Raw genomic sequence first — 111,616 nt, 5'->3', positions numbered from 1 at the left:
CGGCGCTGATGACCAGGGTCGGAGCGGTGGTGTCGGCGGCCAGGGTCAGGTCATCGCCGCTGCCGTTGTTGCCGGCCAGGTCGGTGTACTGATCGTTGGCGACGCTGATGCTCGGGGTGTCGCTGCCACTCTGGGTAAAGGTGGCGGTCCAGGTGTCGGCATCGACCTGGGTGAAGTTGCTCAGGCTACCGCCTGCAACGGTCACGTCGCTGGCGTCGAAGCCGGCCACCGCTTCGCTGAACTGGAAGGTGATGGTGGTGCTTTCACCGGCGGCGAGGTTGCTGTCGGCGGCGCTGATGACCAGGGTCGGAGCGGTGGTGTCGGCGGCCAGGGTCAGGTCGTCACCGCTGCCGTTGTTGCCGGCCAGGTCGGTGTACTGATCGTTGGCGACGCTGATGCTCGGAGTGTCGCTGCCGCTCTGGGTAAAGGTGGCGGTCCAGGTGTCGGCATCGATCTGGGTGAAATCGCTCAGGCTGCCGCCGGCGACGCTGACATCGCCCAACTCAAAACCACTGACCGCTTCGCTGAACTGGAAGGTGATGGTGGTGCTTTCACCGGCGGCGAGGTTGCTGTCGGCGGCGCTGATGACCAGGGTCGGGAGATTTGTATCAAGAAGGCTAACGCCGTCAGTTGCGCTGGCACTGTTACCGGCGATATCGGTGACGCTGGCAGTCACGCTGAGACCGCCATCAGCCAGGTTGCTGAGGTCTGCGGTCGTGCTGTAGTTGCCGTCGGTACCAGTGATGGCGGTGGTGGTAACGGTGTTGCCATTGGCGTCAGTGATCGTCAGGGTCACCGTGCGGCCAGGGCCGACATCGGAGGTGCCGGAGATCGGTGCATTGGCAACGTTGGCGCTGTTCACGTCATCCAGGCTAACGGTGATGCTGGCGGTGGTGTCGAGGGTAAAGGTCAGGCTGCTGCTCGGCGAAGTGTTGCCGGCGACGTCAGTCTGGCGTACCAGAATCGTGTTGCTGCCTTCCAGTGCTACGGGTGGAGTTGTGCTCCAGTTCGTGCCGTCGGTGCTGTATTCGACGGTGGCACCTGGCGCGACACCGCCAATGCTGTAGGAACCATTATTGGTGATCAGGTCGTCGGCGACACCGCTGTCGACCAGCAGGTTCAGGCTCGGGGCTGTTGGATTCACTGGATCTACAGGATCTACAGGATCTGCATCGCCGGTTTCTCCGGTCAGACCGTCGACTTCATCCTGAACGCCGCCGCCCAGGCCCAAACCAGAGGTCTCGAAGCCGATCTCGGCTTCCAGTTGGCCGCCCGTTTCGTCGAGCATTACAAAACTATGGCCACCGCCTGCTGCGCCGCCTGTGCCGCCACCAGTACCCGCGCCCGCCGCAGTTGCTTCGAGTTCGGTGGTGGGGTCGAGGCCCGCGGCGATGGCTTGTTCGAGTTCGGATGCCGGCGCTTGCGCGGAGTCTGCCGGTTCGGCCTGGCCTGCCTGCCAGTTGCTGTTCTGGGCAACGCTGAGCACTTCGCCATTGGCCAGTTGCAGAGTGACTTCGCCGCCCAGGCCGGTCAGTACCTGTTCGCCCTGGAGCACACGTTCGCCCTCGAATATCTGCCGCTTAAGGCCGTCGAGGGAAACTGCGAATACTTGACCTACAAGGCTTTTGACGATGGCGACGATGGTGCTCATAGATACTGCTCCGTGTACTCATGCTTAAAAGGGTGGCGAGGCGAGTAAGGCATTGGTTCAGATTCGATGGGTCTGTACGACAATATTTTGTCGCCGGTAATTTGGCTTATTCCGTTTTGGAATTAGGGTTGTGCCAAACTATTGACCGCTTGCTCGCGATAATAAAGAATGCGCGCCGTGATGTCACTTTGATATTTAACCGACTTCCTGCCGTGGTAAAAGCACTGGCTGGCAGGTCGTCTTGATCCTGCTCTAGCGCACCGCTAATTCGTCACCTGGCAGTCAGCTCTGCCGAAAAGGAATTTTATTCAATGCGTTTTCTAGTACTCGTTCCCCTCGCTCTGGCAGTTTCCGTGGCGGCCCATGGTCAAACCCTCACCGAGGCCATGCAGAGTGCCATCGAGGTGCATCCGGAAATCCAGGCCGGGATCAATTCGCGGTTGTCGGTAGAGGAGCAGATGAAGGCGGCCAAAGGCGGTTACCTGCCCCAGGTCGACCTGTTGGCCGGCTATGGTCGCGAGTACACCGACAGCCCTGGCACCCGTGGCAGCACGCACAACAGCGAGACCCTGACCCGCGGCGAGTCGAGCCTGCGTTTGCAGCAGATGCTGTTCGACGGCTTTGCCACCAGCAGCGAAGTAGGCCGCCAGCGCGCCACCGTCAATGCCCGCGCCTATGAGCTGCTGGGGACTTCCGAGCGCACCGCGCTGACCGTGGCCGAGGTCTATCTGGAAGTGCTCAAGCGCCAGGAAATGGTGCGTCTGGCCGAAGACAACCTGCACAGCCACGAGCGTATCTACGATCAGATCAACCTGCGCAGCCAGCGCGGCGTCGGGCGCATGGCCGACCTCGATCAGGCCGAAGCGCGTCTGGCCCAGGCGCGCAACAACCTGATTACCGAACAGACCAACCTGGCCGACGCCCAGGTCAATTACTTCAGCGCCGTGGGCCGCGATGCCAGCGAGCTGAGCCTGCCCCAGAACCTGACCGCAACCCTGCCGGAGAGCCTGCCGGCGGCCCGCGAGGAAATGCTCCAGAACAACCCCTTCCTCAGTTCGGCCGAGGCCGATGTGCAGGCTACCGAACAGCAGTATGAAGCGTCTAAATCGACCTTCTACCCGCGCTTCGATGCCGAGCTGTCGCGCAGTATGGACAACAATCTGGACGGTACCGCAGGCCACAGCAACGAATGGCGGGCAATGGTGAACATGCGCTACAACCTGTTCGCCGGTGGCAGCAACAAGGCCGATCTGCAGTCCAAGTCCCACCAGGTCAATCAGGCCATGGACATTCGCAACAACGCCCTGCGTGTGCTTAATGAAGACCTGGGGCTGGCCTGGAATGCCCTGCAGAACGCTCGTCAGCAACTGCCGATTGCCCAGCAGTACGTCGATTACAGCAGCCGGGTACGCGAGTCCTACCAGAAGCAGTTCAGCCTGGGCGACCGTACCCTGCTGGATCTGCTCGACAGCGAGAACGAACTGTTCACCGCCGCTCGCCGTCTGGAGGAGGTGCGCTTCACCGAGTTGTTTACTCAATACCGGATCAAGGCCACCATGGGCTCCCTGCTCAAAAGCCAGGGTGTAGTTGCGCCAATGGCCGCTGCACCGCTGGACGAAGTCAAGGCCAAGGCCAGTCTGCCCGGCCTCAATTGAGCCCCGTCGTTGATGAGTAAAGCCTGTGGCAGTAGACCTTAGTCAGACCCAGACCCGCAGCGATCCGCGCGATCGCTACGATGACCCTCTGCTAGACAGCCTGCTGTCGCTGTGCAGCCTGCACCAGAAGTCGGTCAGCCGCGCCATGCTCACGGCCGGCTTGCCGCTGCCGGAGCAACGCCTGAGCCCTGAGCTGCTGGCCCGCGCCGCTGCGCGCGCCGGTTTGCAGGGGCGCTGGTTGCGCCGTGGCCTGGACAAGATTCCCGAACTGGCAATGCCAGCCCTGCTGCTGCTGCGCGAGGGTCGTAGTGCCTTGCTGCTCGGCTGGGACGAGCAGGGCCGTGCCCGAGTCATGCCCAGCGAGAGCGAGGGCGGCGAGGTGCGGGTCAATGCTGAAGTGCTGGCCAAGGACTACAGCGGTCAGGTGTTCTTCGCCCAGCCGTTGCACAAATTCGACTTCAACCGTGGCGAGCTGATTCCGCGCGCCACGTCCTGGTTTCGCGACACCCTGAAACGCTCGCGCTGGTTGTATATCGATGCCATCGCGGCGAGTTTTCTGATCAACCTGATCGGCCTGGCCACGCCGCTGTTCGTGATGAACGTGTACGACCGGGTGGTGCCCAACCAGGCCGAAGCCACCCTCTGGGTCATGGCCATTGGCATCACCGGGGTGTTCTTCTTCGACCTGCTGCTCAAGACCCTGCGCGGGCTGTGTCTGGACCTGGCGGGCAAGAAGACTGACCTGATCATCAGCGCCACGCTGTTCGAGCGCATCGTCGGCATGGCCATGAAGTTTCGGCCGGCGCGGGTCGGCAGCTTCGCTCAGAATATTCACGAGTTTCAGAGCCTGCGCGATTTCCTCGCCTCCCTGACTCTGGCCAGCGTGATCGACCTGCCGTTTACCCTGCTGATTCTGGCGGTAATCGCCATGATCGGCGGTCATCTGGTGTGGATTCCGATTCTCGCCTTCCCCCTGGTGGCGCTGATCGGCTGGGCTTTGCAGCGGCCCCTGGCCGACACCATGCAGCGCAGCATGGCCCTGGCTGCCGAACGCCAGTCCAGTCTGATCGAGAGCCTGGCCGGGCTGGATGCGGTCAAGGTCAACAACGCCGAAAGCGAGCGTCAATATATCTGGGAGCAGACCATCGGCACCCTCAGCCGCCTGGAGCTGCGTGCGCGCATGCTGTCCAGCCTGGCGATGAACTCGACCATGCTGCTGCAGCAGCTGGCCGGGGTGGTGGTTATCGTGCTCGGCGTTTACCAGATCATGGCCGGCAACCTGAGCATGGGCGGACTGATCGCCTGCTATATGCTCAGCAGCCGCGCCCTGGGCCCGTTGACGCAGATTTCCGGATTGCTGACCCGCTACCAGCAGGCCAAGGTGACCCTGGAATCGGTCAACCAGATGATGGAATTGCCCCAGGAGCGCCACGAGGACGAGCGCCCGCTCAAGCGCCAGTCGCTGCAAGGGGCGGTGGAGTTCCGTCAGGTGGACTTTCACTATCCCGACCAGCAGCAGGCCGCCCTGCAGAAGATCAGTCTGGTGGTCCGGCCCGGGGAGAAGATCGGCATTATCGGTCGCAGCGGCTCGGGCAAGAGCTCCCTGGCCAAGCTGATCGTTGGCCTTTATCAGCCAGACGGCGGCAGCCTGCTGGTGGACGGCATCGATGTGCGCCAGCTGGATGTCAGCGACCTGCGCTACAACATCGGCTATGTGCCCCAGGACATCCAGCTGTTCAGCGGCACCCTGCGCGACAACCTGGTGTCCGGTGCCCGTTACGTCGAGGACGAACTGGTGTTGCAGGCCTCCGAGCTGGCCGGCGTGCATGAGTTCGCTCGCCTGCACCCCAAGGGCTATGAACTGCAGGTCGGTGAACGCGGGCAGAACCTTTCCGGCGGCCAGCGGCAGAATATCGCCCTGGCTCGCGCGCTGTTGCTCGACCCGCCTATCCTGCTGCTCGACGAGCCGACCAGCGCCATGGACAACAGCGGTGAAGAGCGCCTCAAGCAGCGCTTGTCTGCAGTGATCGGCACTAAAACTCTGCTGCTGGTGACCCACCGCGCCTCGATGCTCAGCCTGGTGGATCGCCTGATCATCGTCGACCGCGGGCAGATCATCGCCGACGGTCCTAAAGGGAGCGTGATGGAAGCGCTGAAGAAGGGGCAGATCAGTGTCAGCTAAACAACCGGGCAAAGGTCTGCGGGAGTCCCTGGGTGCCTATTTCGGCAGCCGCGATGCCATGGGCGACGAGCCCCTGCCGGAAGTCAGCAAGGCGTTGATCGAAGATGCGCCACGGGTGGTGCGCCTGACCATCTGGAGCCTGATCGCCTTCTTCGTCTTCTGCCTGCTGTGGGCCAACTTCGCCGTGGTCGATGAAGTGACCCGCGGCGATGGCAAGGCGATTCCGTCGTCGCGCCTGCAGAAGATCCAGAACCTGGAAGGCGGCATCGTTGCCGAGCTGTTTGTCCGCGAAGGGCAGATCGTCGATATCGGCGATCCGCTGCTGCGCCTGGACGACACCCGTTTCGCTTCCAATGTCGGCGAAACCGAAGCCGATCGCCTGGCATTGCTGCTGCGCGTCGAGCGCCTTAGCGCCGAAGTGCAGGACCGCGAGCTGGTGGTTGCCGATGAGGTGCGCGAGAAAGTACCGCGCCAGGCCGACAACGAAATCCAACTGTTCAACAGTCGTAAGCAGCAACTGCTCAACGAGGTGGCAGGTTTGGAGGAGCAGCTGATCCAGCGTCAGCAGGAGCTGCGCGAGTTTGCCTCCAAGCAGGGTCAGTTCCGCAACAGCCTCAACCTGCTGCGCCAGGAAATTCGCATGTCCGAGCCGCTGGTGGCCGAGGGCGCGATTTCCCCGGTGGAGGTACTGCGCCTCAAGCGCGCCGAAGTGGAAGCGCGCGGCCAATTGGACGCCACCACCCTGGCAATGCCCCGAGCCGAGGCGGCGATCAAGGAAGTCGAGCGCAAGATCGACGAAACCCGTGGACGCTTTCGCAGCGAAGCCCTGACCCAGCTCAACGAGGCACGCACCGAGCTGAGCAAGATCCAGTCAACCGGCAAGGCGCTGGAGGACCGGGTCAACCGCACCTTGGTGATTTCGCCGGTACGCGGCATCGTCAAGCAGCTCCTGGTCAACACCATTGGCGGAGTGATCCAGCCCGGCAGCGATTTGGTGGAGATCGTGCCGCTGGGCGAGAACCTGCTGGTGGAGGCGCGCATCCGTCCCCAGGACATCGCCTTCCTGCACCCCGGGCAGGAGGCGATGGTCAAGTTCACCGCCTACGACTACACCATCTACGGCGGGCTCAAGGCCGAGCTGGAACAGATCGGTGCCGACACCGTGACCGACGATGATGGCAACAGCTTCTATGTGATCAAGCTGCGTACCAACAAGAGTCACCTGGGCAGCGAGGCCAATCCGCTGTTGATCATTCCCGGCATGGTTGCCTCGGTGGACATCATCACCGGCAAGAAGAGCGTGCTCAATTACCTGCTCAAGCCAATTATCCGCGCCCGCGCCGAGGCCCTGCGCGAGCGGTAGGGCGGATCTACATAGGGTGTGCTGTGCGCACCAGGCGCTACCGAACGCTCTTGGTGCGCACGGCACACCCTAGGGTAGGTCTACTCGACAAACAGCTGCTGCACCACCGAGAAGTCCTGCTTGCCCTTGCCCTGCTTGAGCAGCAGGCGGTAGAGCTGCAAGGCCAGTGCGCCCATGGGCGTGCTGCTGCCGCTGACCTGGGCGGTTTCCTGGGCCAGGCCCAGATCCTTGGCCATCAGTTCGGCCATAAAACCGCCCGAGTAACCCCTGGACGCCGGAGCGTTTTCCATGACCCCGGGCCAGGGATTGTACTTCTCCAGGGTCCAGTTGCCGCCCGAGCTCTGGCGCATGATCTCGGCCAGTACGCCCGGCTCCAGGCCGCTGGCCACGCCCATGGCCATGGCTTCGGCGGTGGCGATCATCTGTACCGCCAGCACCTGGTTGTTGCACACCTTGGCCACCTGGCCGGCTCCGTCGGGGCCGGCATGGAAAATATTGCTGCCCATGGCGGCGAAGATGGCGTGAGCCTTGGCCAGGGTGGCGGCCGCGCCACCGACCATAAAGGTCAGGGTGCCGGCTGCGGCCCCGGCGGTACCGCCGGACACCGGCGCGTCGAGCATCTCGATGCCTCGCGCGCTGGCAGCCTGGTGCACCTTGCGCGCGGACTCCGGGGCGATAGTCGAGCACTCCAGCACCAGGGTGCCGGGCTTGAGAGCGGTGAGCAGGCCAGCATCACCCAGATACAGGCCCTCCACATGACGACTGGCGGGCAGCATGCTGACCACCACATCGGCGTCCTGCACCGCATCCAGCGCGCTGCTGGCAGCGTGCGCACCGTCTTTGGCCAGGTCCTCGATGGCGGCTTGCAGCAGGTCGAAGACCTTCAGGTTGAAGCCGGCCTTGAGCAGATTGCGCGCCATGGGCAGGCCCATATGGCCGAGGCCGATAAAAGCGATCTGGGTCATGGTTGTTGCCCTCCTCGTAGGGTGCGCTGTGCGCACCAAGATTCCATTGTTTGCTGCGCGCGGCACGCCTATAGATCCGCCAGCGGATGCTCGCCTTCCCAGACCACCTCGAAGTGCGCCTCGATCACCTCATGCGGGATGGCCGCCACATCCGGCCAGTGCCAGCGCGGTGCCTGGTCCTTGTCGATCAGCCGTGCGCGCACGCCCTCGGGGAATTCCGGGTGGCGGCAGCAGTTCAGGCTAAGGGCATATTCCATGCGGAACACCTCGGCCAGGGACAAGCGCTTGGCGCGGTGGATCTGTTCCCAGACCAGGTGCCCGGTCAGCGGGCAGCCGCCGTTGAGGGTCTTGGCTGCGCGCGCCAGCAGCAGGTCGCTGTCGCCCTGCAGGGCACTCAGTGCGCGCCAGGCGAGGGGCAGATCGGCCTGGTCGAGCAGGGCGTCGATGCGTGGGCGGCGCGGCAGCCACTGGGCTTCCGGCAGCTCGTCGCGGGCGTCGGCCTCCAGGGCCTGGAGCAGGCTGTGCAGTTGCAGCTGCGGCTGTTCCAGCCAGTTCAGCTGCACCAGGCCTTCGAGCAGGTCGTCCTGCTGGGTGTCGAGCAGGAAACGGTCGGCCAGGTCCAGGTCCAGGGCGTCGCGGCCATTGATGCCGCTGGCGGTGAGGCCGAGGAACAGGCCGAGCTTGCCCGGCAGGCGGGCGAGAAACCAGCTGCCACCCACATCGGGGTACAGACCGATATTGATTTCCGGCATGCCCAGGCGGCTGCTGGGGGTGACGATGCGGATTCCCGCGCCCTGCATCAGGCCCATGCCGCCGCCCAGCACATGGCCGTGGGCCCAGCAGATAAAGGGTTTGGGGTAGCTATGGATGCGATGGTCGAGGCGGTATTCATCGGCAAAGAAGCGTCGCGCCAGGGGCGGCACCTGGCCGGGATGCTCGCGGCACTGCTGCACCAGCTGCACCACATCGCCGCCGGCGCAGAAGGCCTTTGGCCCGTTGCCGCGCAGCAGCACGCAGGCGATGCCCGGATCATCCGCCCAGGCCTTGAGCCTGGCATCCAGCGCTTCGATCATCGGCAACGACAGGGCGTTGAGGCTGCCCGGGGCATCCAGGCTGGCGATGCCAATGCGCATACCGTGGAGGGCTGGGCGTTCTTCGAATTGCACGTTCATCATCAAAGTTCCTGGTGCGCACGGCGCACCCTGCGGGAATAGGCTTATTTATTGCGCCACTGCGGCTCGCGTTTTTCCAGAAAGGCGTTGACCCCTTCGCGGGTGTCGTCGGCGTCGAACAGGTCGACAAAGCGCTCGCGCTCCTCACTGAGCCAGGTGTTCGGATTGCGTTCGCGCGCGCCCTGGATCAGCGGCTTGATGGTGCGTACCGCCACCGGGCTCTGTCGTGCCACCCTGGCCGCCAGCAGCAGGGCATGGCCGCGCGATTCGCCGGTATCGACCACCTGCTCGACTAGGCCGATACGCAGGGCGGTTTCCGCATCCAGGCGTTCGCCGCAGAGAATCATGCGCTTGGCCCAGCCTTCGCCCACCAGCCAGCTCAGCGCTTGGGTGCCGCCGGCGCAGGGCAACAAGCCCACCGTGGCTTCCGGCAGGGCCATCTGCGCCTGGCGCTCGGCGATGCGGATATCACAGGCCAGGGCACATTCCAGGCCACCGCCCATGGCATAGCCGTTGATCGCGGCAATCGACACGCCGCGGAAGTCCCGCAGCGCCTCGAAGGCTTCGCCGAAGCGCCGGGCCATTTCCCGGGCGCGGGCCTTGTCGCCATCGGCGAACAGCTTGAGGTCGGCCCCGGCGCTGAAGAACTTGCCGCCCTGGCCGGTAATCACCAGGGCGTAGATCTCGTCGTCGTGGTTGAGGTGCTCGATCAGCTGCTTGAGGCCGATCAGCGAGTCGCGGTCCCAGGTGTTGGCCGGCGGCTGATTGATGGTGATCAGCGCGGTATGGCCGTGCTTTTCCACGGTGAGCTTGTGGGTCAGGTCGAACAGGCCGGGGTGGTAGGCTTCGATGGCGTGGCTCATAGGATTCCTCGTCGTTTTTTCTCCCCTCGCCCTCCGGGAGAGAGGCAGGGGCGGCCCTCGTAGGGGACGTGAGGTGTGCGGGGCGGCTTCGCCCCTCACCCTAACCCTCTCCCCGGAGGGGAGAGGGGATAAAAGCTATAGTAGGCGATCAAGCATGCCGCCTTGATCGAGCAGGCGGCGGGCGATGATCACCCGCATGATTTCGTTGGTGCCTTCCAGTATCTGGTGCACCCGGCTGTCGCGCACCCAGCGCTCCAGCGGGTAGTCATTGAGATAACCGTAGCCGCCATGCAGTTGCAATGCCTCATTGCACAGGTTGAAACAGTGGTCGGTGGCGAAGCGCTTGGCCATGGCGCAGTACAGGCTGGCTTCACCGTGGCCCTGATCAAGCTTGTGCGCGGCCAGGCGGACCATCTGCCGGCTCGCTGTCAAGTCGGTGAGCATGTCGGCCAGCTTGAACTGCAGGGCCTGGAACTCGCTGAGAGGCTTGCCGAACTGTTTGCGTTCTTCCACGTAGCGCAGCGATTGCTCCAGCGCCGCCTGGGCCGCGCCCAGCGAGCAGCTGGCGATATTGATCCGGCCGCCATCCAGGCCCTTCATCGCATAGACAAAGCCCTGGCCCTCGGGGCCGATGCGGTTGCCGGCGGGAATGCGCACGCCTTCGAAACTGATGGTGCGGGTAGGCTGAGCGCGCCAGCCCATCTTCAATTCGTTGCGGCCGTATTTCACCCCTGGGGCGTCGGCCGGCACCAGAAAGCAGGAAATGCCCTTGGCACCGCTGTCCTCGCCGCTGCGCGCCATCACGATCAGCACATCGGTTGAGCCTGCGCCGGAGATAAAGCATTTGCTGCCATCGAGCACATAGTCCTCACCGTCACGTTTGGCGCGGGTGCGCAGGTGGGCGGCGTCGGAGCCGGCATCCGGCTCGGTCAGACAATAGGAGGCCAGCAGTTCGCCGCTGGCCAGGCGCGGCAGCCAGGCATCCTTGAGCGCCTGGTCGGCGAAGGAGGCGAGCATCCAGGTCGCCATGTTGTGGATGGTGATAAAGGCGGTGGTGGCGACACAACCCGCCGCCAGTTGTTCGAAGATCAGCGCCGAGGACAACCGCGACAGGCCCAGGCCACCATCCTCTTCCTTGAGATAGAGAGCCAGGTAGCCTTGTTCGGCGGCGCGCCTGATCACGTCCACTGGGAAGTGATGGTCGCGGTCCCAGTCGCCGGCATGGGGGGCCAGTTCTCGCGCGGCAAAGGCGCGGGCGCTGTCTACCAGCAGGCGTTGTTCATCGCTGAGTTCGAAATCCATAAGTCCTCATTGCAGGGTAGGGGGCTGTCCGGCGGCGCGTCGTTCGGCCTGCCAGGCGGCTAGGCTGGGTGCCGCCTGGGAGCCGTCGAGGCGGTCGACGATGCTGAAGTAGTCCTGTTTGAGCGGGTCGCTCATCACCTCGTCGCGGCTCTTGACCTGGACGACATAGACCGTCTGTGCGTTCTGGTGATCGAAGGCGCGCCACTCTTGCTTGTCCTTGAGCAGGCTGTAGCTGTGGTTTTCCAGGGCCTTGATCAGCGCTTCGCTGTCCAGGCTCTTGCTCCGCTGCACGGCATCGGCCCACTGATAGACGATGCTGTAGGCCGAGGCCGCAGAGCTGGAGGGGTACATCTCGTAGCGCTGGCTGAAATCCTTGACGAAGGCTTCACCGCGAGCGGATTTCTCCAGGGGCGGTACGCGCCAGGTCCAGGGTTCGGTGCCGAGTACGCCCTGCATGATCCCCGGGCCGGCCTGTTCGACCATATGCTGGGTCAGGTTGGGTGCGACGATCTGCATGCGCTTGGTCAGGCCCAGGTTCTGGGCGATGCGCATGGCGCGCACCAGGTCTTCGCCGAACAGCACCAGGACCAGCACCTGTGCCTGGCTGGCGGCGGCCTGGGTCAGGGCGTTCTGGTAGTCGGCCATGCGCGCGCCGGGGAAGGGCACCTTGACCCCCGGGTGCTTGCCCTGGTCCGTACTGCCGGTGGTCTGGCGCAGCGAGCTTTCCGAGGTGTGGCCCCAGGTGTAATCGGCGGTGACGTAGAAGTAATCCTTGTTCGGCAGGTGCTTGCTCAGGTAACCACCGAGGGCGTAGGCGCTCATCCAGGCGTTGTTGCACTCGCGGAACATATAGCGGTGGCCGTCCTTGCCGGTGGTGTCGTTGGAATAGGTGAGGGTGCCGAAGTACAGCAGGCCATGCTGGGCGGCGCGCTTGCCGGCGGCAATGGCCACCGCGCTGGAGGAACCGCCGAACAGCATGGCCGCACCTTCGGCGGCCAGTTTGTCGACATTGCGCTCGGCCTTGGCCGGGCGCGAGGCGGTGTCCTTGCTGGACAGGCGCAGCGGTCGGCCAAGCACGCCGCCGCGCTCGTTCAGCTCGTCTATGGCCAGCAAGGCACCGCGCATCTGGGCCAAACCTTCTTCCTTATAAGGGCCGGTGCGCGGGTAGTTGAGACCGAGGGTGATCGGCTCTGCGGCCTGGGCAACGGCAGTGATCCCGGCCCACAGGGCCAGGGTGGCAGTCAGTCGTTTCATTGCAATCCTCCTTGTTCTAGTTATGCCTGACCGACTTTGAGGCCAGGGCGAGCAGGGAGGCATTGTCTTTTGGTCTAAGGGACCGGGTATTGCAGTGCGTCAATAGAGGGCCAGTTCTCACTTCAGCTGGATGGTCATATTGGTGCCTGCGACGGAGTCTTCATCAAACCAGCGGCTGGTGACCGTCTTGGTTTCGGTAAAGAAGCGCACACCCTGTTTGCCGTAGGCGTGCAGGTCGCCGTAGAAGGAGCCCTTCCAGCCGGTAAAGGAGAAGAACGGCAGTGGCACCGGCACCGGTACGTTGATGCCGACCTGGCCGACCTCCACCGCGTGCTGGTAATGCCGGGCCGCGCCGCCGGAACGGGTGAAGATCGAGGTGCCGTTGCCGTAGGGGCTGGCGTTGACCAGTTCGATGGCCTCTTCCAAGGTGTCGACTTCCATGCACACCAGTACCGGGCCGAAGATCTCTTCGCGGTACAGGCCCATCTTGGTCGTCACCCCGCGAAACAGCGTCGGGCCGATCCAGTTGCCATTGGGGTAGCCTTCCACTGCACAGTGCGAGCCGTCCAGCAGGCACTGGGCACCTTCGGCCTTGCCCTCGGCGATCAGCCGTAGCACGCGCTGCTTGGCCTGCTGGCTGATCAGCGGGCCGAAGGCGGCGTGGCCATCGGTCCAGTAGCCGGGTTGCAGGTCGGCCATCTGCGCCTGCAGCTCATCGATCCACAGCTTTGATTCGCCGACAAACACCGCCACGCTGATTGCCATGCAACGCTGCCCGGCCGCGCCGCAGCTGGCCCCGACCAGGTTGCTCAGCACCTGCTGCTTGTTGGCGTCGGGCATGATCACCATATGGTTCTTGGCCCCGGCGAAAGCCTGCACGCGCTTCAGGTGAGCGGTGCCGGTGCGGTAGATATGCTGGCCGACCGGCACCGAGCCGACGAAGGAGATGGCGCGGATATCCGGGTGGGTCAGCAGGCTGTCGACCACCTCGCGCGCGCCATGCAGCACCTGCAATACGCCCTTGGGCGCGCCGGCCTCGATAAACAGCTCGGCCAGGCGATTGGGCGTCAGCGGGTCCTGTTCCGACGGCTTGAGAATAAAGGTATTGCCGGCGGCGATGGCCAGGGGAAACATCCACAGCGGAATCATCGCCGGGAAGTTGAACGGGGTGATGCCCACGCATACGCCAAGCGGCTGAATCCAGCTGGCGGTGTCGATATCGCGGGCCACGTTCTCCATGGTCTCGCCCATCATCAGGCTGGCGATATTACAGGCCTGCTCGACCACCTCGATACCGCGCCAGACATCGCCCTTGGCATCGGCCAGGGTCTTGCCGGTTTCGCCCGAGAGGATCTCGGCCAGTTCGTCGTGGTGTTCCTTGAGCAGGTGCTGATAACGCAGCATCACCCGCGCCCGATCCGACACTGGCACTTCGCGCCAGGTGAGGAAGGCTGCCTTGGCACTGGCAATCGACGCCTCGATTTCCTCGGCGGTGGCCTTGGGTGCCAGCGCCAGAACTTCCTGAGTCGCCGGGTCGGTGACTTCGATAAATTCACGGGCGCGGCTTTCGCGCCATTCACCGTCGATCAACTGTGGGATTGCCTTGGCCATGCGTCCTCCGGTGAACCTCTGCGTAGGCTCGATTGTTGTTTTGTCAGTGTTATAGCTGCCCTGTGCGGCTTTGTGGATTGACGATCTTGGGCTGTAGATGGACTATCTTGGGATTACATTTGTAGCCCGGATGAAATTCGGGACCATTTCTCCCGGATTTCATCTGGGCTACTTGAGTACCCCAATGCGCGCTTTTGTCGATACTTCCAACTGGCCGTTGCCGGCCAATGGCGTGCGCTTTATTACGCCACCCAGGCTGCGCCGCCTGCTGGCAAAGCATCCCCTGGGGCAGGGCTGTTATCCCCTGGCCCTGGGGTACTATCCCGAGGCGCTGGGCCACCGCATGCATCGCCCGCAGCCGGAGGATCACTTGCTGATCTACTGCCGCGCCGGTCAGGGTTGGCTGGAGACAGCGGATGGACGATTAGCTGTCAGTGGTGGCGACCTGCTGCTGTTACCCAAGGGCGTCGCCCACGCTTACGGCGCGGATGCGCACAAGCCCTGGACCCTGTACTGGGTGCATTTTGATGGCGAGCTGGTGACGGACTTTCTCAAGCCCCTGGGCAAGGGGCCGTTGTGGCGTATCGGCGTGCAGCCGCGCCTGCTGGCCGAGTTCGATGCCTTGCTTAACCTGCGCAAACAGGGCCTGAACCTGGCGCACTTCGTTCATGCCGCGCACCAGTTGCAGGTGCTGCTCACCTCCCTGGCCGTGCTGCCGGCGCGCACCACCTTGAAATCCGGGCGGGTGCTGGATGTGGATGCGGTGCAGGCGGTGATGCGCGCCCACTTGCACGACACGCTGAACCTCGATGAGCTGGCCGCGCAGTTCAAGCTGTCGCGCTTTCACTTCGCCAAGACCTATCGCGCCCTGACCGGGCATGCGCCGATCCAGGATTTTATCCAGCTGAAAATGGCCCACGCCTGCCGCCTGCTCGACGAGGGCGAGCAGGGCATTCGCCAGGTGGCAGAGCAGTTGGGTTATGACGATGTGTATTACTTCTCGCGGCTGTTCCGCAAGGTTGTGGGTATGGCACCCAGTCATTACCGGGCGTTGCATCAGGGTTAGGTTGGGGGTTGCCCGGCGGAGGCTGGCGGCTGTTATGTTCGTTCTTGGCTGGTTTAGCCGGCCAAAACCAGGCGCTCGGCCAAGGCGGCAGGTTTTCTCGAGTTCAAGATTGGGCGCAGGGGCAGGCGCGAATGCTCAAACCCATAACTCATGCAGTGCTTAGGCGCAGTTCTTCAGGCGCTTGAGATTGTGTTTCGACCACTACGTTTAGAGCTGTACATGGCGCGGTCAGCATTTTGCAGAAGCGTCTGCGCATCGCTGCCGTCTTGCGGGTAAAGGCTGATGCCGAGGCTGGCACGCACTTGCAGATCTTTGCCATCGATCAACAGGCGGTTTTGCAGTAAGTCCAATAACTTCCGGGCAATGCCCAGCAGGGTGGCGCGGTTTTCGATGTTCTCGAAGAGTATGACGAACTCGTCACCACCTATACGGGCCACGGTGTCGCCACTGCGGGTAACCGAACCGAGCAAGTGAGCGACGTTGGTCAGTACTTCGTCACCGGCGGCATGGCCATGGGTATCGTTGATTTCCTTGAAGTGATCGAGGTCAACATAGAGCAGGCCCAACAGCTTGCCGCTGCGTTTGGCATTGCTGATGGCGTGTTGCAGGCGGTCGAAAAACAGGCGGCGATTGGGCAGATCGGTCAACGGGTCGTTGTGCGCCATGCGCTGCAGTTCTTTCTGGTTGCTGTTGAGTTGGATGATCTGAGTGAGGATTTTTTCCTGCATGGCGCGGATATCTCGGGCCAACTTGCCGAGTTCGTCACCGCGCTCGGTTGGCAGTGGCTGCAGGCTGAGGTTTTCGCTGAAGTGGGCTATCGCCAAGCCTATTTGATGCAGTGGTCGGATCATGTTGCGTGCCAGCCACAGTGAGAGCAACAGGGTGAGCAAGCTGAGAACCACGATGATCTGTATCAGGCGCTGATCGAGCTGGCGAGAAGCTTCGAGAATATGTTCCTCGGGTACTGCAAGGCCTAGCAGCAAATGCTTGCTCTCAGCTTCAATGCTGACGGTGGTAAAGGCCGCTAGCCGGGTCGGCTGCTCGCGTTTGGCTGGCAGGATACTGAGCGTGTTAGTGCTTTGCCCTTCAAGTAGAGCCAGCAGTTCCGGCAGCTGGGTTTGAATCATCACGCTGGGGCCCTGGACTTTGGCCTGGGACTTTTTGCGTTCAGGGTTGAGCAGCAGTTCGCCCTGACTGTTGGCCAGAAACAACTGATAGTAGTCGGGCAGCTCGCGCTGCAGACGGCTGAATAGCTTCTTGATATTGATGCTCAGTACCACCAGGCCAAGCACTTGCTGGTCGTTTGTCCAAATGGGGCTGGCTATGTGAAGTGTCAGCGCCTTGTCCGGATCAAGGCGTGAAGGGGCTATCTCAGAAAAAAACAGTTGCCCCGGCATTAACTTCAGCGTTTTAAACACATAGGGGAAGTGGCCCTTTTCGCGTAAAGCGCTGGGGGCGACTGGACCGTGGCGATCAACGTTGATGCGCTCCAAACCATGGTTTTTCGCTTCGATCAGGCGAATACGCTGGTACTCGGGGTGTGCGTTGAGCATGGACGTAAATAGCTGAGTTAACTCCGCAAGCTCTTTGTTGCTCCTTGGCATGTCTGCAAGCACATCAACCGGTTGCGACTGGGTGCTGAGAACCTTGAGGTCATTGGCGAAGTTCTCCAGGCTGATCTGGAGGTTGCGCCCCAATACCTGATTGGCCACCAAAAGATCGCGTTTGGCAGCAGCAATCAAGATTTGTTTGCTGCTGCTCAGGGAGTAATAACTGGCCAGCCCGCTGAGCAGCAAGCCAAACAAGCAGAGCAGTAGGGTGAGCTTGTTGCCGAGGCTGAGTTTCAAGGCTGCACCAGGTTTTCCGGGCGCTCCCCGGCCAGTATGGATTGCCAGAGCTTGGCGCGCAGCTCGGCGTTTGTCACAGGTTCAAGCCAGATCAGGTGCATGCGCGCGTTTGCGGTTTGCGGGTCGCGCAGGGTGTTTTCCAAGCCCTGGCGCTCAGTCAAGGCACCGCTGACTTGGGGTTCAAGGCTGTAGTTGATCCATTGCTCAGCCAGCTCGCGGTTGGGCGTAGTACGCGTAATGGCCCAACAGTCCAGCCAGGCAAATGCACCTTCCCGGGGAATTACGTAACCTACATCGGCACCTGCATCCTGCAACAGCTTAAGTTGCTGGCGACCGTAGTTGGCATACATCAGGGCAACGGGGTTTTGCGTAAACAGGCTGACCGACTCTTCCGGTAAGCTATAAAAACTCAGCACGTTACGTCGTAGCTCAATCAGCTTCTCTATAGCGGCGGGCATCTCCTCGTTGGGTATGGCGAAGGGTGGTTTATCAAGGGCTTGGCGGGCCAGCGAGAAGCTGTGGCTGCTGCCATCATAGGCCAGCACTTGACCTTGCCATTGCGGATCCCAGAGGCTGCTAATCGAGCTTGGTGGTCGGCTCATCATCTTGCGGTTATAGATCAGCCCCATTTCGCCATAGACATAAGGAATCCCATAGTGCTGGCCTTCATGCATCAAGCCAGGGATGTTGTTGAGCTGACGAAACTGCTGCAGCTGGCCGCCGCGCCGGGGCAAATTCTCCAGGCGCAAGGGCTGCAGCAGTTGCTGCTGAACGAAGTGGTTGATTTCGGAAGTGTTGGCGGCAATTACGTCGTAATGCTTGCCGCCATCCTTACTCAGCTTAAGTCGTAGCTCGTCATCGTTGCCGACAAGTGTGACTTCTACGTCGGCGTTGTAGCGCTCGGCAAAGGCTGCGACTACATCCGCATCTGCATAGCCCGGCCATGTCAGGATGCGTAGCAACTGCTTGGCCTGCAACGGCAGGCTAAGTAGGCATAAAAGAACTATGGGTATCAGCGAGCGTAATGGCACGGTAATAGCCTTTGCGTTTTTTCAACAGTCTAGGTCACTAGTAGCCTAGTGCAGAAGCCCCAGGTCCTGTTTGCTTGAAGAGAGGCTTTTTGTCTTTTACGTCCTCCGTCAGCGTACACAACACACCCGTGTACCACCTGGCGCGACAATCGGTATTGCAGCGCCGTTTGCCTTGACTTGCCTGGACGCCTTCCTTAGCGTGCCGCTTCCCTTTGCCCGAGCAGGAAACCGGCATGAGCGCAGCAGATAACGTCAAACTCGAGGCCGGCTGGAAGGCCGCTCTGCATGAAGAGTTCGAGAAGCCCTATATGCGTGAGCTGGGCGACTTTCTGCGCAGTGAGAAGGCTGCAGGCAAGCAGATTTATCCGTCCGGTTCGCTGATTTTCAATGCGCTCAATTCCACGCCGCTGGCGCAGACCAAAGTGGTGGTGATCGGCCAGGACCCTTACCACGGGCCGGGTCAGGCCCATGGTCTGTGCTTCTCGGTGCAGCCTGGGGTGAAGACGCCGCCGTCGCTGGTGAATATCTATAAAGAGCTCAAGCGCGACCTGAATATCGATATTCCCAGTCACGGCAACCTGCAGCATTGGGCGGAGCAGGGCGTACTGCTGCTTAACACCTCGTTGACGGTGGAACACGGCATCGCTGGCTCCCATGCCAAGATCGGCTGGCAGACCTTTACCGACAAGGTGATCGAGGTGGTCAGCCAGCAGCAGGAGCGCCTGGTTTTTCTGCTCTGGGGTGCTCATGCCCAGAGCAAGGAAAAGCTCATCGATACCAGCAAGCATCTGGTGCTGAAATCCGTACACCCCTCGCCGCTGTCGGCGCACCGCGGCTTTATCGGCAACGGCCATTTCAGCCGTACCAACAAGTTCCTCCAGCAGCATGGGCTAAGCCCTATCGACTGGCGTTTGCCCGAGGCCTAACAGCCTGTTAAGAGGCGTTGCACTGCTGCTCGGCCAGGTCTCTGCGCAGGTCGCGCAGGCGGTGACTCAGGCGCTCGCGTTGAGCCTTATCGCTGCTGCTTAGCAACTGGCTGAACAGCCTGGCCAGCGCCTGGCGTGAGCGGCCATAACTGGCGCGGTACTCGTCGCTGTAGAAGCGCTCACGTTGTTGTAGCAGGCGGGTCAGCTGCTCGGCAAAGTCTGCGCTGTCGCGTTCGGCGAGGGTCTTGCGCAGCTGCGTCTGCCACAGCTGTCGATTGTCCAGCCAGAGGCGGTTCTGTTCGCCGAGGCCATTGGCCCAGGCGGCGATATGTTCTGTCTGGGCATGGTTCAGGCGGCCGAGCCAGGGCCGCAGACGTTCCTGCATGCGCTCGCGGCGTTCGCTGATCTGGGTGGCCAGGGGCGGATCGAGAAAATCCTGGCGATCTTCCAGATTGTCTTCGTCGACGGCGGCGTAGAACTCGCTGACCTGCTGCTCGCTCAGGCCCTGCAGCAGCTTGATGGCGGTGGGGGTTATCTCGACACTGATGCGTTTGAGCGCGCCATCGAACTGGGCGAACTGCTCAAGCAGCTGGGTGCTGTCTGGTTGCGCCTGGGCGAGGACGCTTTCGGTGGTGTGCAGCCAGTCGATATAGCGCGGCAGCTCGGCGCTGCAGTGCCATTGCAGATGCGCCTGCAGGCGGGGTTTGAGCCAGGCTTGCTGTTGCTGATCGAGGCTCAGGTAGTCGTTGAGCCGCCAGGGCACCAGCCAGTCCAGGTTGCGATAGGCCAGGCCGATGCGGCTGCAGGCTGCGACCAGCAGGCTCAGGCAGAGCAATAGCAGCAGGGGTTTCACCGTGGGCCAGCGCAGTACGCTCATGTGGGGTGCCTCGTTAGACCAGGCCTGAGAGTACCTCTGAGGCATGTGCCTGCGTGGCTGCGGACATATCTGTTAAACAAAAACTGCCGCGCTGCAGGCGCAAAAAAGAGCCCGCACAAGGCGGGCTAAACGTGGTCGAAATTAACCTGATAGTCGCACAGCGATGCGGGCATGCCCGCGTTTTCAGCTGCGTTGCCAGAGCCTGAACAAGGGCTCGGCGAGAAACATCACGAGAAACAGCCGCAGCACCTGCAGCGCGGTGACCAGCGCCACCGAGAGGTGCAGGGCTTCGGCGGTCAGGCACAGCTCGGTGATGCCACCGGGCATCATGCCCAGGGTCAGTGAGGTCTGATCCTCGCTGGCCAGCCAGCCCAGGCCTTCTGCCAGCAGGGCGGCGCAGAGCATGGCCAGCAGAGTGAACAGCACGATGCGGGCGAGAAATCCCGGCGCGTTGCGAAAGAAGGCGCGGTCGAAGTGACAGCCCAGGGCGCAGCCGATCAGCCATTGACCAAGCTGGCCCAAACCATCGGGTAAACCCAGATGCAGGTCGAAGGTCACGCTGGCCACTGCGCAGACGGTCAGTGGGCCGAGCATCCAGGGGTTGGGTTGCTTGAGCTTGCCCCACAGCAGCGCCAACAACGCGCCAGCCGGCAGTAGCACCGCCAGCCAGGGCCAGCTTACCGCCGCAGGCGCTGGCGGCTCGATGGGCGGCAGGCTCCAGGTGAAGATCGCCGGAATCAGCAGCACCACCATCAGCAGGCGCAGGCTGTGGGCGGCGGCGACCTTGGCGGTTTCGGCATCATGCCGCAGGGCCAGGTTGACCATCTCGCTGGCACCGCCAGGCATGCTGGCAAAGAATGCCGTGGCGCGGTCCAGACCGGCGCGGCGCAGGATGAGAATACCGATCAGGCTGAGCAGCAGGGTGCCCAGGGCTCCGGCGATGATCACGCCGAAGTGCTCGAGCAGCTGGCCCATCACCTCGCCGGTAAAGTGCAGGCCGATGGCGCTGGACACCAGCCACTGGCCGGTCTTGCGTCCGCCCGGGATCTCGGTCACCAGCCAACCGCTGCAACGTACGGCGATCACCGCCAGCAGCGAGCCGATCATCCACGGCAAAGGCCAGCCGATCAGGCTGGCCAGATAGCCGCCTAACAGGCCGACCAGGGGCGTGGCCCACCAGCTTTGCCAGCTGGTGAGCACAGGCAGCTTAGGCATTGGCCAGCTGCGCCGTACGGCGCGAACGCCACCAGCGCAGGCCTGGCAGAGCCAGCATCAGCGCGGTGAGGGCCCACAGGCACAGGCTGATCGGGCTGTTCCAGAGAATGCTCAGCTCGCCGGCGGAGATCGACAGGGCGCGGCGCAGGTTGTCTTCCATCAGCTCGCCGAGGACGAAGCCGAGGATCAGTGCCGACAGCGGGAAGTCCAGCTTGCGCAGGATGTAGCCGAATACGCCGAGGCCGATCATCAGCACCAGGTCGAAGGTGGTGCTGTGCACCGCGTAGACGCCGACCATGCTGATCACGGTGATCGCGGGCACCAGCACCCAGTTGGGTACGCTGAGCATGCGGGCGAACAGACCGACCAGCGGGATGTTCATTACCAACAGAATCACGTTGCCGATAAACAGCGAGGCGATCAGACCCCAGACCACGTCTGGTTGCTGTTCGAACAGCAGCGGGCCGGGGGTGATGTTGTACAGGGTCAGGGCCCCGATCATTACTGCGGTGGTGCCCGAGCCCGGTACGCCGAGGGTCAGCATGGGGATCAGCGAGCCGCAGGCCGAGGCGTTGTTGGCCGCTTCCGGCGCTGCTAGGCCGCGCAGGTCGCCGTCGCCGAACTTGCCGTTCGGGCCGGCCATGCGCTTTTCAGTCATATAGGTCATGGCGCTGGCGATGGTCGCACCGGCCCCCGGCAGGACGCCGATAACGAAGCCGGCCACAGCGCTGCGCACCATGGTCCAGAAGGTGAAGCAGAACTCCTTGAAGTTGAACAGCAGGCGGCCGCTGGCTTTCACGGCTTTCTGGCCGTTGTGGGTTTTCTCGAGCATCAGCAGCACTTCACTGACGCTGAAGAAGCCGATCACCACGATCACGAACTGGATACCGTCCGACAGACTGACGCTGCCGAAGGTGAAGCGATACACCCCGGTGGTCGAGTCCACCCCAACCGTGGCCAGGGCCAGGCCGATCAGGGCGGCCATCAGGGTTTTCACCGGTTTGTCGCCGACCATGCCGCCGAGGCAGGCGATGGCGAAGATCATCAGCACGAAATATTCGGCTGGGCCAAAGGCTACCGCCCATTTCGCCAGGATTGGCGCGAACAGCACCACGCCGCAGGTGGCGATCATGCTGCCGATAAACGAGCTGACTGCCGACAGCGACAGGGCGATGCCGGCCTTGCCCTGGCGGGCGAGTGGGTAGCCGTCGAGGGTGGTCATCACCGCCGCGGCGTCGCCCGGTACGTTGAGCAGAATCGCCGAGATACGCCCGCCGTATTCACAGCCCAGGTACACCGCAGCCAGCAGAATCAGTGCGGTTTCTGGCGACAGGCCAAGGGCGAAGGCCAGCGGCAGCAGCAGCGCCACGCCATTGATTGGGCCCAGGCCCGGCAATAGGCCGACGATGGTGCCGACAAAGGCACCGAACAAGGCCACCAAAAGGTTTTCCGGTCGAGTGGCGACTTCGAAGCCTTGCATCAAGAAATTCAGCGTTTCCATTTTCAGCTCTCCACGAAGGCTTCGAACAGGCCGAGGGGCAGCGGCACATCCAGCAGGTAATCAAACAGGCCGTACAGCAGCACACCCATCAGCACGGCGCTGATGGCGCAGGGCAGCAGGCGGCCGGTAAACAGCAGGCCAAGGGCGAAGGTGGCCAGCGTGGTGCTGATGACGAAGCCGAGCACTTCGAACAGCAGGGCATAGGCCAGCAGGGCCAGCACGCACAGCACGGCGCGCAAGGCGGCGCGGGTATTCAGCGTCTGCTCAAGCAGGCCGGGCTTGAATACCAGCCACAGGCTGCCAGCTGCCATCAGGCTAAGCAGCAGCAACGGATAGGCACGCGGTCCTACCGGGTCATAGGCGAAGGGTGCCTGGAAGCCCCAGGCGATGACGGCGAGAACGGCGCAAAACAGCAGCCAGATCGCGGCGAACAGGCGAACATACATGGCGGATTACCTAGTCGAGGGTCAGGGAAAGACCGTGAAGCCGTAGGGTGGGTCGGGCCCGACCCACCCTACGAATTGCGGCGTGGCCGCTTATTGCATCAGGCCGAATTCGCCAGCCAGTGCCTTGTATTCCTCAACTTGCTTGAAGACCAAGGCTTTCAGCTCGTCGCCAGTAACCGCCAGCGGCAGCAGGTCGCGCTGTTCACGCAGGGTGGCGAAGTCTTCACGGGCGAGCAGGCTGTCGAATTGCTGTTTCCACCAGTTGTACTGCTCGTCGCTGACCTCTGGGCCCATATAGAAGCCGCGGATCACCGGCCAGCTGATGTCGTAGCCCTGTTCCTTGGCGGTGGGGATATCGGCCAGCTTGCCTGGCAGACGTTCATCGGACAGCACGGCTAGGATGCGCACTTTCTTCGCCGCCAACTGCGGGGTGACTTCACCCAGGCCGCTGGAGGTGACCTGAACATGGCCGCCGAGCATCGCGGTGAGGGTCTCGCCGCCGCCTTCAAAGGCCACGTAGCGCAGGTTTTTCGGATCGATACCGGCCAGGCGGGCGATCAGCGCGGTCTGCATCCAGTCCTGGCCGCCGATGGTGGCACCAGCACCGAAGACGATGCTCGAGGGGTCTTTCTTCAGAGCCTGGACCAGATCATCCAGGCTCTGATACGGTGAGTCGGCGCGCACAGTGATCGCGCCGTAGTCGGTGCCTACTGCGGCCAGCCAGCGCACGCCGGTTTCGTCGTAACGGCCGAACTTGCCTTGCGCCAGGTTGAGCAACGAGCCGCTGGAGAAGGCGGTGATGGTGCCCGGATCATCTGCACGCTGGGCGATTACCGCGTTGTAGGCCACCGCGCCGACGCCGCCGGGCATATAGGTGACGCGCATTGGGGCTTTGAGCAGGCCACTGTCTTTCAGGCCGCTCTGGGCCAGTTTGCAGGTCAGGTCGAAACCGCCGCCGGGCTTGGCCGGTGCGATACATTCGGGGCGCTTGGGTTCGGCAGCCAGCAACTGGCCGGCAAAGGCCATGCAGGCGGTGGCCAGGGCGATGCGGGTAAAGGCAGTTTTCATGCTGTGTTCCTCTGAACTCTTATTGTGGTTTACCAAATCGGCAAGGTGTAGCCGACGATCACGCGGTTCTCGTCCGCATCGCGGGCGAAGTCGGAATGGAAGCTGGCGTTGCGCAGGCGTACGTAAACATCTTTCAGTGGGCCGCTCTGCACCACGTACTTGAGTTCCAGGTCGCGTTCCCATTCGCCGCCGCTCTTGTCGCTGCCGATCACGGTGGCATCGTCGCCGCGGATGTAACGGGCGAGGACGCTCAGGCCTGGCAGGCCGAGACTGGCGAAATTGTAGTCATAGCGGGCCTGCCAGGACTTCTCGTCGGGGTTGGCGAAGTCGTTGATCTGCACGAAGTTGACCAGGTAGGGGTCGCTGCCGTCGATATAGGCGTAGCCAGTGTCGCCGCTCATCTTCTGGTAACCCAGGCTGAGTTTGTGGCCACTGTGGGCATAGCTGAGCATGCCGCCCAAGGCGCGGTTGTCGATCTTGCCGGCATTGGCCTGGCCTGAGTCGTCGCTGAGCATCAGGCGCAGGTCGGCGGCCAGGGTGCCGCCGCCCATGGGGTAGCTGGCCAGCAGGTTGAAGAAATTCTGCCGGTAGATGTCGTCCAGCTCGGCGTGGAAGTAGCGGCCCTTGAGGTTCTGGTTGAACTGGTAGTCGAGGCCGGCCAGATCCAGGTGATCGGCAGTGATGCCGCCAGCGAAACGGCGGTTTTTGCTGTTGAGTACCAGCTCCTCGGAGTTGGTCGAGGAACGGTCGATGACCTTGTCCAGGCGTCCGCCGGTAAAGGTCAGACCGTCGATTTCGCTGGAGGTCAGCAGGCCGCCTTCGAACACCTGGGGCAGCAGGCGGCTGTCGCTAGCCTTGACCACCGGCAGCTCGGGAATATGCGAGCCGTAGCGAAATTCGGTAGCGGAGACCTTGACCTTGGCGGTCAGGCCGAGGCGGCCGAACTGATCGGGAGTGCCGCCATCGTCCTGCACCGGCAGCAGATCGGTACCGGTGCGGCCGCCGCCGGAGTCGAGTTTTACCCCAAGCAGGCCCAAAGCATCGAGGCCGAAGCCGACGGTGCCTTCGGTGTAGCCAGACTGGACGTCGAGCCAGAAACCCTGACCCCATTCTTCGCGTTTGTTCTGGCCGTTGCCTTCGCGGAAATCGCGATTCAGGTAGATATTGGTGGTGGTCAGACTGGCCTTGCTGTCAGCGACGAAGTCGGCATGGGCAACAGGGGCAAGCAGGGCCGTGGCTACGGCTAGGCTAAGCAGATGAGCAGGCGGCAGGGCCTGACGGGATGCGTTGAGCATCTTGTGGTCTCCATTGTTGTTTTTGTCACGGCTGCGCACCACTGCGCGAGTCGTTCAGATCGGTGGATCGAGCCACCTGAAACCGATGCTATGGGGTCAAGCTTTCACCAGGCTTTCAGCTTGAAAGAAAATTGTTGGGGCGTTCGTAGCGGCCTTTGCCCCGTTACACTGGGCGCATAACAACAAGTTCGTGGAGTGCCATTACCGTGCGTATCCTTCTGGTCGAGGACCATCTGCCCCTGGCTGAAAGCGTGGCCCAGGCCCTGCGTGGCACCGGGCTGACCGTGGACATGCTGCATGACGGCGTGGCTGCCGATCTGGCCCTGAGCAGTGAGGACTACGCCCTGGCGATCCTCGATATAGGCCTGCCGCGCCTCGACGGTTTTCAGGTGCTGGCGCGTCTGCGCGCACGTGGCAAGACCCTGCCGGTGCTGATGCTGACGGCCCGCGGCGAGGTCAAGGACCGGGTCCATGGCCTTAACCTGGGGGCCGATGATTACCTGGCCAAACCCTTCGAACTGAGCGAGCTGGAAGCGCGGGTCAAGGCGTTGCTGCGCCGCAGCGTGCTCGGCGGCGAGCGGCAGCAGCGTTGCGGCAGGCTGCTATATGACCTGGATACCCGGCGCTTTACCCTGGGCGACGCGCTGCTGACCCTGACCTCGCGCGAGCAGGCCGTGCTGGAGGCGATGATCGCCCGGCCTGGGCGGGTGATGAGCAAGGAACAGCTGGCCGCCCAGGTGTTTGGTCTGGACGAGGACGCCAGTAGCGACGCTATCGAGATCTACGTGCATCGCCTGCGCAAGAAACTGGAAGGCGGCGGGGTGAAGATCGTCACCTTCCGTGGCCTCGGTTATCTACTGGAGGCGGTCAGTGAGTGAGCACTGGCTGCGCTCGGCAGGCGAGTCGGGCAGTTTGCGTGGTCGCTTGTTGCGGCGGCTGGCGGTGCTGTTGGCGCTGATCCTGATGCTCAGCAGCCTGAGCGCCTACTGGAGCGCCCGGCAGGCCGCCGACACCGCCTATGACCGCACCCTGCTGGCCTCGGCGCGGGCGATTGCCGATGGTCTGTACACCACGGCCGAACGGCTGAACGCCAACGTGCCCTATGTGGCCCTGGACACCTTCGCCTACGACAGTGCCGGGCGCATCTACTACCAGGTGCTGGATGTGCAGGGCGCGCTGGTTTCCGGTTATGAAGACTTGCCGCCGCCGCCGCCGGGCACCAAGCGCACCGAGGACTACCCGGCGCTGGCGCGTTTCTATGACGGCGAGTTTCGCAACCAGGGCGTACGGGTGGTCAGCCTGTTGCAGCCGGTCAGCGAGCCGGGGGTCAATGGTGTCGCCGAAATCCGCGTGGCGGAGACCCAGGGCGCGCGCGAGCGCATGGCCCGGGAGCTGTTGCTCGGCACCCTGCTGCGCATGGGTTTGCTGTCCTTGAGTGCCTTGCTGCTGGTATGGCTGGCGGTCACCGTCGCCTTGCGTCCGCTGGAAACCCTGCGCCGCACGGTGGCGGCGCGTACCAGCGACGATCTGCGGCCGCTACCGGATACCCAGATGCCGCGGGAATTGCGTCCGCTGATCGATGCGCTTAATCAGTTCAATGATCGCCTGCGCGGCCTGTTCGAGCGGCAATCGCAGTTTATCGCCGATGCGTCCCACGAACTGCGCACCCCGCTGGCGGCGCTCAAGGCGCGGGTCGAACTGGGCCTGCGCGCGCGGGATGCGCAGGTCTGGCGCAGCACCCTGGAGGAGGCGGCGCAGAACACCGACAAACTCACCCATCTGGCCAACCAACTGTTGTCCCTGGCGCGTATCGAGAGCGGTGCGCGGGCGATCGCCGAGGGCGGCGCGCAGCGTCTGGATCTCAGTCAGCTGGCCCGAGAGCTGGGTATGGCCCTGGCCCCTCTGGCCCACGCCCGAGGTATCGCCCTGGCGCTGGAAGCCGAGCAGCCAGTGTGGGTCAGCGGCGAGCCTACCCTGCTTAACGAGCTGCTGTGCAATCTGCTGGATAACGCCCTGGCTCATACCCCGGCAGGCGGCAATGTGATTCTGCGGGTCTTGCCGGCCGGTGTGCTGGAGGTTGAAGACGACGGCCCAGGGATTCCGCCCGAAGAGCATGAGCGGGTGTTTGCGCGCTTCTATCGGCGCAGCAACAAGGGCTCGGGGGCGGGGTTGGGGCTGGCGATTGTCGGCGAGATCTGCCGCGCACATCAGGCCGAAATCAGCCTGCATCAGGCGCAGCCGCAGGGCTTGCTGGTGCGCGTGGAGTTCGCCAGCGCGGAGGCTTGAATCAAGGTGCCAGGCTGAGCGGCTGCTGAATTTCCAGCAGGTACTGGGCGACCTTGCCGCTTTCGCGCAGTTGCGCCAGGCCCTGGTTGAAGCGAGCGATCAGCTCGGCATTGCCAGGCACTTGCCGCGAAAGCAGCAGGTGCAGGCTGTCACTGCGCAGCGGCGTGGGGTGAAAGCTCAGTTGCGCGCGCTCGGCGGCGCTGAAGTGCTGATGCAGCAGGTCGAAGCCAACCACCTTGTCCACCGGGAACAGGTCGACGCGGCCGGCGATCAATTGGCGAAAGGCGGTTTCATCGCTGGTCACCCGGTTGACTCGCAGCTGTCCGCTGGCTTCGGCCTGCTGAAAGGCTGCGCCGTAGTCATAGCCGCGGGTGCCGGCCAGGCGTCGGCCCTGCAGATCGGCCACCTGCTTCCAGTCAAAGCTATAGCCCTTGCGGTGGAACAGGTAGTAACCACTTTCCACCACCGGGTCGCTGATAAAGAACTTTTCCTCACGTTCGCTGCTGTGCAGCCATACCGCGCTGCCGGCGCGTTGGCCGCGTTCGGCCAGTTGCAGCGAGCGTGCCCAGGGGTGGAACTCCCAGGCCACGTCGATGCCTTGCAGAGCAAAGGCTTCGGCGACGATGCGTGAGGCGACGCCCTTGTGCGGCAGTTGTTCGCCCAGATACGGCGGCCATTCACCGTTGGTCAGGCGCACTGATTCTGCGGCGGCCAAGCCACCGCAAAACAGGCTGAACAGGGCGGATAACAGCAGTGTGCGCATAAGCCGTATGCCAAAAGTGTGAGGGCTGCGCTCAGTCTAGTTGCATTCGGCCATATGCGCGTGAGGGGTTACTGGAGCATGCTCATGGCCGCTTCCATGGCGGCGGAGAGGTCTTCATCGTCATTGAGGTTCTGGCTCGGGTCCAGGCCCAGCTTGCGGAAGGCCGGAATCTGGCTCCAGTCCAGTTGGGTGTAGGGGTGTTCGCTGCCCAGGTAGCTCTGCAGGGTAGCGACCTGGACGATATCGACATAGTCGACCTTGGCGCTGTCGCGGCTGAAGTCCAGGTACTGGCTCGGAATCATGGCGATCTGCTCGGGGAACTCCCAGGTGCGCAGGATCCGGTCACCGATGATCGGATGAATCTGCTCGATCACATGGTTGAGGCTGATCGAGTCGGCGAGCAGTTCGCTGTGGTCTTCGGCATAGGTCAGAATCGGTAGCACGCCAATCTGATGGACCAGGCCGGCCAGGGTCGCCTGATCCGGCAGCAGGCGGGTGTAGTGCTTGCACAGAACGTGGCAGATGCCGGCGATTTCCGTGCTCTTGTTCCACACTTCGCGCATCTTGCGGTCAACCACGTCGCTGGTGGCCTGGAACATCTGTTCCATGGCCAGGCCCGTGGCCAGGTTGCAGGTGTAGTTGATGCCCAGGCGGGCCACCGCCATCTGCAGATCGGTGATTTCCTTGTTGGTACGCAGCAGCGGGCTGTTGACCACCTTGACGATACGCGCGGTCAGTGCGGCATCGTTGCCGATCACCTTGCTCAGCTGGGCGATGCCGATATCCGGGTCTTCGGCGGCCTCGCGAACCTTCAGCGCGACTTCCGGCAGGGTCGGTAGTACCAGTTCATCGTTGTCGATGGCCTGGATCAGTTCCCTCTGGACTTTCTCGGCAAGCTTGCTCATGGGCAACTCTCTTTTAAAGACTATCAATCAGTGTAGTAAGCGGGTCGCAGAACGTGGTGCGCGCGACGATCAGCGCTGAATCTCGCGGTCTGTATCCAATGTGTAGGGCAACTCCAGCAGGCTCAGGGCAGGGCCCTCGACCGTGCCGAGGCGGATGCGACCATCCTGTACTGCGTCTTCCTGCAGGACCGCGAGCAGTTCGATGCCGCTGTCGCTGCGGGCGGCCAGCACCACTTCGCCGACACTGGAATTGTGCACTGGGGAAAACAGAGCGGTGGCCGGCTCGGGCAGCTGTTCGCCGGCCAGGCTCAGGCGATACAGGCGACGCTTGAGTTTGCCCAGGTACTGCATGCGCGCGACGATTTCCTGGCCGGTGTAACAGCCTTTCTTGAAGCTGACGCCACCCAGGGCCTGCAGGTTGAGCATCTGCGGAATAAACAGTTCACGGGTGCTGCCCAGCACCTGGCCGATGCCGGCCCGTACCTGGGCCAGTAGCCAATCGTTGAGCGGTGCCTCGGCCAGTTGGCCGGCCAGCCGTGCCTGCAGGGCCGCAGCCTGTTCGGCGGGCACCCAGAGTTCGGCACGACCGTCGGCCAGGCGCAGGGCCAGTAGCGGGTGGGCCTGGGTCACGCTATCGGCCTCATGGGGGAGGTCCAGGCCCAGCTCACGCAACACCCCGTCTGCGCCGCTCAGGCCGAAACGCACCCAGGCGTGGCTTTCGTCGCCGAGCTTGGATTTGCTGAATGCGGCATATTTCTGCAGGTCCGCCAGTTGCGCAGCCAGCAGGTCGCCGGCCATCGCCAGCAGGTAGCCGTCGCTGACCTGGACGATGCGAAAGCTCGACTGCATGCGGCCCTTGGGGGTGCAGCGTGCGCCCAGGCTACAGTGCTCGTCGTGCAAATAGTTGAGGTTGCAGGTGACTTGCCCCTGCAGGAACTTGTTGGCGTCCGGGCCGCGCACGGCGAGGATGCCTTCGTGGCTCAGGGTGCAGAAAAAAGCGGGGTCGGCCATGGGTAGTGGTGGGTCGCTGGCTAAAAGTTAGGGGCCATCATAAAAGCAGCCGCGAGGGTCAAGCTACAAGCTTTAAGTAAAAGCCAAGAAAAAGCTTACGGCGCGGGTATGCACCTTGCCTGGGCAGCGTGTGGCGGACTGTTATACTGCGCGCCTCATTTATGGCCCGCCATCTGTGGCGACCTCCCTTCGGGCCGTCGCTGCGCGACGTTAAAAATGGCTCCGTGCCATTTTTTATGGCCTGCCATCCATGGCGGCCACCTTTCTGGCCGTCGCTACGCGACGTTAAAAATGGTTCCATACCATTTTTTCAAGGAGCAGTTTCATGGTCGACTCGGTTGAACTCAATCGTCTTTTTTGGCACAGCCGACGCGGCATGCTGGAGCTGGATGTGCTCCTGGTGCCCTTCGTCAAGGAGGTTTACCCCAACCTGGATGCCGAGGATCGCGAGCGTTACCGCAAGCTGCTCGAGTGCGAAGATCAGGATATGTTCGGTTGGTTTATGCAGCGCAGCGAACCCGAGGACGCCGATCTCAAGCGCATGGTTCGGATGATTCTGGATCGTGTCCAGCCCAAGTGAGACCTTTGAGTGCTGCTGGCAGCCCTCGCGGCTGTTGCTGGCGTTCTATGTCCTGATTCAGCTGCTGGCCCTGCTCAGCCTGTGGCTGGTGGATATACCGCTGTGGGCGCGTGGACTCGGCATGGCGTGCTGCCTGGCCCATGCCGGCTGGGTTGTGCCGCAGCAGTTGCTGCTGCATGGCCCGGGTTGCTACAGCGCTTTGCGTCATGTTGCCGAGGGTTGGCAGCTTTATAGCGAGGCCGCGGGTTGGCAGCCTATCCAGCTGCGCCCGGACAGCCTGGCGCTGCCACTGATTGTCGTGTTGCGCTTTCGCCTGGCTGGGCAGCGGCGGGTGCGGGCGTTGTGTATTGCCCGGGACAGTTTGCCGGCCGATGTGCATCGGCGCTTGCGCGTGCGCCTGAAGTTCAGTCGCCGTAGGTGGGCGGCACCAATATAGTGTCGCGGGCTTCAGCCAGCAGTTGTGGGTAGTCGAGGGTGTAGTGCAGGCCGCGGCTTTCGTGGCGCAGCATGGCCGAGCGAATCATCAGTTCAGCCACCTGGGCCAGGTTACGCAGCTCGATCAGGTCGCGGCTGACCTTGTAGTTGCTATAGAACTCGTGAATCTCGTCGAGCAGCAGGCGCACGCGGTGCTCGGCGCGCTGCAGGCGCTTGTTGGTGCGCACGATACCCACGTAGTCCCACATAAAACGCCGCAACTCGTCCCAGTTGTGCGCAATGATCACGTCTTCATCCGAGTCGGTCACCTGGCTGGCATCCCAGCAGGGCAGGTTGTCGGGCTGTTTGATCTGTTCCAGCTGTAGCAGGATGTCGGCCGCTGCCGAGCGAGCGTAGACAAAACATTCCAGCAGCGAGTTGCTGGCCATGCGGTTGGCCCCGTGCAGGCCGGTAAAACTGGTTTCGCCTATGGCGTAGAGGCCGGGCACATCGGTGCGCCCTTGCTGGTCGACCAATACGCCGCCGCAGGTGTAGTGGGCCGCGGGTACCACCGGAATGGCCTGGCGAGTGATGTCGATGCCGAAGCCCAGGCAGCGTTCATGGACGGTAGGGAAGTGGGTCTTGATGAACTCGGCGGGTTTATGGCTGATGTCCAGATAGACGCAATCCACGCCCAGGCGCTTCATTTCGTGGTCAATGGCGCGTGCGACTATGTCCCGTGGGGCCAGTTCGGCGCGCTCGTCGAAGCGCGGCATAAAGCGCTCGCCGTTGGGTAGCTTGAGCAGAGCCCCTTCGCCGCGCAGGGCCTCGGTGACCAGGAAACTCTTGGCCTGGGGGTGGTACAGGCAGGTCGGATGGAACTGGTTGAACTCCAGATTGCCGACCCGGCAGCCGGCGCGCCAGGCCATGGCGATGCCGTCGCCGCAGGCCCCGTCGGGATTGCTGGTATACAGATAAACCTTGGCCGCGCCACCGGTGGCGAGAATCACGAAGCGTGCGCTGAAGGTGTCGACTTCGCCGCTGGCCCGGTTGAGCACATAGGCCCCCAGGCAGCGCTGGCCTTCCAGGCCGAGTTTGCGCTCGGTAATCAGGTCGACCGCCACCCGCTGTTCCAGCAGTTCGATATTACTGCGCTGTGTGGCCTGTTCGAGCAGGGTGTTGAAAATCGCCGCGCCGGTCGCGTCGGCGGCATGAATGATGCGCCTGTGGCTGTGACCGCCTTCGCGGGTCAGGTGGAATTCGAAGCCGCCGTCTTCACGGGCGGTCTGGTCGTCGCGGGTGAAGGGTACGCCTTGGTCGATCAGCCATTGGATGGCCTCGCGGCTATGCTCTACGGTAAAGCGTACGGCGTCTTCGCGGCAAAGGCCGCCACCGGCGTTGAGGGTGTCTGCGACGTGGGACTCGACCGTATCGGTGTCGTCCAGCACGGCTGCCACACCGCCTTGCGCCCAGTAGGTTGAGCCGTTGGACAGGTTGCCTTTGCTGAGCACGGCAATGCGCAAGTCGGCAGGCAGGGTCAGGGCCAGGGTAAGGCCGGCTGCACCGCTGCCGATAACCAGAACGTCGTGTTGGTAGTGTTGGCTCATGTCCGGATTCCGCAAGAGACGCCCTCTAGTATATAGAGGGGGGGGGCGGCACAATAGCCGGCTTATGACTAAGTGTGATAGTCGGGAACTTTTTTGCTATTTCAAGTTCCATTGTCGGTCGTTAGAACGGAAGACGGCCTGCAGCAAGGCGCTTTCGTAACGGGTCTGCAGTTCCATGTGTGGCCTGCAGATGATTCAGACTATCCGCGCGGCAGGGGAGGCCTCTTGCTGCGCTGTTCCGTGCGGGACTGAAAAGAGTCCTTCAGGACACCTGTTTGAAGGAGAGAACTTTTGCGTAAAGCCCGGGTCTACTTTGGCAGACCGATTCACTGGTTGGCGTTACGCTCCTTCGAACCCAACGAGGAGTATTCATGCTAGCCCAGGAAGAGGATCAGCAGCTTGTCGAGCGCGTACAACGTGGCGACAAGCGAGCATTCGATCTGTTGGTGCTGAAGTATCAGCACAAGATTCTCGGGTTGATCGTGCGTTTCGTGCATGACACCCATGAAGCACAGGATGTGGCGCAGGAGGCCTTCGTCAAGGCCTATCGGGCGCTGGGGAATTTTCGCGGGGACAGTGCTTTTTATACCTGGCTGTACCGCATCGCCATTAACACGGCGAAGAATCATCTGGTGTCGCGCGGTCGGCGGCCCCCTGATAGTGATGTGAGTGCCGAGGATGCCGAGTTCTATGATGGTGATCATGCCCTCAAGGACATCGAGTCACCGGAGCGCGCCTTACTGCGCGATGAGATAGAGGCCACAGTGCATCGCAGCATCGAGCAGTTGCCAGAAGATTTGCGTACAGCGCTAACGTTGCGTGAATTTGATGGTCTGAGTTATGAAGACATTGCGAGCGTGATGCAGTGTCCGGTTGGTACTGTGCGATCGCGAATCTTTCGTGCTCGCGAGGCCATCGACAGATCCCTGCAGCCCTTGTTGCAGGATGCCTGAGACAGCGGCGTCAGCCAAAGAGAGGAACCGCCATGAGTCGTGAAACCATAAAGGAATCACTGTCCGCGGTGATGGATAACGAAGCCGATGAACTGGAAGTTCGTCGGGTCCTTGCAGCCAGTGATGATGCCGAGTTGCGTGCAACCTGGTCGCGTTACCAGATTGCCCGGGCAGTGATGCACAAGGAATTGCTTGAGCCGCGCCTTGATATCGCCGCCGCGGTTTCTGCCGCATTGGCCGATGAGGCGTTGCCGGTGACGGCTGCAAAATCTGCTGGGTCGTGGCGCTCCATCGGTCGTCTTGCGGTCGCTGCCTCGGTTACTCTGGCGGTACTGGCTGGCGTGCGCTTGTATAACCAGGATGAACTGGCCGGTGCTCAGTTGGCGCAGCAGGCTACTCAGCCGTCGCTGGTCCCGCCAGTGAGCGGAGCGGCCATGCTGGCAGGCTTCAATACTGCGGCTGAAGAGGCCACGCCTGCTGCCAGTGCGGTGGGTCAGGGGCAGCCCGGTTGGCATGAGCAGCGGCTGCCGGCTTATCTGCGTCAGCATGCTCAGCAGGCTGCGATGAAGTCGACTGAAAGCGCGCTGCCCTATGCGCGTGCTGCGAGCCTGGAAAGTCGTTAAGGAGGCGCATGCGCTTTGTTCCCTTTGCCGCCCTGTTGGTCGGCAGTTGCTTGGCATTGCCCGCTGTTGCTGCCGATGCGCAGGCCTGGTTGCAACGTTTGGCCGCCGCTGAGCGCAGTCAGAACTTTCAGGGAGCCTTCGTCTACGAGCGTAACGGCAGCTTTTCGACCCACAGCATCTGGCATCGGGCTGAGGAGGGTGGCGTGTTACGCGAGCGTCTGTTGCAGCTCGATGGTTCTGCGCAAGAGGTGCTGCGAGTTGATGGGCAGGTGCGCTGCGCCAGTGGTGCCCTGGCCGATCAGCTGATTGATAGTCAGTTATGGCCGGCGCGTGAGTTGAATGCCGAGCAGCTGGGGCAGTGGTACAACCTGAGCGTGCTGGGCAAGTCTCGTGTGGCTGGTCGCGCCACTGTGGTGCTGGCTATGGTGCCGCGGGATCAGCATCGCTACGGTATCGAGTTGCACCTCGATCAGAAGACGGCACTGCCATTGAAGTCCTTGTTGTTGAATGACAAGGGGCAGTTGCTGGAGCGTTTTCAGTTCACTCATTTCGATACCCAGGTACCTGTTGCCGAGATGCTCGAGCCAGGTGACGGCTGTCGGCCTGTGCGCCTGCCAGAGGCGCAGCCGGTTACTACCGATGCCTGGATCTCCGAATGGTTGCCGCCGGGCTTCAGCTTGAACTCCACCACTGTGCGGCGCAGTCCTGCCTCCGATGAGCCCGTTGCCTGCCAGGTCTATGGCGATGGCCTGGCGCGCTTCTCGGTGTTTATGGAGCCGCTGCGTGGTGCTGTGGTGGAAGACCTGCGTACTCAGCTTGGCCCCACTGTGGCCGTTTCGCGGCGCTTGAAAACCAATGATGGCGATGTAATGGTTACCGTGGTGGGTGAGATCCCTCTGGGTACGGCCGAGCGTATCGCCTTGTCGATGCGTATGGCCGAGTCGCAGGCTGAGCCATGATAGAAGAGCAGGGGCGGGTGGTGGCCTTAGAGGCTGGTGCGGTTTGGGTGGAGACCCTGCGCAAGAGCACCTGTTCCAGTTGTTCGGTCAAGGCCGGTTGCGGCCAGGGATTGCTCGATCAGCTTGGTGCAAGTGGTCGGCGCGGTTATGTCCGTGCATTGTCCGATCTGCGCCTTGAGGTGGGTGATGCCGTGGTCATAGGTGTGCGCGAAGATTTGCTGGTACGAGGTTCCTTGCTGGTCTATCTGCTGCCCTTGTTGGGTTTGTTCGCGGCTGGGGTGCTGGCCGAGCAGCTGGCCCTGAGCGAGCCGTTGGTGATTGTAAGTGCCCTGTTCGGTTTTTTCCTTGCCTGTCTGGCGGTGCGCTGGCGTAGTCGTCATACGGCCGGTGATCCGGCTTTGCAGCCGGTGGTGTTGCGCGCCTTGCTGGCAGGTGCCGCCGTCACGTCCTAGGTCCTTTGCTTGTTTTCGATGAGGAGTTGTATGTCGATGCCTGGCTTGAAAACGTCTTTTACCGCGCTTTGCGCTTTGTTGTTGATGGGGCAGGCGCTGGTTGCGCAGGCGAGTCTGCCCGATTTTACCGAGCTGGTTGAGCAGGCCTCGCCGGCGGTCGTCAATATCAGTACCCGACAGAAGATGCCGGAGCGTGCGGTGGCGGGGAGTGGGCAGTTGAATGTGCCTGATCTGGAAGGGCTGCCGCCGATGTTTCGTGAGTTCTTCGAGCGCAATATTCCGCAGGTCCCACGCGGTCCTGGTGGTGGTCGCCAGCGCGAGGCCCAGTCTCTGGGGTCGGGCTTTATCATTTCGGCTGATGGCTACGTGCTGACCAATAACCACGTGATTGCCGATGCCGATGAAATCATCGTGCGTCTGTCCGATCGCAGCGAGCTGGAGGCCAAGCTAGTGGGTACCGATCCACGCAGCGATGTGGCTCTGCTCAAGGTTGAGGGCAAGGGGCTGCCAACCGTCAAGCTGGGCAAGTCGGAAGACCTCAAGGTCGGTGAGTGGGTGCTGGCGATCGGCTCGCCTTTCGGCTTCGACCACTCTGTGACGGCCGGTATTGTCAGTGCCAAGGGTCGCAGTCTGCCCAACGAAAGCTATGTGCCCTTTATTCAGACCGATGTCGCGATCAATCCGGGTAATTCCGGTGGTCCGCTGTTCAATCTGTCTGGTGAGGTGGTGGGTATCAACTCGCAGATATTCACCCGTTCCGGTGGTTTTATGGGGCTGTCTTTTGCTATTCCCATGAGTGTGGCGCTGGATGTGGCGGATCAGCTCAAGAGCGATGGCAAGGTCAGTCGCGGCTGGCTGGGTGTGGTGATTCAGGAAGTGAACAAGGATCTAGCCGAGTCCTTTGGCCTGGAGCGGCCGGCTGGTGCCCTGGTGGCCCAGGTGCTGGAAGATGGCCCGGCAGCCAAGGGTGGCCTGCAGGTGGGGGATGTGATCCTCAATCTGGACGGCGAGCCGATCATCATGTCGGCGGACCTGCCGCACCTTGTAGGGGCCTTGAAGCCAGGCAGCATGGCAGAACTGGATGTGGTGCGTGATGGCGCACGCAAGACGCTCAAGCTGGCGGTGGGGGCGCTGCCGGAAGATGGTGATGTCCTGGCCAGTGCTGCAGCTCCGGGTGTCGAGCGCAGCAGTAACCGTCTTGGGGTCAAGGTTGTCGAGCTGACCGCCGAGCAGAAGAAGGGGTTGGATCTGAGCGGCGGCGTGGTGATTTCGGAAGTGCAGGAGGGGCCGGCGGCCCTGATCGGCTTGCGTCCGGGGGATGTGATCACCCACTTGAATAATCAGGCCATCGATTCGGCGAAGACCTTTGCCACAGTTGCCCAGGCGCTGCCAAAGAATCGCTCGGTATCGATGCGTGTGCTGCGTCAGGGCCGTGCCAGCTTTATCACCTTCAAACTGGCCGATTGATTACTCGGTGTCTGAATGGGAGGGGCGGCTTAGGCCGCCCCTTTTGCATGGTGCGCCGTTGTTCGCCGGGTGACCGCCGGCCGCCAATCGGGTACAATTCGCGGCTATTTTCGGCGGGCAGTCGCCTGCGGCCTTTTTGAGTGTTGACCCGTGAGTGATTTGAGTCATATCCGCAATTTCTCCATCATTGCCCACATTGACCATGGCAAGTCGACTCTGGCTGACCGTTTTATCCAGATGTGCGGCGGCCTGGCCGACCGTGAAATGGAAGCCCAGGTGCTGGACTCCATGGATCTGGAGCGTGAACGCGGCATCACTATCAAGGCCCATAGCGTTACGCTCTACTACAAGGCCCGTGACGGCATCACCTACCAGCTGAACTTTATCGATACCCCAGGGCACGTCGACTTCACCTACGAAGTCAGCCGTTCCCTGGCTGCCTGCGAAGGTGCGTTGCTGGTGGTCGATGCCGGTCAGGGTGTCGAGGCGCAGTCGGTCGCCAACTGCTACACCGCCATCGAGCAGGGCCTGGAGGTCATGCCGGTATTGAACAAGATCGATCTTCCTCAGGCCGATCCAGATCGGGTCAAGGAGGAAATCGAAAAGATCATCGGCATCGATGCCACCGATGCCGTGACCTGCAGTGCCAAGACCGGCCTGGGTGTCGATGAGGTGCTCGAGCGCCTGGTACATACCATTCCCGCACCGACCGGCAATATCGAGGATCCGCTGCAGGCCCTGATCATCGACTCCTGGTTCGATAATTACCTTGGCGTTGTGTCCCTGGTGCGGGTGCGCCACGGGCGGATCAAGAAGGGCGACAAGGTGCTGGTCAAATCCACCGGCAAGATTCACCTAGTGGACAGCGTCGGTGTGTTCAACCCCAAGCACAGCGCCACGGCTGATCTGAAGGCCGGCGAAGTGGGCTTTATCATTGCCGGCATCAAGGATATTCACGGTGCGCCGGTCGGCGACACCCTGACTCTGAGTTCGACTCCGGATGTCGATGTGCTGCCGGGCTTCAAGCGTATCCAGCCGCAGGTCTATGCTGGCTTGTTCCCGGTCAGCTCCGACGATTTCGAAGACTTCCGCGAAGCCCTGCAAAAGCTCACGCTGAACGATTCCTCGTTGCAGTACACCCCGGAAAGTTCCGACGCGCTGGGCTTTGGCTTCCGCTGCGGCTTCCTCGGCATGCTGCATATGGAGATCATCCAGGAGCGCCTGGAGCGCGAGTACGACCTGGATCTGATTACCACCGCTCCGACGGTGATTTTCGAGTTGCTGCTCAAGACCGGCGAGACGATCTACGTCGATAACCCGTCGAAGCTGCCGGATCTGTCGTCGATCGAAGATATGCGCGAGCCGATCGTGCGGGCTAATATCCTGGTGCCGCAAGAGCATCTGGGTAACGTGATTACCCTGTGCATCGAGAAGCGCGGTGTGCAGCATGACATGCTGTTCCTCGGCTCCCAGGTGCAGGTCACCTACGACCTGCCGATGAACGAGGTGGTGCTGGACTTCTTCGATCGTCTGAAGTCGACCAGTCGCGGCTATGCTTCGCTGGATTATCATTTCGATCGCTATCAGTCGGCTAATCTGGTCAAGCTGGACGTGCTGATCAATGGCGAGAAGGTCGACGCCCTGGCGTTGATCGTGCATCGTGACAACGCGCACTACAAAGGTCGTGCGTTGACCGAGAAGATGAAAGAACTGATCCCGCGGCAGATGTTCGATGTGGCAATCCAGGCCGCCATTGGCGGGCAGATTGTGGCGCGGACCACCGTCAAGGCGCTCAGAAAGAACGTGCTGGCCAAATGCTACGGCGGTGACGTTAGCCGTAAACGCAAACTGCTGGAAAAGCAGAAGGCCGGTAAGAAAAGGATGAAGCAGGTTGGTAACGTGGAAATTCCACAGGAAGCCTTCCTCGCCGTACTCAGGTTGGATAGTTAGGTCCTATGTCGCTAAATTTCCCGCTGTTGCTGGTTATCGCTGTCGCTGTCTGTGGCGCGCTGGCGCTGTTCGATCTGATCTTCCTGGCCCCGCGCCGGCGAGCAGCCATCGCCACCTACCATGGGCAGGTCGGTGAGCCCGACGAGGCGGTGGTGGATCGCCTGAACAAGGAGCCGCTGCTGGTCGAGTACGGCAAGTCCTTCTTCCCGGTTCTGGCCATCGTTCTGGTGTTGCGCTCCTTTCTGGTCGAGCCGTTCCAGATCCCCTCGGGTTCGATGAAGCCGACTCTGGAAGTGGGCGACTTTATCCTGGTCAACAAGTTTGCCTACGGTATCCGCCTGCCGGTGCTCGATACCAAGGTGATCGAGGTGGGTGATCCGCAACGCGGCGATGTGATGGTGTTTCGCTACCCCAGCGAACCCAATATCAACTACATCAAGCGGGTGGTCGGCCTGGCGGGTGACCATGTGGCCTACAGCAGCGATAAGCGCCTGTTTATCAACGGTGAGCCGGTGGCTCAGCAGTTACTGGGCGAAGAGCCGGGTAGCCTGGGTAGTGCCGTGCTGTACAGCGAGAAACTGGGCGAGGCCGAGCACCAGATCCGTAAGGAAATGAAGCGTTACCGGGTTGAGCCGGGTCGCGAGTGGGTGGTGCCGCAAGGGCATTACTTTATGATGGGCGACAACCGCGACAACTCCAACGACAGCCGTTACTGGAATGACCCTGCTATTCCCAGGCCACTGTGGGGCATGGTGCCGGATCAGAACATCGTCGGCAAAGCCTTTGCGGTGTGGATGAGCTGGCCCGATCCCAAGTCGCGCAACCTGCCCAATTTCTCCCGCGTCGGCCTGATTCACTGACGCGCTGATAATTTTGCGACGCTGTTAAATGCAGCGTCGCAGGCTATATATAGTCTTGTCTCCAGCCTCAATGGCTATCGGATAACTCAAATACTTGGGGTCTAATATGAAATTTGCGCGTTCGCAAAAGGGTATGTCGATACTGGGCTGGTTGATGGTGTTGGCGTTCATCGCGTTCTTTGCTAGTGCCGCATTCAAGGTGCTGCCGCATTACTTCGACTATATGTCGCTGGAGAAGATCATCACCTCGGTGGAGACCGACAAGGCTATGGAAATCCGCAGTGTTGGCGAGTTCTATAGCCATGTCTCCAAGGGCATGGAGGTCAATAGTATTCGCGATCTGGATCTGCGTGAGGCGCTTAAGATAAAGCAGGAAAATAACGAATTCCGCGCTCACCTGAAGTACGAAAGGCGTGAGCCGCTGATCCAGAATATCGATCTGGTGGTGCGTTTCGATAAAGAATTTCGTGTGCGCATGCCGTGAGTGATTCCCTGGCCCGTCTCGAGCGTCAGCTCGGTTACCGCTTTAAAGACCAGGAGCTGATGGTCCTGGCCCTGACTCATCGCAGTTTTGCCGGACGCAATAACGAACGTCTGGAGTTTCTCGGCGACGCGATTCTCAATTTCGTTGCCGGCGAGGCGCTGTTTCAGCGCTTCCCGCTGGCTCGCGAAGGTCAGCTTTCACGTCTGCGCGCGCGTCTGGTCAAGGGTGAAACCCTGGCCATTCTGGCCCGTGGTTTCGATCTCGGCGAGTACCTGCGCCTGGGTTCCGGCGAATTGAAGAGCGGCGGCTTTCGTCGCGAGTCGATTCTGGCTGATGCGCTGGAAGCGCTGATTGGTGCCATCTACCTGGACACTGGTATGGAGGCGGCCCGCGAGCGGGTGCTGGCCTGGCTGACCACCGAGTTGGACAGCCTGACCCTGGTCGATACCAACAAGGACCCGAAAACCCGCCTGCAGGAATTTCTGCAGTCGCGCGGCTGCGAGCTGCCACGTTATGAGGTGGCGGATATCCAGGGCGAGCCGCACTGTCGGACATTCGTGGTCGAATGTCAGATTACCTTATTAAATGACAAAACCCTGGGGCAGGGTGCCAGCCGGCGTATCGCCGAGCAGGTTGCGGCCGCTGCCGCGCTGATCGCCCTGGGTGTGGAGAATGGCAATGACTGATACACCTGTTACACGCTGTGGCTATGTCGCCATCGTCGGCCGGCCCAACGTGGGCAAGTCGACGTTGCTCAACCACATCCTCGGGCAGAAGCTGGCGATCACCTCGCGCAAGCCGCAGACCACCCGACACAATATGCTCGGTATCAAGACCGAGGGCGAAGTGCAGGCCATCTATGTCGACACGCCGGGTCTGCACAAGAACAATGAGAAAGCCCTCAATCGCTATATGAACAAGAACGCCTCGTCGGCGCTGAAGGATGTCGACGTGGTGATCTTTGTGGTTGATCGCACCCGCTGGACCGATGAAGACCAGATGGTGCTGGAGCGCATCCAGTACGTCGAAGGCCCGGTGATTCTGGCGATCAACAAGACCGACCGCATCGAAGACAAGGCAGAACTGATGCCGCATCTGGAGTGGCTGGCCACTCAGTTGCCGAACGCCGAAATTGTGCCGGTATCGGCGCAACACGGGCATAACCTCGATACTCTGGAAAAACTGGTCGGCGATCGTCTGCCAGAGGGTGTGCACTTCTTCCCGGAAGATCAGGTTACCGACCGTTCCAGCCGCTTCTTCGCCGCCGAGCTGGTGCGCGAGAAGATCATGCGTCAGCTGGGGGCGGAGCTGCCTTACCAGATCACCGTGGAAATCGAGGAATTCAAGCGCGACGGGCGCATCCTGCATATCCATGCGCTGATTCTGGTGGAGCGTGATGGTCAGAAGAAGATCATCATCGGCGACAAGGGCGAGCGCATCAAACGCATCGGTCAGGAAGCGCGCAAGGATATGGAGGTGATGTTCGACTCCAAAATCATGCTCAACCTCTGGGTCAAGGTCAAAAGTGGCTGGTCGGATGACGAGCGTGCGCTGCGCTCCCTGGGTTACGACAACATCTGAGTTGCCCTCGGGCGCGCCCTTGCGCCCGCTTTGCGAGTAAACCCATGCTTGCCCCTAGTCAGCCTGCCTATGTCCTGCACAGCCGTGCCTACCGCGAAAGCTGCGCGCTGGTCGACTTTCTCACCCCGCAGGGCCGCTTGCGTGCGGTATTGCGCGGCGCACGGGGCAAGGCCGGTAGCCTGGCGCGCCCGTTTATTCCGCTGGAGGCCGAGTTTCGCGGACGTGGTGAGCTGAAGAATGTCGGCCGCCTCGATCCGGCCGGTATCCCCAATCTGCTGGTGGGCGAGGCGCTGTTCAGCGGCCTGTACCTCAACGAGCTGCTGATTCGCCTACTGCCCGCCGAAGATCCCCATCCCGCCGTCTTTGAACATTACGCCATGACCGTGCTTGCCCTGGCCGAAGGGCGTGCTCTGGAACCTCTGCTGCGTTCTTTTGAATGGCGTCTGCTCGATGAGCTGGGCTATGGTTTCGCCCTGGATCTGGACAGCGAAGGCCAACCCATAGCCCCGGATGGTTTGTATCGCCTGCATACCGAAACCGGGCTGGTGCCGATTGGCCAGTTGCAGCCCGGTGTGTTTCAAGGGGCCGAGCTGCTGGCCATGGCCGAAGCGGATTGGACCGCACCGGGTGCCCTGGCCGCCGCCAAACGCCTGATGCGCCAGGCCCTGGCACCCCATTTAGGCGGCCGACCGCTGGTCAGCCGCGAATTGTTTATGACGCTCAAGGAGCCGAAACGTGACTGATGCCAACCGAATTCTGCTGGGTGTGAATATCGACCATGTCGCCACCCTGCGCCAGGCCCGTGGGACTCGCTACCCGGATCCGGTCAAGGCTGCGCTGGATGCCGAGGAGGCGGGGGCCGATGGCATCACCGTGCACCTGCGCGAAGACCGCCGGCATATCCAGGAGCGCGATGTACGCCTGCTCAAGGAGGTCATGCAGACCCGGATGAACTTCGAGATGGGTGTCACTGAGGAAATGCTCGCCTTCGCCGAAAGCATTCGCCCCGAGCACGTCTGCCTGGTACCGGAAACCCGCCAGGAACTTACTACTGAAGGTGGCCTGGATGTGGCCGGGCAGGAGGCGCGGATTCGCGCGGCGGTGGAGCGCCTGAGCAAGATCGGCTGCGAAGTGTCGCTGTTTATCGATCCGGATCCGCAGCAGATCGAGGCGTCCAGGCGCGTCGGCGCGCCGGCCATCGAGCTGCACACCGGGCGCTATGCCGATGCCCATACCCCTGAGGAAGCTGCCCGTGAGTTGGCGCGGATTCGCGATGGTGTGGCCTGCGGTCTGCAGCACGGCCTGATCGTCAATGCCGGCCACGGTCTGCACTACCACAACGTCGAACCGGTGGCGGCGATTGCCGGGATTAATGAACTGAATATCGGCCACGCCCTGGTGGCTCACGCCCTGTTCGTCGGCTTTAAGCAGGCGGTGGTTGAGATGAAGGCATTGATCGTCGCGGCGGCTAATCGCGACTGAGTGTAGGGCGGACATGCCACAGGCTTGTCCGCCCTACGGGAGCTTTGTGTATTCCGGTTTACGGTTTGCGCGCCACCAGCACGGCGCGGCAGGGGGCCGGCAGGCCTTCGACGGTGCGGCTATGGTCGGCCGGGTCGAGAAACTCGGGTAACGACTGAAAGCGCATCCACTCGGTGGCGCGTTGCTCTTCCACGCTGGTGGTGCTCACGTCGACGCAGCGCACGTCGACGAAACCGGCGCGGCGCAGCCACAGTTCCAATGCTGGTACAGAAGGCAGGAACCAGACGTTGCGCATCTGTGCGTAGCGGTCCTCGGGTACCAGTACCTGCTGGGCATCGCCTTCCACCACCAGGGTTTCCAGCACCAGTTCGCCGTCCTTGACCAGGCAGTCCTTGAGGTCGATCAGGTGATCAATGGGCGAGCGGCGGTGATAGAGCACGCCCATGGAGAACACAGTGTCGAAGCCTTGCAGCTTGGCGGGCAACTCCTCGAAGGCCAGCGGCAGGTGCCAGGCGGGCAGGTCGGGCAGGTAATTCTTCATCGCCAGAAACTGGCAGAGGAACAGCCAGTTGGGGTCGATGCCGACCACGCTATCGGCTCCGGCTCCGAGCATGCGCCACATGTAGTAGCCGTTGCCGCAGCCCACATCCAGCACCCGTTTGCCCTTGAGCTCCAGATGCGGGGCGACCCGTTGCCACTTCCAGTCCGAGCGCCATTCGGTGTCGACGTGTACGTCGAACAGATGAAAGGGCCCCTTGCGCCACGGGATCAGGCCCTGCAAGGCGGTTTTCAGTGAGGCGCGGGTCGGCTCGTCACAATGGCCGTTGAAACTGAAGCTGTGCAGCAGTTCGAGCTGTTCGACGTTCAGTTCCGGTAGCGCCTGTACCGCGCCGTACCAGCGCGGCAGGTCGCCATGGCCGACCGCCAGCTTGGCGTCGATCTGCCCAGGCAGGTCGGCCGCCCATTCTTGCAGTGGGGTGCCAGCCAGTTGTGCTTGCAGGGCGTCGAGGTCGAGGCGATGGATCATGGCAGGGCAACCAGGGAGGCGAAGTTGAGGCACTGGAACCAGGGCACCACCTGGCTGTAGCCGGCAGCCAGCAGGCGTTCGCGGTGCTGCTCCAGGCTGTCGGGCAGCATGACCTTCTCGATGGCGCTGCGCTTCTGGGCGATTTCCAGTTCGCTGTAGCCGTTGGCGCGCTTGAAGGCGACATGCAGTTCGCCGAGCAGGTCGTGCTGCGCTTGATCCTCGAAGCGCAGTTTTTCCGAGAGGATCAGTGCGCCGCCGGGCAGCAGGGCCTGGCGGATCCGGGAGAGCAGGGGCAGGCGCTGTTCGGGCTGGATAAATTGCAGGGTGAAATTCAGCGCCACCAGCGAGGTCGGTTGAAACTCCAGGGCGAGAATATCGGCCTCGATCACCTCAACTGGCAGCAACTCCTGAAACATCGAGTCCTGGGCGTGCAGGTATTCGCGGCAGCGTTCGACCATGGCGCTGGAGTTGTCCACAGCGATCACCCGGCAGTCTGCGATCTGCACATGGCGGCGCAGGGCCTGGGTCACCGCACCCAGGGAGCAACCCAGGTCGTAAAGCACGCTGTGCGGTTGGGCGAACTGGCCGGCGAGCACGCCGATATTCTCGACAATGGTCGGGTAACCAGGCACCGAGCGCTTGATCATGTCCGGGAACACCCGCACCACATCCTCGTTGAAGGCGAAGTCGGGCACCTGGGCCAGGGGCTGGGCGAAGAGGCGATCGGGCTGTTTGGTCACGGTGGCTGCGCACTGGTCGAGAAAGGCCGGCATTTTAGCCAAGTGCGGCCTCAAGCCAAACCATGATTACCTCAATTGGTCGGAAAAGAACTCGCCGGCACCCTGCAGCGGCCCCAGTGGATTGCGCTTGACCTCGTAGCGGCGGATGTTCGGCTCGCCGTTGCTGAGCTTGTGCACCAGCACCTCATCCACCAGCACGAAGACTGAGCGGAAGATCCAGCCCTGTAGCTCGCTCTTCTTGCGGAAATTGAAGGCGTCGGCCCAGAAGTTACCGACCCGCTGGGTATCGGTCTTGTTGAACTGGAAGGAATAGCCGATGCAGCGGTCCTTGGCTTCCAGGCAGCGCAACAGGCCTTCGGGCAGGTAGTCGATGGGCACATTGGGCTGCACGAACATCAGGCGGATGTCGATAAAGGAGAGCATCTTGCCGTTGCCTTCCTTCAAGGGATCGAAGCCCAGGGCGAACAGATCGGCGCGGGTGGTTTTTCCGGGAATGGCCTGTGCGTAGCGGATTTCTGCATCCAGGTAGTCGTCGAACGGGGAAAGAGCTTCTTCCTGCTCGCTGGGCAGAAGGCCGCTACAGCCTGAAAGCAAGGTCAGCATGAGGAACAGGCCAACTGCATACCCAGTGTCCGTCATGTTGGTTGTCCTGAGTGAGGGTGTGTCTCTCTTCTATAGTCGATATCTCGCCGCTCTGCTTGTTAAGCCGGTCACGACGTTGAGTTTGACTGCCGGCGCTAGGGTCGTGGCAGCCCGCGGGTGACCCCGTGCTGCCGTATTACTTGACCCTGATGGTGCAGTCGAAGCTTTGCGCCGGTACCACGCCCACTTCCCAGGGGCGCTGATAGGTCAGCAGCAGGCGACCTTCACCGGCCTGTTTGGCCTGGAAGCGCCAGGTCGAGCGCCCGGCACTGCCGACCAGGCCGGCGTCTTCCGGGTTGCTGTAGACCTCGGGGCCAAGGCTCTGCAGGACGCTGGCGGCGGAGTCGCGGACCAGCCAGCGAAAGCCGGTGGTGGGGTTGCTCGGCATCTGCAGAATCAACTGCTGCCCGCTGTACAGGGTCAGCGGGCATTTGCTCTGCTGGTTCTGTTGCAGAGTCACGCTGCTGGGCTTGTGCGCGCAGGCGCTCAACAGGGCGAGGCCGAGAAGTAACGGCAAGCGGAGGGCGGTCATGGTCAACTCCAGGCGACGGTCAATGCCTGCCAGCATAGCCGTGCAGATTGGCCGGCGTAACCCTAGCTCTGGCCAAGGGCAGTACTGGGCAGGCGCAGGCGTTGGGCGCACTCTTCGATTGCGGGGGCGAATAGCGCAAAACACTCGCCGGCTGCCAGCTCTACCTGTGGTGCCGCAATCAGGTCGTGCTCGATACGCTGCAGGAGTTGCTGCAACGGGGCCGTATTGTGCGCCTGGTCGAGCTTCTGGCAGAGCTGGCGCATCTGTTGCTGCAGTCCGGCGGGGCAGTGCTTGTAGTTGGTCGCCCGCACGGCCAGACCGCGCAGACGCGCCAGGTCTTCGAGTACCCGGCAGGCCTGACCGAGGCCGCCCAGTTCGCTGGTCGCGGCGAGGCAAAGGCGTTCCTCGAGCTGTTCGATAACCTGCAGCAGGCCTTCGATCAGTTGGCAGTGGGCGGCAAAGTCGGCCGGATTGCGCCGTAGCCTGGGCCAGTCTTCCTGCAGTGGGGCCAGCTGCAGGCTGGGCCCGGGCCAGTTCAGCCAGAGCTGATCGAGTTGGCGGGCGATGGCGTTACGCTGACTGACGCTGACGATATCCTGTTGTGCCCCCAGGCCGCGGTGTTTCTGCAGGTGCTGCAGCAGTTCGAGGGCTCGTTGCAGGGTGGTACTCTGCAGTGCGCCCAGGTGCTGGTAATGGCGCTGGCTGGCGCGCCTGTGCAGCCACTGGCCCAGTAGATAAAGGGCCAATGCCAGGGCAATGGCAATGCTGAGTTCCATGGCAGGACTCCTCGGATCGGCAGATAGCACGAAAAGTGTGCATGGCGGGCCTGCAACTCTCCTGCCAGATGCGCCAAACCGCGCTGCAGGGGGCTTTGGCACCGGCAATGCGTGCTGTGATCGCGTCATTCTCGTGCGCTGATGGCTGTGTATGGCTATTTTGGTGCGTGCTTTGCGCAGGCGTGCCCCGAACTGCGCCACGGATCTGGTGAGCCCTGGCGCTCGCCCCCGACCATCCGCAGCGCCCGCCCGCCATCCCCGCCAGCCGCTGGTCGGTGGGGGTTACGGCCGATCGCGCAACTGGTTAAAGTGCCACCACCCCACCGCGGATTGCCCTAGCGATGCTCAAAGCCCGTCTGTTGCGCCTGGATGATCAGGCTCACGAACATACCCACGACCACCATCAGTTGGTGTTGTCGCTGGCTGGGCGCGCGGAATTCGAGGTCAATGGTCGGGGCGGCGAGGTGTGCCGCATGCGTGCCTGCCTGGTGCCGGGCGACGCCGACCATCAGTTCGCTGGCATCGGCGATAATCGCATGTTGATCATCGACCTGAACGAGCAGGGTACCTCCAGCGAAGACCTGGAGCTGCTGACCCACCTGTTTGAAACCCCGCGTTACCCGCAGCTGGATGCCGATTTCCAGAACCTGCTGAACTACGCCGGGGCCGAACTGGAGCGCTACGGTTCCGATCCCATGCTGGCCCGTGCCCTGGGCGGCGTTCTGCTGCGTGCCCTGCACCTGCGCCTGTTCGGCGAACAGCATGCGCGGGTGCTGGGGCCGCTGAACCTGGAGCGTCTTGACGGCTATATCGGCGAGCACCTGGCGCGGCGCATCAGTGTCGCCGAACTGGCCCAGGTGGCCTGCCTCAGCCCCAGTCATTTTCATGCCCAGTTCAAGGACAGTGTGGGCCTGACACCGCACCAGTATCTGCTGAAAACCCGGCTGGACCGCGCCGCCAGGCTGTTGCGCGAAAGCGCCTTGCCGTTGATCCGCATCGCCGAAGAATGCGGTTTCTCCAGCCAGAGCGCCCTGACCACGGCCATGCGTCGTTATCTGGGGCTGACGCCTAAGCGCCTGCGCGGTGCCGAGTAAGACTCCGCAACATATTCCTGCCGCTCCTCCGGGCCTGCTATCTCTGGCTTGCACCCGGTCAAAAGAGATTGGGCGCTATTACCTGGATGCAGTTCCGCAGTCGCCCGGCTAAGCTGCATGGCGTCGGCGCACGAAGTGCTTGGATGTCTCGTCATCGGCGGGACCCGAGCTGCGCCCCTAGTGAGCACTGTATATGAGTAAGCCTGGTTGTTTTCCGTTACGCACTGCCCTGTTGGTTTTTGCCTCACTCTTGGCACCCCCACTATGGGCTGCCAGCTTGCAGGCAGAGCTGGTCGATCTTGCGGGTCAGCCCCTGGCCAACGCCGTACTGACGCTGCAGGGCTCCCCGGGCAGCGCGCAACCTGCCGCGCCAGGGGTGATGGATCAACGGGCCCAGCAATTTATGCCCCATGTACTGGCGGTGCGCACCGGCGTTGCGGTGAGCTTCCCCAATAGCGACGATATCCGTCATCACGTCTATTCCTTCTCTCCGGCCAAGCGTTTTGAGCTGCGCCTGTACAAAGGCACGCCCAGTGAGCCGGTGCTGTTCGATACCCCGGGGGTGGTGGCGCTGGGCTGCAATATTCATGACTGGATGCTGGGTTATGTTTATGTCACCGATGATCCCTGGTTTGCCGTCAGCGACGAGCAGGGCCGCGTGCAGCTCGACGGGCTGCCAGCGGGGCGTTATCAGGTCAGCCTCTGGCACCCGCAGCTGGTCGACATGCTGAGCCAGCCTGGAGGTGAACTGCAGCTTGGCGAGGCGGGCAGTCAGCAGCGCTTTAGCCTGGCCGTGCAGCCCGCCGAGGTCGCCCCGGCTCGTGCACCGCAGAGTGCCTTTGGTGATGCATTCAAGAAGGCTCGCGATGCTGCGCAATAGTTTCCAGGGGAGGATCGCCAGCGTACTGGTGTTGTTGCTGCTGGTGGTGATCGCCGCGCTGTATGTCGCGGTGCAGACGGCCACCAACGCTGCGGTGCGGGCCCAGGCGCGCGAGCAGCTGGAGGTCGGCAGCCTGGTGTTTCAGCAACTGCTGGAAGTGCGCGGGCGCCAGCTGCACGACGCGGTGCAGGTGCTGGTGGCCGATTTCGGCTTCAAGGACGCTGTGGCCAGCGGCGATAGCGACACCATCCGCTCTGCCCTGGCCAACCACGGCGCGCGGATCAATGCCGGAGCGGTGATGATGCTCGATCTGGATGGCAGCCTTGAGGTCAGTACCGACCGCCAGATCAGCTCGCAGACCGCGCAATGGCTGAGCATGCAGATGATGCAGCGCCAGCGTGAAGGCGTGGCGGTGTTTCTGATGCCCATGGGCGCACGCCTCTATCTGCTTGTGCAGGCCACGGTCAATGCTCCCCTACCGATTGCCCGAGTGATGATGGGCTTTCAGGTGGATGAAGCCTTTGCTACTGAGTTGCGCGAACTGACCCATCTGGACCTGACGCTGGTAGCCAGTCAGCCAAATCAGGCGGATATCTGGATCAGCACCCTGAGTGGGCCGCAGCGCCAGCAATTGCAGGCCGTATTGTCGGCTCCGTCCTTCGATCAGGTGCAGACCCTGGCCGATCAGCAGTACCTGGGCCAGCGCCTGTTGCTGGCCGAGGGTGAAGGCTTTACCGTCCAGGCAATGTTGCACAAGTCCCTGACCCAGGCCGAACAGGCCTTCGCCGGGCTGGATCGCAATATCCTGCTGATTGCCCTGGCGGCCTTGCTGGCGTCCCTGGGCGGTGCGCTGTTGCTGGCGCGCAATGTGTCGCAGCCGGTGCAGCAACTGGCGGCGGTGGCCGAACGGGTGGGGCAGGGCGACTATCAGGTGCCGATTGCCATGCAGCGCAGCGATGAGCTGGGCAGCCTGGCCAAGGCCCTGCAAAGCATGCAGACGGGGATCGCCGAGCGCGAGCGGCAGCTGGCGCACAACGCCTTGCATGATGCCCTCACCGGGCTGCCCAATCGCACCCTGGCACTGGAGCGGCTGGGCAGCGCCATCACCGCTGGGCGTAGCACCGCGCTGATCCATATCGGCATTGGCAACTTCCGCACAGTCAACGACAGCCTCGGTCAGGAGGGTGGTGATCGGGTCTTGCAGCAGTTGGGGCAGCGCCTGCAGGGCATACTGCGCCCCGGAGACAGTCTGGCACGGTTGGTGGCGGACGAGTTTCTGCTGTTGCTGGACAACTGTGACAGTGACAGTGCCGTGGGTATCGCCGACAAACTTCAGCAACTGCTGCTCAAGCCGCTGCGCATCAATACCCAGGAGGTGGCCCTGGACTGCCGCTTCGGCATCGCCGCCTTCCCTGGCGATGGCGACAATGCCGAGGACCTGCTGCGTCGTGCCGGCATTGCCATGCAGGACGCCGCCCAACAGCCGGGGCGCATGCAGTTGTATCAGCGCGGCCGTGACGATGCCCGGCAGCGGCAGATGCTGCTGATCCGCGATCTGCGCCGCGCCCCGGAAAGTGGCGAGCTGCTGCTGCACTACCAGCCCAAGCTGGATATCGCCGCTGGCCGGGTGCGTCAGGCTGAGGCGTTGCTGCGTTGGCAGCACCCCCAGCTGGGCATGGTCTCGCCGGGAGAGTTTATCCCCCTGGCCGAGCACACCGGCAGCATCCAACTGCTGACCAACTGGGTGATTGAAGAGGTGATGCGTCAACTGCGCGAGTGGAGCGCCCGCGATCTGCGGGTGCAGGTGTCGTTGAATATCTCCACCGCCGATCTGATCGACCCACAACTGTCGCAGCGGGTGGCCAAGCTGCTGAAGCATTACAAGGTGCCGGCCGAGCAACTGGTTTTCGAAATCACCGAAAGCGGCATGATGCTCAACCCCGAGCTGGCTCTGCAGGTCTTGCACGAGCTTCATGGGCTGGGCATCAGCCTGTCGGTGGACGACTTCGGCACGGGCTACTCCTCCCTGGCTCAGCTTAAGCGCATGCCGGTGCAGGAATTGAAGATCGACCAGTCGTTTATCCGCGATCTGGACGAAGCCAGCGAAGACTCGGTGATCGTCCGCTCCACCATCGACATGAGCCACAGCCTGGGCCTCAAGGTGGTGGCCGAGGGGGTGGAGTACGAGCGTTGCCTGCACCTGCTTGAGCGTTGGCGCTGCGACACCGCCCAGGGCTATCTGATCAGCCGGCCCCTGGCGGCCAAGGCTTTTGAAAGCTGGTTGGAGCAATACCGCGAAGCAAGCAGTCGCGAGGTGCAATCATGAAGCGATTCCTCAGCCTGCTTGGCCTTGGCCTGTTCTCCAGTCTGAGCCTGGCCGATGGCCGCCTGTTGGCCACTGGTGGTGCCAGCAGCCTCGAGGGCGCTGCCGGCGGTGGCATCACCCCCTGGGCGGTGCTGGCCGGTTATGGTGAGCGCGGCGAATGGGGCGCGGATGTATTCGCCACACGGGTCGAGACCGGCGACTACCGCCTGGATGTGGCCGGTATTGCCGCCTCGTTCGATAACCGCATCGAGTTGTCCTATGGCCGCCAGCGCTTCGATCTGGGCACCCTGGCGCGCAACCTGAATCTGCCGGAGAACAGCCTCAGCCAGGATATCTTCGGCCTCAAGGTGCGCCTGTTCGGCGACCTGATCTACGACACGCTGCCTCAGGTATCCCTGGGCCTGCAGCACAAGCGTCAACGTGATTTTCTGATTCCCAGTCTGGTGGGTGCGCAGCGCAGCTCGGATACCGAAGGCTATCTGACTGCCAGTCGGCTGATCCTCGGCGGTGCCTTCGGCTACAACCTGCTGCTCAATGCTGGCCTGCGCTACAGCCGGGCCAACGAACTGGGCCTGCTGGGTTTTGGCGGTGATCGTCGTGATCGTCACTCAGTGCTCAAGGAAGGCTCAATCGCGGTACTGTTCAACCCGCACTGGGCCCTGGGTGCGGAATACCGCGAGAAGCCGGACAATTTGAGCTTTGCCGGTGAAAGCGACTGGGCCGACCTGTTTGTCGGCTACTTCCCCAACAAGCACCTGGCCGTGGTGCTGGCCTATGCCCGCCTGGGCGAAATCGCCAGCCTGGATAATCAGGATGGCGTTTATCTGTCCATTCAGGGGAGTTTCTAAGCATGCGCCTGCTGATCATTGCCCTGCTGCTGGCGCTCAGCGCCTGCGCTCAGCAACCGCCCAAGGATGACAGCCTGTACCGCGCCCTGGGCGAGCAGGCTGGCATCGAAGCGGTGGTGGAGGGCATGCTGCTGAAGATCGCCAGTGACACGCGCATCGTCCAGCACTTCGAGGATGTTGATATCCAGCGCCTGCGCGACAAGCTGGTGGAGCAGTTTTGCATGGAGGCCGGCGGGCCCTGCACCTACACCGGCGACAGCATGGAGGAGAGCCATACCGGCTTGGACCTCACCCCAAGCGACTTCAACGCCCTGGTGGAAAACCTGCAGGCGGCGATGACCGACCAGGGTGTAGCCATTACCGCTCAGAACCGTCTGTTGGCGCGCTTGGCCCCAATGCGCGAACAGATTATCGATCGCTGACCTGACTGCGGTGGCGAAGGGTTCGGGCCCGCGCTTGGCTATGCTGGAAGTAATCGGCCAGTCAGCGAGGGTGTCGCCATGAGCCACAAGCATCAGAACCTGCTGCATTCGATCTTCCAGGGTGCCTTGCCCAGCAATATCCACTGGCGCGAGGTCGAGTCGCTGCTGCATCACCTGGGGGCCACTGTCGAACCTGTTCTGGGGGCGCGCTTTCGCGTGGTGCTCAACCAGCATGAGTTCTTTCTGCATCACCCGCACAACAGCAATGAGTGCAGCAAGCAGGAGATCAAGCACCTGCGCGAATGCCTGGCCCAGGCGGGTGTCACCCTGGCCGCCTACGAGGGCAAATAGCCCGTGCGCCGTTGCCCTAATGACGCCTGGCCTTGCGGATGCGCAAGGCGATAGCACCGATAATCAGCAGGGCCAGGGGGCCCAGTAGCAGCGCGGCCAGTTGCGGCGACAGGCCGATACCCAGGCTATGCGCGCCCTCGACGCCGAGTTTGAACAGGCTCAGCAGGTAATAGCTGATGGCGATGATCGACAGGCCCTCCACCGCCTTCTGGATCTTGATCTGGGTGTTGGCGCGGCTGTTGAGGCTGCGCAGGATCGCCGAGTTCTGTTCTTCCACCTCCACCTGCACCCGGGTCTGCAGCAGCTCGCCCAGGTTGGCCACGCTCTGGCCCAGGCGCAGCAGGCGCTGTTCGGTCACCGCGCAATAGCGCACCGTGGGCTTGAAGCGCCGCTCGATAAAGATCCCCAGGCGCTGGCAGTCGCCGACATGGCTCTCGTGCAGTTCGCCGATGCGTTCGAACACCAGTTGCGCATAAGCCTCGGCGGCGCTGAAACGCTGGCGGTGGACGGCGGTGGCGCGCACCAGGTTGGCCGACAGCAGGGCGATATCGCCGAGCAGCTGCTTGGGGTTGCTGGTGTCGGGCGCGGCGTTGCGTGCGGACAGGCTGGCCAGTTGCTGGTCGTAGGCCTTGAGCTGGCGGTCGACGTCCTGGGCCACCGGCAGGGTCAGCGAGGCCATCATGCGGTAGGTCTCGATCTCCAGCAGGCGGCGGATCATGCGTCTCAGGCGGTAAGCGTTGAGCCTGCGGTTGACCAGCAGGATACGGTTGAGGCCGTTCTCGCAGAGACGAAAGTCGCTCCACACCGTGGCATCGCCGCCGCCGACATGCGAGCCGGCAGGGTCCTTGAAGCCGTAGCGGGCGCTGTGGCCTTGCCACTGCTGCTCGGCCTCCACCAGGATCTGCAGCGCATTGATGATCAGCCCCTGGTGCGGCTCGATCAGCGCCTGCAGGGCCTGGGGCAGGGCGGGCCAGAATTCGCCGCCCGCCTGCTTGGGCTGGACCAGGGTCAGGGTGAAGAACTCGGCATGCCGCTCCCATTTCAGCGCACAACCCGCTAACTGGCTCAGGCCCTGGGCGCTGCCATTGGGCTGGGGTTGTTCGGCGCTGTGCGGCAGCGCCGCGATGATGGCACTGCCGACTTCATCCTGATCGAGCAGGGCGATATGAAAGACATGGGCCGGCTCGTTGAAATACAGCGAGGGGCGGGCGTGCAGTTCGTTGTGCAGGGCGGTTCGTTGCGGATGCATGGTAGGTCAGCGCGGCCGTAAGGAATGCAGCAGTGACGTAGCCGGGGCGGCCGGTGTCACCAGATGGCCGAGCTTGGGCGGTTATTCAAACAAGCGTTCGCGATTAGTTCCAGGGCCTGGAGTATTTCGCAAAAACTCCAGAGCTTTCAGCAAGAAGCGGTCATGGTTCTGCAACTAAATTCGTCCATCCACTGGCGCAGTGCGCGGGTTTTGGCCCAGTTGTCATTGGTCAGACCAGCCATGTTGCGCTAGACCCATAACAAACAGTCTCCACAAGAGGATGGGCGTGATGTTTAAAGCCAGTCACGTCTTGCAGGACGAGTTCCTTAACCGGATCTCTGCCGCCAAGGCCGCCGATTTTTTCCCTGTCATCAGCGCCAACTACAGCGTTGACGAGGCAGCCTATCTCACTGAGCTCTTGCAGCTCGCCGACCCCGGCGAGACCGGCATTGCGGCCATCAGCCGCGGTGCCCGTACCCTGATTCAGGACGTACGTAGCCGGGACAACGCCGTCGATACCCTCGACGCACTTCTTCGTCAGTACAGCCTCGACACCCAGGAAGGGCTGATGCTCATGTGCCTGGCCGAGGCTCTGCTGCGTGTACCCGACGCCGCCACCGCCGATGCGCTGATCCGCGACAAGCTCAGTGCCGCCGAGTGGGAACGTCACCTCGGCCAGAGCGACAGCGTGCTGGTCAACTTCGCCGCTTGGGGCCTGGTGATGACCGGCAAGGTGGTCGATCCGGAAACCGCCGATGGCCGGCCAAAAAACGTCCTCGGCAAGCTGATCAAGCGCTCCGGCGAGCCGGTGATCCGCGCTGCCATGAACCAGGCCATGAAGCTGATGGGCAAGCAGTTCGTGCTTGGCCGCAATATCGCCGAGGCGCTGAAGAATGGCCGTGGCGAGCGCGAAAAAGGCTACACCTACTCCTTCGATATGCTCGGCGAGGCGGCTCTTACACAAGCCGATGCCGAGAAGTACATGGCCGACTACCGCAAGGCCATCGACACCGTCGGTGCCGAGCCGCAGGTCGGCCCGGGCCCGAAGCCGTCTATCTCGATCAAGCTGTCCGCCCTGCACCCACGCTATGAAGTGGCTCAGCGCGAGCGCGTGTTGACCGAGCTGTTCGCCAACGTGCTGGAACTGGCGGTGCGGGCGCGCAAGCTGGGCGTGGGTATTTCGGTGGACGCCGAAGAGGCCGATCGCCTCGAGCTGTCCCTGGAGCTCTATGAAAAGCTGATGCGCGATCCGGCCCTCAAGGGCTGGGGCGAGTTCGGTCTGGTGGTGCAGGCCTATTCCAAGCGCTGCCTGCCGGTGCTGGTATGGCTGACCCTGCTGGGCAAGGAGCTGGGCGAGAAGATGCCGCTGCGTCTGGTCAAGGGTGCCTACTGGGACACCGAGATCAAGCAGTGCCAGGTTCAGGGCCTGGACGGCTACCCGGTATTCACCCGCAAGGAAGGCACCGACACCTCCTATCTGGCCTGTGCCCGTTACCTGCTCTCGGAGTTCACCCGCGGGGTGATCTACCCACAGTTTGCCAGCCATAACGCCCACACCGTCAGCTGCATCCTGGCGATTGCCGCCGAGCACCCGCAGCCGCGCGAGTTCGAGTTCCAGCGCCTGCATGGCATGGGCGATGCGCTGTACGACACCGTACTGGAAAAGCACGCCAAGACCGTGCGCATCTATGCCCCGGTCGGTGCGCACAAGGATCTGCTGCCCTACCTGGTGCGGCGCCTGCTGGAAAACGGCGCGAACTCCTCGTTCGTCCACCAGTTGGTCGACCCCAGTGTGCCGGTGGAGTCCCTTCTCGATCACCCGGTGACGCAACTGCGCAAGTTCAAAACCCTCGGTAATGACAAAATCCCTCTTCCGCCGGCGTTGTTTGGCCCTGCGCGGAAAAATTCCCAAGGCCTCAATATGAACATTCACACTTCGTGGAGTGAGCTGGAGCTCGCCTATCAGCCGCACCTGTCCCGTCAATGGCAGGCCGCCCCGGTCATCAACGGCCAGCGCCTGAGTGGTACTGCCACCGCCGTGCACTGTCCCTATGAGCTGAGCAAGCAGGTCGGCAGTGTCGATTTTGCCAGCGCCGCCCAGGCTGCCCAGGCGCTGGATGCCCTGCACGCCGCCTGGCCGCGCTGGAATGCCACCGCCATCGACAGCCGTGCCAGCATCCTCGAGCGCCTGGCCGATCTGCTCGAAGTCAACCGCGCCGAGCTGATGGCGCTGTGCACCGTGGAAGCCGGTAAGTCCATGCAGGACGGCATCGACGAAGTGCGCGAGGCCGTGGATTTCTGCCGTTACTACGCCCAGCAGGCGCGCCTGCGTCTGGGCCGCGAAGAGCTGGTGGGCCCCACCGGCGAGCGCAACGAGCTGTTCCATGAAGGCCGCGGTATTTTCGTCTGCGTCAGCCCGTGGAACTTCCCCCTGGCCATCTACCTGGGCCAGATTGCCGCCGCTCTGGTGGCCGGCAACTGCGTGCTGGCCAAGCCGGCCGAGCAGACCAGCCTGATCGCCGCTCGCGCTCTGGAACTGATGTTCGAAGCCGGTCTGCCGCAGGATGTCATCGCCTTCCTGCCTGGCGACGGTGCCACCCTGGGCGGCGTGTTCTGTCGTGATGCCCGGGTTGCCGGCGTGTGCTTTACCGGCTCCACCGATACCGCGCGCATCATCAACCGTCAGCTGGCCGAGAAGGCCGGCCCGATTGCCGCGCTGATCGCCGAAACCGGCGGGCAGAACGCGATGATCGTCGACTCCACCGCGCTGCCCGAGCAGGTGGTCAAGGATGCCGTGCAATCCGCCTTTACCAGCGCCGGCCAGCGTTGCTCGGCCCTGCGTGTGCTCTATGTGCAGAACGACATCGCCGAGCGGGTGCTGGATCTGCTCAAGGGCGCGATGGCCGAACTCAAGGTCGGCCCGACCCATCTGCGTGAAAGCGATGTCGGCCCGGTGATCGACGCCGAGGCCCGGGACGGCCTGCTGGCCCATATCGCCCAGCTCAAGGCCGAGGGCAAGCTGATTGCCGAAGCCGCACTGCCGGCCGGCCTGGACGGTCACTTCGTCGCGCCGGTGGCCTTCGAGATCGGCGGCATCCATGAACTGAAGAAGGAAAACTTCGGTCCCATCCTCCATGTGGTGCGTTTCGAAGCCCGCGAACTGGAGCAGGTGGTGGCCGCGATCAACGGCACCGGCTTCGGTCTGACCCTCGGCGTGCACAGCCGCAACGAGGAAACCGCACGGCGCATCGAGGAACTGGCGCGGGTCGGCAACCTCTATGTCAACCGCAACCAGATCGGTGCCGTGGTCGGCGTGCAACCCTTCGGCGGCTGCGGCCTGTCCGGTACCGGGCCGAAAGCCGGCGGGCCGAGCTACCTGCTGCGGTTCGCCAACGAGCGCACCACCTCGATCAACACCACCGCAGTGGGCGGCAACGCTTCGCTGCTGTCGCTGGGCGACGAATAACCCGTAGTTAAGGGGCGGGCTTACAACGCCTGCTCCGCCACTGGCCTGCGTGCGCAAGGCCTGCGGTTTCAAGTCAGTGGCCACATACCGTGGCCGCTTAAAACTAGAGTCACGGCCCGAGCCGTGCCAACACGAGAACAACAAGATGAACGAGCAGAACGTTTTTGTTGTAGGGGTGACCTTCGTGGTCTACCTGGTACTGATGTTGTGGTTGGGCCTGGTGGCCTACCGTCGTACCAGCAACTTGTCCGATTACATTCTTGGCGGCCGCTCCATCGGCCCGACCACCGCTGCCTTGTCGGCCGGTGCTTCGGACATGAGCGGCTGGCTGCTGCTGGGTCTGCCGGGCTATGCCCTGGTGGCTGGCTTCGAGGCCAGCTGGATCGCCATTGGCCTGCTGGCAGGCACCTGGCTGAACTGGCTGTTCGTCGCCCAGCGTCTGCGCGTGTACTCGCATACCGCCAAGGACTCGGTGACCATGCCGGCCTACTTCGAAAACCGCTTCAACGACAAATCCCGCGCCCTGCGTGTGGTCTCGGCGTTGATCATTCTGACCTTCTTCCTCTTCTATACCAGCTCCGGTCTGGTGGCCTCCGGCAAGCTGTTCGAAACCGTGTTCGGCCTGAGCTATACGGTCGCCGTGGTGATCGGCACCCTGGCCGTGGTGTCCTACACCCTGTTCGGCGGCTTCCTTGCGGTGGCCTGGACCGACGTGGTGCAGGGCCTGTTGATGGCCGCCGCGCTGGTGCTGGTGCCGGTCTTCGCCCTCAATGCCGTGGGCGGCATCGACGCCGCACATGTGGCCATTGCAGCCAAGAACCCGGAGCTGCTGACCTTCTTCAATGACGCCAAGGGGCAACCGCTGGGCATCATCGCCATCCTCTCGCTGCTGGGCTGGGGCCTGGGCTACTTCGGTCAGCCGCATATCCTGGCGCGCTTCAAGGCGATCTCCGACGACAAGGACATGCCGACTGCCCGTCGCATCGCCGTGAGCTGGACCGCCCTGACCCTGGTTGCCGCACTGGCCATCGGCTGGGTTGCCGTGGGTTATCTGGACACCGACCTGGCTGACGCCGAAACCGTGTTCATGGTGCTGGTCAACAGCCTATTCCACCCGGTAGTGGCCGGTATCCTGATGGCCGCCGTGCTGGCTGCGATCATGTCCACCGCCGACTCGCAACTGCTGGTCAGCTCCTCGGCCCTGGCTGAAGACTTCTACAAGGCCATCCTCAAGAAGGATGCCGGCGACGCCGAACTGGTATGGATCGGTCGTGGCGCGGTGGTGCTGATCGCCGTCATCGCCCTGGTGCTGGCCTTGAACCCGGATAACACCGTGTTGGGTCTGGTGTCCTACGCCTGGGCTGGCTTCGGTGCCGCTTTCGGCCCGGCCATCCTGCTGTCGCTGTACTGGAAGCGCATGAACCGTAACGGTGCCCTGGCCGGTATCGTCCTCGGCGGCCTGACCGTGGTGATCTGGAAGCAGCTGTCCGGCGGTATCTTCGACCTGTACGAGATCATCCCCGGCTTTATCCTGGCGATTGTCGCCATCATCGTGGTCAGCCTGCTCACCGAAGAACCGGAAGCCGCGCTGCAGACCCAGTTCGACGATGTCGAGCGCAAGCTGGCCTGATCAGGTTTCACCCACATCTGCAGTCGGTCGTCTGCAGGTGTGGTTCCCGAGCCAGGATTTTATGCTGATGCCCGGCCCGGGCCCCACGACGACCCGATAGTGCTTCGCCGGCCCACACCTTTGGTGTTGGGCCGGTTTTTTTTGCCTGAGTGGATCAGTGGTCATGCGGGTGCTGCAGTGGCCTGCTATTCCTGACAAGACACATTGCCGGAGCGAAGCTGTCGCTTCGTGCAGTGCATGCAAGTAATCGGCTCTCAGGTATTCGATGGTCGGATTCGCGGATTTGGAGGTGTGGCGGCCCTCTTCCAGGTAATCGCGGCCGGCTCTGTGACCGCCATTCGGCAACCCTGGCAAGGGGTGTAATCATGGCAACCTTCATTTCGCTGGTTAACTTCACCGATCAGGGCATCCGGGCGGTCAAAGACTCACCGGATCGCTTTCAGGCATTCAAGGCATTGGCAGAAACGCTGGGCATAGAGGTCAAGGCCGTCTATTGGACCGTCGGCAGTTACGACCTGGTGCTGATCGTCGAGGGCGACGAGGAGGCCGCAACCTCCCTGTTGTTGAAAGTAGGCTCGCTCGGCAATACGCGCACGCAGACCCTGCGCGGCTTCTCGGAGCAAGAGATGCGCAAGATCATCGGCAAGATGCCTTAGGCCAGTCCCTGCCTGCATGTTTTGCCGCAGCTGCAGTCGATTCGCCGGTTTGGGAGCGGCCCATGCCCCTGGTGATGGGCCGTTTCTCTGTCGGGGAGTTGTTGCTCGCCGAGTTTGTCGCAGTATGGCTGCACTTCGCGCATAACAGCGCTTTTACGCTGGAGCTGGCCGAAGAGTCAGTTCAGAATATGGCCCTTCGCGTGCCCCAAGCCTGTCAGCCGGTGCACCTCGCCTCGCTGTCGACACAGGTTCCGCATGACTCAATCACCGAAAGATCCGCTGCATGGCGTGACCCTCGAAGCCATCCTCAATAGCCTGGTCGAGTGCTTCGGCTGGGACGGCCTGGCCCAGCGTATCGATATCCGCTGTTTCAAGAGCGACCCGAGCATCAAGTCCAGCCTGACCTTTCTGCGCAAGACGCCCTGGGCCAGGCAGAAGGTCGAGGCCCTGTATATCCAGACGCTGAAGGGCTGAACAAGGCCTCAGAAAAACTGGCACCCTTGTTGCAGTACCTCTGCAAACGCCGCGAAGCGTCAAAAAACCGCGGTCAGTGGAGGAAGTCATGAGCCAAGGTGTTGAATTCAATCGCTTGATGTTGGAAATGCGTTCCATGCAGGCGGAGGCCATGGCGCGGCAGAAGCCTGTTGCCAGCACCCCGGAGCCCGGCGCGCCGAGCTTCTCCGAGATGCTCGGGCAGGCGGTCGGCAAGGTCCATGAGACCCAGCAGGCTTCCAGTAAACTGGCTGAAGCCTTTGAAGTGGGCAAAAGCGGCGTAGATTTGACTGATGTGATGATCGCTTCGCAGAAGGCCAGCGTCTCCTTCCAGGCCATGACCCAGGTGCGCAACAAACTGGTCCAGGCTTATCAAGACATCATGCAGATGCCGGTTTAAGAGTAGGGTTTGAATCATGGCTGAAGCCGTCGCTGCAAACGTACCTGCCACCACCGCTGGCGGTGAGCCGAAGAAGCCGTTGTTGGGCCTGACCTTTCTGGAAAATCTTTCCGATATGTCGATGCTGCGGCAGATCGGCCTGCTGGTCGGCCTGGCCGCCAGCGTGGCGATTGGTTTTGCCGTGGTGCTCTGGTCGCAGCAGCCCGATTACCGTCCGCTGTATGGCAGCCTCGACGGCATGGACGCGTCCCAGGTCATGGAGACCCTGACCGCCGCCGACATCAAATACACCGTGGAACCCAACTCCGGCGCGCTGCTGGTCAGGTCCGAAGACCTGGCCCGGGCGCGTATGCGTCTGGCTGCCGCTGGCGTAGCGCCGACCGACAACAGCGTCGGCTTCGAGATTCTCGACCGCGAGCAGGGTTTGGGTACCAGCCAGTTTATGGAAGCCACCCGCTACCGCCGCGGCCTGGAAGGGGAGCTGGCGCGTACCGTATCGAGCCTGAACAATGTCAAGGGCGCGCGGGTGCACCTGGCCATTCCGAAGAGTTCGGTATTCGTGCGCGACGAGCGCAAGCCCAGCGCCTCGGTACTGGTTGAGCTCTACCCGGGCCGTGGCCTGGAGCCGAGCCAGGTGATGGCCATCGTCAACCTGGTGGCCAGCAGCGTGCCGGAGATGGACAAGGCCCAGGTCACCGTGGTCGATCAGAAGGGCACCTTGCTCTCGGATATCCAGGAGATGTCCGAACTGACCATGGCTGGCAAGCAGTTCGACTACAGTCGGCGCATGGAGAGCCTGTTCACCCAGCGTGTGCACAATATTCTCCAGCCCGTGCTCGGTGCCGGCCGCTACAAGGCGGAAGTCTCGGCGGACGTGGACTTCAGTGCGGTGGAATCCACCTCGGAAATGTTCAACCCCGACCAGCCGGCGCTGCGCAGCGAGCAGCAGGTCAACGAGCAGCGCACCAGCAGCCTGCCGCCGCAAGGCGTGCCGGGTGCCCTGGCCAATCAGCCGCCGGGGCCCGCCACTGCGCCGGAACAGGCCGCTGGGGCGGCAGCCGTGGCCGGACCGGTGGCTGCCGGTCAGCCGCTGCTGGATGTCAATGGCGAGCAGATCATCGACCCGGCCACGGGCCTGGCCATGCTCGCACCTTATCCGGCGGACAAGCGTGAACAGTCCACGCGCAATTTCGAGCTGGACCGCTCCATCAGCTACACCAAGCAGCAGCAGGGGCGCTTGCGTCGTCTGTCGGTGGCGGTGGTGGTGGATGACCAGTTCAAGGTCGATCCGGCCACCGGCGACACCGTGCGCGCGCCCTGGAGCAGCGACGAGCTGGCGCGCTTTACCCGCCTGGTACAGGACTCGGTGGGCTTCGATGCCAGCCGCGGCGACAGCGTCAGCGTGATCAACACGCCGTTCTCCGCCGCACCTGGCGAGGAGCTGGTGGCACTGCCCTGGTACCAGAGCGAGCTGTTTCTGATGGCCATGGCCGGCCTTAAACAACTGTTGCCGGCGCTGCTGATCTTTATTCTGGTCTGGTTCGTACTGCGCCCGGTGATGAAGAACATCACCGGTGGCGGCGGTGAAGCGGGCCGGCGCGGCGGTCGCGGTGGCGATGTCGAGCTGGGTGAAATGGGCGGTCTGGACGGCGATCTGTCCGAGGATCGGGTCAGCCTCGGCGGCCCGCAAAGCATCCTCCTGCCCAGCCCGAGTCAGGGGTATGATGCACAATTGAACGCCATCAAGAGCCTGGTCGCAGAAGACCCGGGCCGTGTGGCCCAGGTTGTAAAAGAGTGGATCAACGCCGATGAGTGACAATCGCACCCCCGCCAAACTGAACAAGGTCGACAAGGCGGCTATCCTGCTGCTTTCGCTCGGGGAAACCGATGCGGCCCAGGTTTTGCGGCACCTCGGGCCCAAGGAAGTGCAGCGGGTCGGGGTGGCAATGGCCGGCATGCGCAATATCCAGCGCGAGCAGGTTGAGCATGTCATGGGCGAGTTCGTCGAGATTGTCGGCGACCAGACCAGCCTGGGCGTGGGGGCCGATGGCTATATCCGCAAGATGCTGACCCAGGCCCTGGGCGAGGACAAGGCCGGCAACCTGATCGACCGCATCCTGCTCGGCGGTAGCACCAGTGGTCTGGACAGCCTGAAGTGGATGGAGCCGCGCGCGGTAGCTGACGTGATCCGTTACGAGCACCCGCAGATCCAGGCCATCGTGGTCGCTTATCTCGACCCCGATCAGGCCGGCGAAGTGCTCGGCCACTTCGACCACAAGGTGCGCCTGGACATCGTCCTGCGTGTGTCCTCGCTCAATACCGTGCAACCGGCGGCGCTCAAGGAACTCAACCAGATCCTCGAGAAGCAGTTCTCCGGCAGCTCCAACACCACCCGCGCCGCCCTGGGCGGGGTCAAGCGGGCGGCCGATATCATGAACTTCCTCGACAGCTCCATCGAAGGCCAGCTGATGGACTCGATCCGTGAAGTCGACGAAGACCTGTCCAGCCAGATCGAGGACCTGATGTTCGTCTTCGACAACCTGGCCGACGTCGATGACCGCGGCATCCAGGCGTTGCTGCGCGAGGTCTCCTCCGACGTGCTGGTGCTGGCGCTCAAGGGGGCCGACGAGGCGATCAAGGACAAGGTGTTCAAGAACATGTCCAAGCGTGCCGCCGAGCTGCTGCGCGACGACCTCGAGGCCAAGGGCCCGGTGCGAGTCAGCGATGTGGAAAACGCCCAGAAGGAAATCCTCACCATTGCCCGCCGCATGGCCGAAGCCGGGGAAATTGTCCTGGGCGGCAAGGGCGGCGAAGAGATGGTGTAAATGGCCGCCAAAGAAGCCCCCAGCGAGCTGATTCGCGCCAAGGACATCAGCGCCTTTGACCTCTGGGCGCTGCCCAGTTTCGACCCCCAGGTCGAGCCTGCCGAAGTGCCCGTCAGTACCGAGGAGGCTGCCGAGCAGGTGCAAGCTCCTGTCGAGGGGGCGGCGGAAGGGGAAGAGGTAGCCCTGGAGGATGTCAAACCCTTGACGCTGGATGAGTTGGAGGCGATCCGCCAGGACGCCTACAACGAAGGCTTCACCACCGGTGAGAAGGACGGCTTCCATGCCGGCCAGCTGAAAGCCAAGCAAGAGGCCGAGGTGGCCCTCGCCGCGAAAATGGCTGGCCTAGAGCAATTGATGGCACAGCTGTTCGACCCCATTGCCGAGCAGGACCAGCAGCTGGAAGAAGCCATGGTCAACCTGCTGAGCCATATGGTTCGCCAGGTGATCCAGCGCGAACTTAAAAGCGACTCCAGCCAGATCACCCAGGTGCTGCGCGAAGCCCTCAAGTTGCTACCCATGGGCGGCGCGACTGTGCGCATTCATCTCAATCCCCAGGATTTCGAGATGATCAAGGCCCTGCGCGAGCGTCACGAAGAGACCTGGCGCATTCTTGAAGATGAAACGCTTTTGCCCGGCGGCTGCAAGGTCGAGAGTGAGCTCAGTCGTATTGATGCCACCGTGGAAACCCGCCTGTCCCTGGCTCTCAAGCAGTTGTTCGAGCATCAGCGCGAACAGCAGGGCCACCCTCTGGAGGCCGATCTGCACACCGACCTGAGCAAGGCCGAGGCGCACGACGATGCTCCTTAAGCGGGTGAGCTTCGCCAAACGGCTGGCCGCTTATAGCGATGCGGTGAAGTTACCCAGCCAGCCGCTGGTCGAGGGCCGCTTATTGCGCATGGTCGGCCTGACCCTGGAGGCCGAAGGCCTGCGCGTCGCCCTGGGCAGCCGCTGCCTGGTGATCAACGATGACAGTTACCACCCGGTGCAGGTCGAGGCCGAGGTGATGGGCTTTTCCAACGGCAAGATCTACCTGATGCCGGTCGGCAGCCTGGTCGGCATCGCCCCAGGCGCGCGGGTAGTCCCGCTGCCGGATACCGGGCGGCTGCCCATGGGCATGTCGATGCTCGGTCGGGTGCTCGACGGCACTGGTCGCGCCCTCGACGGCAAGGGCCGAATGAAGGCCGACGACTGGGTGCCGATGGATGGCCCGGCGATCAACCCGCTCAACCGCAACCCCATCAGCGTGCCGCTGGATGTCGGCATCCGTTCGATCAACGGCTTGCTGACCGTGGGCCGTGGCCAGCGTCTGGGCCTGTTTGCCGGTACCGGGGTGGGCAAGTCGGTGTTGCTCGGGATGATGACGCGCTTTACCGAGGCCGATGTCATCGTGGTCGGGCTGATCGGCGAGCGGGGCCGCGAAGTTAAAGAATTTATCGACGAGATCCTTGGCCACGAGGGCCTCAAGCGCTCGGTGGTGGTGGCTTCGCCGGCCGATGATGCGCCGCTGATGCGCCTGCGCGCGGCCATGTATTGCACGCGTATTGCCGAGTACTTCCGCGATAAGGGCAAGAACGTGCTGCTGCTGATGGATTCGCTGACGCGTTTCGCCCAGGCCCAGCGCGAGATCGCCCTGGCCATTGGCGAGCCGCCGGCGACCAAGGGCTATCCGCCCTCGGTATTCGCCAAGCTGCCCAAGCTGGTCGAGCGCGCCGGTAATGCGGAGAAGGGCGGCGGCTCGATTACCGCCTTCTACACCGTGCTCAGCGAGGGCGACGATCAGCAGGACCCAATCGCCGATGCCGCCCGTGGCGTGCTCGACGGCCATATCGTGCTGTCCCGACGGCTCGCCGAGGAGGGTCATTACCCTGCCATCGATATCGAGGCCTCGATCAGCCGGGTCATGCCGCAGGTGGTCTCCGCCGAGCATATGCGCCTGTCGCAGCGCTTCAAGCAGCTCTGGTCGCGCTACCAGCAAAGCCGCGACCTGATCAGCGTCGGGGCCTATGTGGCGGGCGGCGATGCCGACACCGACCTGGCCATTGCCCGGCAACCGGCGATGGTCAAGTACCTGCGGCAGAACCTCGGCGAGAACGAAAGCCTGGCCAGCAGCAGTGCGCAACTGGCGGCCACCTTCAACCCCGCCAGCGCGCCCTAAGCCATGTCGCAGAGTCGAGCCGCCCGTCTGGCTCCGGTCATCGTCATGGCCGAGCGGGCCGAACGTGAGGCGGCGCTGCAGCTTGGCCACTGCCAGGGCCTGCTGCGCCAGGCGGAAGTGCAGTTGGGCGAGCTGGAGCGCTACCGTGGCGATTACCAGCAGCAGTGGATCAGCGAAGGCCAGCGCGGGGTATCCGGGCAGTGGCTGATGAACTACCAGCGGTTTCTCTCGCAGCTGGAAACCGCCATCGGCCAGCAGCGCCAGAGTGTCGACTGGCACCGCGGCAATATGGACAAGGCGCGCGAGCTCTGGCAACAGCGCTATGCGCGCCTGGAAGGCCTGCGCAAACTGGTCAAGCGCTACCTGGATGAAGCCCGTCTGGCCGAGGACAAGCGCGAGCAGAAACTGCTCGACGAACTGTCGCAGCGTTTATCCGGGCGCGATTCGCTTTCTTGATCCCCGATCTCACCATTGCACCTGCAGCCCGCTGCGCGCGGCCGCGCCAGCGCTTCGGGCTGCGCCGCTGCGGTGTTGGCCGTGCCGGCGGGTGCAGACCGAGCCCCTGCGGCAGTTGCTCCATGGCCTTTAGGGTGCTACATCTTGATCATGGACAACACGTGGTCAGGGTGATCCTCGCTACACTGGCCTTTTCGTTTATAGGAGCGATTCATGACTATCACCTCGCTGCCCTCGTCTGACGGGCAAGAGTTGACCATTCTAATTCAGGGACGTTTTGATTTCGGGGCCCATCAGGAATTCCGCAACGCCTACGAGCGCGTAAGCAGCACGCCGAAGACCTATGTCGTGGATCTGCGGGGCACCACCTATCTGGACAGTTCCGCGCTGGGCATGCTCTTGCTGTTGCGTGACCACGCCGGTGGCGACAGCGCCCAGATCCGCCTGCTCAATTGCAACCCGGATGTGCGCAAGATTCTGGCGATCTCGAATTTCGAGCAACTGTTCCAGATCGCCTGAGGGCTCCTCCATGCCCGAGCGTTTGTCCATCCTCATCGCCGAGGACAACGCTGCCGATCGCATGCTGCTGTCGACCATCGTCAGCCGTCAGGGGCACCGTACCCTGACGGCGGCCAATGGTCTGGAGGCGGTCGCGCTATTCGAGCAGGAACGCCCGCAGCTGGTGCTGATGGACGCCCTGATGCCGCTGATGGATGGCTTCGAGGCGGCGCGTCGGATCAAGCAGGCGGCCGGCGAAGAGCTGGTACCGATCATCTTCCTCACCTCCCTGACCGAGGGCGAAGCCCTGGTGCGTTGCCTGGAGGCCGGCGGCGACGACTTTCTCGCCAAGCCTTACAACCGGGTGATTCTCGAAGCCAAGATCAACGCCATGGAGCGCCTGCGCCGCCTGCAGGATACCGTGTTGAAGCAGCGTGACCTGATCGCCAAACACAATGAACACCTGCTCACCGAGCAGCGGGTGGCCAAGGCGGTGTTCGACAAGGTGACCCATTCCGGCTGCCTGGATGCGCCGAATATCCGTTACCTGCAGTCGCCCTATGCGGTGTTCAACGGCGACCTGATGCTGGCCGCCTTCAAGCCTTCCGGCGGCATGCATGTGCTGCTTGGCGACTTCACCGGCCATGGCCTGCCCGCAGCGATCGGGGCCATGCCGCTGGCCGAGGTGTTCTATGGCATGACTGCCAAGGGCTACTCGCTGGCCGAAGTGCTGCGCGAGATCAATGCCAAGCTCAAGCGCATCCTGCCGGTGGGGGTGTTCTGCTGTGCGACCCTGCTCAATATCAGCTTCCAGCGCCATGTCGTCGAGGTGTGGAGCGGCGGCCTACCCGACGGCTACCTGCTGCGCAGCAGCGGCGAGCGCCTGCCGCTGGTGTCGCGCCACCTGCCGCTGGGGGTGCTGGAGCCGGCGAGCTTCAATGACAAGTACGAGGTCTATCCGCTGGCGCTGGGGGACCGGGTATTCCTGCTCTCCGATGGGGTGCTGGAAGCGCGTAATCCGCAAGGCGAACTGTTTGGCGAGGCGCGCCTGCTCGAAGTATTTGCCCGCAACCGCATGCCGGCGGAGTTGTTCAGCGAGATTCAGCAGGCGCTGACGCTGTTCAGTGGCGAACAGCAGGACGATGTCAGCCTGCTGGAGGTCAGCCTGGTCGAAGATGGCGCGCTGGCACGGCCGCCCCTGGCGTTTGCCGACAGTGGCCAGAGCCATCCGCTGGACTGGTCGGCCAGCTTCGAATTTCGCGGGGAAACCCTGCGTCACTTCAACCCGCTGCCGTTCCTGCTGCAGCTGCTGCTCGAGGTGCAGGGTCTGCGCCCCCAGGGTGGGGCGCTGTACACGGTGCTCGCCGAACTCTATTCGAATGCCCTGGAGCACGGCGTGCTGGGGCTGGACTCGGCGCTGAAGGCCAACGCCGAGGGTTTTGCCGAGTATTACCGCCAGCGCAGCCTGCGCCTGGCGCAGCTGAGCGATGGCTATGTGCGGTTTCACATGCGCCTGCAGCCCGAGGCGGGTGGTGGCCGCCTGGTGGTGCGGGTCGAAGACAGCGGGTCGGGCTACGACCCCGCGCGCGTTCTGGCGCAGCAGGTGCATGTGACGGGCCTCAGTGGGCGTGGTCTGACCCTGGTGCGGCAGTTGAGCGAGCGCTGCAGCTGGGATGCCGGCGGGCAGGGCGTCAGCGTGGAGTTTTCATGGTTGCCTGGGGCATAATCCGGCGCAGCATGTCCAGGGAGGTTGACGTTGTCCGATATCCATCTAGATAGCAACGTGTTGGCGGCCTTGCAGGACGTCATGGAGGATGAGTATCCGGTCCTGCTGGATACCTTTCTGCTCGACTCCGAGGAGCGCCTGCTGGGGCTGCGTCAGGCACAGCAGGCTGCCGATGCCCAGGGTCTGCGCCTGGCTGCGCACAGCTTCAAGGGCAGCTGCAGCAATATGGGCGCGCTGATGCTGGCGGGCCTGTGCCGGCAGCTGGAAGAGGCCGGCCGTCGCGAGCAGCTGGAGCGGGCTCCCGAACTGGTGGAGCAGATCGAGCGGGAGTTCGCCATCGTGCGGATCCTGATGAAGTCCGAACGTCAGCGTTACCGGCACCTTTAACCTATCTTGCGTGCCTTCGCAAAGTTGGCCCAGGCTTTGCAAAACTCTCCCCACGACCAACCCCGAACGGAGAGTATCCATGTCCGTTGCCCCCGATCTGCTGCTTAAATCGGCACCCCCGACAAAACCCCGGGCAGCCGCGGCCAAAGCCCCGGAGAAAGCTGCCGAGCCCCCCAGGAATGAGGCTTCCAGCTTTTCCCAGGTGTACGCCAGGGAACGCCAGGCCAAGGCCGCAGAGCGTAGCGAAGCCCCGGCCAGGCCGGCTCGCGAGAACCAGCCCAAGGCGCAGGAAGAGGAAAACCCCGAGGCCGCCACTGCCGTTGGCCAACCCGAACTTGCCGATAGCGGCAAGGCTTTGCCGAGTGAGCCGGCAAGTGAGGAGGAGGTGCTGGATCCTCTGCTGTTGCTGGGGATGGGCGCTGAGCCGGTTGAGATGGAAGAGGCGGCTGAGACGGCAGAGTTGACGGCGGAAACCGAGCCGGAGCCGCTGCTGATATCGACCGGTAGCCTGACCAGTTCCGGGCCCGCTAGCATGACCGAAGCCAGCTTCGATCCGCAGATCGATGCCTTGAACCAGTTGCCGGCCGTGCGCATGGCTCTGGAAATGGGGGCCAAGGAAAACGCCAAGGTCGACCATGCCACCTTGCACGCACAGATGAACCCGGCCGCTCAGAACGCGGCACAGAATCCGGGGCAGAGCATGCTCGCCAACCGTCTGCTCGAAGAGATGCAGCCGGTGGACGAGACGTTGCCGGAGTCGCTCGAGCTGCAACTGGAGTCCCTCGGCACCAAGGGCCTCGAGGCCCTCAAGGAAAGCTCGGCACAGACACCGCCGGAGAACTTCGCCAGCAAACTCAATGCCCTGAGCCAGGCGATTGGCCAGCAGCAGTCCGTGTCGGCCCGCGCTCCGGTTATCCCCGGGCAGCCGGTGCCGATGCAGCAGGGCGGCTGGAGCGAGGCGGTGGTGGATCGGGTGATGCTGATGTCCAGTCAGAACCTCAAGTCGGCGGAGATCCAGCTGGACCCGGCTGAGCTGGGGCGTCTGGAAGTGCGTATCAGCGTCAACCAGGAACAGACCCAGGTCACCTTCGCCAGCCCTAACGCCGGTGTACGCGAAGCGCTGGACGCGCAGATGCACCGTCTACGGGAAATGTTCGCCCAGCAGGGTATGAACCTGCTGGATGTGAATGTCTCCGATCAGTCGCTGAATCGTGGCTGGCAGGGCCAGGAGGGCGACGGCAATGGCCGCGGCGGGTCGGGCAGGGATGGCCTTGCGGCGGACGAGGAACTGCTCCAGCACCCTGTGGATATGCGCGGTGCCACGCCGATCGCAGCCCGCGGCCTGGTCGATTATTACGCCTAGGCTGTGGCTTGCGTGAAGTCCGATAGGCAGCGGACGGCGTTGCCGCTGTAGTTGCCGAGCGCACTGATCTAAACTCTGTTTCGCCCGACTCCCGTTGCAGGGAGCCGGGCGATTCTGTTTGGGGCGATCTATGGCTGCGGTATGGGCCCGTGACATGGCCCGCGCTGTGTGGCCGGCTGCTGAAGGCGGCTGGTTGACAGACTGGCATAACACTTGCTCTTAACCCTTTGAAACGGATAGAACTCCGAATAGTGACGGATTATTGGCATGGCTAAGAAAGAAGCACCGCAGGCACCGGCAAGCGCCGAGGTCAAACCGGCCGGCAAAATTAAACTGATCATCCTGATTGCCGTGGTCGTGCTCCTGGCCGTGGGCTTGTCGGTAGGGGCCACCTGGTTCTTTCTGAGCAAGGGCGACAGCGCCGCCGAGCAGCAGGCCCAGGCGTCCGCCGAGCCCGCCGTGCCGCTCAAGCAGCCGGCGATTTATGAAGAGCTGAGCCCGGCCTTTGTGGTCAATTTCACTCAGAAGGGGCGGGCCCGTTACATGCAAGTCAGCGTGGCCCTGATGGCCCGCGATCAGGTCGCTCTGGATGCCCTCAAGGTGCATATGCCGGTGCTGCGCAATCGCCTGGTGATGCTGTTCTCCAGCCAGGACTTCGATGCCCTGATGACTCCGGTCGGCAAGGAGATGCTGCGCCAGCAGGCCACCGCCAGCGTGCAGGAACTGGCCGAGAAGGAAACCGGCAAGCTGACCGTCGAACAAGTACTGTTCACCAATATCGTATTGCAGTAATCGGGAGCCGAAGATGGCCGTGCAAGACCTGCTTTCCCAGGATGAAATCGATGCGCTGCTGCACGGCGTCGACGACGGCTTGGTCGAAACCGAGGATGAGGCTGAGCCCGGTAGCGTCAAGCAATATGACCTGACCAGCCAGGATCGCATCGTCCGTGGGCGCATGCCGACCCTGGAGATGATCAACGAGCGCTTCGCCCGCTATACCCGTATCAGCATGTTCAACCTGCTGCGCCGCTCCGCCGATGTGGCCGTGGGCGGCGTGCAGGTGATGAAGTTTGGCGAGTACGTGCATTCGCTGTATGTGCCCACCAGCCTGAACCTGGTGAAGATGAAGCCGCTGCGCGGCACTGGCCTGTTTATTCTGGACGCCAAGCTGGTGTTCAAACTGGTGGACAACTTCTTCGGCGGCGACGGCCGCCACGCCAAGATCGAGGGGCGCGAGTTCACTCCCACCGAGCTGCGCGTGGTGCGCATGGTGCTGGATCAGGCCTTTGTCGACCTGCGCGAAGCCTGGCACGCGGTGATGGATATCAACTTCGAGTACGTCAACTCGGAGGTGAACCCGGCCCTGGCCAATATCGTCAGCCCCAGCGAGGTGATAGTCGTCTCCACCTTCCATATCGAGCTGGATGGCGGTGGCGGCGACCTGCATATCACCATGCCCTATTCGATGATCGAGCCGATCCGCGAGATGCTCGATGCGGGTTTTCAGTCCGATGTCGACGACCAGGACGAGCGCTGGATCAAGGCCCTGCGCGAAGACATTCTGGGCGTCAGCGTGCCCCTGGGGGCCACCGTTGCCCGGCGTCAGCTGAAGCTGCGCGACATCCTGCATATGCAGCCGGGCGATGTGATTCCGGTCGAGCTGCCCGACCACGTGGTGCTCTGCGCCAATGGCGTGCCTTCTTTCAAGGTCAAGCTGGGTGCCCACAAGGGCAACCTGGCGTTGCAGGTGCTCGGTCCCATTGATCGCCAGCGTTAACCCCTAGCCCCTTTTACTGCCAGCCGAGGATCCACGATGGCCGACGAGAACGAAAACGAAGCCACCAGCCCCGAAGAACAGGCGCTTGCCGACGAGTGGGCGGCGGCATTGTCCGAGGCCGGCGATGCCGGGCAGGACGATATCGATGCCATGCTGGCGGCGAGCAACACGGCTCCGGCCGTGCCGCGTGCGGCCATGGAAGAGTTCGGCAGCGCGCCGAAGATGAACCTGCCGGTGAATCTGGATGGGCCGAACCTGGATGTGATTCTGGATATTCCGGTGTCGATTTCCATGGAGGTCGGCAACACCGATATCACCATCCGCAACCTGCTGCAGCTCAACCAGGGCTCGGTGATCGAGCTCGACCGCCTGGCTGGCGAGCCGCTGGATGTGCTGGTCAACGGCACCCTGATCGCCCACGGCGAAGTGGTGGTGGTCAACGAGAAGTTCGGCATTCGCCTGACCGACGTGATCAGCCCGAGCGAACGCATCAAGAAGTTGCGCTGATCATGCCTAGAGTCTCGTTGCTGGGCCTGGCCCTGCCGTTCTGGGCTGTGGCTGCCGAATCGGCCGAGAAGGCCGCGACCCCGCTTGCTGACTCGACCACCGGCGGCCAGCTGGCGCAGTTGCTGTTCGGCCTGTTGCTGGTGATCGGGGTGATCTTCCTGCTGGCCTGGCTGGTGCGCCGCGTGCAGCAGATCGTGCCGCGCGGCGGTCAGGTGATCAAGATAGTCGCGACCCAGGCCCTGGGCCCGCGTGACCGGCTGGTGCTGGTGCAGGTGGGCGGCGAACAGATTCTGCTGGGGCTGACCCCGGGCAACATCAGGGCGCTGCATGTGATGGCCGAGCCGGTGCATTTCCCCGATGCCGAACCGGCCTCGGCCGAGTTTGCCCAGCGCCTGATGGAGCTGCTGGGCAAGGACCAGAAGGACAAGTCTTGATGCTGCGTTTGCTGCTGGTACTGGTTTTCAGCCTGGGTGCTTCGCTTGCGTTCGCCGCAGATGCGCCGACTGCCAGCACCTTGATTCAATCGGGGAACAACCCGCTGTCGGTTCCGGCCATTACCCTGAGTACCGACACCGACGGCCAGCAGGAGTACTCGGTCAGCCTGCAGATCCTGCTGATCATGACGGCGCTGAGCTTTATCCCGGCGTTCGTCATGCTGATGACCAGCTTTACCCGGATCATCATCGTCTTCTCGATTCTGCGTCAGGCCCTGGGGTTGCAGCAGACGCCTTCCAATCAGATTCTGGTGGGCATGGCGCTGTTTCTGACCATGTTTATCATGGCCCCGGTGTTCGAACAGATTAACCAGGAGGCCCTGCAGCCCTACCTGAATGAGCAGCTGCCGGCCCAGGAGGCCATCAGCCGTGCCGAGGTGCCGATCAAGAACTTTATGCTGTCGCAGACCCGCGAGAGCGATCTCGAACTGTTCGTGCGTCTGTCCAAGCGTACCGATATCGCCAGCCCGGAAGCGGCTCCGTTGACCATTCTGGTACCGGCCTTTGTCACCTCGGAACTGAAAACCGCCTTCCAGATCGGCTTTATGATCTTTATCCCGTTCCTGATCATCGACATGGTGGTGGCGAGCATCCTGATGGCCATGGGTATGATGATGCTCTCGCCGCTGATCATTTCCCTGCCGTTCAAAATCATGTTGTTTGTGCTTATCGACGGCTGGGCACTGATCATGGGCACCCTGGCCGCCAGCTTTGGAGGGCTCTAGGCATGACCCCTGAAGTGGCGGTGGACCTGGTGCGCGGAGCCCTGTGGCTGACCGCCAGCATCGTGGCGATCATCGTGGTCCCCAGCCTGATCGTCGGTCTGCTGGTGGCCATGTTCCAGGCCGCGACCCAGATCAACGAACAGACCCTGAGCTTTCTGCCGCGTCTGCTGGTGATTCTGGTGGTACTGATCATGGCCGGGCCCTGGCTGGTGCGCGAGCTGATGGAGTACACCGAGACCCTGATCATGAACATTCCGATGCTGATCGGCTGACGCCCGTGCTTGAGCTGAGCGATGGGCAGATCGGCAGCTGGGTGGGCAGCTTTCTGCTGCCACTGTTTCGTATCGCCTCCATGTTGATGCTGATGCCGATCATCGGCACGCAGCTGGTCTCGGCGCGGGTGCGGCTGTATTTCTCCCTGGCTATCTGCGTGGTGTTGGTGCCGACTCTGCCCGAGATGCCGACAGTGGATGCCATCAGCCTGCAGGCCTTGCTCTGGATCGCCCAGGAAATTCTCATCGGCGCGATGCTGGGCTTTACCCTGCAGCTGTTCTTTCAGGTCTTCGTGATTGCCGGGCAGATCGTGGCCATGCAGATGGGCCTGGGCTTCGCCTCCATGGTCGACCCGGCCAATGGCGTTTCGGTGCCGGTGATCGGTCAGCTGTTCATGATTCTGGTGACCCTGCTGTTTCTCGCCATGAATGCCCATCTGGTGGTGTTCGAGGTGCTGGCGGAGAGTTTCGTGACCCTGCCGGTGGGCGGCGGTTTTCTGGTCGACAACTACTGGCAGGTGGTCAACCGGCTGGGCTGGGTGATCGGCGCGGCGCTGTTGCTGGTATTGCCGGCGATCACCGCGTTGCTGGTGGTCAACCTGGCGTTCGGGGTGATGACCCGGGCCGCGCCGCAGCTGAATATCTTCTCCATCGGTTTTCCCCTGACCCTGGTGCTGGGGATGGTGATCGTCTGGATCGGCATGGCCGATATCCTCGCCCAGTACCAGGTGTTTGCCAGCGAGGCTTTAGAGTTTCTCCGTGAAATGGCGGCGACGAGTTAAGTCATGGCCGAATCCGAGAGCGGTGCCGAAAAAAGCGAGGAGCCCACGGGCAAGCGACTCAGCGAGTCGCGCAAGAAGGGGCAGATCGCCCGTTCCAAGGAGCTCAATACCCTGGCCGTGACCCTGGGCGGTTTCGGCGGGTTGCTGGTGTTCGGTGGCAGCATGGGCAACGCCATGCTGGACATCATGCGGGGCAACTTCTCCCTGCCGCGGGAGGCGATCATGGATGAGAACAGCATGGGGCTATGGCTGGCCGCCTCAGGGGAAATAGCCATGGAGGCCTTGTTTCCGCTGTTTCTGTTGCTGCTGGTGGTGTCCATCCTGGGGCCCATTTCCCTGGGCGGCTGGTTGTTCTCGGCCGAGGCCATGGCCCCCAAAGCCAGTCGAATGAACCCGTGGGCCGGGCTCAAGCGGATGTTTTCGGTCAATGCCCTGGTCGAGTTGCTCAAGGCCCTGGCCAAGTTTGTGCTGATTCTGCTGGTGGGGGTGGCGGTACTGGCGGCCTTTCAGAATGACCTGCTGGCCATCGTCCATGAGCCCGTCGACTCGGCCATTATCCACGCGCTGAGCGTGGTGGGCTGGAGCGCGCTGTGGATGTCCTGCGGGCTGATTCTGATCGCCGCAGTGGATGTGCCGTTCCAGCTGTGGAGCAACAAGAAAAAGCTGATGATGACCAAGCAGGAAGTACGCGACGAGTACAAGGACAGCGAAGGCAAACCCGAGGTCAAGCAGCGCATCCGTCAGATGCAGCGGGAAATCTCCGAGCGGCGCATGATGCAGGCCGTACCCGAGGCCGATGTGGTGATCACCAACCCGACCCACTTTGCCGTGGCGCTCAAATACGACCCGAGCAAGGGCAGCGCGCCGGTGCTGCTGGCCAAGGGTGGCGACTTCACCGCGTTGAAGATTCGCGAAATCGCCAACGAGCACAAGGTCATGGTGCTGGAATCGCCGGCCCTGGCGCGGGCGGTGTTCTATTCCACCGAACTGGATCAGGAAATCCCCGCCGGTTTGTACCTGGCCGTCGCCCAGGTGCTGGCCTACGTCTACCAGCTGCGCCAGTACAAGGCCGGCAAGGGCAAGCGCCCGGCACCGCTGCCGGACCTGCCGATCCCGCCGGATTTGCGCCGGAACGAGTGACGCAGAGCCTGCCGCCGGCATGCCGGTGACAGGCTGTGCCGGCTAGTCGATCACGCCGCAGGCTACGCGTGTTCCGCCACCGCCCAGCGGCTTGGGGTGGTCGGCATGGTTGTCGCCACCTGCATGCACCATCAGCGACAGGCCTTTCAGCTCCTTCAGGTTCTTGATGCGGGGTGCCAGTACCGGCTGGCTGGCCTTGCCGTCTGCGGTGACCAGCAGGGTGGGCAGGTCCCCCAGGTGACCATCACCCCAGGGCAGGTCGTGCTTACCGGTGCCCTGCGGGTCCCAGTGGCCGCCAGCGGCTTCGGCTGGCGAAGGCTGACCATCCTTGGGGGCCGGATCGCAGCTGGGCTTGCTGTGTACATGAAAGCCATGCAGGCCGGGTTCTAGGCCGTGCAACTGCGGGGTGAACACCACGCCATAGGGGCTCTCGCTGATAAGCACCGTGCCGATCGAGGCCCCCTGGCCTTTGCTATCCACGGTGTCGAGTTCGACCGACAGCTCGGCAGCCTGAAGGTTGGCGGCGCAGCAGCCGGCCAATGCGGCAATCATCCATCGTTTCATTGGTGAGTTCCTCGGTGGCTCTCGAGAAAAGCGCGGCGGGCATGCCGCGTCCTTGTCAGTGCTGGGACTGGCATTTGCTGCCGAGGTTCGCTGTTTTATCGCGCGCCAGCATTCCTCCCTCGTGTAACGCCGTCTGGTGAGCGATTGCGAGCGGCTTTGGTGAAAGTGGAAGGCTTCTTGCAATCACCGACACAGTGACGCCTTGGGCGTCAAAAGATTGAATCGGCTGGGGTAGGGCAGTGGCAATAGATCGTTCGCAAATGATCAGTGATGTGCGCAGCAACCTGTCGGGGTTGAAGCAGGGCAATCTGGGCATACCGCTGCTGCTGCTGGTCATGCTCGGCATGGTCATGCTGCCGATTCCGCCCTTCCTTCTCGATGTGCTCTTCACCTTCAGCATCGCTTTGTCGATCGTGGTGCTGCTGGTCAGCATCTATGCACTGCGGCCCCTGGATTTCGCGGTATTCCCCACCATTCTGTTGGCTGCCACCCTGATGCGCCTGGCGCTCAACGTGGCCTCGACCCGGGTGGTGCTGCTGCACGGGCATGCCGGCGGAGATGCCGCGGGGCAGGTGATCAAGGCCTTCGGCGAGGTGGTGATCGGCGGCAACTACGTGGTGGGTATCGTGGTGTTCGCCATTCTGATGATCATCAACTTCGTGGTGGTGACCAAGGGTGCGGGGCGTATTTCCGAGGTCAGCGCGCGCTTTACTTTGGATGCCATGCCGGGCAAGCAGATGGCCATCGACGCCGACCTGAACGCCGGCCTGATCGATCAGGCCGAAGCCAAGCAGCGTCGTTCCGATGTGTCCCAGGAGGCCGACTTCTACGGCTCCATGGACGGTGCCAGCAAGTTCGTGCGCGGCGATGCCGTGGCCGGTCTGCTGATTCTGTTTATCAACCTGATCGGCGGTATCGCCATCGGCGTGTTCCAGCACAGCCTTAATTTTGTCGATGCGGGCAAGGTCTACACCCTGCTGACCATCGGTGACGGTCTGGTGGCGCAGATTCCTTCGCTGCTGCTGTCTACCGCAGCGGCCATCATGGTGACCCGGGTGTCCAGCTCCGAGGATATGGGCGCTCAGGTCAATCGCCAGATGTTCGCCTCGCCCCGCGCCCTGGCGGTGGCGGCCGCGATCATGATCGCCATCGGCCTGGTGCCGGGCATGCCGCATTTCTCCTTTATCGGCCTGGGCCTGGTGGCGGCCGGCGCAGCCTACTGGATCGCCAACAAGCAGCGGGTGGTGCAGGAGAACGAGGTCAAGGAAGTACAGCGTCAGCAGGAACTGTTGCCGGCGCAGCGCGCGCAGGAGGTCAAGGAGCTGGGCTGGGATGACGTGACGCCGGTGGATATGGTCGGCCTGGAAGTGGGCTACCGCCTGATTCCTCTGGTCGATCGCAACCAGGGTGGCCAGCTGCTGGCGCGGATCAAGGGGGTGCGCAAGAAGCTGTCCCAGGAAATGGGCTTTCTGATGCCCTCGGTGCATATCCGCGACAACCTCGATCTGCAGCCCAATGCCTATCGCCTGACCCTGATGGGGGTCAGCGTGGCCGAGGCCGAGGTCTATCCGGATCGCGAACTGGCGATCAACCCGGGGCAGGTGTTCGGCGCATTGAACGGCATTGCCGCCAAAGACCCGGCGTTTGGTCTGGAGGCGGTGTGGATCGACCCGAGCCAGCGCGATCAGGCGCAGTCCCTGGGCTACACCGTGGTCGACGCCAGTACCGTGGTTGCCACCCACCTCAATCAGGTGCTGCACAAGCATGCCCACGAGCTGCTCGGGCATGAGGAAGTGCAGCAGCTGCTGCAACTGCTGGCCAAGAGCTCGCCCAAGCTCGCCGAGGAGCTGGTGCCGGGGCTGGTTTCGCTTTCGACCCTGCTCAAGGTATTGCAGTCCCTGCTGCAGGAACAGGTACCGGTCAGGGATATCCGCACCATCGCCGAGGCCATCGCCAATGTCGCGGTCAAGAGTCAAGATCCCGCCGCGATGGTGGCCGCGGTGCGCGTCGCTCTGGCCCGGGCAATCGTGCAAAGCATTGTGGGACTAGAGCTGGAGCTGCCTGTGATCACCCTGGAGCCCAGGTTGGAACAGATATTGCTCAACAGTATGAACAAGGCCGGACAAGGCTCCGAGGATGGCATTCTTCTGGAGCCTGGTATGGCCGAGAAGCTGCAGCGTTCCCTGGTGGAAGCGGCGCAGCGCCAGGAGATGCTCGGCAAGCCAGTGATCCTGCTGGTGGCCGGTCCGGTCCGGGCGATGCTCTCGCGTTTCGCGCGGCTGGCGGTTCCGAGTATCCATGTACTGGCATACCAGGAAATTCCGGACAACAAGCAAGTCACCATCGTTGCGACGGTGGGGCAGAACTAACCGAGGTTACAGGCCATGCAGGTCAAACGCTTTTTCGCCGCCGATATGCGTACCGCCATGAAACTGGTGCGCGATGAGCTGGGTGCCGATGCCTCGATCATCGGCAATCGCCGGGTTGCCGGCGGTGTCGAGCTGACTGCCGCACTGGATTATCAGATTCCTGCCGCGCCGGCCCGCCAGCCCAACCCTGCGCTGGAGGCCGAGTTGCGCCAGACCCAGGCGAAGATCGCCTCGGCCCAGGCCGAGCTGGTCAGCCGTGCCCAGGGCGACGCTGGCAAGGACCGCCAACTGCTTGGCGCGCCGCCAAGCATGCCCGCAGCCATTCTGGCGGCAGCCCTGCAGCAGCCTCAGGCTGCACCGGCAGCGGTGAGCGATCAGCGTGCGCTGGATGCCATGCGCTTCGAGCTGCATGGTCTGCGCGAGCTGATCGAAGTACAGCTCGGCTCCATCGCCTGGGGCCAGTTGCAGAACCGTCGGCCGCAGCAGGCCAATCTGTGGCGGCGTCTGCAGCGCATGGGCCTGTCCGCCGAACTGGCCAAGGCCCTGCTCGAGCGCGTGGCCAATGTCGCCGAGCCGCGCCAGGCCTGGCGCATGCTGCTGGCCCACCTGGCCCACGCGATCAAGACGCCGAAGCAGGAACCGATGGACGAGGGCGGCGTGATCGCCCTGGTCGGTCCCGCCGGCATGGGCAAGACCACCACCCTGGCCAAGCTGGCGGCGCGCTACGTACTCAAGTACGGCGCGCAGCACATCGCCCTGGTCAGCCTGGACAGCTACCGCATCGGTGCCCAGGAGCAACTCAAGACCCTGGGGCGTATCCTCGATGTGCCGGTGACCCTGGTCGATCCGGGGCAGTCGCTGACCCAGGCCCTGGCTCCGCTGGCCCGCAAGCGTGTGGTGCTGATCGATACCGCCGGCCTGCCGGGTAACGATCCGGCGCTGCGCATGCAGCTGGAAACCCTGGCCAGTCGCGGGGTCAATGCAAAGAATTATCTGGTGATGGCGGCAACCAGTCAGAGCCAAGTGCTGAAAGCGGCCTACCATAGTTACAAGCAGTGCGGTTTGTCCGGTTGCATCCTGACCAAGGCGGACGAAGCCACCAGCCTGGGCGAGGTTTTAGGGCTGGCTATTAGCCAGCGTCTACCGGTAGCCTATCTGACCGATGGACCGCGGATCCCGGACGATCTGCATGTGCCGCGCAGCCATCAGCTGGTGAGCCGCGCAGTGGGGCTGCAGGCCACCCAGGACCCCAGCGAGGATACGATGGCCGAGATGTTTGCCGGCCTCTATCAGCAGCCAGCGCGCCGCGCGAGTTGAGCATTAATCAATAGAGCACAGCCAGCCACATGGCTGCGGTCGAAGTTAGACAACAGGTGTGTAGATAACATGGGCATGCATCCCGTACAGGTGATTGCTGTAACCGGCGGCAAAGGTGGCGTCGGTAAGACCAATGTGTCGGTGAATCTGGCTTTGGCCCTGGCCGACCTCGGCCGCCGGGTGATGCTGATGGACGCCGACCTGGGCCTGGCCAACGTCGACGTACTGCTGGGGCTGAGCGCCAAGCGCACCCTGGAAGATGTCATCAGCGGCGAGTGCGAGTTGCGCGAGGTCCTGCTGCAGGGCCCGGGGGGCATCCGCATCGTGCCGGCGGCGTCCGGTATCCAGAGCATGGTGCAGCTGTCGCCTATGCAGCACGCCGGGCTGATTCAGGCGTTCAGCGATATCAGCGACAACCTCGACGTGCTAATTATCGACACCGCCGCCGGGATCGGTGATGGTGTGGTCAGCTTCGTGCGCGCGGCCCAGGAAGTGCTGGTGGTGGTGTGCGATGAGCCCACCTCGATCACCGATGCCTATGCCCTGATCAAGCTGCTTAACCGCGACCACGGCATGAACCGCTTCCGCGTCCTGGCCAATATGGCCCACAGTCCGCAGGAAGGTCGCAATCTGTTTGCTAAGCTGACCAAGGTCACCGATCGTTTTCTCGACGTCGCCCTGCAGTATGTAGGTGCCGTGCCTTACGACGAGTCGGTGCGCAAGGCCGTGCAGAAACAGCGCGCGGTTTATGAAGCCTTCCCGCGCTCTAAATGTGCGCTGGCGTTCAAGGCGATAGCCCAGAAGGTCGATGCCTGGCCGCTACCGGCCAACCCGCGCGGTCATCTGGAGTTTTTCGTCGAGCGTCTGGTGCAGCAACCGGTTGCGGACCCGGCCATATGACAGCAGCCTCTGGACTCCGTATGTACAGCAAAGCGCAGGCGCAGGACTCCCAGCACCAGTTGATCGAGCGCTATGCGCCCCTGGTCAAACGCATTGCTTACCACCTGTTGGCGCGTCTGCCGGCCAATATCCAGGTGGACGATCTGATTCAGGCCGGAATGATCGGTCTGCTCGAAGCGTCAAAAAAATACGATTCCAGCAAAGGTGCCAGTTTCGAGACATTCGCCGGCATCCGCATACGCGGTTCGATGCTCGACGAGGTGCGCAAAGGTGACTGGGCCCCCCGTTCGGTGCATCGAAACAGCCGCATGGTCAGCGACGCCATTCGGGTAATTGAGGCCAGAACCGGTCGAGACGCTAAAGATCAAGAGGTTGCGGCCGAACTCCAATTGAGTCTCGAGGATTACTACGGCATTCTTGGCGACACTTTGGGCAGCCGCTTGTTCAGCTTCGACGACCTGTTGCAGGATGGCGAGCACGGTGGGCTGCGCGAGGATCTTGCCGGCCACCACCTCGAACCCTCCCGCGATCTGGAAGACGAACGCTTTCAGGCGGCGCTGGCCGACGCCATTGCCGGCCTGCCGGAGCGCGAGCGGTTGGTGTTGGCGTTGTATTACGACGAAGAATTGAATCTTAAGGAGATCGGCGCGGTACTGGGGGTTAGCGAGTCCCGCGTCAGCCAGCTCCACAGCCAGTGCGCCGCACGGTTGCGGGCACGGCTTGGCGAATGGCGCGCGAACTAGGCAGTTAAATCAGCAGGCCGGTTTCATGATTAAAGGCGTAGCCAGGTGCTGGCTGCGTTTGGACTGTACGGAGGTCGACTTGGACAAAAATATGAAAATCCTCATCGTTGATGACTTTTCAACGATGCGCCGGATCATCAAGAACCTCCTGCGTGATTTGGGGTTCACCAATACCGCGGAAGCCGATGACGGCACCACCGCCTTGCCCATGCTGCAGAGCGGCAGTTTCGACTTCCTGGTGACTGACTGGAATATGCCAGGCATGACCGGGATCGACCTGTTGCGTGCGGTGCGTGCCGATGAGCGCCTGAAAACCTTGCCGGTGCTGATGGTCACGGCAGAAGCCAAGCGCGATCAGATCATCGAGGCTGCGCAGGCGGGGGTGAACGGTTATGTGGTCAAGCCGTTCACCGCTCAGGTGCTTAAAGAGAAGATTGAAAAGATCTTCGAGCGGGTCAACGGCTGATGTTTGCCGCGAGGGTACTATGGAACATAAAGATTCCCCTCAGAGCGACCTCGAGTCGACTCTGAAGCTAAGCGCTCGCCAGTTGGTTGAGAGCCTGGAGCAAGGCAATTTCGGCGAAGCTGTACAGCTGATCCATGAACTGAATAAGGCGCGTGATCGCGGCCTGTATCACGAGGTCGGCAAGCTGACCCGCGAACTGCACAACGCGATTGTCAATTTTCAGCTTGATCCGCGCGTCCCCCATGCCACCGAAGTTTCACAAATCACCGATGCCACCGAACGCCTCAACTATGTGGTGACGATGACCGAGAAAGCGGCCAATCGCACCATGGACCTGGTCGAGCAGAGTGCCCCGCTGGTCAATGACCTCAGCGCCGAAGCGCAGAGCCTGAGTGCCGACTGGGGGCGTTTTATGCGCCGCGAGATGAGCGCCGATGGCTTTCGCGAGCTGGCCAAGCGCGTCGAACTGTTTCTTGCCCGCAGCGAGCGCGACGGCAGCAAGCTGTCTGGCCATCTCAACGACATTTTGCTGGCCCAGGACTATCAGGACCTCACCGGTCAGGTGATCAAGCGGGTGACGCAACTGGTTACCGAAGTTGAAAGCAACCTGCTCAAGCTGGTGCTGATGGCCAGTCAGGTCGATCAGATTGCCGGCATCGAGCACAACCACGAACTGCTGCGCGCCGAACAAGAACAACAAAAAGAGCCTTCCCACGGTGAAGGTCCGCAGATTCATGCCGATAAGCGTGAAGACGTCGCATCTAATCAGGATGATGTCGACGACCTGCTTTCCAGCCTGGGATTTTAGGAGCACGTCTTATGAGCTTCGGCGCCGATGAAGAAATCCTCCAGGACTTCCTGGTAGAGGCCGGCGAGATTCTTGAACTACTGTCCGAGCAGCTTGTAGAGCTGGAAAGTCGGCCGGATGACATGAATCTGCTCAACGCTATTTTTCGCGGGTTCCATACCGTCAAAGGTGGTGCCGGTTTTCTCCAGCTCAATGAGCTGGTGGAATGCTGCCATATCGCAGAAAACGTCTTCGACATCCTGCGCAAGGGTGAACGACGCGTCGACTCGGCGCTGATGGATGTGGTGCTGGAAGCACTGGATGCCGTCAACAGCATGTTTACCGAGGTGCGTGAACGCACCGACCTGACCCCGGCCACACCCGAGCTTTTGGCTGCCCTGGCGCGCCTGGCCGAACCAGCGGGAGCCGCTGCGCCAGTTGCTGAAGCGCCCGCGGCACAGCCAGAGCCTTTAGCGGGCGGTGCCGATATCACCGATAGCGAGTTCGAACAGCTACTCGGTGCCCTGGATGAAGCTCCGGCCCAGGCAACTGCGGCCGCCAGCGGCGATGAAATCACCGACGATGAATTCGAGTCCTTGCTCGATCAGCTGCATGGCAAGGGCCAGTTCGCGGCCACCGAGCCCGCCAGTGTGGCGGCACCTGCCGCTGCTGCGGCATCCGGCACTGATGAAATCACCGACGACGAATTCGAGTCCCTGCTTGATCAGTTGCATGGCAAGGGCCAGTTTGCGCCACCAGCCGCGGAACCAGCGGCCAAGGCGACTCCCGCCGCTCCTGCTGCGGCATCCGGCGGTGACGAAATCACCGATGACGAGTTCGAGGCGCTGCTCGATCAGCTGCACGGCAAAGGCAAGTTTGTCGAGCCCGAAGCCATCAGTGCCCCGCCTGCGGCCGCCGCGGCGAAACCCGTAGAGCCCGCCAAGCCGGTGGCCAAACCCGCAGCGAAACCTGTGGCCAAACCCGAGCCGGTCAAGGCTGCGGCCGCCCCGGCCGCGGAGAAGGCTGCGCCGCCCAGCGAGGCGGAAACCACGGTCAGGGTCGATACCGCGCGCCTGGACGAAATCATGAACATGGTCGGCGAACTGGTGCTGGTGCGTAACCGCCTGGTGCGCCTGGGCTCCAACAGCGCCGACGAGGCCATGTCCAAGGCCGTATCCAACCTCGACGTGGTGACCGCAGACCTGCAGACCGCGGTTATGAAAACCCGTATGCAGCCGATCAAGAAGGTCTTCGGGCGCTTCCCGCGCCTGGTTCGCGACCTGGCGCGCCAGCTCAAGAAAGAGATCAACCTGGAGCTGGTCGGCGAAGAAACCGACCTGGACAAGAACCTGGTCGAGGCCCTGGCCGATCCGCTGGTCCACTTGGTGCGCAACGCGGTCGATCATGGTATCGAGATGCCGGAGGAGCGCGAGGCTTCGGGCAAGCTGCGCGGCGGCAAGGTGGTGCTCTCGGCCGAGCAGGAGGGCGACCATATCCTGCTGTCGATCTCCGACGACGGCAAGGGTATGGATGCCGATCAGCTGCGCGCCAAGGCCGTGGAAAAAGGCCTGCTGGACAAGGATGCGGCCGACCGCCTCAACGAATTCGAATGCTACAACCTGATTTTCGCCCCAGGCTTTTCGACCAAGACCGAGATCTCAGACGTGTCCGGTCGTGGGGTGGGCATGGACGTGGTGAAAACCAAGATTTCCCAGCTCAACGGCACGGTCAACGTGTTCTCGGTCAAGGGCCAGGGCTCGAAGATCGTGATCAAGGTGCCGCTGACCCTGGCGATCATGCCGACCCTGATGGTGATGCTGGGCAACCAGGCCTTCGCCTTCCCGCTGGTCAACGTCAACGAAATCTTCCACCTCGACCTGTCGCGCACCAATGTGGTCGACGGCCAGGAGGTGGTGATCGTGCGCGACAAGGCGCTACCGTTGTTCTACCTCAAGCGCTGGCTGATCGGCAGTGCCGCCCATGTGGAGCAGGGCGAGGGCCATGTGGTGATCCTTACCGTGGGCAGCCAGCGTATCGGCTTTGTCGTCGACCAGCTGGTGGGTCAGGAGGAGGTGGTAATCAAACCGCTGGGCAAGATGCTCCAGGGCACTCCGGGCATGTCGGGTGCGACCATCACCGGTGATGGGCGTATCGCCCTGATTCTAGACGTACCGAGCATGCTGAAGCGTTATGCTCGGCGCATCTGAATGTTAGCGGCACGTCTGTCTTTCTAGTGCCGTTTAGGAGTGTTTATGGCTGTTAAGGTGTTGGTGGTTGACGATTCCGGTTTCTTTCGCCGGCGTGTGTCGGAGATTCTTTCGGCCGACCCTAATATCCAGGTGATTGGTACAGCCACTAACGGCCGCGAGGCCATCGATCAGGCGCTGGCACTCAAGCCGGACGTGATCACCATGGATTACGAAATGCCGATGATGGATGGCATCACGGCTGTGCGTAATATCATGCAGCGCTGTCCAACCCCGGTACTGATGTTTTCCTCGCTGACTCACGAAGGCGCGCGGGTGACCCTGGATGCGCTGGAGGCCGGGGCCGTCGATTTCCTGCCGAAGAACTTCGAGGACATCTCGCGTAACCCGGAGCGGGTCAAGCAGCTGCTGTGCGAGAAGATCCATACCATTGCCCGCAGCAACAGACGCAGTTTCAGTCCGCCTGCCGCCCCGGCTGCCGCTCCCGCAGCGCAGGCCCGCCCCGCAGTGCGTCCTGCCGCCGGTACCACCAGCAGTCCGGTGAGTCGCCCGGTGGGCGCGCCGGCAAGCTCGGCTGCGCCCAAGCGCAAGGCCTACAAACTGGTCGCTATCGGCACCTCGACCGGCGGTCCGGTGGCCCTGCAGCGAGTCCTGACCCAGTTGCCGGCCAGTTTTCCGGCCCCCATCGTACTGATCCAGCATATGCCGGCGGCTTTTACCAAGGCCTTCGCCGAGCGTCTGGACAAGCTTTGCCGGATCAGCGTCAAGGAGGCCGAGGATGGCGATGTGTTGCGCCCGGGCCTGGCCCTGCTGGCCCCTGGCGGCAAGCAGATGATGGTCGATGCCCGGGGCGTGGTCAGAATTCTGCCCGGTGACGAGCGCCTGAACTACAAGCCCTGTGTGGATATCACCTTCGGTTCGGTGTCCAAGTCCTATGGTGACAAGGTGCTGGCTGTGGTGCTGACAGGCATGGGGGCCGATGGCCGGGAAGGCGCGCGTCTGCTCAAGCAGAGCGGCAGCCAGGTCTGGGCCCAGGACGAAGCCAGCTGCGTGATCTACGGCATGCCGATGGCCATCGTCAAAGCCGATCTGGCCGACGCGATCTACCCGCTCGACGAGATCGGCCGGCACCTGGTGGAGACCTGTATATAAATGGATGTACTGAGCCTGATTGGGGTCATCCTGGCTTTTGTTGCCATTCTCGGCGGCAACTACCTGGAGGGTGGTCATGCAGCGGCATTGCTGAACGGTCCGGCGGCCCTGATCGTGATTGGCGGTACTCTGGGCGCGGCTTTTCTGCAGGCTCCGGTCAATGTGTTCAAGCGTTCGCTGGCCATCAGTAGCTGGATTTTCTTTCCGCCGCATATCGACCTGATCGGCGGCATCAATAGGGTTGTCGGCTGGAGCATGACCGCGCGCAAGGAGGGCTTGCTCGGCCTTGAGGCGGTGGCCGATGCTGAGACCGACCCCTATGCGCGCAAGGGCCTGCAGCTGCTGGTCGACGGTGCTGAACCGGAGGCCATCCGCAGCATTCTCGAAGTCGATCTGTATACCCAGGAAGGCCGCGATATCCAGGCCGCCAAGGTGTTCGAGAGCATGGGTGGCTATGCGCCAACCATCGGCATCATCGGGGCGGTGATGGGGCTGATCCATGTCATGGGCAATCTGGCCGATCCGAGCATGCTCGGCAGCGGTATTGCCGTTGCCTTCGTCGCCACCATCTATGGCGTCGGCCTGGCTAACCTGCTGCTGTTACCCATCGGCAACAAGCTCAAGGCCATCGCCCAGCGCCAGTCGCGCTACCGGGAGATGTTGCTCGAAGGCGTCCTGTCGATCGCCGAAGGCGAGAACCCGCGTTCCATTGAGTTGAAGCTGCAAGGCTTTATGGATTGATGGGGACAGACTATGGCCCGCCGGCGGCATCACGAAGAACATGAAAACCATGAACGCTGGCTGGTGTCCTACGCGGACTTCATCACCCTGCTGTTCGCCTTCTTTGTGGTCATGTATTCGATCTCGTCGATCAACGAGGGCAAGTACAAGATCTTTTCGGACAGTATGACCGGGGTTTTCAACCAGCCCGACCGTGCCATCAAGCCGATTCCGGTTGGCGAGCTGCGTCCGCGCACCATTGAGCCCGAGCGTGAAGTGGTGGATGACGAAAGTCCTCAGTCCGCCCCTGATTCCCTGGTCAGCATTGCCAGCAGTATTCGCGAGTCCTTCGGTGAACTGATTGACAGCGAGCAGCTGAGGGTCAGCGGCAACGAGTTGTGGATCGAGATCGAGCTCAGCTCCAGCCTGTTGTTTACCAGTGGCGATGCGATTCCCAATGGCGCGGCCTTCGACATCATCGAGAAGGTGGCCAAAATTCTGGCACCCTATGAAAACCCCATTCATGTCGAAGGCTTTACCGACAATCTGCCGATCCAGACGGCTCAGTACCCGACCAACTGGGAACTTTCCACCGCACGGGCGGCGACCATAGTGCGTATGCTGACCCTCGATGGCGTCAGCCCGGGGCGGCTGGCGGCCGTCGGCTACGGTGAGTTCCAGCCGGTCGCGGATAACGCCACTGCCGAGGGCCGTGGGCGCAATCGGCGGGTGGTCCTGGTGATTTCCCGCAATCTCGATGTGCGCCGCAGTGTCAGTGGGGTGGGCAGCGGTAACGCCAAACCCGACGCAGCCCTGCGGCGGGCTGGCACGCAACCTGCACCAGCGTCACCAGCGCAGGCCCCGCAAGCGGGTGCCGTCAATTCCCCGTCGCCAGCCCGATAAGGGCGGCACCCGTTCTCGGTCAGGCGCAAGCTCACCGGGAGGATAAAGAGAATGAGAGTCTGGGCAGTAGCCAATCAAAAAGGTGGTGTGGGCAAAACCACCACCTCGATCGCCCTGGCCGGTTTGCTGGCCGATGCCGGCAAGCGCGTGGTGGTGGTCGACCTCGACCCCCATGGGTCGATGACCAGTTACTTCGGGCATGATCCCGACAGCCTCGAACACAGCAGTTTCGATCTGTTTCAGCATCAGGGCAGCGTGCCCCCGGGCTTGACGCAGACCCTGTTGCTGCCAACCAGTCATGAACGCATTGCCTTGCTGCCATCGAGTACCGCGCTGGCGACCCTGGAGCGTCAGTCCCCGGGGCAGAGTGGCCTCGGTCTGGTGATCGCCAAGAGCCTGGCGCAGCTCTGGCAGGACTTCGATCACGCGGTGATCGACAGCCCGCCCTTGCTCGGCGTGCTGATGGTCAATGCCTTGGCCGCAAGCCAGCAGCTGGTGATCCCGGTGCAGACCGAGTTCCTCGCGGTCAAGGGCCTCGAACGCATGGTCAGCACCCTGGCAATGATCAACCGCTCGCGGCGTCAGGCCTTGCCCTACACCATAGTGCCAACCCTGTTCGACCGCCGCACCCAGGCGTCCATGAGTACCCTGCGGGTGTTGCGCAACAGTTACCCCGAGCATCTGTGGCCCGCCTATATCCCGGTGGATACGCGCCTGCGCGATGCCAGCCGGGCCGGCCTGACACCCTCGCGCTTCGATCACAACAGCCGCGGCGTGCTGGCCTATCGCGCTCTGCTCAAACACCTGCTGGCCCAGCAGACCGCCGCGCAGGTTGCCTGAGATGAGCCGCTATGCTGAAGATAAGTGCTCAAGTCTGCCGCCGACGCGGCCGATAGCCTGTACAGGTCGTTTTAGCAGGTTGCATTCATGAGTCGTCCCCTGGTTACCGCTACACGTTCGCAACTGGCTTTGCAGTCCTATCTGGACGGCTTGCTGCAGGAGGCTGCGGTCGAGCTGGCTGATAGCGTCGGGCTGGACGAGTTTGAGGCCGCCGTGCTCGAGGAACAGGTGCGCGATGCCCGGGTCACGCCGCAGGTGGCGGCGGCCCCGGCACAGGTCGAGGAGGTTGCTCAGGCCCTGGTCATGCCGACCGTGGAAATGCCCGTGGCCCAGCCTTTGGCCGAGGTCTTGGTGGCAGCACCGGTGGCGCAAACCCGCAGCGAGCCTGCACCGCCGCAGATCATCGGGGTGCTGGCGGACGGTCGTCCTGAGTGGGCGCAGGAACCCTTCGAGTGCCTGTTGTTCGATGTCGCCGGGCTGACCCTGGCCGTGCCTCTGGTGTGCCTGGGCTCGATCTATCCACTGGCCGGGCAGGAACTCACGCCATTATTTGGCCAGCCGGACTGGTTTCTCGGCATACTGCCGTGCCAGGCGGGTAATCTGAAGGTGCTGGATACCGCGCGCTGGGTGATGCCCGACCGCTACCGCGCCGATTTTCGCGATGGTTTGCAGTATGTGATTTCGGTGCAGGGCTATGAGTGGGGGCTGGCCGTGCATCAGGTCAGCCGCTCGATTCGCCTGGACCCCAACGAGGTCAAGTGGCGTACCCAGCGTACTCAGCGGCCCTGGCTGGCGGGCACGGTGATCGAGCATATGTGCGCGCTGCTGGATATCGCCTCGCTGGCCGAGCTGATTGCCAGTGGTGCGGCCAAACGTATGGCGGCCGGCCGGCTGCATTGAATATTTTCCGGTGACGCGAGAAGCGCCGCCTTGCAACTATAGTAATGACAGCGGGGCCAACACCCGCGATCGCCGCCGCAAGCGGTTCATGACGAGGCTAGGCACATGAATAAGAGTTCTGCACAAGGTTCTGAAGATCCGATTCTGCAGTGGGTGACGTTCCGTCTGGATAACGAAACCTATGGCATCAACGTGATGCAGGTGCAGGAAGTCCTGCGTTATACCGAGATCGCCCCTGTACCGGGTGCTCCGAGCTATGTGCTGGGCATCATCAACCTGCGCGGCAATGTGGTGACGGTGATCGACACCCGCCAGCGCTTCGGTCTGGACTCCACCACGGTGACGGACAATACCCGCATCGTGATCATCGAGGCCGACAAGCAGGTGGTTGGCATTCTGGTCGACAGCGTGGCCGAGGTGGTTTATCTGCGTCAGTCCGAGGTGGAGACCGCGCCCAATGTCGGCAACGACGAGTCGGCCAAGTTTATCCAGGGCGTGTGCAACAAGAATGGCGAGCTGCTGATTCTGGTCGAGCTGGACAAGATGATGAGCGAAGAAGAATGGTCCGAGCTGGAGAGCATCTGAGCCATGCTCGAGGCCCTGCTGGCGCTACTGGCTCTGGTCTGTCTGGGGTTGCTGGGTGCTTCTATCTGGCTGACCAGGCAGCTGCGCCAGGCCGTGCAGTTGCAGGCCGAGGGCGATGCGCAGCGTGATCAGCGGCTCAAGGAGTTGAACCGGCGACTGGATGCCTACCTGGCCGGCAGCGTGCGGATGGGTGAGGAGCTGCACGAGTTGCGCCGTGTCGTGGCACCGCTGCCGGACAAGCTGAGCCAGATGGAGCAGCGCGACCCCAGCAGTCTGTCCTTTACCCAGGCGGCGCGCCTGGCCGGTATGGGGGCCAGTGTCGATGACCTGACCCAATCCTGCGGCCTGAGCAAGGCCGAAGCCGAGCTGGTCAGCAAGATGCAGCAGGCCCGCACCCAGCGCTCCTGAGTCAGTCCCTGGCAAACCACTGGCGTGTTTAGCGCTGTGGACCGTCGAGTAGGGGCAGGGGTGGGGTGATGTCTTGGTCGCGGTCGAAGCCCGCCGGGCATTTCCCTTTCAAATACCAGGCGAACGCGATGATCTCCGCAATACAGCGGTACAGCTGCTCGGGAATCGCGTCGCCCAGTTCCAGGCGCGCCAGCAGGCGTACCAGTTCCGCATTCTCGTAGATCGGCACCTCGTACTCGCGGGCAATGGCCAGAATCGCTTCGGCCAGTTCGTCGTCGCCCTTGGCGCTGAGGATCGGGGCGTTCTGGCCGTCGTAGGTCAGGGCGATGGCCTGGCGTGGTGCGGTCTTCTTCATGCGGTTTCGTCCACCCAGCGCTGTTCCAGGGTCGTGCGCGGGCCGCGCGGTGGCGTGCCCTGGTTGCAGGCCAGCTCGCCGACTTGCACACCCACACCATTGAGGCGCTGACGCAGGTTGTCCAGTTCGCCATCGATCAGGCTGACGGTGCTGCTGCGTTCGGCCCACAGTTGGCTCGATAGCCGGCCCTGGGCCAGCTGCGCCTGCACTTGCAAGGGGCCGAGCGGTTCGAGGTCGAAGGCCAGTTCGACCTTCCACAGGGTTTCCTTCTTCTCGGGCTTGTCCGATTTGTTGCTCTCGTCGCGCTGGATCTTGACCTGCAGGGGCACCAGCTCCTGCTGGCTGCGCATCGGCAGTTCCAGTTGCCAGGTGGTCAGCAGGTTGCCGTCCGGGCCGACCTGGCTTTGCGCGAGGCTAGACAGTTGATGGGTTTGCAGGCGGGAAACCGCTGCTGCGGCCAGTTTCAGCAGGGTTTCCAGATCGGCTTCGCCGTCCATGGCCTGCAGCAGGCGCGAGGGCAGGGGGAAGTTCAGGGCCTGCTGGCGGCTGCTCATCTGGCCGAGGCCCAGCAGGTTGCGCGCCAGAGCCGGCATGGCCTGGGCCAGCACGGCACCGGCATTGGCTGCGGCCAGCGGCTGGCCGCTGGGCGTATTGGGCAGCAGTTGGGTGATCAGGCGCAGCAGGTTGGCCTTCAGATCCGTAGGCAGGGCGTGAGCCTGGCCGCTCAGCAGTTTGCTTTCGAGCAGCAGACCACTGTCGCCAAGGGCCTGGCTCAGGCCCTTGGCCGTGCTCAGTTGGGCGGCATCGGGCAGGCCGCCCAGGAGTTTGTCGATGCTGGTACGCAGGCCCTCCGGCAGGGCTTGTTTGGTGCTCAGGCCTTGCAGGGCGGTGAGCAGGCCCTCCAGGGAACCCTGGCGATTGTGCTGGGTAGTCAGTTGCTGGCTGAGCACCAGCTGGTCGAGACGGCCGCTCAGGGGCAGGAAGTTCAGCGCCTGGCGGCCCTGCACCTCGGCGCTGAGCAGGCTGCCGAGGGGCAGTGGCAGTGGGGTTTCCAGGGCCAGCTTGCTGCCGGCCAGCGGCGTATTGAGCAGGCTGAGGACCACCTTGTAGATCACCTGCTGGGTTTTGCCCTGCAACTGTTGTTCGCGGGCTTCCACCTTGCCCTGCAGCAGGGTGCCGATGGGCAGTTGCTGCAGGTCCAGGCTGGTCAAGGCCTTGCCGGTGCCGGTCTGCAGCAAGACCGCCAGCCGGGTTTCCGAGAGGGCAGTCACCGCCAGCGCGGTGCCCTGAGCCAGGGGGCGTGGGCTACTGGCTTCGACTGTGGTCTGGCGACCGTTCTCCAGGGTCAGCTTGAGCATCACCTGGAAGCTCTGGGCCACCTCCTTCAGGGCGATGACTTCGGCTTTGGCGGTTTCGCCACTGGCCAGCAGCCCCTGCATGGGCTGCAGCAGCTTTAGCGCCAGATCGGCAGGTACGTTATTGGCGCGACTGCTCGGCGGCGTCGGTGAAACCGGGCGCGGGCTGCTGATTTCGCTCATGAACGGGTTACAACCTGTCGAAAATGCCCACTGCGGGAGGCGGGGCATGGCATGTATAATCGCGCCCCGTCTGAGAGGGTGCTTACAAAATACTGCGCTCGGCCATGCTGTGTTGAAGTCCGCCTCAAAATGCTCATGTACTACTCGTACACTCCGCTTTTTCGGCTGGCTTCGCCTTGCCTGGCCATCGCTCGCTACTTTTGTAAACACCCTCTGGGGGCGGCTGCGCATTGCACTTGCCCCAGTATAGCGGCCAAGACTCTGCCGACTTGAACAGCTTGCCATCCATCTTAGGTGCCGATGCCTTGACCAGTCCCCTTCTCGAAGCCGTGGCGCTCGCCTGTGAGCGGGACTGGCGCATGCTGTTCGAACGCCTGGAGCTGCGTCTGGTTCCCGGCGAGATGCTGCAGGTGGCCGGTCCCAATGGCAGCGGTAAGACCAGCCTGCTACGTCTGCTGGCCGGTTTGATGCAGCCGACGGCGGGGGAAGTACGCCTGAATGGTCAACCCCTGTCCTCGCAGCGCGAGGAGCTGGCGCGCAACCTGCTGTGGATAGGGCACGCCGCCGGGATCAAGGGCCTGCTCACCGCCGAAGAGAACCTCACCTGGCTCTGTGCCCTGCATCTTCCCGCCGAGCGCGAGGCCATCTGGCAGGCGCTGGCGGCGGTGGGGTTGCGCGGTTTCGAGGATGTACCCTGCCACACTCTGTCCGCCGGGCAGCAGCGCCGTGTGGCGCTTGCGCGTTTGTACCTGCCGGGGCCACCTCTGTGGGTCCTGGATGAGCCCTTTACCGCGCTGGATAAGGCGGCGGTGGCGCAGCTGGAGCAGCATCTGGCGCAGCATTGCCAGCAGGGCGGCCTCGTGGTGTTGACCACGCACCATGAATTGACGGTCAAGCCGGCCGGTTACCGCGAGCTTGATTTAGGGTCTATTGACGTTTCGTTCGCGGCCGCGCCGGAGCCTGTTTTAGCGCGAGGCAAGGCATGAGACACGAAGTTTGGTTGTTCCAAATGAGTGTCGAGAAACGCAGCATCGCGCTAAAACAGGCCCGGCCCTGCGGGTTGCGCGTAAAATCTCGCCATGCGGTGTTGGAGGACTTGGCAAGGGAACACCATTGTCTGCGTCCTCCGCCTAGCCTGGCGCGATTTTTCGCAGCAACGCGGTTCGCGCCGAAACGTCAACAGACCCTAGGGCAGGGCACGTTATGAGCAATGTTTTCACCCTGCTGCTGGCCCGTGAAGCGCGCCTGTTGTTTCGTCGCCCCGCGGAGCTGGCCAATCCGCTGGTGTTCTTCGCCATTGTGATTGCCCTGTTCCCGCTGGCGGTTGGCCCACAGACGCAGTTGTTACAAAGCCTTTCGCCCGGGCTGGTGTGGGTGGCGGCGCTATTGGCCGTACTGCTCTCGCTTGACGGGCTGTTTCGCAGTGATTTCGAGGATGGCTCGCTGGAGCAGTGGGTCCTTTCGCCGCACCCCCTGGCTCTTCTGGTTCTGGCCAAGGTGCTGGCACACTGGCTGTTCTCCGGCTTGGCCCTGGTGCTGTTGGCACCGGTGCTGGCGCTGATGCTCGGTCTGCCGGGGCGTTGCCTGCCGGTGTTGCTGCTCTCACTGTTGCTCGGTACCCCGGTCTTGAGCCTGCTGGGGGCGGTGGGCGCGGCGCTGACGGTGGGCCTCAAGCGCGGCGGCCTGTTGCTGGCGCTGCTGATTCTGCCACTGTATATCCCGGTGCTGATTCTCGGCAGCGGGGCGTTACAAGCCAGCCTGCAGGGACTGCCGGCGCTGGGCCACCTGTTATGGCTGGCCAGCCTCACCGCCCTGGCGGTGACCCTGACACCTTTCGCCATCGCCGCCGGTCTCAAGATCAGCGTCGCTGAGTAGACAATAAGCCTGAATGGCCGGTTGATCCTGGCGCTTGCCTGCGCCGCGATCCGCCCTAGCACTGATGAGTGACCTGATGAACTGGACGTGGTTTCACAAACTGGGCTCGCCCAAGTGGTTTTACGAGATCAGCGCGCGCTGGCTGCCCTGGTTGGCGCTGGCTGCGGTCTTGCTGCTGACGGTGGGCCTGATCTGGGGTCTGGCCTTTGCACCGCCGGATTACCAGCAGGGCAACAGCTTTCGCATCATCTATATCCATGTGCCGGCGGCGTTCCTCGCCCAGTCGATCTACGTGATGCTGGCGGTGGCCGGTATCGTCGGTCTGGTGTGGAAGATGAAGCTGGCCGATGTCGCCCTGCAGCAGGCAGCGCCCATCGGGGCCTGGATGACCGTGATCGCCCTGCTGACCGGTGCCATCTGGGGCAAGCCGACCTGGGGCACCTACTGGGTGTGGGATGCGCGCCTGACCTCGATGCTGATTCTGCTGTTCCTGTATTTCGGCGTGATCGCCCTGGGCAATGCCATCACAAACCGTGACAGCGCAGCCAAGGCCTGCGCGGTGTTGGCAATAGTCGGGGTGATTAATATCCCGATCATCAAGTACTCGGTGGAGTGGTGGAACACCCTGCACCAGCCTGCCAGTTTTAGTGTGGTGAGCAGACCGGCCATGCCGTTTGAGATGTGGATGCCGTTGCTGTTGATGGTGCTGGGTTTCTACTGCTTCTTTGGCGCGGTGCTGCTGATGCGCATGCGCCTGGAAGTGCTCAAGCGTGAGTCGCGCAGCAGCTGGGCCAAAGTCGCCGTCAAGGCGCAGGTGGAGAAGGGGCTATGAGTTTTGCCAGCTTTGGCGAGTTTATCGCCATGGGCACCCACGGGCCTTATGTCTGGTCCTGCTATGCCATCAGCCTGGCGATATTGGGGCTGAATGTGGCGCTGCCAATCCTGGCCCGCCGCCGTTATCTGCAAGACGAGGCGCGTCGTTTGCGCCGGGAGGAGTCGAAGTGAACCCTGTCCGCAAGAAGCGCTTGTATATAGTTCTGGCCATTCTCGCCGGTGCCGGCATCGCCGTGGCCCTGGCCCTGAGCGCGCTGCAGCAGAACATCAACCTGTTCTATTCGCCGACCCAGATCGCCAATGGCGAGGCCCCGCAGGACACCCGCATCCGCGCCGGTGGCCTGGTGCAAGAGGGCTCGGTCAAGCGTTCCGACGACTCGCTGGATACCAACTTTGTGGTGACCGATGGTGTCAAGAACGTGACCATCCGCTACAGCGGCATTCTGCCCGACCTGTTTCGCGAAGGGCAGGGCATCGTCGCCATGGGCAAGTTGAATGCCGATGGTGTGCTGATCGCCGACGAGGTGCTGGCCAAGCACGATGAAAACTATATGCCGCCTGAGGTCATGCAGGCTCTGGAGCAGAGCGGCATGAAACAGCAGCACGATGCGGCCAAAGCGGCCAAGCAGGCGTCCCCATCGGAGTACGCGCAATGATTCCCGAACTCGGCCATCTGGCCATGATCCTGGCCCTGTGCATGGCGCTGGTGCAGGCCACTCTGCCGATGGTCGGTGCCTGGCGGGGCGACCGCCAGTGGATGAGCCTGGCTCAGCCTGCCGCCTGGGGCCAGTTCAGCTTTATGCTGTTCGCCTTCGTCTGCCTGACCTACGCCTTTATGGTCGACGATTTCACCGTGGCCTATGTCGCCAACAATTCCAACACGGCCTTGCCCTGGTATTTCAAGTTCAGCGCCGTATGGGGGGCGCACGAAGGTTCGCTGCTGCTCTGGGGCCTGATCCTGGCTGGCTGGACCTTCGCCGTGTCGATCTTCTCGCGCCAGCTGCCGGAGGAAATGCTCGCCCGGGTACTGGGTGTGATGGGCATTATCAGCATCGGTTTTCTGCTGTTTCTGATCATCACGTCCAACCCCTTCGAGCGCCTGCTGTTCGATACTCCCGCCAATGGTCGCGACCTCAATCCGCTGCTGCAGGATTTCGGCCTGATCATTCACCCGCCGATGCTCTACATGGGCTATGTCGGTTTCTCGGTGGCCTTCGCCTTCGCCATCGCCGCACTACTGGGCGGCAAGCTGGATGCGGCCTGGGCGCGCTGGTCGCGGCCCTGGACCACGGTGGCCTGGGCTTTCCTCGGCATCGGTATCGCCCTGGGCTCCTGGTGGGCCTATTACGAACTCGGCTGGGGCGGCTGGTGGTTCTGGGACCCGGTGGAGAATGCCTCCTTTATGCCCTGGCTGGTCGGCACCGCGCTGATCCACTCCCTGGCGGTGACCGAGAAACGCGGCGTGTTCAAGAGCTGGACCGTACTGCTGGCCATTGCCGCCTTCTCCCTGAGCCTGCTTGGGACCTTCCTGGTGCGTTCCGGGGTGCTGACCTCGGTGCATGCCTTTGCCAGCGACCCGGAACGTGGGGTGTTTGTCCTGGCGTTCCTGTTGATTGTGGTGGGCAGCTCCCTGGCGCTGTTCGCCATCCGCGCACCAGTGGTCAAGAGTCAGGTCGGTTTTGTCCTGTGGTCGCGGGAAACCCTGCTGCTGGTCAACAACATCATTCTGGTGGTGGCGGCGGCGATGATCCTGCTCGGCACCCTTTATCCCCTGGTGCTGGATGCCATCAGCGGCACCAAGCTGTCGGTCGGCCCGCCTTACTTCAATGCGTTGTTCGTACCCTTGATGGGCCTGTTGATGGCGATGATGGCGGTGGGCGTGCTGGTACGCTGGAAGGACACGCCGCTGCGCTGGTTGCTCGGCATGCTCTCGCCAGTGCTGATCGGCAGCGTGGTCCTGGCGGTGCTGGCGAGCCTGCTGCTGGGCGATTTCAACTGGGCCGTGCTCGGTGTCTGGCTGCTGGCACTGTGGGTGGTGCTGGCCGGGCTGCGCGACATCTATGAAAAGACCCGCCACAAGGGCCTGCTCAAGGGCCTGCCGAGCCTGACCCGCAGTTACTGGGGCATGCAGACCGCGCACCTGGGCATGGCGGTGTGCGCCCTTGGCGTGGTGCTCACCAGTGTCGGTAGTTTCGAGCGCGATATGCGCATGGCTCCCGGCGAGTCGGTGGAAATCGGTGGCTATCAGTTCGTCTTCGAAGGGGCCGAACACTTCGAAGGGCCGAACTTTACCTCCGACAAGGGCACGGTGCGCATCCTCGAGGAGGGCAAGCAGATCGCCGTGCTGCACCCGGAGAAGCGCCTGTATACCGTGCAGCAGTCGGTGATGACCGAGGCGGGGATCGATGCCGGGATCACCCGTGACCTGTTCGTCGCCCTGGGCGAGCCCTTGGACAACGGAGCCTGGGCGGTGCGCGTGCACATCAAGCCCTTTGTCCGCTGGATCTGGCTGGGTGCGTTGCTGATGGGCCTGGGCGGTTTCCTCTCGGCGACGGACAAGCGCTACCGCATAAAGGTCAAGACCCGGGTGCGTGAAGCGCTGGGTATGGCGGGGGTGCAGGCATGAAACGGCTGATCCTGATACTGCCCCTGGCGATTTTTCTCGGTGTCGCGCTGTTTCTCTACCGTGGTCTGTTCCTCGACCCCAGAGAGCTGCCTTCGGCGTTGATCGGCAAGCCATTTCCGGCGTTCTCCCTGCCAGCGGTGCAGGACGGCAAGACGCTGAGCGAGGCCGACCTCAAGGGCAAGCCGGCACTGGTCAATGTCTGGGCCACCTGGTGCGTGGCCTGCCGGGTCGAGCATCCGGTACTGAACAAGCTGGCCGCGCTCGGCGTAACCATCCATGGGGTCAACTACAAGGACGACAACGCCGCCGCGCAGAAGTGGCTGGTGGAGTTCCACGATCCTTACCAGCTCAATATCAACGATGCCCGCGGTACCCTGGGCCTGGACCTGGGCGTGTATGGCGCACCCGAGACCTTCCTGATCGACAAGGACGGCATCATTCGCCACAAGTTTGTCGGCGTGATCGACGAGAGTGTCTGGCGCGAGCAGCTGGCTCCGCTGTATCAAGAGTTAGTCGACGAGGTCCAGCCATGAAACGTCTGTTGAGCGCCGCCGTACTGGGTCTGGCGCTACTGGGCAGCGCTCAGGCCGCTATCGATACCTACGAATTTGCCAACGAGGCCGAGCGCGAGCGTTACCGCAACCTGGTGGAAGAGCTGCGCTGCCCCAAGTGCCAGAACCAGAATATCGCCGACTCCGACGCGCCGATTGCCATGGACCTGCGTGCGCAGATCTTCCGCATGCTGGAGGAGGGCCAGAGCAATGAGCAGATCATTGATTTTCTGGTCAGCCGCTATGGCGATTTCGTTCTCTACAAACCGCCGGTAACCGCGCGCACCCTGTTGCTCTGGTACGGCCCTGGCGGCCTGCTGGTCGGTGGCTTCGTCCTGCTCGGGGTGATCCTGTTGCGTCGCCGCGGCAAACAGAATGCCGTGGCCTGCGGTCTGTCTACGGATGAACAGCAGCGTCTGGCCGCCCTACTTAATCAACCGCCAGCCAGCCAACGGCCTGCCAATAATCAACCGCCTGTGGATAAGAAAGACTGATGATCGAATTCTGGTTGTGCGCCGGCCTGCTGTTGCTGGTGGCCCTGGCTTTTCTGCTGATTCCGGTGTTGCGCGGGCGCAAGGCGCAAGCGGAAGAGGATCGTACCGCGCTCAATGTGAGCCTCTATCAGGAGCGTCTGCAGGAGCTGCAAGGCCAGCACGAGGCCGGCGCGTTAAACGACGAACAGCTGCAGCATGGCCGCGATGAAGCGGCCCGCGAGCTGCTGGCCGACACCGAGGGTGCAGGGGCTTCGAGTCGCTTCGCCGCCCTGGGCCGGACGATTCCGCTGCTGGCAGCCCTGTTGATGCCAGTGCTGGGCTTTGGCCTGTATCAGCACTGGGGAGCCATCGACGAACTGGAACAGGCGCGTACCTTTGCCGCGCAACCGAAGAGCATCGAGGAGATGACCGCGCGCCTGGAAGCCTCGGTGCAGAGCAATCCCGATTCAGCCGAAGGCTGGTACTTCCTTGGGCGCGCCTATATGGCTCAGGAGCGGGCGAGCGATGCAGCGGTGGCTTTCGAACGTGCCGTCGGCGTCGCCGGGCGTGAGCCTGAACTGCTCGGGCAGTGGGCCCAGGCGCTGTACTTTGCCGGCAACAAACAATGGAACGAGCAGATGCAGGCGCTCACCGATGAAGCCTTGAAGGCCGACCCGGAGGAAGTTACCAGTCTCGGTCTGCTTGGTATTGCCGCCTATGAAGAGGGGCGCTTTACGGCGGCCATCGGCTTCTGGGAGCGTCTGGTCGCGGTACTGCCGGAGCAGGACCCTTCGCGGCAAGCGATTCAGGGTGGCATCGAACGTGCCCGTGAGCGCCTTGGCGTGCCGACAGAGAAGGCGCAAACGCCAGCGGCGGCGGGACAACTGACCGTCAAGGTCGAACTGGCCGCAGCGCTGCAGGATCAGGTGCAACCGAGCGACAGCGTGTTCGTCTTCGCTCGAGCGGCCTCCGGCCCGCCTATGCCGCTGGCGGTCAAGCGCCTGACCGTGGCCGACCTGCCGGCGCAGGTCAGCCTGTCGGATAGCGACGCGATGATGCCGCAGCTGAAGATTTCCGGGTTCGAGCAGGTGCAGTTGGTGGCGCGGATTTCCCGCAGCGGCAATGCCACCGCTGGCGAATGGGTCGGCCGCAGCCAGCCGTTGGCCAGCAGCACCGCCGAGTTGCAGCAGCTGACCATCGACACCGCGGACGGACAGGCGCAATGAAGCGCTGGATGCCGTTGGTGCTGGCGCTGGGCTTGTCGAGCCTGGCTGGTTGCGCGGTACAGCAGGTCAGCGCCCCGATCGCGCAACCGTCGGTGGCCAAGTCGCACCCGCGCTATGCGCCGCCGCCTGGGGTAGACAGCCACTGGGATGGGCGTCTGACGGTGTATGTGGTGGCTGGCGCACGTGACCTGTACTACCGCGAGCGTACCTACTACCGCTGGAACAACGGCTGGAGCTGGGCGACCAATCCGCAGGGCCCCTGGCAGCCAACCGACAGCAGCGGCGTGCCGCCGGGCCTGTATCGGCGTTACGCCCAGTAAGCGCAGTGCAGACGGCTGGATGACTCAGAGCCCAGCCAGCAGCCCGGTACCCGGAGGCAATCCGGGGCGCTCGCCAGCCCTGGGCGGATTTGCCCATGAGCCAGCCACTTCGCTCTCTAGGCTTTCTGTCGATCAACGCGCCGGGCAGGGGGTCGCCGTGCGGCTTTCCTCGGGCAGCTCGAAGTCTTCGATCAGCAAGGCAGATTGCCTGACCATCGGGGGCGCACTCGGGCCGCTCGGCCCAGTCGTCGAGGGCGTTGCGCATAACCAGGGCCAAACGCTGACACTCTTCGATATGGGCCTGTAGGGCCGTCAGGCGGTTGCCCAGCAGGTCGCGTACTTCGCCGCAGGGCGTGCTGCCGCTTTCGGCTCGGGCGAGAATCGCCTGTACATCCTTGAGGCTGAAGCCCAGGCGGCGGGCGCGGGCGACAAAGCGTAGGCGCTGCAGGTCTGCGCTGGAATACTCCTGGTAGCCGTTATCCCGGTTGCGCGCGGGCCTTAGCAGGCCAAGATCGGTGTAGTGACGTACGGTCTCACTGCTGACGCCGGCGGCTTTGGCCAGTTGGGTTACGCGCATATTCCATCTCCAGAATCGACAAAGGCCGCGCCAGGTTAAAACCTGGGGGCGGCCCTTGGGTCAATCTCGCAGGTTTATTCGGCGATTTTCAGCTTGCGCGACTCATGGTAGAAGTAGCGGATCTTCTCGTACTCGAAGGGTGAGTTGAGCTGACCATAGCGGAAGTTCACCGTGGAGCGCTGGTCGACTATTTCGAGCAGGGTGATTTCCGGATGGTGCACGCTGGTTTCGGCGACGTTAAGCAGGTTGACCTGGCTGCTGGCCGCGAAGTCCGCCACCAGCCCGCCGGTGTCGCGCAGGTTGGACGGGCCGAGCAGCGGCAGCATCAGGTAGGGACCTGCCGGCGTGCCGTAGAAACCCAGGGTCTGGCCAAAGTCTTCACGCTGCTTGGGCAGGCCCATGCGGGTGGCTGGGTCCCACAGGCCGGCGACCCCTATTGTGGTGTTGAGCAGCAGGCGCGCGGTGGTCTGCATGGCGCGCTTGCCCTTGAACTGCAGCGCACTGTTGAGCAGGTTAGGCACATCGCCCAGGTTGCTGAAGAAGTTGCTGACACCACTTTGCACCAGGTTGGGGGTGACGTAGCGGTAGCCATCGACGATTGGCAGAAACACCCACTCATCGAAGCGGTAGTTGAAGTGGTAGACCCGGCGATTCCAGGACTCCAGCGGGTCATAGACCTGCAGCGCGCCGAGGCTCGAGCGCTCGAACTCGCGCTGATCGAGGCCTGGGTTGATCTGCAGATGCTGCATCGGCTGCTTGAAACCGTCGTCATCGGCTGCGTGCTGCGCCTGGGCCAGGCTGCTGACGAGGATCAGGCTTGCGAAAAGCGCGTTATGGAAAGGCTTAGCCACGGAAGAACTCCAGCATGGCGTCGCTGTTGACGCTGTAATTAAGGTTGCCGCAGTGGCCGCCGAGAGGGTAGACGGTCAGGCGATCGCCGAAGGTTTTACGCAGGAAACCGAGGTCGCCCGGGCCGAGAATCACGTCGTCGGCGTTGTGCATCACGGCGATCTTGCTGCTGCCTTTCAGGTAATCGGTCAGGGCATACAGACTGACCTGGTCGATCAGCTGCGCCACGCTGCCGCCGTCAGAGCGGGCACGCCACATGGGAATCAGTTGCTCGGTCATGTAGCAGTCGAAGTTGCACTGCAGGGCGCGCTTGAAGAATGGCGTCAGGCTAGTGCCGTCATCGATCGGGTAGTCGATCGGGGTGATCAGGCCGCGGCGATTGACCAGGTCCGAGGTAAAGGCGATATCCGAGGACGAGAAGCGGAACACCGCGCCGATCAGCATGGCCATCTGCTCGTCTGAGAGCTGCTCGCGCGACTGCTGGAAGTCATAGAGCATGGCGTCGTTGATATCCAGGTAGCCTTTGGCCTGGAAGTAGCGGGTCAGCTTTGCCAGCACCAGTTCATAGAAGGTGGTGCTGCTGTCGACCCCCTCGACCTGGGTCTGCACCAGGCGATCCAGGTTACTGATCGAGGTGTAGAGGTTGACCGGCGGGTTGAGCAGCAGCACGCGCTTGAAGTTGAAGCTGCGCCGCGTTTCGTCGAGCTCGCTGACGAAGGCAGCCTGCAGGCCGCCCAGGCTGTAACCGGTCAGGTGATATTCGCTGACTTTCAGCCGCGGGTGCTGAGCCCTGACCGCCTGCATGGCGCGGTACAGGTCTTCGGCATCTTCGCGGGTGATGCCCGGGGTGGCGAAGCGCGAGGCCGAGGTCATAAAGTCGTAGCTGGTGGGCGAAGACAGCTGCACCACGTGATAGCCCGCGCCATAGAACAGCTTTTTCAGGTATTCCGGCGTGCTGCTGCTGTAGTGCGCGCCAGTGCCGGCGATGATAAAGATCAAGGGTGCTTCGCCGCGCTGCTTGGCCAGGCGATAACCCATCTTGGTCACCGGCCAGAAGTTCTTCGGCAGTTCGAATTCGCGTTCGGGGCGCAGCCTGACCCGATAATCGTCCTGGTCGATATCGGCGTCGGCCGGCAGATTTGGGCGCAGTTCTACGGGGGTGGTGGCGAGTGTGGCTTCGAAGGGGTTGCTCAGGGGGTAGCCATAACTAGCTGCATCGATATCGGCTGCCAGGAGCTGGCCAGTAAAGGCCATTCCACTGAGCAAGGCGACCAAGCGGAAGAGGTGCGGCATGACAGGAGTTCTCGATTAGTAGACAAGCTGACGTAAGCTGGCGTCATTCGACCACAGAGTCGGCATAGAGTGCGTTTTTATTATTTATTTTCATATACCCCAGCCGGAGCAGGCCAGGGGGTGAGTGCGGCAGGGCTATGGCGGATAACCCGCCCGCGGCTCAGGCCAGGTGATGCAACCAGGCATGCCGGGGAATGGCGGGGGCAGGAGATGACGCGCTGTTCTTGCGGGCGGCCATCCTGGCCCACAGCTTCTCGTGGAAGTAGAAACCCACGGAATTGCACAGCGGTTCAATGGCGGCCACCAGGCCGCTGGCCGCAACGCTGCCGGTCAGCGCATAGGTCACCCCGAAGGCGATGCAGAAGTGCATCAAGGTAAAGGTCAGGGTCTTGAGCATGGCGCACCTCGATTAAGAATCGTTCTCTGTTGTTACGCAGCCTAGGCGCTCAGTAACTATTGATAAAGATTCTTGTTTGGATGCTGTCGATAGTTTTTATCGATCGATTTGGCCCTGGCTCACAAGTTGCCAGAGCCAGGACTCAAGGCGACGTCAGCTGGGTTGCGGTATTGGCCATATTGATGTCCTTGACCAGGCCTGAGGTGGCCTTGATCACCTCTCGGGCCACGCGGGTTTCCTGCTCGCTATGGGTCTGTGCCACCAGCACCATGTCACTGTGGCTAATGGCTTTATTTACCAGCTTGGCAAAGTGCCCGTGATGCTGGCCAGCGGCCGATGAGGCCCCGATCACGCTGCCCAGAAAACCGCCGATTGGCCGTGGGCAGCCTGCTGATTGCCATGAGCCTGGTACAGAGCGCCGCGTCTTCCTGCGCTGCAGGTCATTGCCCCGGCGCTCAAGAATGCTGTCTGCCGCGCTGATAGCGCTGATCGAAGTCGAAGTTGCCAGGGATCACCTTAGCCTGGCCAGGCTGAGCCCGGCGAGAGTCCGGCGGATACAAAAAAGCCTCGGTTTATACCGAGGCTTTGAATTTGGCTCCGCGACCAGGACTCGACAGCGAAGCTGAACGTGCTTTAGCACGGCCCCGAAGGGGTGAGCGCAGCGAATAACCTGGGACGTAGTCCCGGTGAGAGTCCGCAGGCAATAAAAAACCCAGCGGTTAGGCTGGGTTCTTAAGTTTGGCTCCGCGACCAGGACTCGAACCTGGGACCCAATGATTAACAGTCATTTGCTCTACCGACTGAGCTATCGCGGAATGACGGCGCGTATCCTACTGATTCGGAAAGGGAAGTCAAGTATTCAGGACTTCCCCTTGGCGGCTTAGAGCACCTGGGCGATGGCCTGGGTCACGGCCGGCAGATTGCGCTGGTTCAGCGCGGCGACGCAGATGCGCCCGGTGCCGACGGCGTAAATGCCGAACTCGCTTTTCAGGCGCTCGACCTGCTCGGTGGTCAGGCCCGAGTAGGAGAACATGCCGCGTTGCTGGGCGACGAAGCTGAAATCGCGTTTGCTGCTCAGGGCGGTCAGCTGTTCGACCATGCTCAGGCGCATGCTGCGAATGCGTTCGCGCATGCCGGCCAGTTCGTCTTCCCACAGGGCGCGCAACTCAGGGCTGTTGAGCACGCTGGCGACCACAGTGGCACCGTGGGTCGGCGGGTTGGAGTAGTTGGTGCGGATGACGCGCTTGACCTGCGAGAGCACGCGGCCGGCTTCTTCCCGGCTGGCGGTGACGATGGACAGGGCACCGACGCGTTCGCCGTACAGCGAGAACGACTTGGAGAAGGAACTGGAAACGAAGAACTGCAGGCCCGATTCGGCAAACAGGCGCACGGCAAAGGCGTCCTGTTCGATGCCGTCACCGAAGCCCTGGTAGGCGATATCCAGGAACGGCACGTGTTCACGCTCGCGCATTACCTCCAGCACGGCTTTCCAGTCGTCCAGCGACAGGTCGACGCCGGTCGGGTTGTGGCAGCAGGCGTGCAGCACGACGATGGAGCGGGCCGGCAGATTTCTCAGGTCTTCGAGCATGCCGGCACGGTTCACCCCGTGGCTGGCCGCGTCGTAGTAGCGGTAATGCTGCACCGGGAAACCGGCGGATTCGAACAGCGCGCGGTGGTTTTCCCAGCTTGGGTCGCTGATGGCCACTGCTGCGTTCGGTAGCAGGCGCTTGAGAAAGTCTGCGCCGGTTTTCAGTGCGCCGGTTCCGCCCACGGCCTGGGTGGTGATTACCCGACCAGCGGCGATCAGTTCGGAGTCGGCACCCAGCAACAGTGTCTGCACGGCGCTGTCATAGGCTGCAATGCCTTCGATCGGCAGATAGCCACGCGGTGCATGGGCTTCAATGCGGGCTTTTTCGGCTTCAGCGACGGCGCGCAACAGCGGAATTCGGCCTTCCTCGTTGTAGTAAACGCCGACGCCCAGGTTGACCTTGGTCGCACGGGTATCGGCGTTGAATGCTTCATTGAGGCCCAAGATGGGATCGCGCGGTGCCATTTCGACGGCAGAGAACAGACTCATGGAGGCGGCAGCTCTTGAAGAGGAGAGATGAGGGTCAGGCAACACCCTGCTACGACTGGGGCTAGGGGTTGCGTAAGTGGGCCGGTAGTATACCGAGCCATAACCTGTGCCGCGACAGCAGGCACACGCTTTTCACCGGTTTTGACGTAGGCTTTCAGGTCGCGTCACAGCCGCTTGTCGAGGTCCTTCATGTCCGAGTTCCAACTGGTCACCCGTTTTCAGCCCGCCGGCGATCAGCCGGAGGCAATCCGGCAGATGGTCGAGGGGCTCGAGGCGGGCTTGTCGCACCAGACCCTGCTCGGCGTAACCGGCTCCGGCAAGACCTTTTCCATCGCCAACGTGATCGCCCAGATCCAGCGTCCGACCCTGGTGCTGGCACCAAACAAGACCCTGGCCGCGCAGCTCTACGGCGAGTTCAAGAGCTTCTTCCCCAACAATGCGGTGGAGTATTTCGTTTCCTATTACGACTACTACCAGCCGGAAGCCTATGTGCCGTCCTCCGATACCTTTATCGAGAAGGACGCTTCGATCAACGACCATATCGAGCAGATGCGTCTGTCGGCGACCAAGGCGTTGCTGGAGCGGCCGGACGCGATCATCGTCACCACCGTGTCATGCATCTACGGTCTGGGCAGCCCCGAGTCGTACCTGAAGATGGTGCTGCACGTCGATCGCGGCGACAAAATGGACCAGCGCGCCTTGCTGCGCCGCCTGGCCGACCTGCAATACACCCGCAACGACATGGATTTTGCCCGCGCCACCTTCCGCGTGCGCGGCGATGTGATCGATATCTTCCCGGCCGAATCGGACCTGGAAGCCATTCGCATCGAGTTGTTCGATGATGAGGTGGAAAGCATCTCGGCCTTCGATCCGCTGACTGGCGAGGTGATCCGCAAATTGCCGCGCTTCACCTTCTACCCCAAGAGCCACTACGTCACCCCGCGCGAGGTGCTGCTGGAGGCGGTGGAGAAGATCAAGGTCGAGCTGGTCGAGCGCCTGGAATACCTGCGTAGCACCAACAAGCTGGTGGAAGCCCAGCGCCTGGAGCAACGCACCCGCTTCGATCTGGAGATGATTATCGAGCTGGGTTACTGCAACGGCATCGAAAACTACTCGCGCTACCTGTCCGGGCGAGGCCCAGGCGAGCCGCCACCGACCTTGTACGACTACCTGCCGGACGAGGCGCTGCTGGTGATCGACGAGTCCCACGTCTCCGTGCCGCAGGTCGGTGCGATGTACAAGGGCGACCGCTCGCGCAAGGAAACCCTGGTCGAATACGGCTTTCGCCTGCCGTCGGCGCTGGATAACCGGCCGATGCGCTTCGAGGAGTGGGAGGCGGCCAGCCCGCAGACCATCTTCGTTTCCGCCACGCCGGGCAATTACGAAGCCGAGCATGCCGGGCGGGTGATCGAGCAGGTGGTGCGGCCCACCGGCCTGGTCGACCCGCAGATCGAAGTGCGTCCGGCCCTGACCCAGGTCGACGACCTGCTCTCGGAAATCCACAAGCGCGTGGCCATCGAGGAGCGCGTGCTGGTCACCACCTTGACCAAGCGCATGGCCGAAGATCTGACCGATTACCTGGCCGATCACGGGGTCAAGGTGCGTTACCTGCACTCGGACATCGATACCGTGGAGCGGGTCGAGATTATCCGCGACCTGCGTATCGGTGCCTTCGACGTGCTGGTGGGCATCAACCTGCTGCGCGAAGGTCTGGATATGCCGGAAGTGTCGCTGGTGGCGATTCTCGATGCCGACAAGGAGGGTTTTCTGCGCAGCGAGCGCTCGCTGATCCAGACCATCGGCCGCGCCGCGCGTAACCTCAATGGTCGGGCGATTCTGTATGCCGACCGCATGACCGGTTCGATGGAACGTGCCATCGGCGAGACCGAGCGCCGCCGTAACAAGCAGATCGCCTTCAACTTAGCCAATGGCATCACCCCAAAAGGGGTGTTCAAGGACGTTCAGGACATCCTCGAAGGGGCCACGGTGCCGGGCTCGCGCAGCAAGAAGCGCAAGGGCATGGCCCAGGCCGCCGAAGAAAGCGCGCGTTACGAGAACGAGCTGCGCTCGCCGAGCGAGATCAGCAAGCGCATCCGTCAGCTGGAAGAGAAGATGTATCAACTGGCCCGCGATCTTGAGTTTGAAGCTGCGGCGCAGATGCGTGACGAGATTCAGAAGCTACGCGACCGGCTGTTGCAGGTATAGCTTGGTTACGTTGGGCTGGTTGTGGGAGGTTTTTCTCTTCCCTTGGTCCGCGTACTTAGCGGCGTCCGAAGATAATTAGCACCACGCCGCCCAGGGTGATGCCGCAGGCGAGCATGGCTACGAAGCTAAGATGTTCGTCCAGCAGCAGATAACCCAGTAGTAGAGCGACTACAGGGTTCACAAAAGCCAAAGTCGACACCAGGCTGGGGCGTACCTCGCGCAGCAGCCAGAAGTACGCGGGATATACGCCCAGGCTCACTGGCAGCACCAGATACGCTAGCCAGAGCCAAGCGTTGCTGCTTAGGCTGCGCAGGTCCAGCGCCTGCCAGTCGCCGTGCCACAGGCCAAACAGTGCCAGCAGCAACGCCCCAATCAGCATTTGCAAGCTCAGACCCAGCCAGCTCGAGCGAAATGGCGGACGCTGCCGCAGCAGCCAAGCACCTCCGGCCCAGAGCAGCGTTGCGCTGACCACCAGCACGCCAGCGAACCATTGTTCGCCTGAGGCCGCCTGGCCCAGGCCGTTGTTCATCAGCAAGACAATGCCGCCGCAGGCCAGCGCCAGGCCGCAGAGCACCCACAGGGGTGGCCGCTCTCCGAGCAGCCATTCCAACGCCACGCTCCACAACGGCAGAGTGGTGTAGAGCATCGCGAGCATGCCGGTTGGCAAATACTGATTGGCGTAGATTAGTGCGCCCTGGCCGACTGTAATCAGGGTTAAACCGCCCAGTAACACGCCCCCCGGTCACTGCGCTGAATACGCAGCTGGCCGCTGAGAACCACCCACCTCAGGGCTAATAAGCCGGCAAAGGAGAAGCGCAGGCTGCCGATGACGAACGGCGGCAGCTCCAGCAAGAGGAAGTGGTTGGCCAGGTAGGTTGTACCCCAGCCCAGGTAAATAACGCCGAACGCGATGATTAGCAGCAGTGTGCGGGTACGTGGGGCGAAGGTGGACATGGGGGCCTGAAGCGACAACGCGCCAGAGGCTGGCGCGGGCAGGGTTAGTGCGCCGCTGTGCCAGTGGCACCTGCAGGCAGCTTTCTGGTTAGCAGCACCGCAATCATGCTGATGCCAAGGGCGATGCCGATGCAATGGAAGGCGTCATTGTAGGCCATGATCGCCGCCTGCTGATGGGTGATTTCGCTGAGTTTGGCCAGGGCGGCCGTCTCGCTGCCGAGTTTTTCTGTCAGCAGAGTCAGACGTTCGGCAACCTGCGGGTTGCTCGGTACCAGGGCTTCGCGCAAATAGTCGAAATACACTTTGGCCCGGCTGTCGAGCAGGGTGGCGAGTAGGGCGATGCCGATGGCTCCGCCGAGGTTGCGCAGAATGTTGAATAGGCTGGAGGCCGAGCCAGCATCCTGCGGCATGACGTAGGCGGTGGCGATCAATGAAATGGTCACCATCACCAAGGGTTGACCGAGTGCGCGAATAATCTGGATATGGTTGAACTGCTCGCCGGCAAAGTCCGGGTTGAGCACACCGGAGAGGAAGCTGGCCCCACCGAACAGGCCAAAGCCAATGGCGCAGAGCCACTTCGGTGAGATTTTTTTCATCATTAACGGTACCAAGGGAATGAGGAACAGCTGCGGTACGCCCATCCACATAATCACTTCGCCGATCTGCAGGGCGTTGTAGCCCTGAATTTGTGCCAGATACAACGGCAGCACATAGATTGAGCCATACAAACCCATGCCCAAGCCGACGCTGGAGATACTCGACAGTCCAAAGTTGCGCTCGCGCAGCACGCCGAGATTGATCAGTGGGTTGGGGCGTGACACCTGCAGAATGACAAATAGCACCAGGCTGATCGCGGCAATGCTGCCCAGGCCACTGATCAGGTTCGACTCCAGCCAGTCCTTGCGATGGCCTTCCTCTAGAAATACCTGCAGGCAGCCGAGCCCCAGACCGAGGGTGAGAATGCCGGCGTAGTCAGTGCTTTTCAGCATGTCCCAATTTGGCGCTTTCTTTTCCAGGCCATAGAGCAGCCCGGCAATCATCAGCAAGCCCGGTGGCACGTTGATGTAGAAAATGTATTCCCAGCCGAAACTCTCTGTCAGCCAGCCACCGAGCGTAGGGCCGATTGACGGCGCGAAGGTCGCGGTCAGGGCAAATAGCGCCATGCCTTTGGCGCGGTGATGCTCAGGTAATTTGATCAGCGTCAGGGTGAACGCCAGTGGGATCAGCGCGCCGCCGGTAAAGCCCTGCATGGCGCGGAATACGATCATGCTCTCCAGGCTCCAGGCCAGGGAGCAGAGCAGTGAGGAAAACAGAAAACCGATGGACACCCACACGGCCAGGCGCCGTGCCGAGAGCAACTGCACCAGCCAGGCGGTGAGCGGGATCATGATGATCTCCGCGACCAGGTAGGAGGTGGAAATCCACGAGCCTTCCTCCAGGGTGGCCGATAGCGCACCCTGGATGTCCTTGAGTGAGGAGTTGGTGATCTGGATATCCAGTACCGCCATAAAGGCACCGAGCATGGCGCTCATCACCGCGATCCAGTCACGCCGGCTCGGTTCACCCGTTGGGCGGATCAGCGAATCACCTGTCATGTTATGGCTCTGACCGCAGGTCGACCTTGACCTCGACCGACATGCCCGGACGAATCAGACCTTTGAGTGGATTATCCACAGCGAAGGTCAGTTTCACCGGGATGCGCTGCACTACCTTGGTGAAGTTGCCGGTGGCGTTGTCCGGCGGCAGCAGGCTGAACTGAGCGCCGGAGGCGGCAAACAGGCTTTCAACGTGCGCCTCAATCGGTGTGTCGGGGAAGCTGTCGAAAGTCAGCTCAGCGCTCTGTCCAGGGCGCATGTGGCCGATCTGGGTTTCTTTGAAGTTGGCTTGGATCCAGATGTCCTGGTCCGGCACCAGTGACAACAGATAGGCACCCGTCTGAACAACTTGGCCGTTGCGGGCCGCACGCTGACCGATAAAGCCGCTGATGGGTGCATGGATTTGCGTGCGGGTAAGGTTCAGTTCGGCCTGTGCCAAGTCGCTGCGGGCGCTTGCGATTTGCGCCTCCAGGCGTTTGATCTCGGCGTTAAGGGTGTTGATTTGTTGGCGCTGGGCTTGCAGGTCAGCCTGCGCTTTGCTCACTTGTGAGCTGGCGATACGGCTGTCTGCGGTCAAGGTAGTGACCCGCTCCGCGGAGATAAATCCAGGCTTCTGCAGGGTTTTCGCGCGCGATAGATCGATTTGGGTGCGGCCCAGAGTGGCTTCGCTTGCCGAGACATCCGCTTGGCTGGCGGCTATCAGGC

111 protein-coding genes, 1 tRNA gene and 1 pseudogene (1 of these 113 only partly in view) are annotated in these 111,616 nt (G+C 62.5%); 74 read left to right on the top strand and 39 right to left on the bottom strand.

The genetic code is table 11. The annotated features are described in order from the left end of the window. Positions 1–1,651 (bottom strand): retention module-containing protein (locus WMW70_RS13715; protein ID WP_341438041.1); only part of this gene is annotated, 1,651 nt, incomplete at its 3' end. A 311-nt stretch (positions 1,652–1,962) separates the two neighbouring features. Here WMW70_RS13715 and WMW70_RS13710 point away from each other — a divergent pair. From WMW70_RS13710 to WMW70_RS13700, 3 genes are read left to right on the top strand one after another with little or no spacing between them, the layout of a single operon-like run. Beyond that, the gene (locus tag WMW70_RS13710) at positions 1,963–3,306 is read left to right on the top strand and encodes a TolC family outer membrane protein (RefSeq protein ID WP_341438040.1); all 1,344 of its coding nucleotides are present in this window, start codon (positions 1,963–1,965) and stop codon (positions 3,304–3,306) included. A gap of 25 nt (positions 3,307–3,331) precedes the next feature. Further along, positions 3,332–5,488, top strand: coding sequence for a type I secretion system permease/ATPase (locus WMW70_RS13705; RefSeq protein WP_341438039.1), 2,157 nt, complete (start codon positions 3,332–3,334; stop codon positions 5,486–5,488). 58 nt (positions 5,489–5,546) lie between these two features. Continuing rightward, a complete protein-coding gene (locus WMW70_RS13700) occupies positions 5,547–6,851 on the top strand; it encodes an HlyD family type I secretion periplasmic adaptor subunit (RefSeq protein ID WP_341438058.1) in 1,305 nt (434 codons plus the stop codon). 80 nt (positions 6,852–6,931) lie between these two features. Here the strand turns inward: WMW70_RS13700 and mmsB are convergent, their stop codons facing one another. The 6 genes from mmsB to WMW70_RS13670 form a co-directional block, all read right to left on the bottom strand. Further along, on the bottom strand, positions 6,932–7,816 hold the full coding sequence (mmsB, locus tag WMW70_RS13695; protein WP_341438038.1) for a 3-hydroxyisobutyrate dehydrogenase: 885 nt from the start codon (positions 7,814–7,816) through the stop codon (positions 6,932–6,934). Positions 7,817–7,884: 68 nt separating this feature from the next. Next, a complete protein-coding gene (locus WMW70_RS13690; protein WP_341438057.1) occupies positions 7,885–8,988 on the bottom strand; it encodes an enoyl-CoA hydratase/isomerase family protein in 1,104 nt (367 codons plus the stop codon). Between the two features lie 44 nt (positions 8,989–9,032). Then, positions 9,033–9,851, bottom strand: a complete 819-nt coding sequence (locus WMW70_RS13685; RefSeq protein WP_341438037.1) for an enoyl-CoA hydratase — start codon at positions 9,849–9,851, stop codon at positions 9,033–9,035. Positions 9,852–9,986: 135 nt separating this feature from the next. Further along, entirely contained in the window at positions 9,987–11,153 is a 1,167-nt protein-coding gene (locus WMW70_RS13680; RefSeq protein ID WP_341438036.1) for an isobutyryl-CoA dehydrogenase, read from the bottom strand. A 6-nt stretch (positions 11,154–11,159) separates the two neighbouring features. Continuing rightward, on the bottom strand, positions 11,160–12,407 hold the full coding sequence (locus WMW70_RS13675) for an ABC transporter substrate-binding protein (RefSeq protein WP_341438035.1): 1,248 nt from the start codon (positions 12,405–12,407) through the stop codon (positions 11,160–11,162). A 117-nt stretch (positions 12,408–12,524) separates the two neighbouring features. Then, positions 12,525–14,018, bottom strand: a complete 1,494-nt coding sequence (locus WMW70_RS13670) for a CoA-acylating methylmalonate-semialdehyde dehydrogenase (RefSeq protein ID WP_341438034.1) — start codon at positions 14,016–14,018, stop codon at positions 12,525–12,527. 184 nt (positions 14,019–14,202) lie between these two features. On the opposite strand from WMW70_RS13670, the gene WMW70_RS13665 reads away from it, so the two are divergent. Then, positions 14,203–15,084, top strand: coding sequence for an AraC family transcriptional regulator (locus tag WMW70_RS13665; RefSeq protein ID WP_341438033.1), 882 nt, complete (start codon positions 14,203–14,205; stop codon positions 15,082–15,084). 173 nt (positions 15,085–15,257) lie between these two features. Here WMW70_RS13665 and WMW70_RS13660 read toward each other — a convergent pair whose 3' ends face one another. Further along, positions 15,258–16,931, bottom strand: coding sequence for a diguanylate cyclase domain-containing protein (locus tag WMW70_RS13660; protein ID WP_341438032.1), 1,674 nt, complete (start codon positions 16,929–16,931; stop codon positions 15,258–15,260). Next, a complete protein-coding gene (locus WMW70_RS13655; protein ID WP_341438031.1) occupies positions 16,928–17,962 on the bottom strand; it encodes an extracellular solute-binding protein in 1,035 nt (344 codons plus the stop codon). Before WMW70_RS13655 ends, WMW70_RS13660 begins: the two co-directional genes overlap by 4 nt. Before the next feature lie 233 nt (positions 17,963–18,195). Here WMW70_RS13655 and ung point away from each other — a divergent pair, with 233 nt between their 5' ends. Next, a complete protein-coding gene (gene ung / locus WMW70_RS13650) occupies positions 18,196–18,888 on the top strand; it encodes a uracil-DNA glycosylase (protein WP_341438030.1) in 693 nt (230 codons plus the stop codon). Between the two features lie 7 nt (positions 18,889–18,895). Here the strand turns inward: ung and WMW70_RS13645 are convergent, their stop codons facing one another. From WMW70_RS13645 to WMW70_RS13620, 6 genes are all read right to left on the bottom strand, one after another. Then, positions 18,896–19,765, bottom strand: coding sequence for a DUF6279 family lipoprotein (locus tag WMW70_RS13645; protein WP_341438029.1), 870 nt, complete (start codon positions 19,763–19,765; stop codon positions 18,896–18,898). 183 nt (positions 19,766–19,948) lie between these two features. Beyond that, positions 19,949–20,980: an AbrB family transcriptional regulator gene (locus WMW70_RS13640; RefSeq protein ID WP_341438028.1), complete on the bottom strand. Its 1,032-nt coding sequence runs from the start codon at positions 20,978–20,980 to the stop codon at positions 19,949–19,951. Next, a complete protein-coding gene (locus tag WMW70_RS13635; protein WP_341438027.1) occupies positions 20,973–22,481 on the bottom strand; it encodes a tripartite tricarboxylate transporter permease in 1,509 nt (502 codons plus the stop codon). Before WMW70_RS13635 ends, WMW70_RS13640 begins: the two co-directional genes overlap by 8 nt. Before the next feature lie 2 nt (positions 22,482–22,483). Beyond that, positions 22,484–22,927, bottom strand: coding sequence for a tripartite tricarboxylate transporter TctB family protein (locus WMW70_RS13630; protein WP_341438026.1), 444 nt, complete (start codon positions 22,925–22,927; stop codon positions 22,484–22,486). A 90-nt stretch (positions 22,928–23,017) separates the two neighbouring features. Next, complete coding sequence (locus WMW70_RS13625; protein WP_341438025.1) at positions 23,018–23,995, bottom strand: Bug family tripartite tricarboxylate transporter substrate binding protein; 978 nt, start codon at positions 23,993–23,995, stop codon at positions 23,018–23,020. Between the two features lie 29 nt (positions 23,996–24,024). Next, a complete protein-coding gene (locus tag WMW70_RS13620; RefSeq protein ID WP_341438024.1) occupies positions 24,025–25,290 on the bottom strand; it encodes an OprD family porin in 1,266 nt (421 codons plus the stop codon). A gap of 206 nt (positions 25,291–25,496) precedes the next feature. Between WMW70_RS13620 and WMW70_RS13615 the strand changes: the two genes are divergently transcribed. Together WMW70_RS13615 and WMW70_RS13610 are read left to right on the top strand one after the other, a co-directional pair. Further along, entirely contained in the window at positions 25,497–26,168 is a 672-nt protein-coding gene (locus tag WMW70_RS13615; RefSeq protein WP_341438023.1) for a response regulator, read from the top strand. Then, complete coding sequence (locus WMW70_RS13610; protein WP_341438022.1) at positions 26,161–27,576, top strand: sensor histidine kinase; 1,416 nt, start codon at positions 26,161–26,163, stop codon at positions 27,574–27,576. Before WMW70_RS13615 ends, WMW70_RS13610 begins: the two co-directional genes overlap by 8 nt. Position 27,577: 1 nt before the next feature. Here the strand turns inward: WMW70_RS13610 and WMW70_RS13605 are convergent, their stop codons facing one another. From WMW70_RS13605 to ygfZ, 3 genes are all read right to left on the bottom strand, one after another. Beyond that, positions 27,578–28,339, bottom strand: coding sequence for a substrate-binding periplasmic protein (locus WMW70_RS13605; RefSeq protein WP_341438021.1), 762 nt, complete (start codon positions 28,337–28,339; stop codon positions 27,578–27,580). Positions 28,340–28,407: 68 nt separating this feature from the next. Beyond that, complete coding sequence (locus WMW70_RS13600) at positions 28,408–29,244, bottom strand: HDOD domain-containing protein (protein WP_325509443.1); 837 nt, start codon at positions 29,242–29,244, stop codon at positions 28,408–28,410. Positions 29,245–29,313: 69 nt separating this feature from the next. Next, a complete protein-coding gene (gene ygfZ / locus WMW70_RS13595; protein WP_341438020.1) occupies positions 29,314–30,255 on the bottom strand; it encodes a CAF17-like 4Fe-4S cluster assembly/insertion protein YgfZ in 942 nt (313 codons plus the stop codon). Between the two features lie 325 nt (positions 30,256–30,580). Here ygfZ and WMW70_RS13590 point away from each other — a divergent pair, with 325 nt between their 5' ends. Next, entirely contained in the window at positions 30,581–30,835 is a 255-nt protein-coding gene (locus tag WMW70_RS13590; protein ID WP_341438019.1) for an FAD assembly factor SdhE, read from the top strand. Beyond that, positions 30,819–31,271, top strand: coding sequence for a protein YgfX (locus tag WMW70_RS13585; RefSeq protein ID WP_341438018.1), 453 nt, complete (start codon positions 30,819–30,821; stop codon positions 31,269–31,271). Before WMW70_RS13590 ends, WMW70_RS13585 begins: the two co-directional genes overlap by 17 nt. Here the strand turns inward: WMW70_RS13585 and nadB are convergent. Next, entirely contained in the window at positions 31,240–32,856 is a 1,617-nt protein-coding gene (nadB, locus tag WMW70_RS13580) for an L-aspartate oxidase (RefSeq protein ID WP_341438017.1), read from the bottom strand. The genes WMW70_RS13585 and nadB overlap by 32 nt on opposite strands. Positions 32,857–33,227: 371 nt before the next feature. On the opposite strand from nadB, the gene rpoE reads away from it, so the two are divergent. The 12 genes from rpoE to pdxJ all read left to right on the top strand — a co-directional run bounded on the left by rpoE (position 33,228) and on the right by pdxJ (position 43,667). After that, positions 33,228–33,809 (top strand): RNA polymerase sigma factor RpoE, encoded by a 582-nt coding sequence (gene rpoE / locus WMW70_RS13575; RefSeq protein WP_325509438.1) that lies wholly within the window; start codon positions 33,228–33,230, stop codon positions 33,807–33,809. Positions 33,810–33,841: 32 nt separating this feature from the next. After that, the gene (locus tag WMW70_RS13570) at positions 33,842–34,432 is read left to right on the top strand and encodes a sigma-E factor negative regulatory protein (RefSeq protein WP_341438016.1); all 591 of its coding nucleotides are present in this window, start codon (positions 33,842–33,844) and stop codon (positions 34,430–34,432) included. An 8-nt stretch (positions 34,433–34,440) separates the two neighbouring features. Next, a complete protein-coding gene (locus WMW70_RS13565) occupies positions 34,441–35,391 on the top strand; it encodes a MucB/RseB C-terminal domain-containing protein (protein ID WP_341438015.1) in 951 nt (316 codons plus the stop codon). After that, on the top strand, positions 35,388–35,843 hold the full coding sequence (locus WMW70_RS13560) for a SoxR reducing system RseC family protein (RefSeq protein WP_341438014.1): 456 nt from the start codon (positions 35,388–35,390) through the stop codon (positions 35,841–35,843). The genes WMW70_RS13565 and WMW70_RS13560 overlap by 4 nt, the downstream gene beginning before the upstream one ends. Before the next feature lie 36 nt (positions 35,844–35,879). Continuing rightward, the gene (locus tag WMW70_RS13555) at positions 35,880–37,310 is read left to right on the top strand and encodes a DegQ family serine endoprotease (RefSeq protein ID WP_341438013.1); all 1,431 of its coding nucleotides are present in this window, start codon (positions 35,880–35,882) and stop codon (positions 37,308–37,310) included. Positions 37,311–37,460: 150 nt separating this feature from the next. Beyond that, positions 37,461–39,260, top strand: a complete 1,800-nt coding sequence (gene lepA / locus WMW70_RS13550; protein ID WP_341438012.1) for a translation elongation factor 4 — start codon at positions 37,461–37,463, stop codon at positions 39,258–39,260. A gap of 5 nt (positions 39,261–39,265) precedes the next feature. Beyond that, entirely contained in the window at positions 39,266–40,120 is an 855-nt protein-coding gene (gene lepB, locus WMW70_RS13545; RefSeq protein ID WP_341438011.1) for a signal peptidase I, read from the top strand. A gap of 106 nt (positions 40,121–40,226) precedes the next feature. Beyond that, positions 40,227–40,604, top strand: coding sequence for a DUF4845 domain-containing protein (locus tag WMW70_RS13540; protein WP_341438010.1), 378 nt, complete (start codon positions 40,227–40,229; stop codon positions 40,602–40,604). Beyond that, positions 40,601–41,290 (top strand): ribonuclease III, encoded by a 690-nt coding sequence (gene rnc / locus WMW70_RS13535; RefSeq protein WP_341438009.1) that lies wholly within the window; start codon positions 40,601–40,603, stop codon positions 41,288–41,290. Before WMW70_RS13540 ends, rnc begins: the two co-directional genes overlap by 4 nt. Continuing rightward, a complete protein-coding gene (gene era, locus WMW70_RS13530; protein WP_341438008.1) occupies positions 41,283–42,185 on the top strand; it encodes a GTPase Era in 903 nt (300 codons plus the stop codon). The genes rnc and era overlap by 8 nt, the downstream gene beginning before the upstream one ends. A gap of 44 nt (positions 42,186–42,229) precedes the next feature. Next, a complete protein-coding gene (gene recO, locus WMW70_RS13525; RefSeq protein ID WP_341438007.1) occupies positions 42,230–42,928 on the top strand; it encodes a DNA repair protein RecO in 699 nt (232 codons plus the stop codon). Then, positions 42,921–43,667 carry a pyridoxine 5'-phosphate synthase gene (pdxJ, locus tag WMW70_RS13520; RefSeq protein ID WP_341438006.1) on the top strand — a complete coding sequence of 249 codons (747 nt, stop codon included), beginning with the start codon at positions 42,921–42,923 and terminating at the stop codon, positions 43,665–43,667. The genes recO and pdxJ overlap by 8 nt, the downstream gene beginning before the upstream one ends. Positions 43,668–43,725: 58 nt before the next feature. Here pdxJ and cmoB read toward each other — a convergent pair whose 3' ends face one another. From cmoB to WMW70_RS13495, 5 genes are all read right to left on the bottom strand, one after another. After that, a complete protein-coding gene (gene cmoB, locus WMW70_RS13515; RefSeq protein ID WP_341438005.1) occupies positions 43,726–44,694 on the bottom strand; it encodes a tRNA 5-methoxyuridine(34)/uridine 5-oxyacetic acid(34) synthase CmoB in 969 nt (322 codons plus the stop codon). Continuing rightward, complete coding sequence (gene cmoA, locus WMW70_RS13510) at positions 44,691–45,467, bottom strand: carboxy-S-adenosyl-L-methionine synthase CmoA (protein WP_341438056.1); 777 nt, start codon at positions 45,465–45,467, stop codon at positions 44,691–44,693. The genes cmoB and cmoA overlap by 4 nt, the downstream gene beginning before the upstream one ends. 33 nt (positions 45,468–45,500) lie before the next feature. Next, positions 45,501–46,073 (bottom strand): hypothetical protein, encoded by a 573-nt coding sequence (locus tag WMW70_RS13505; RefSeq protein ID WP_445942142.1) that lies wholly within the window; start codon positions 46,071–46,073, stop codon positions 45,501–45,503. Between the two features lie 139 nt (positions 46,074–46,212). Beyond that, positions 46,213–46,608 carry a protease inhibitor I42 family protein gene (locus WMW70_RS13500; RefSeq protein ID WP_341438004.1) on the bottom strand — a complete coding sequence of 132 codons (396 nt, stop codon included), beginning with the start codon at positions 46,606–46,608 and terminating at the stop codon, positions 46,213–46,215. A gap of 62 nt (positions 46,609–46,670) precedes the next feature. After that, entirely contained in the window at positions 46,671–47,384 is a 714-nt protein-coding gene (locus tag WMW70_RS13495; protein ID WP_341438003.1) for a hypothetical protein, read from the bottom strand. Positions 47,385–47,725: 341 nt separating this feature from the next. On the opposite strand from WMW70_RS13495, the gene WMW70_RS13490 reads away from it, so the two are divergent. The 6 genes from WMW70_RS13490 (at position 47,726) to WMW70_RS13465 (ending at position 53,305) form a co-directional block, all read left to right on the top strand. Next, positions 47,726–48,478: a helix-turn-helix transcriptional regulator gene (locus WMW70_RS13490; RefSeq protein WP_341438002.1), complete on the top strand. Its 753-nt coding sequence runs from the start codon at positions 47,726–47,728 to the stop codon at positions 48,476–48,478. A 193-nt stretch (positions 48,479–48,671) separates the two neighbouring features. Beyond that, entirely contained in the window at positions 48,672–49,358 is a 687-nt protein-coding gene (locus tag WMW70_RS13485) for a methylamine utilization protein (RefSeq protein WP_341438001.1), read from the top strand. Further along, a complete protein-coding gene (locus WMW70_RS13480) occupies positions 49,345–51,684 on the top strand; it encodes a putative bifunctional diguanylate cyclase/phosphodiesterase (RefSeq protein ID WP_341438000.1) in 2,340 nt (779 codons plus the stop codon). Before WMW70_RS13485 ends, WMW70_RS13480 begins: the two co-directional genes overlap by 14 nt. Next, positions 51,681–52,532 carry a DUF3034 family protein gene (locus tag WMW70_RS13475; protein WP_341437999.1) on the top strand — a complete coding sequence of 284 codons (852 nt, stop codon included), beginning with the start codon at positions 51,681–51,683 and terminating at the stop codon, positions 52,530–52,532. Before WMW70_RS13480 ends, WMW70_RS13475 begins: the two co-directional genes overlap by 4 nt. Before the next feature lie 2 nt (positions 52,533–52,534). Beyond that, positions 52,535–52,954: a group I truncated hemoglobin gene (locus WMW70_RS13470; RefSeq protein ID WP_341437998.1), complete on the top strand. Its 420-nt coding sequence runs from the start codon at positions 52,535–52,537 to the stop codon at positions 52,952–52,954. A gap of 78 nt (positions 52,955–53,032) precedes the next feature. Further along, a complete protein-coding gene (locus WMW70_RS13465) occupies positions 53,033–53,305 on the top strand; it encodes a type II toxin-antitoxin system HicA family toxin (RefSeq protein WP_341437997.1) in 273 nt (90 codons plus the stop codon). A 16-nt stretch (positions 53,306–53,321) separates the two neighbouring features. Here WMW70_RS13465 and WMW70_RS13460 read toward each other — a convergent pair whose 3' ends face one another. Next, complete coding sequence (locus WMW70_RS13460) at positions 53,322–54,554, bottom strand: DUF3422 domain-containing protein (RefSeq protein WP_341437996.1); 1,233 nt, start codon at positions 54,552–54,554, stop codon at positions 53,322–53,324. Between the two features lie 289 nt (positions 54,555–54,843). Between WMW70_RS13460 and putA the strand changes: the two genes are divergently transcribed. The 22 genes from putA (at position 54,844) to flhB (ending at position 76,305) form a co-directional block, all read left to right on the top strand. Then, entirely contained in the window at positions 54,844–58,020 is a 3,177-nt protein-coding gene (putA, locus tag WMW70_RS13455) for a bifunctional proline dehydrogenase/L-glutamate gamma-semialdehyde dehydrogenase PutA (protein WP_341437995.1), read from the top strand. Between the two features lie 145 nt (positions 58,021–58,165). Then, a complete protein-coding gene (gene putP, locus WMW70_RS13450) occupies positions 58,166–59,650 on the top strand; it encodes a sodium/proline symporter PutP (RefSeq protein WP_341437994.1) in 1,485 nt (494 codons plus the stop codon). A gap of 365 nt (positions 59,651–60,015) precedes the next feature. After that, positions 60,016–60,306 (top strand): GYD domain-containing protein, encoded by a 291-nt coding sequence (locus tag WMW70_RS13445; protein WP_341437993.1) that lies wholly within the window; start codon positions 60,016–60,018, stop codon positions 60,304–60,306. A gap of 255 nt (positions 60,307–60,561) precedes the next feature. Then, entirely contained in the window at positions 60,562–60,780 is a 219-nt protein-coding gene (locus WMW70_RS13440) for a VF530 family protein (RefSeq protein WP_341437992.1), read from the top strand. Positions 60,781–60,868: 88 nt separating this feature from the next. Then, the gene (gene fliE, locus WMW70_RS13435) at positions 60,869–61,198 is read left to right on the top strand and encodes a flagellar hook-basal body complex protein FliE (RefSeq protein ID WP_341437991.1); all 330 of its coding nucleotides are present in this window, start codon (positions 60,869–60,871) and stop codon (positions 61,196–61,198) included. A gap of 16 nt (positions 61,199–61,214) precedes the next feature. Then, complete coding sequence (gene fliF / locus WMW70_RS13430; protein WP_341437990.1) at positions 61,215–63,014, top strand: flagellar basal-body MS-ring/collar protein FliF; 1,800 nt, start codon at positions 61,215–61,217, stop codon at positions 63,012–63,014. Further along, on the top strand, positions 63,007–64,023 hold the full coding sequence (fliG, locus tag WMW70_RS13425) for a flagellar motor switch protein FliG (RefSeq protein WP_325509411.1): 1,017 nt from the start codon (positions 63,007–63,009) through the stop codon (positions 64,021–64,023). Before fliF ends, fliG begins: the two co-directional genes overlap by 8 nt. Beyond that, the gene (gene fliH / locus WMW70_RS13420) at positions 64,024–64,830 is read left to right on the top strand and encodes a flagellar assembly protein FliH (RefSeq protein ID WP_341437989.1); all 807 of its coding nucleotides are present in this window, start codon (positions 64,024–64,026) and stop codon (positions 64,828–64,830) included. It begins immediately after the preceding gene. Continuing rightward, complete coding sequence (gene fliI / locus WMW70_RS13415) at positions 64,820–66,178, top strand: flagellar protein export ATPase FliI (RefSeq protein WP_341437988.1); 1,359 nt, start codon at positions 64,820–64,822, stop codon at positions 66,176–66,178. The genes fliH and fliI overlap by 11 nt, the downstream gene beginning before the upstream one ends. Positions 66,179–66,181: 3 nt before the next feature. After that, positions 66,182–66,634: a flagellar export protein FliJ gene (gene fliJ, locus WMW70_RS13410; RefSeq protein ID WP_339462912.1), complete on the top strand. Its 453-nt coding sequence runs from the start codon at positions 66,182–66,184 to the stop codon at positions 66,632–66,634. 213 nt (positions 66,635–66,847) lie between these two features. Beyond that, positions 66,848–67,153, top strand: a complete 306-nt coding sequence (locus tag WMW70_RS13405; RefSeq protein ID WP_341437987.1) for an STAS domain-containing protein — start codon at positions 66,848–66,850, stop codon at positions 67,151–67,153. 10 nt (positions 67,154–67,163) lie between these two features. Continuing rightward, complete coding sequence (locus WMW70_RS13400) at positions 67,164–68,858, top strand: SpoIIE family protein phosphatase (protein ID WP_341437986.1); 1,695 nt, start codon at positions 67,164–67,166, stop codon at positions 68,856–68,858. Positions 68,859–68,888: 30 nt separating this feature from the next. Beyond that, a complete protein-coding gene (locus WMW70_RS13395; RefSeq protein WP_341437985.1) occupies positions 68,889–69,245 on the top strand; it encodes an Hpt domain-containing protein in 357 nt (118 codons plus the stop codon). Between the two features lie 79 nt (positions 69,246–69,324). Then, positions 69,325–70,608: a flagellar hook-length control protein FliK gene (locus WMW70_RS13390; protein WP_341437984.1), complete on the top strand. Its 1,284-nt coding sequence runs from the start codon at positions 69,325–69,327 to the stop codon at positions 70,606–70,608. Between the two features lie 267 nt (positions 70,609–70,875). Then, on the top strand, positions 70,876–71,400 hold the full coding sequence (fliL, locus tag WMW70_RS13385; protein WP_341437983.1) for a flagellar basal body-associated protein FliL: 525 nt from the start codon (positions 70,876–70,878) through the stop codon (positions 71,398–71,400). Positions 71,401–71,413: 13 nt separating this feature from the next. Continuing rightward, the gene (gene fliM / locus WMW70_RS13380; protein ID WP_341437982.1) at positions 71,414–72,385 is read left to right on the top strand and encodes a flagellar motor switch protein FliM; all 972 of its coding nucleotides are present in this window, start codon (positions 71,414–71,416) and stop codon (positions 72,383–72,385) included. Between the two features lie 36 nt (positions 72,386–72,421). Continuing rightward, entirely contained in the window at positions 72,422–72,892 is a 471-nt protein-coding gene (gene fliN / locus WMW70_RS13375) for a flagellar motor switch protein FliN (RefSeq protein ID WP_341437981.1), read from the top strand. A gap of 2 nt (positions 72,893–72,894) precedes the next feature. Next, positions 72,895–73,326, top strand: coding sequence for a flagellar biosynthetic protein FliO (gene fliO / locus WMW70_RS13370; protein ID WP_341437980.1), 432 nt, complete (start codon positions 72,895–72,897; stop codon positions 73,324–73,326). After that, complete coding sequence (gene fliP / locus WMW70_RS13365) at positions 73,326–74,111, top strand: flagellar type III secretion system pore protein FliP (RefSeq protein ID WP_341437979.1); 786 nt, start codon at positions 73,326–73,328, stop codon at positions 74,109–74,111. The genes fliO and fliP overlap by 1 nt, the downstream gene beginning before the upstream one ends. A 2-nt stretch (positions 74,112–74,113) precedes the next feature. Beyond that, entirely contained in the window at positions 74,114–74,383 is a 270-nt protein-coding gene (fliQ, locus tag WMW70_RS13360; protein ID WP_339462902.1) for a flagellar biosynthesis protein FliQ, read from the top strand. 5 nt (positions 74,384–74,388) lie between these two features. Continuing rightward, positions 74,389–75,165, top strand: a complete 777-nt coding sequence (fliR, locus tag WMW70_RS13355; protein WP_341437978.1) for a flagellar biosynthetic protein FliR — start codon at positions 74,389–74,391, stop codon at positions 75,163–75,165. A gap of 3 nt (positions 75,166–75,168) precedes the next feature. Beyond that, positions 75,169–76,305, top strand: a complete 1,137-nt coding sequence (flhB, locus tag WMW70_RS13350) for a flagellar biosynthesis protein FlhB (RefSeq protein WP_341437977.1) — start codon at positions 75,169–75,171, stop codon at positions 76,303–76,305. 42 nt (positions 76,306–76,347) lie between these two features. Here the strand turns inward: flhB and sodC are convergent, their stop codons facing one another. Continuing rightward, positions 76,348–76,869 carry a superoxide dismutase [Cu-Zn] SodC gene (gene sodC, locus WMW70_RS13345; protein ID WP_341437976.1) on the bottom strand — a complete coding sequence of 174 codons (522 nt, stop codon included), beginning with the start codon at positions 76,867–76,869 and terminating at the stop codon, positions 76,348–76,350. A gap of 245 nt (positions 76,870–77,114) precedes the next feature. Between sodC and flhA the strand changes: the two genes are divergently transcribed. The 14 genes from flhA to WMW70_RS13275 all read left to right on the top strand — a co-directional run bounded on the left by flhA (position 77,115) and on the right by WMW70_RS13275 (position 91,166). Further along, entirely contained in the window at positions 77,115–79,238 is a 2,124-nt protein-coding gene (gene flhA, locus WMW70_RS13340; RefSeq protein WP_341438054.1) for a flagellar biosynthesis protein FlhA, read from the top strand. A gap of 15 nt (positions 79,239–79,253) precedes the next feature. Beyond that, complete coding sequence (flhF, locus tag WMW70_RS13335; RefSeq protein ID WP_341437975.1) at positions 79,254–80,555, top strand: flagellar biosynthesis protein FlhF; 1,302 nt, start codon at positions 79,254–79,256, stop codon at positions 80,553–80,555. A gap of 69 nt (positions 80,556–80,624) precedes the next feature. Next, positions 80,625–81,455 (top strand): flagellar synthesis regulator FleN, encoded by an 831-nt coding sequence (fleN, locus tag WMW70_RS13330; RefSeq protein WP_325509393.1) that lies wholly within the window; start codon positions 80,625–80,627, stop codon positions 81,453–81,455. Then, the gene (gene fliA, locus WMW70_RS13325) at positions 81,452–82,198 is read left to right on the top strand and encodes an RNA polymerase sigma factor FliA (protein ID WP_341437974.1); all 747 of its coding nucleotides are present in this window, start codon (positions 81,452–81,454) and stop codon (positions 82,196–82,198) included. The genes fleN and fliA overlap by 4 nt, the downstream gene beginning before the upstream one ends. Before the next feature lie 91 nt (positions 82,199–82,289). Next, positions 82,290–82,664 (top strand): chemotaxis response regulator CheY, encoded by a 375-nt coding sequence (locus WMW70_RS13320; RefSeq protein WP_178113450.1) that lies wholly within the window; start codon positions 82,290–82,292, stop codon positions 82,662–82,664. A 19-nt stretch (positions 82,665–82,683) separates the two neighbouring features. Then, positions 82,684–83,472, top strand: a complete 789-nt coding sequence (locus WMW70_RS13315) for a protein phosphatase CheZ (RefSeq protein WP_341437973.1) — start codon at positions 82,684–82,686, stop codon at positions 83,470–83,472. Positions 83,473–83,483: 11 nt separating this feature from the next. Continuing rightward, positions 83,484–85,658 (top strand): chemotaxis protein CheA, encoded by a 2,175-nt coding sequence (locus tag WMW70_RS13310; protein WP_341437972.1) that lies wholly within the window; start codon positions 83,484–83,486, stop codon positions 85,656–85,658. A 45-nt stretch (positions 85,659–85,703) separates the two neighbouring features. After that, positions 85,704–86,810 (top strand): protein-glutamate methylesterase/protein-glutamine glutaminase, encoded by a 1,107-nt coding sequence (locus WMW70_RS13305; protein ID WP_341437971.1) that lies wholly within the window; start codon positions 85,704–85,706, stop codon positions 86,808–86,810. Continuing rightward, positions 86,811–87,551: a flagellar motor protein gene (locus tag WMW70_RS13300; protein ID WP_339462891.1), complete on the top strand. Its 741-nt coding sequence runs from the start codon at positions 86,811–86,813 to the stop codon at positions 87,549–87,551. A 12-nt stretch (positions 87,552–87,563) separates the two neighbouring features. Beyond that, positions 87,564–88,433, top strand: coding sequence for a flagellar motor protein MotD (motD, locus tag WMW70_RS13295; RefSeq protein ID WP_341437970.1), 870 nt, complete (start codon positions 87,564–87,566; stop codon positions 88,431–88,433). A 51-nt stretch (positions 88,434–88,484) separates the two neighbouring features. Beyond that, entirely contained in the window at positions 88,485–89,273 is a 789-nt protein-coding gene (locus tag WMW70_RS13290) for a ParA family protein (protein WP_341437969.1), read from the top strand. An 87-nt stretch (positions 89,274–89,360) separates the two neighbouring features. Then, positions 89,361–90,173, top strand: coding sequence for a CheW domain-containing protein (locus tag WMW70_RS13285; RefSeq protein WP_341437968.1), 813 nt, complete (start codon positions 89,361–89,363; stop codon positions 90,171–90,173). Positions 90,174–90,278: 105 nt separating this feature from the next. Then, a complete protein-coding gene (locus WMW70_RS13280; RefSeq protein WP_341437967.1) occupies positions 90,279–90,758 on the top strand; it encodes a chemotaxis protein CheW in 480 nt (159 codons plus the stop codon). A gap of 3 nt (positions 90,759–90,761) precedes the next feature. Beyond that, the gene (locus WMW70_RS13275) at positions 90,762–91,166 is read left to right on the top strand and encodes a DUF2802 domain-containing protein (RefSeq protein WP_341437966.1); all 405 of its coding nucleotides are present in this window, start codon (positions 90,762–90,764) and stop codon (positions 91,164–91,166) included. A 28-nt stretch (positions 91,167–91,194) separates the two neighbouring features. Here WMW70_RS13275 and WMW70_RS13270 read toward each other — a convergent pair whose 3' ends face one another. Further along, on the bottom strand, positions 91,195–91,521 hold the full coding sequence (locus tag WMW70_RS13270; protein WP_325509382.1) for an EscU/YscU/HrcU family type III secretion system export apparatus switch protein: 327 nt from the start codon (positions 91,519–91,521) through the stop codon (positions 91,195–91,197). Continuing rightward, positions 91,518–93,059 carry a flagellar hook-length control protein FliK gene (gene fliK, locus WMW70_RS13265; RefSeq protein WP_341437965.1) on the bottom strand — a complete coding sequence of 514 codons (1,542 nt, stop codon included), beginning with the start codon at positions 93,057–93,059 and terminating at the stop codon, positions 91,518–91,520. Before fliK ends, WMW70_RS13270 begins: the two co-directional genes overlap by 4 nt. Before the next feature lie 305 nt (positions 93,060–93,364). Between fliK and ccmA the strand changes: the two genes are divergently transcribed. The 10 genes from ccmA to WMW70_RS13215 all read left to right on the top strand — a co-directional run bounded on the left by ccmA (position 93,365) and on the right by WMW70_RS13215 (position 100,964). Next, positions 93,365–94,045: a cytochrome c biogenesis heme-transporting ATPase CcmA gene (gene ccmA, locus WMW70_RS13260; protein ID WP_341437964.1), complete on the top strand. Its 681-nt coding sequence runs from the start codon at positions 93,365–93,367 to the stop codon at positions 94,043–94,045. Positions 94,046–94,262: 217 nt separating this feature from the next. Continuing rightward, complete coding sequence (gene ccmB / locus WMW70_RS13255; RefSeq protein ID WP_341437963.1) at positions 94,263–94,934, top strand: heme exporter protein CcmB; 672 nt, start codon at positions 94,263–94,265, stop codon at positions 94,932–94,934. A gap of 73 nt (positions 94,935–95,007) precedes the next feature. Next, positions 95,008–95,766 carry a heme ABC transporter permease gene (locus WMW70_RS13250; RefSeq protein WP_341438053.1) on the top strand — a complete coding sequence of 253 codons (759 nt, stop codon included), beginning with the start codon at positions 95,008–95,010 and terminating at the stop codon, positions 95,764–95,766. After that, positions 95,763–95,939 (top strand): heme exporter protein CcmD, encoded by a 177-nt coding sequence (ccmD, locus tag WMW70_RS13245; RefSeq protein ID WP_325509378.1) that lies wholly within the window; start codon positions 95,763–95,765, stop codon positions 95,937–95,939. The genes WMW70_RS13250 and ccmD overlap by 4 nt, the downstream gene beginning before the upstream one ends. Continuing rightward, positions 95,936–96,424 (top strand): cytochrome c maturation protein CcmE, encoded by a 489-nt coding sequence (ccmE, locus tag WMW70_RS13240; protein WP_341437962.1) that lies wholly within the window; start codon positions 95,936–95,938, stop codon positions 96,422–96,424. Before ccmD ends, ccmE begins: the two co-directional genes overlap by 4 nt. Next, positions 96,421–98,394 carry a heme lyase CcmF/NrfE family subunit gene (locus WMW70_RS13235; RefSeq protein WP_341437961.1) on the top strand — a complete coding sequence of 658 codons (1,974 nt, stop codon included), beginning with the start codon at positions 96,421–96,423 and terminating at the stop codon, positions 98,392–98,394. The genes ccmE and WMW70_RS13235 overlap by 4 nt, the downstream gene beginning before the upstream one ends. Next, positions 98,391–98,927: a DsbE family thiol:disulfide interchange protein gene (locus WMW70_RS13230; protein ID WP_341437960.1), complete on the top strand. Its 537-nt coding sequence runs from the start codon at positions 98,391–98,393 to the stop codon at positions 98,925–98,927. The genes WMW70_RS13235 and WMW70_RS13230 overlap by 4 nt, the downstream gene beginning before the upstream one ends. Continuing rightward, entirely contained in the window at positions 98,924–99,439 is a 516-nt protein-coding gene (locus WMW70_RS13225; RefSeq protein WP_341437959.1) for a cytochrome c-type biogenesis protein, read from the top strand. Before WMW70_RS13230 ends, WMW70_RS13225 begins: the two co-directional genes overlap by 4 nt. Then, positions 99,439–100,644 carry a c-type cytochrome biogenesis protein CcmI gene (ccmI, locus tag WMW70_RS13220; RefSeq protein ID WP_341437958.1) on the top strand — a complete coding sequence of 402 codons (1,206 nt, stop codon included), beginning with the start codon at positions 99,439–99,441 and terminating at the stop codon, positions 100,642–100,644. Before WMW70_RS13225 ends, ccmI begins: the two co-directional genes overlap by 1 nt. Then, complete coding sequence (locus WMW70_RS13215) at positions 100,641–100,964, top strand: hypothetical protein (protein WP_341437957.1); 324 nt, start codon at positions 100,641–100,643, stop codon at positions 100,962–100,964. Before ccmI ends, WMW70_RS13215 begins: the two co-directional genes overlap by 4 nt. A 283-nt stretch (positions 100,965–101,247) precedes the next feature. Here the strand turns inward: WMW70_RS13215 and WMW70_RS22130 are convergent. The 7 genes and pseudogenes from WMW70_RS22130 to WMW70_RS13185 all read right to left on the bottom strand — a co-directional run. Then, positions 101,248–101,541: pseudogene (locus WMW70_RS22130) on the bottom strand (MerR family transcriptional regulator); the annotation flags it as partial. A 74-nt stretch (positions 101,542–101,615) separates the two neighbouring features. Then, positions 101,616–102,356 carry an MlaA family lipoprotein gene (locus tag WMW70_RS13210; RefSeq protein WP_445942146.1) on the bottom strand — a complete coding sequence of 247 codons (741 nt, stop codon included), beginning with the start codon at positions 102,354–102,356 and terminating at the stop codon, positions 101,616–101,618. Between the two features lie 28 nt (positions 102,357–102,384). Then, on the bottom strand, positions 102,385–103,683 hold the full coding sequence (locus WMW70_RS13205) for a serine/threonine protein kinase (RefSeq protein ID WP_341437955.1): 1,299 nt from the start codon (positions 103,681–103,683) through the stop codon (positions 102,385–102,387). Positions 103,684–103,843: 160 nt separating this feature from the next. Further along, positions 103,844–104,080 (bottom strand): DUF2061 domain-containing protein, encoded by a 237-nt coding sequence (locus WMW70_RS13200; RefSeq protein WP_341437954.1) that lies wholly within the window; start codon positions 104,078–104,080, stop codon positions 103,844–103,846. Between the two features lie 142 nt (positions 104,081–104,222). After that, positions 104,223–104,432, bottom strand: a complete 210-nt coding sequence (locus tag WMW70_RS13195; RefSeq protein WP_341437953.1) for a hypothetical protein — start codon at positions 104,430–104,432, stop codon at positions 104,223–104,225. 387 nt (positions 104,433–104,819) lie between these two features. Beyond that, positions 104,820–104,895, bottom strand: a tRNA-Asn gene (locus WMW70_RS13190). A 65-nt stretch (positions 104,896–104,960) separates the two neighbouring features. Further along, entirely contained in the window at positions 104,961–106,157 is a 1,197-nt protein-coding gene (locus WMW70_RS13185; protein ID WP_341437952.1) for an amino acid aminotransferase, read from the bottom strand. A 189-nt stretch (positions 106,158–106,346) separates the two neighbouring features. Here WMW70_RS13185 and uvrB point away from each other — a divergent pair, with 189 nt between their 5' ends. After that, positions 106,347–108,362 (top strand): excinuclease ABC subunit UvrB, encoded by a 2,016-nt coding sequence (uvrB, locus tag WMW70_RS13180; protein ID WP_341437951.1) that lies wholly within the window; start codon positions 106,347–106,349, stop codon positions 108,360–108,362. Between the two features lie 55 nt (positions 108,363–108,417). Here the strand turns inward: uvrB and WMW70_RS13175 are convergent, their stop codons facing one another. The 4 genes from WMW70_RS13175 to WMW70_RS13160 form a co-directional block, all read right to left on the bottom strand. Next, positions 108,418–109,095, bottom strand: a complete 678-nt coding sequence (locus WMW70_RS13175) for a DMT family transporter (protein WP_341437950.1) — start codon at positions 109,093–109,095, stop codon at positions 108,418–108,420. Then, positions 109,077–109,316 carry a hypothetical protein gene (locus WMW70_RS13170; RefSeq protein ID WP_341437949.1) on the bottom strand — a complete coding sequence of 80 codons (240 nt, stop codon included), beginning with the start codon at positions 109,314–109,316 and terminating at the stop codon, positions 109,077–109,079. Before WMW70_RS13170 ends, WMW70_RS13175 begins: the two co-directional genes overlap by 19 nt. Before the next feature lie 44 nt (positions 109,317–109,360). Beyond that, positions 109,361–110,851, bottom strand: coding sequence for an MDR family MFS transporter (locus WMW70_RS13165; RefSeq protein WP_341438052.1), 1,491 nt, complete (start codon positions 110,849–110,851; stop codon positions 109,361–109,363). 61 nt (positions 110,852–110,912) lie between these two features. Next, a protein-coding gene (locus WMW70_RS13160) for an HlyD family secretion protein (protein WP_341437948.1) crosses the window boundary here: on the bottom strand, positions 110,913–111,616 show its 3' portion. 334 nt of this gene lie beyond the right edge of the window; only the last 704 of its 1,038 coding nucleotides appear in the window; its start codon lies beyond the right edge, outside the window — the gene reads right to left on this strand; its stop codon occupies positions 110,913–110,915.

Origin of the sequence: Pseudomonas sp. XK-1, from assembly GCF_038069885.1 — a bacterium.
In the GTDB taxonomy this organism is placed as follows: domain Bacteria; phylum Pseudomonadota; class Gammaproteobacteria; order Pseudomonadales; family Pseudomonadaceae; genus Aquipseudomonas.
This window is presented reverse-complemented; position numbering and strand designations above follow the sequence as displayed.

Excerpts from the sequence above, each read along its gene's own strand:
- WMW70_RS13635 (WP_341438027.1), bottom strand. The coding sequence starts at position 22,481 with ATGGAAACGCTGAATTTCTTGATGCAAGGCTTCGAAGTCGCCACTCGA.
- fliP (WP_341437979.1), top strand. The coding sequence starts at position 73,326 with ATGCTGCGTTTGCTGCTGGTACTGGTTTTCAGCCTGGGTGCTTCGCTT.
- fliN (WP_341437981.1), top strand. The coding sequence starts at position 72,422 with ATGGCCGACGAGAACGAAAACGAAGCCACCAGCCCCGAAGAACAGGCG.
- WMW70_RS13620 (WP_341438024.1), bottom strand. The coding sequence starts at position 25,290 with ATGCTCAACGCATCCCGTCAGGCCCTGCCGCCTGCTCATCTGCTTAGC.
- fliG (WP_325509411.1), top strand. The coding sequence starts at position 63,007 with ATGAGTGACAATCGCACCCCCGCCAAACTGAACAAGGTCGACAAGGCG.
- WMW70_RS13310 (WP_341437972.1), top strand. The coding sequence starts at position 83,484 with ATGAGCTTCGGCGCCGATGAAGAAATCCTCCAGGACTTCCTGGTAGAG.
- ccmI (WP_341437958.1), top strand. The coding sequence starts at position 99,439 with ATGATCGAATTCTGGTTGTGCGCCGGCCTGCTGTTGCTGGTGGCCCTG.
- WMW70_RS13485 (WP_341438001.1), top strand. The coding sequence starts at position 48,672 with ATGAGTAAGCCTGGTTGTTTTCCGTTACGCACTGCCCTGTTGGTTTTT.
- WMW70_RS13305 (WP_341437971.1), top strand. The coding sequence starts at position 85,704 with ATGGCTGTTAAGGTGTTGGTGGTTGACGATTCCGGTTTCTTTCGCCGG.
- flhF (WP_341437975.1), top strand. The coding sequence starts at position 79,254 with ATGCAGGTCAAACGCTTTTTCGCCGCCGATATGCGTACCGCCATGAAA.
- WMW70_RS13320 (WP_178113450.1), top strand. The coding sequence starts at position 82,290 with ATGAAAATCCTCATCGTTGATGACTTTTCAACGATGCGCCGGATCATC.
- recO (WP_341438007.1), top strand. The coding sequence starts at position 42,230 with ATGCTTGCCCCTAGTCAGCCTGCCTATGTCCTGCACAGCCGTGCCTAC.
- fliI (WP_341437988.1), top strand. The coding sequence starts at position 64,820 with ATGCTCCTTAAGCGGGTGAGCTTCGCCAAACGGCTGGCCGCTTATAGC.
- sodC (WP_341437976.1), bottom strand. The coding sequence starts at position 76,869 with ATGAAACGATGGATGATTGCCGCATTGGCCGGCTGCTGCGCCGCCAAC.
- rpoE (WP_325509438.1), top strand. The coding sequence starts at position 33,228 with ATGCTAGCCCAGGAAGAGGATCAGCAGCTTGTCGAGCGCGTACAACGT.
- WMW70_RS13640 (WP_341438028.1), bottom strand. The coding sequence starts at position 20,980 with ATGCCTAAGCTGCCTGTGCTCACCAGCTGGCAAAGCTGGTGGGCCACG.
- WMW70_RS13280 (WP_341437967.1), top strand. The coding sequence starts at position 90,279 with ATGAATAAGAGTTCTGCACAAGGTTCTGAAGATCCGATTCTGCAGTGG.
- fliO (WP_341437980.1), top strand. The coding sequence starts at position 72,895 with ATGCCTAGAGTCTCGTTGCTGGGCCTGGCCCTGCCGTTCTGGGCTGTG.
- fliQ (WP_339462902.1), top strand. The coding sequence starts at position 74,114 with ATGACCCCTGAAGTGGCGGTGGACCTGGTGCGCGGAGCCCTGTGGCTG.
- WMW70_RS13675 (WP_341438035.1), bottom strand. The coding sequence starts at position 12,407 with ATGAAACGACTGACTGCCACCCTGGCCCTGTGGGCCGGGATCACTGCC.
- WMW70_RS13465 (WP_341437997.1), top strand. The coding sequence starts at position 53,033 with ATGAGCCACAAGCATCAGAACCTGCTGCATTCGATCTTCCAGGGTGCC.
- WMW70_RS13680 (WP_341438036.1), bottom strand. The coding sequence starts at position 11,153 with ATGGATTTCGAACTCAGCGATGAACAACGCCTGCTGGTAGACAGCGCC.
- fliH (WP_341437989.1), top strand. The coding sequence starts at position 64,024 with ATGGCCGCCAAAGAAGCCCCCAGCGAGCTGATTCGCGCCAAGGACATC.
- WMW70_RS13270 (WP_325509382.1), bottom strand. The coding sequence starts at position 91,521 with ATGAAGAAGACCGCACCACGCCAGGCCATCGCCCTGACCTACGACGGC.
- WMW70_RS13560 (WP_341438014.1), top strand. The coding sequence starts at position 35,388 with ATGATAGAAGAGCAGGGGCGGGTGGTGGCCTTAGAGGCTGGTGCGGTT.
- uvrB (WP_341437951.1), top strand. The coding sequence starts at position 106,347 with ATGTCCGAGTTCCAACTGGTCACCCGTTTTCAGCCCGCCGGCGATCAG.
- ung (WP_341438030.1), top strand. The coding sequence starts at position 18,196 with ATGAGCGCAGCAGATAACGTCAAACTCGAGGCCGGCTGGAAGGCCGCT.
- ccmB (WP_341437963.1), top strand. The coding sequence starts at position 94,263 with ATGAGCAATGTTTTCACCCTGCTGCTGGCCCGTGAAGCGCGCCTGTTG.
- WMW70_RS13400 (WP_341437986.1), top strand. The coding sequence starts at position 67,164 with ATGCCCGAGCGTTTGTCCATCCTCATCGCCGAGGACAACGCTGCCGAT.
- WMW70_RS13645 (WP_341438029.1), bottom strand. The coding sequence starts at position 19,765 with ATGAGCGTACTGCGCTGGCCCACGGTGAAACCCCTGCTGCTATTGCTC.
- WMW70_RS13445 (WP_341437993.1), top strand. The coding sequence starts at position 60,016 with ATGGCAACCTTCATTTCGCTGGTTAACTTCACCGATCAGGGCATCCGG.
- fleN (WP_325509393.1), top strand. The coding sequence starts at position 80,625 with ATGGGCATGCATCCCGTACAGGTGATTGCTGTAACCGGCGGCAAAGGT.
- WMW70_RS13235 (WP_341437961.1), top strand. The coding sequence starts at position 96,421 with ATGATTCCCGAACTCGGCCATCTGGCCATGATCCTGGCCCTGTGCATG.
- WMW70_RS13405 (WP_341437987.1), top strand. The coding sequence starts at position 66,848 with ATGACTATCACCTCGCTGCCCTCGTCTGACGGGCAAGAGTTGACCATT.
- WMW70_RS13600 (WP_325509443.1), bottom strand. The coding sequence starts at position 29,244 with ATGAGCAAGCTTGCCGAGAAAGTCCAGAGGGAACTGATCCAGGCCATC.
- WMW70_RS13200 (WP_341437954.1), bottom strand. The coding sequence starts at position 104,080 with ATGCTCAAGACCCTGACCTTTACCTTGATGCACTTCTGCATCGCCTTC.
- WMW70_RS13565 (WP_341438015.1), top strand. The coding sequence starts at position 34,441 with ATGCGCTTTGTTCCCTTTGCCGCCCTGTTGGTCGGCAGTTGCTTGGCA.
- WMW70_RS13185 (WP_341437952.1), bottom strand. The coding sequence starts at position 106,157 with ATGAGTCTGTTCTCTGCCGTCGAAATGGCACCGCGCGATCCCATCTTG.
- putP (WP_341437994.1), top strand. The coding sequence starts at position 58,166 with ATGAACGAGCAGAACGTTTTTGTTGTAGGGGTGACCTTCGTGGTCTAC.
- WMW70_RS13460 (WP_341437996.1), bottom strand. The coding sequence starts at position 54,554 with ATGCATCCGCAACGAACCGCCCTGCACAACGAACTGCACGCCCGCCCC.
- WMW70_RS13290 (WP_341437969.1), top strand. The coding sequence starts at position 88,485 with ATGAGAGTCTGGGCAGTAGCCAATCAAAAAGGTGGTGTGGGCAAAACC.
- fliM (WP_341437982.1), top strand. The coding sequence starts at position 71,414 with ATGGCCGTGCAAGACCTGCTTTCCCAGGATGAAATCGATGCGCTGCTG.
- WMW70_RS13300 (WP_339462891.1), top strand. The coding sequence starts at position 86,811 with ATGGATGTACTGAGCCTGATTGGGGTCATCCTGGCTTTTGTTGCCATT.
- putA (WP_341437995.1), top strand. The coding sequence starts at position 54,844 with ATGTTTAAAGCCAGTCACGTCTTGCAGGACGAGTTCCTTAACCGGATC.
- WMW70_RS13665 (WP_341438033.1), top strand. The coding sequence starts at position 14,203 with ATGCGCGCTTTTGTCGATACTTCCAACTGGCCGTTGCCGGCCAATGGC.
- motD (WP_341437970.1), top strand. The coding sequence starts at position 87,564 with ATGGCCCGCCGGCGGCATCACGAAGAACATGAAAACCATGAACGCTGG.
- cmoB (WP_341438005.1), bottom strand. The coding sequence starts at position 44,694 with ATGATCCATCGCCTCGACCTCGACGCCCTGCAAGCACAACTGGCTGGC.
- mmsB (WP_341438038.1), bottom strand. The coding sequence starts at position 7,816 with ATGACCCAGATCGCTTTTATCGGCCTCGGCCATATGGGCCTGCCCATG.
- WMW70_RS13205 (WP_341437955.1), bottom strand. The coding sequence starts at position 103,683 with ATGCCGCACCTCTTCCGCTTGGTCGCCTTGCTCAGTGGAATGGCCTTT.
- WMW70_RS13685 (WP_341438037.1), bottom strand. The coding sequence starts at position 9,851 with ATGAGCCACGCCATCGAAGCCTACCACCCCGGCCTGTTCGACCTGACC.
- nadB (WP_341438017.1), bottom strand. The coding sequence starts at position 32,856 with ATGAGCCAACACTACCAACACGACGTTCTGGTTATCGGCAGCGGTGCA.
- WMW70_RS13495 (WP_341438003.1), bottom strand. The coding sequence starts at position 47,384 with ATGGAACTCAGCATTGCCATTGCCCTGGCATTGGCCCTTTATCTACTG.
- fliA (WP_341437974.1), top strand. The coding sequence starts at position 81,452 with ATGACAGCAGCCTCTGGACTCCGTATGTACAGCAAAGCGCAGGCGCAG.
- lepB (WP_341438011.1), top strand. The coding sequence starts at position 39,266 with ATGTCGCTAAATTTCCCGCTGTTGCTGGTTATCGCTGTCGCTGTCTGT.
- WMW70_RS13390 (WP_341437984.1), top strand. The coding sequence starts at position 69,325 with ATGTCCGTTGCCCCCGATCTGCTGCTTAAATCGGCACCCCCGACAAAA.
- WMW70_RS13710 (WP_341438040.1), top strand. The coding sequence starts at position 1,963 with ATGCGTTTTCTAGTACTCGTTCCCCTCGCTCTGGCAGTTTCCGTGGCG.
- fliJ (WP_339462912.1), top strand. The coding sequence starts at position 66,182 with ATGTCGCAGAGTCGAGCCGCCCGTCTGGCTCCGGTCATCGTCATGGCC.
- WMW70_RS13215 (WP_341437957.1), top strand. The coding sequence starts at position 100,641 with ATGAAGCGCTGGATGCCGTTGGTGCTGGCGCTGGGCTTGTCGAGCCTG.
- WMW70_RS13505 (WP_445942142.1), bottom strand. The coding sequence starts at position 46,073 with ATGACGGACACTGGGTATGCAGTTGGCCTGTTCCTCATGCTGACCTTG.
- ccmD (WP_325509378.1), top strand. The coding sequence starts at position 95,763 with ATGAGTTTTGCCAGCTTTGGCGAGTTTATCGCCATGGGCACCCACGGG.
- flhB (WP_341437977.1), top strand. The coding sequence starts at position 75,169 with ATGGCCGAATCCGAGAGCGGTGCCGAAAAAAGCGAGGAGCCCACGGGC.
- WMW70_RS13230 (WP_341437960.1), top strand. The coding sequence starts at position 98,391 with ATGAAACGGCTGATCCTGATACTGCCCCTGGCGATTTTTCTCGGTGTC.
- WMW70_RS13630 (WP_341438026.1), bottom strand. The coding sequence starts at position 22,927 with ATGTATGTTCGCCTGTTCGCCGCGATCTGGCTGCTGTTTTGCGCCGTT.
- fliF (WP_341437990.1), top strand. The coding sequence starts at position 61,215 with ATGGCTGAAGCCGTCGCTGCAAACGTACCTGCCACCACCGCTGGCGGT.
- WMW70_RS13605 (WP_341438021.1), bottom strand. The coding sequence starts at position 28,339 with ATGCGCACACTGCTGTTATCCGCCCTGTTCAGCCTGTTTTGCGGTGGC.
- WMW70_RS13440 (WP_341437992.1), top strand. The coding sequence starts at position 60,562 with ATGACTCAATCACCGAAAGATCCGCTGCATGGCGTGACCCTCGAAGCC.
- WMW70_RS13670 (WP_341438034.1), bottom strand. The coding sequence starts at position 14,018 with ATGGCCAAGGCAATCCCACAGTTGATCGACGGTGAATGGCGCGAAAGC.
- WMW70_RS13285 (WP_341437968.1), top strand. The coding sequence starts at position 89,361 with ATGAGTCGTCCCCTGGTTACCGCTACACGTTCGCAACTGGCTTTGCAG.
- WMW70_RS13475 (WP_341437999.1), top strand. The coding sequence starts at position 51,681 with ATGAAGCGATTCCTCAGCCTGCTTGGCCTTGGCCTGTTCTCCAGTCTG.
- WMW70_RS13570 (WP_341438016.1), top strand. The coding sequence starts at position 33,842 with ATGAGTCGTGAAACCATAAAGGAATCACTGTCCGCGGTGATGGATAAC.
- WMW70_RS13275 (WP_341437966.1), top strand. The coding sequence starts at position 90,762 with ATGCTCGAGGCCCTGCTGGCGCTACTGGCTCTGGTCTGTCTGGGGTTG.
- WMW70_RS13470 (WP_341437998.1), top strand. The coding sequence starts at position 52,535 with ATGCGCCTGCTGATCATTGCCCTGCTGCTGGCGCTCAGCGCCTGCGCT.
- fliL (WP_341437983.1), top strand. The coding sequence starts at position 70,876 with ATGGCTAAGAAAGAAGCACCGCAGGCACCGGCAAGCGCCGAGGTCAAA.
- WMW70_RS13315 (WP_341437973.1), top strand. The coding sequence starts at position 82,684 with ATGGAACATAAAGATTCCCCTCAGAGCGACCTCGAGTCGACTCTGAAG.
- fliE (WP_341437991.1), top strand. The coding sequence starts at position 60,869 with ATGAGCCAAGGTGTTGAATTCAATCGCTTGATGTTGGAAATGCGTTCC.
- ygfZ (WP_341438020.1), bottom strand. The coding sequence starts at position 30,255 with ATGGCCGACCCCGCTTTTTTCTGCACCCTGAGCCACGAAGGCATCCTC.
- WMW70_RS13225 (WP_341437959.1), top strand. The coding sequence starts at position 98,924 with ATGAAACGTCTGTTGAGCGCCGCCGTACTGGGTCTGGCGCTACTGGGC.
- WMW70_RS13540 (WP_341438010.1), top strand. The coding sequence starts at position 40,227 with ATGAAATTTGCGCGTTCGCAAAAGGGTATGTCGATACTGGGCTGGTTG.
- WMW70_RS13555 (WP_341438013.1), top strand. The coding sequence starts at position 35,880 with ATGCCTGGCTTGAAAACGTCTTTTACCGCGCTTTGCGCTTTGTTGTTG.
- fliK (WP_341437965.1), bottom strand. The coding sequence starts at position 93,059 with ATGAGCGAAATCAGCAGCCCGCGCCCGGTTTCACCGACGCCGCCGAGC.
- WMW70_RS13170 (WP_341437949.1), bottom strand. The coding sequence starts at position 109,316 with ATGTCCACCTTCGCCCCACGTACCCGCACACTGCTGCTAATCATCGCG.
- WMW70_RS13500 (WP_341438004.1), bottom strand. The coding sequence starts at position 46,608 with ATGACCGCCCTCCGCTTGCCGTTACTTCTCGGCCTCGCCCTGTTGAGC.
- WMW70_RS13590 (WP_341438019.1), top strand. The coding sequence starts at position 30,581 with ATGGTCGACTCGGTTGAACTCAATCGTCTTTTTTGGCACAGCCGACGC.
- WMW70_RS13490 (WP_341438002.1), top strand. The coding sequence starts at position 47,726 with ATGCTCAAAGCCCGTCTGTTGCGCCTGGATGATCAGGCTCACGAACAT.
- cmoA (WP_341438056.1), bottom strand. The coding sequence starts at position 45,467 with ATGCCGGCCTTTCTCGACCAGTGCGCAGCCACCGTGACCAAACAGCCC.
- WMW70_RS13700 (WP_341438058.1), top strand. The coding sequence starts at position 5,547 with ATGGGCGACGAGCCCCTGCCGGAAGTCAGCAAGGCGTTGATCGAAGAT.
- WMW70_RS13625 (WP_341438025.1), bottom strand. The coding sequence starts at position 23,995 with ATGAAAACTGCCTTTACCCGCATCGCCCTGGCCACCGCCTGCATGGCC.
- WMW70_RS13690 (WP_341438057.1), bottom strand. The coding sequence starts at position 8,988 with ATGAACGTGCAATTCGAAGAACGCCCAGCCCTCCACGGTATGCGCATT.
- era (WP_341438008.1), top strand. The coding sequence starts at position 41,283 with ATGACTGATACACCTGTTACACGCTGTGGCTATGTCGCCATCGTCGGC.
- WMW70_RS13480 (WP_341438000.1), top strand. The coding sequence starts at position 49,345 with ATGCTGCGCAATAGTTTCCAGGGGAGGATCGCCAGCGTACTGGTGTTG.